Annotated in this window: 111 protein-coding genes; 49 read left to right on the top strand and 62 right to left on the bottom strand. The window is 62.3% G+C overall.

Features of this window, described 5'->3' with window-relative positions; translation table 11 throughout:
- Positions 1–194: 194 nt before the first annotated feature.
- From RBA40_RS00555 to ndk, 19 genes are all read right to left on the bottom strand, one after another.
- Positions 195–866 (bottom strand): hypothetical protein, encoded by a 672-nt coding sequence (locus tag RBA40_RS00555; protein ID WP_306645098.1) that lies wholly within the window; start codon positions 864–866, stop codon positions 195–197.
- Positions 867–896: 30 nt separating this feature from the next.
- Positions 897–1,616, bottom strand: a complete 720-nt coding sequence (locus RBA40_RS00550; protein WP_306645096.1) for a hypothetical protein — start codon at positions 1,614–1,616, stop codon at positions 897–899.
- A 253-nt stretch (positions 1,617–1,869) separates the two neighbouring features.
- Complete coding sequence (locus tag RBA40_RS00545; protein ID WP_306645095.1) at positions 1,870–2,511, bottom strand: hypothetical protein; 642 nt, start codon at positions 2,509–2,511, stop codon at positions 1,870–1,872.
- A 234-nt stretch (positions 2,512–2,745) separates the two neighbouring features.
- Positions 2,746–3,291: a phosphoribosyltransferase gene (locus RBA40_RS00540; protein WP_243491669.1), complete on the bottom strand. Its 546-nt coding sequence runs from the start codon at positions 3,289–3,291 to the stop codon at positions 2,746–2,748.
- A gap of 21 nt (positions 3,292–3,312) precedes the next feature.
- Positions 3,313–4,626, bottom strand: coding sequence for an adenylosuccinate synthase (locus RBA40_RS00535; protein ID WP_306645094.1), 1,314 nt, complete (start codon positions 4,624–4,626; stop codon positions 3,313–3,315).
- A gap of 5 nt (positions 4,627–4,631) precedes the next feature.
- Complete coding sequence (locus tag RBA40_RS00530; protein ID WP_306645093.1) at positions 4,632–5,792, bottom strand: ATP phosphoribosyltransferase regulatory subunit; 1,161 nt, start codon at positions 5,790–5,792, stop codon at positions 4,632–4,634.
- A gap of 315 nt (positions 5,793–6,107) precedes the next feature.
- Positions 6,108–7,004, bottom strand: coding sequence for a protease modulator HflC (hflC, locus tag RBA40_RS00525; RefSeq protein ID WP_306645091.1), 897 nt, complete (start codon positions 7,002–7,004; stop codon positions 6,108–6,110).
- On the bottom strand, positions 7,004–8,257 hold the full coding sequence (hflK, locus tag RBA40_RS00520) for an FtsH protease activity modulator HflK (RefSeq protein ID WP_306645090.1): 1,254 nt from the start codon (positions 8,255–8,257) through the stop codon (positions 7,004–7,006). Before hflK ends, hflC begins: the two co-directional genes overlap by 1 nt.
- A gap of 1 nt (position 8,258) precedes the next feature.
- On the bottom strand, positions 8,259–9,506 hold the full coding sequence (gene hflX, locus RBA40_RS00515) for a GTPase HflX (protein WP_306645088.1): 1,248 nt from the start codon (positions 9,504–9,506) through the stop codon (positions 8,259–8,261).
- A 48-nt stretch (positions 9,507–9,554) separates the two neighbouring features.
- Positions 9,555–9,791 carry an RNA chaperone Hfq gene (gene hfq / locus RBA40_RS00510; RefSeq protein WP_026354376.1) on the bottom strand — a complete coding sequence of 79 codons (237 nt, stop codon included), beginning with the start codon at positions 9,789–9,791 and terminating at the stop codon, positions 9,555–9,557.
- 142 nt (positions 9,792–9,933) lie between these two features.
- Positions 9,934–11,277: a ribosome biogenesis GTPase Der gene (gene der, locus RBA40_RS00505; protein ID WP_306645086.1), complete on the bottom strand. Its 1,344-nt coding sequence runs from the start codon at positions 11,275–11,277 to the stop codon at positions 9,934–9,936.
- Positions 11,278–11,284: 7 nt separating this feature from the next.
- Positions 11,285–12,439 (bottom strand): outer membrane protein assembly factor BamB, encoded by a 1,155-nt coding sequence (bamB, locus tag RBA40_RS00500; protein ID WP_306645580.1) that lies wholly within the window; start codon positions 12,437–12,439, stop codon positions 11,285–11,287.
- 60 nt (positions 12,440–12,499) lie between these two features.
- Entirely contained in the window at positions 12,500–13,153 is a 654-nt protein-coding gene (locus tag RBA40_RS00495) for a YfgM family protein (RefSeq protein ID WP_306645084.1), read from the bottom strand.
- Between the two features lie 60 nt (positions 13,154–13,213).
- Positions 13,214–14,569 (bottom strand): histidine--tRNA ligase, encoded by a 1,356-nt coding sequence (gene hisS, locus RBA40_RS00490; protein ID WP_306645082.1) that lies wholly within the window; start codon positions 14,567–14,569, stop codon positions 13,214–13,216.
- Positions 14,562–15,836: a flavodoxin-dependent (E)-4-hydroxy-3-methylbut-2-enyl-diphosphate synthase gene (gene ispG, locus RBA40_RS00485; protein ID WP_306645080.1), complete on the bottom strand. Its 1,275-nt coding sequence runs from the start codon at positions 15,834–15,836 to the stop codon at positions 14,562–14,564. The genes hisS and ispG overlap by 8 nt, the downstream gene beginning before the upstream one ends.
- A 13-nt stretch (positions 15,837–15,849) precedes the next feature.
- The gene (locus tag RBA40_RS00480; RefSeq protein WP_306645078.1) at positions 15,850–16,869 is read right to left on the bottom strand and encodes a helix-turn-helix domain-containing protein; all 1,020 of its coding nucleotides are present in this window, start codon (positions 16,867–16,869) and stop codon (positions 15,850–15,852) included.
- Positions 16,870–16,882: 13 nt separating this feature from the next.
- On the bottom strand, positions 16,883–17,743 hold the full coding sequence (gene pilW / locus RBA40_RS00475; RefSeq protein ID WP_306645077.1) for a type IV pilus biogenesis/stability protein PilW: 861 nt from the start codon (positions 17,741–17,743) through the stop codon (positions 16,883–16,885).
- Complete coding sequence (rlmN, locus tag RBA40_RS00470) at positions 17,740–18,909, bottom strand: dual-specificity RNA methyltransferase RlmN (RefSeq protein ID WP_306645075.1); 1,170 nt, start codon at positions 18,907–18,909, stop codon at positions 17,740–17,742. Before rlmN ends, pilW begins: the two co-directional genes overlap by 4 nt.
- 118 nt (positions 18,910–19,027) lie before the next feature.
- A complete protein-coding gene (ndk, locus tag RBA40_RS00465) occupies positions 19,028–19,453 on the bottom strand; it encodes a nucleoside-diphosphate kinase (protein ID WP_167089422.1) in 426 nt (141 codons plus the stop codon).
- A 226-nt stretch (positions 19,454–19,679) separates the two neighbouring features.
- Between ndk and RBA40_RS00460 the strand changes: the two genes are divergently transcribed.
- Positions 19,680–20,357 (top strand): Bax inhibitor-1/YccA family protein, encoded by a 678-nt coding sequence (locus RBA40_RS00460; RefSeq protein ID WP_099876374.1) that lies wholly within the window; start codon positions 19,680–19,682, stop codon positions 20,355–20,357.
- A gap of 80 nt (positions 20,358–20,437) precedes the next feature.
- Here the strand turns inward: RBA40_RS00460 and RBA40_RS00455 are convergent, their stop codons facing one another.
- The 10 genes from RBA40_RS00455 to RBA40_RS00410 all read right to left on the bottom strand — a co-directional run bounded on the left by RBA40_RS00455 (position 20,438) and on the right by RBA40_RS00410 (position 32,796).
- Complete coding sequence (locus RBA40_RS00455; RefSeq protein WP_306645072.1) at positions 20,438–22,819, bottom strand: TonB-dependent receptor; 2,382 nt, start codon at positions 22,817–22,819, stop codon at positions 20,438–20,440.
- 94 nt (positions 22,820–22,913) lie between these two features.
- The gene (locus RBA40_RS00450; protein WP_306645070.1) at positions 22,914–23,909 is read right to left on the bottom strand and encodes a FecR family protein; all 996 of its coding nucleotides are present in this window, start codon (positions 23,907–23,909) and stop codon (positions 22,914–22,916) included.
- Complete coding sequence (locus RBA40_RS00445; protein WP_306645069.1) at positions 23,906–24,433, bottom strand: RNA polymerase sigma factor; 528 nt, start codon at positions 24,431–24,433, stop codon at positions 23,906–23,908. Before RBA40_RS00445 ends, RBA40_RS00450 begins: the two co-directional genes overlap by 4 nt.
- Before the next feature lie 97 nt (positions 24,434–24,530).
- Complete coding sequence (gene rlmD / locus RBA40_RS00440; RefSeq protein ID WP_306645068.1) at positions 24,531–25,871, bottom strand: 23S rRNA (uracil(1939)-C(5))-methyltransferase RlmD; 1,341 nt, start codon at positions 25,869–25,871, stop codon at positions 24,531–24,533.
- Positions 25,872–25,954: 83 nt separating this feature from the next.
- The gene (rpoS, locus tag RBA40_RS00435; protein ID WP_306645066.1) at positions 25,955–26,992 is read right to left on the bottom strand and encodes an RNA polymerase sigma factor RpoS; all 1,038 of its coding nucleotides are present in this window, start codon (positions 26,990–26,992) and stop codon (positions 25,955–25,957) included.
- A 42-nt stretch (positions 26,993–27,034) separates the two neighbouring features.
- Entirely contained in the window at positions 27,035–27,982 is a 948-nt protein-coding gene (locus tag RBA40_RS00430) for a peptidoglycan DD-metalloendopeptidase family protein (RefSeq protein ID WP_306645064.1), read from the bottom strand.
- A 68-nt stretch (positions 27,983–28,050) separates the two neighbouring features.
- Entirely contained in the window at positions 28,051–28,989 is a 939-nt protein-coding gene (locus tag RBA40_RS00425; protein WP_306645063.1) for a protein-L-isoaspartate(D-aspartate) O-methyltransferase, read from the bottom strand.
- On the bottom strand, positions 28,986–29,723 hold the full coding sequence (surE, locus tag RBA40_RS00420) for a 5'/3'-nucleotidase SurE (RefSeq protein WP_306645061.1): 738 nt from the start codon (positions 29,721–29,723) through the stop codon (positions 28,986–28,988). Before surE ends, RBA40_RS00425 begins: the two co-directional genes overlap by 4 nt.
- A 78-nt stretch (positions 29,724–29,801) precedes the next feature.
- Complete coding sequence (locus tag RBA40_RS00415; protein ID WP_306645060.1) at positions 29,802–32,174, bottom strand: tetratricopeptide repeat protein; 2,373 nt, start codon at positions 32,172–32,174, stop codon at positions 29,802–29,804.
- Between the two features lie 10 nt (positions 32,175–32,184).
- The gene (locus RBA40_RS00410) at positions 32,185–32,796 is read right to left on the bottom strand and encodes a toll/interleukin-1 receptor domain-containing protein (RefSeq protein WP_099876361.1); all 612 of its coding nucleotides are present in this window, start codon (positions 32,794–32,796) and stop codon (positions 32,185–32,187) included.
- A gap of 216 nt (positions 32,797–33,012) precedes the next feature.
- Here RBA40_RS00410 and RBA40_RS00405 point away from each other — a divergent pair, with 216 nt between their 5' ends.
- The gene (locus RBA40_RS00405; protein WP_306645058.1) at positions 33,013–33,993 is read left to right on the top strand and encodes an NADPH:quinone oxidoreductase family protein; all 981 of its coding nucleotides are present in this window, start codon (positions 33,013–33,015) and stop codon (positions 33,991–33,993) included.
- A 23-nt stretch (positions 33,994–34,016) separates the two neighbouring features.
- Here RBA40_RS00405 and RBA40_RS00400 read toward each other — a convergent pair whose 3' ends face one another.
- The 3 genes from RBA40_RS00400 to RBA40_RS00390 are packed head-to-tail and all read right to left on the bottom strand — an operon-like array spanning position 34,017 to position 38,136.
- Positions 34,017–35,855, bottom strand: coding sequence for a DUF885 domain-containing protein (locus RBA40_RS00400; RefSeq protein ID WP_306645056.1), 1,839 nt, complete (start codon positions 35,853–35,855; stop codon positions 34,017–34,019).
- A 3-nt stretch (positions 35,856–35,858) separates the two neighbouring features.
- Positions 35,859–37,907 (bottom strand): DNA repair helicase YoaA, encoded by a 2,049-nt coding sequence (gene yoaA, locus RBA40_RS00395; RefSeq protein ID WP_374710444.1) that lies wholly within the window; start codon positions 37,905–37,907, stop codon positions 35,859–35,861.
- Positions 37,908–37,935: 28 nt separating this feature from the next.
- On the bottom strand, positions 37,936–38,136 hold the full coding sequence (locus RBA40_RS00390) for a YdcH family protein (RefSeq protein WP_054263786.1): 201 nt from the start codon (positions 38,134–38,136) through the stop codon (positions 37,936–37,938).
- Between the two features lie 223 nt (positions 38,137–38,359).
- Between RBA40_RS00390 and RBA40_RS00385 the strand changes: the two genes are divergently transcribed.
- Complete coding sequence (locus tag RBA40_RS00385; RefSeq protein WP_306645054.1) at positions 38,360–39,166, top strand: PP2C family protein-serine/threonine phosphatase; 807 nt, start codon at positions 38,360–38,362, stop codon at positions 39,164–39,166.
- A gap of 114 nt (positions 39,167–39,280) precedes the next feature.
- Here the strand turns inward: RBA40_RS00385 and RBA40_RS00380 are convergent, their stop codons facing one another.
- The 5 genes from RBA40_RS00380 to RBA40_RS00360 all read right to left on the bottom strand — a co-directional run bounded on the left by RBA40_RS00380 (position 39,281) and on the right by RBA40_RS00360 (position 46,877).
- Entirely contained in the window at positions 39,281–39,982 is a 702-nt protein-coding gene (locus RBA40_RS00380; RefSeq protein ID WP_306645052.1) for a hypothetical protein, read from the bottom strand.
- A gap of 20 nt (positions 39,983–40,002) precedes the next feature.
- Complete coding sequence (gene zapE, locus RBA40_RS00375) at positions 40,003–41,100, bottom strand: cell division protein ZapE (protein WP_306645051.1); 1,098 nt, start codon at positions 41,098–41,100, stop codon at positions 40,003–40,005.
- A gap of 67 nt (positions 41,101–41,167) precedes the next feature.
- Entirely contained in the window at positions 41,168–42,601 is a 1,434-nt protein-coding gene (gene lpdA, locus RBA40_RS00370; protein WP_306645050.1) for a dihydrolipoyl dehydrogenase, read from the bottom strand.
- A 91-nt stretch (positions 42,602–42,692) separates the two neighbouring features.
- A complete protein-coding gene (gene odhB, locus RBA40_RS00365; protein WP_306645048.1) occupies positions 42,693–43,964 on the bottom strand; it encodes a 2-oxoglutarate dehydrogenase complex dihydrolipoyllysine-residue succinyltransferase in 1,272 nt (423 codons plus the stop codon).
- Positions 43,965–44,021: 57 nt separating this feature from the next.
- Positions 44,022–46,877, bottom strand: a complete 2,856-nt coding sequence (locus tag RBA40_RS00360; RefSeq protein ID WP_306645046.1) for a 2-oxoglutarate dehydrogenase E1 component — start codon at positions 46,875–46,877, stop codon at positions 44,022–44,024.
- A gap of 426 nt (positions 46,878–47,303) precedes the next feature.
- On the opposite strand from RBA40_RS00360, the gene RBA40_RS00355 reads away from it, so the two are divergent.
- The 9 genes from RBA40_RS00355 to RBA40_RS00315 all read left to right on the top strand — a co-directional run bounded on the left by RBA40_RS00355 (position 47,304) and on the right by RBA40_RS00315 (position 55,687).
- Positions 47,304–47,942, top strand: coding sequence for a PepSY-associated TM helix domain-containing protein (locus tag RBA40_RS00355; protein ID WP_306645045.1), 639 nt, complete (start codon positions 47,304–47,306; stop codon positions 47,940–47,942).
- Positions 47,943–47,966: 24 nt separating this feature from the next.
- A complete protein-coding gene (locus RBA40_RS00350) occupies positions 47,967–48,482 on the top strand; it encodes a DUF2271 domain-containing protein (RefSeq protein ID WP_306645043.1) in 516 nt (171 codons plus the stop codon).
- A gap of 22 nt (positions 48,483–48,504) precedes the next feature.
- Complete coding sequence (locus RBA40_RS00345; RefSeq protein ID WP_306645042.1) at positions 48,505–49,326, top strand: DUF4198 domain-containing protein; 822 nt, start codon at positions 48,505–48,507, stop codon at positions 49,324–49,326.
- 10 nt (positions 49,327–49,336) lie between these two features.
- The gene (locus tag RBA40_RS00340; RefSeq protein ID WP_306645040.1) at positions 49,337–50,347 is read left to right on the top strand and encodes an FAD:protein FMN transferase; all 1,011 of its coding nucleotides are present in this window, start codon (positions 49,337–49,339) and stop codon (positions 50,345–50,347) included.
- Positions 50,344–51,690, top strand: coding sequence for a sulfite reductase subunit alpha (locus RBA40_RS00335; protein ID WP_306645038.1), 1,347 nt, complete (start codon positions 50,344–50,346; stop codon positions 51,688–51,690). The genes RBA40_RS00340 and RBA40_RS00335 overlap by 4 nt, the downstream gene beginning before the upstream one ends.
- A 200-nt stretch (positions 51,691–51,890) precedes the next feature.
- Positions 51,891–54,182, top strand: a complete 2,292-nt coding sequence (locus tag RBA40_RS00330; RefSeq protein WP_306645036.1) for a catecholate siderophore receptor Fiu — start codon at positions 51,891–51,893, stop codon at positions 54,180–54,182.
- 94 nt (positions 54,183–54,276) lie between these two features.
- A complete protein-coding gene (locus RBA40_RS00325; RefSeq protein ID WP_306645034.1) occupies positions 54,277–54,957 on the top strand; it encodes a Fe2+-dependent dioxygenase in 681 nt (226 codons plus the stop codon).
- A gap of 59 nt (positions 54,958–55,016) precedes the next feature.
- The gene (locus tag RBA40_RS00320; RefSeq protein WP_099876335.1) at positions 55,017–55,397 is read left to right on the top strand and encodes a BlaI/MecI/CopY family transcriptional regulator; all 381 of its coding nucleotides are present in this window, start codon (positions 55,017–55,019) and stop codon (positions 55,395–55,397) included.
- Between the two features lie 68 nt (positions 55,398–55,465).
- A complete protein-coding gene (locus RBA40_RS00315; protein ID WP_374710443.1) occupies positions 55,466–55,687 on the top strand; it encodes an oxidoreductase-like domain-containing protein in 222 nt (73 codons plus the stop codon).
- 70 nt (positions 55,688–55,757) lie between these two features.
- On the opposite strand, the gene RBA40_RS00310 is transcribed toward RBA40_RS00315, so the two are convergent.
- The 3 genes from RBA40_RS00310 to RBA40_RS00300 form a co-directional block, all read right to left on the bottom strand.
- Positions 55,758–56,678 carry a hypothetical protein gene (locus RBA40_RS00310; RefSeq protein ID WP_306645032.1) on the bottom strand — a complete coding sequence of 307 codons (921 nt, stop codon included), beginning with the start codon at positions 56,676–56,678 and terminating at the stop codon, positions 55,758–55,760.
- A 334-nt stretch (positions 56,679–57,012) separates the two neighbouring features.
- The gene (locus RBA40_RS00305) at positions 57,013–57,966 is read right to left on the bottom strand and encodes a ribonuclease Z (RefSeq protein WP_306645030.1); all 954 of its coding nucleotides are present in this window, start codon (positions 57,964–57,966) and stop codon (positions 57,013–57,015) included.
- Between the two features lie 112 nt (positions 57,967–58,078).
- The gene (locus RBA40_RS00300) at positions 58,079–58,624 is read right to left on the bottom strand and encodes a PEP-CTERM sorting domain-containing protein (protein ID WP_306645029.1); all 546 of its coding nucleotides are present in this window, start codon (positions 58,622–58,624) and stop codon (positions 58,079–58,081) included.
- A 194-nt stretch (positions 58,625–58,818) separates the two neighbouring features.
- Here RBA40_RS00300 and RBA40_RS00295 point away from each other — a divergent pair, with 194 nt between their 5' ends.
- Together RBA40_RS00295 and RBA40_RS00290 are read left to right on the top strand one after the other, a co-directional pair.
- The gene (locus RBA40_RS00295) at positions 58,819–59,277 is read left to right on the top strand and encodes a DUF421 domain-containing protein (RefSeq protein WP_306645027.1); all 459 of its coding nucleotides are present in this window, start codon (positions 58,819–58,821) and stop codon (positions 59,275–59,277) included.
- Between the two features lie 226 nt (positions 59,278–59,503).
- Positions 59,504–60,094 carry a CHRD domain-containing protein gene (locus RBA40_RS00290; RefSeq protein WP_306645026.1) on the top strand — a complete coding sequence of 197 codons (591 nt, stop codon included), beginning with the start codon at positions 59,504–59,506 and terminating at the stop codon, positions 60,092–60,094.
- A 25-nt stretch (positions 60,095–60,119) separates the two neighbouring features.
- Here RBA40_RS00290 and gluQRS read toward each other — a convergent pair whose 3' ends face one another.
- Positions 60,120–61,172, bottom strand: coding sequence for a tRNA glutamyl-Q(34) synthetase GluQRS (gluQRS, locus tag RBA40_RS00285; RefSeq protein ID WP_306645025.1), 1,053 nt, complete (start codon positions 61,170–61,172; stop codon positions 60,120–60,122).
- A gap of 21 nt (positions 61,173–61,193) precedes the next feature.
- The gene (locus RBA40_RS00280) at positions 61,194–61,691 is read right to left on the bottom strand and encodes a nuclear transport factor 2 family protein (RefSeq protein ID WP_306645024.1); all 498 of its coding nucleotides are present in this window, start codon (positions 61,689–61,691) and stop codon (positions 61,194–61,196) included.
- A gap of 391 nt (positions 61,692–62,082) precedes the next feature.
- On the opposite strand from RBA40_RS00280, the gene RBA40_RS00275 reads away from it, so the two are divergent.
- Positions 62,083–63,471: an Atrophin-1 multi-domain protein gene (locus tag RBA40_RS00275; protein ID WP_306645022.1), complete on the top strand. Its 1,389-nt coding sequence runs from the start codon at positions 62,083–62,085 to the stop codon at positions 63,469–63,471.
- A gap of 325 nt (positions 63,472–63,796) precedes the next feature.
- On the opposite strand, the gene RBA40_RS00270 is transcribed toward RBA40_RS00275, so the two are convergent.
- The 7 genes from RBA40_RS00270 to RBA40_RS00240 form a co-directional block, all read right to left on the bottom strand.
- Positions 63,797–65,098 carry a citrate synthase gene (locus RBA40_RS00270; RefSeq protein WP_099876310.1) on the bottom strand — a complete coding sequence of 434 codons (1,302 nt, stop codon included), beginning with the start codon at positions 65,096–65,098 and terminating at the stop codon, positions 63,797–63,799.
- Between the two features lie 95 nt (positions 65,099–65,193).
- Positions 65,194–65,460, bottom strand: a complete 267-nt coding sequence (locus RBA40_RS00265; RefSeq protein ID WP_099876308.1) for an FAD assembly factor SdhE — start codon at positions 65,458–65,460, stop codon at positions 65,194–65,196.
- 175 nt (positions 65,461–65,635) lie between these two features.
- Positions 65,636–66,346, bottom strand: a complete 711-nt coding sequence (locus tag RBA40_RS00260) for a succinate dehydrogenase iron-sulfur subunit (RefSeq protein WP_306645020.1) — start codon at positions 66,344–66,346, stop codon at positions 65,636–65,638.
- A 9-nt stretch (positions 66,347–66,355) separates the two neighbouring features.
- The gene (gene sdhA, locus RBA40_RS00255; protein ID WP_306645018.1) at positions 66,356–68,134 is read right to left on the bottom strand and encodes a succinate dehydrogenase flavoprotein subunit; all 1,779 of its coding nucleotides are present in this window, start codon (positions 68,132–68,134) and stop codon (positions 66,356–66,358) included.
- Positions 68,135–68,136: 2 nt separating this feature from the next.
- Positions 68,137–68,502 (bottom strand): succinate dehydrogenase, hydrophobic membrane anchor protein, encoded by a 366-nt coding sequence (gene sdhD / locus RBA40_RS00250; protein WP_099876302.1) that lies wholly within the window; start codon positions 68,500–68,502, stop codon positions 68,137–68,139.
- Positions 68,502–68,924 carry a succinate dehydrogenase, cytochrome b556 subunit gene (gene sdhC, locus RBA40_RS00245; RefSeq protein WP_099876300.1) on the bottom strand — a complete coding sequence of 141 codons (423 nt, stop codon included), beginning with the start codon at positions 68,922–68,924 and terminating at the stop codon, positions 68,502–68,504. Before sdhC ends, sdhD begins: the two co-directional genes overlap by 1 nt.
- A gap of 239 nt (positions 68,925–69,163) precedes the next feature.
- A complete protein-coding gene (locus tag RBA40_RS00240) occupies positions 69,164–69,961 on the bottom strand; it encodes a GntR family transcriptional regulator (protein WP_099876296.1) in 798 nt (265 codons plus the stop codon).
- A 283-nt stretch (positions 69,962–70,244) separates the two neighbouring features.
- On the opposite strand from RBA40_RS00240, the gene RBA40_RS00235 reads away from it, so the two are divergent.
- The 21 genes from RBA40_RS00235 (at position 70,245) to RBA40_RS00135 (ending at position 94,436) form a co-directional block, all read left to right on the top strand.
- Positions 70,245–71,234: a malate dehydrogenase gene (locus tag RBA40_RS00235; RefSeq protein ID WP_099876294.1), complete on the top strand. Its 990-nt coding sequence runs from the start codon at positions 70,245–70,247 to the stop codon at positions 71,232–71,234.
- Positions 71,235–71,338: 104 nt separating this feature from the next.
- The gene (locus RBA40_RS00230; protein WP_306645017.1) at positions 71,339–72,334 is read left to right on the top strand and encodes an HpcH/HpaI aldolase/citrate lyase family protein; all 996 of its coding nucleotides are present in this window, start codon (positions 71,339–71,341) and stop codon (positions 72,332–72,334) included.
- A 12-nt stretch (positions 72,335–72,346) separates the two neighbouring features.
- The gene (locus RBA40_RS00225; RefSeq protein ID WP_306645016.1) at positions 72,347–72,964 is read left to right on the top strand and encodes a hypothetical protein; all 618 of its coding nucleotides are present in this window, start codon (positions 72,347–72,349) and stop codon (positions 72,962–72,964) included.
- 34 nt (positions 72,965–72,998) lie between these two features.
- On the top strand, positions 72,999–75,707 hold the full coding sequence (gene acnA, locus RBA40_RS00220) for an aconitate hydratase AcnA (RefSeq protein WP_099876291.1): 2,709 nt from the start codon (positions 72,999–73,001) through the stop codon (positions 75,705–75,707).
- Positions 75,708–75,960: 253 nt separating this feature from the next.
- Positions 75,961–77,226: a DUF2863 family protein gene (locus RBA40_RS00215; protein WP_306645014.1), complete on the top strand. Its 1,266-nt coding sequence runs from the start codon at positions 75,961–75,963 to the stop codon at positions 77,224–77,226.
- 691 nt (positions 77,227–77,917) lie between these two features.
- Entirely contained in the window at positions 77,918–80,188 is a 2,271-nt protein-coding gene (locus RBA40_RS00210; protein WP_306645012.1) for a type VI secretion system Vgr family protein, read from the top strand.
- Complete coding sequence (locus tag RBA40_RS00205; protein WP_306645011.1) at positions 80,185–80,703, top strand: DUF6484 domain-containing protein; 519 nt, start codon at positions 80,185–80,187, stop codon at positions 80,701–80,703. The genes RBA40_RS00210 and RBA40_RS00205 overlap by 4 nt, the downstream gene beginning before the upstream one ends.
- 144 nt (positions 80,704–80,847) lie before the next feature.
- Positions 80,848–81,966, top strand: coding sequence for a DUF2169 family type VI secretion system accessory protein (locus RBA40_RS00200; protein WP_306645008.1), 1,119 nt, complete (start codon positions 80,848–80,850; stop codon positions 81,964–81,966).
- Positions 81,963–83,063 carry a hypothetical protein gene (locus RBA40_RS00195; RefSeq protein ID WP_306645007.1) on the top strand — a complete coding sequence of 367 codons (1,101 nt, stop codon included), beginning with the start codon at positions 81,963–81,965 and terminating at the stop codon, positions 83,061–83,063. The genes RBA40_RS00200 and RBA40_RS00195 overlap by 4 nt, the downstream gene beginning before the upstream one ends.
- 11 nt (positions 83,064–83,074) lie before the next feature.
- Positions 83,075–84,754: a PAAR-like domain-containing protein gene (locus tag RBA40_RS00190; protein WP_306645005.1), complete on the top strand. Its 1,680-nt coding sequence runs from the start codon at positions 83,075–83,077 to the stop codon at positions 84,752–84,754.
- Complete coding sequence (locus RBA40_RS00185) at positions 84,747–85,748, top strand: hypothetical protein (protein ID WP_306645004.1); 1,002 nt, start codon at positions 84,747–84,749, stop codon at positions 85,746–85,748. The genes RBA40_RS00190 and RBA40_RS00185 overlap by 8 nt, the downstream gene beginning before the upstream one ends.
- A 24-nt stretch (positions 85,749–85,772) precedes the next feature.
- Positions 85,773–87,128 carry a hypothetical protein gene (locus RBA40_RS00180; RefSeq protein WP_306645002.1) on the top strand — a complete coding sequence of 452 codons (1,356 nt, stop codon included), beginning with the start codon at positions 85,773–85,775 and terminating at the stop codon, positions 87,126–87,128.
- Complete coding sequence (locus tag RBA40_RS00175; protein ID WP_306645001.1) at positions 87,125–87,547, top strand: thioredoxin family protein; 423 nt, start codon at positions 87,125–87,127, stop codon at positions 87,545–87,547. The genes RBA40_RS00180 and RBA40_RS00175 overlap by 4 nt, the downstream gene beginning before the upstream one ends.
- Before the next feature lie 117 nt (positions 87,548–87,664).
- Positions 87,665–88,501: a hypothetical protein gene (locus RBA40_RS00170; protein ID WP_306644999.1), complete on the top strand. Its 837-nt coding sequence runs from the start codon at positions 87,665–87,667 to the stop codon at positions 88,499–88,501.
- Positions 88,502–88,517: 16 nt separating this feature from the next.
- Positions 88,518–88,856, top strand: coding sequence for a hypothetical protein (locus RBA40_RS00165; RefSeq protein ID WP_306644997.1), 339 nt, complete (start codon positions 88,518–88,520; stop codon positions 88,854–88,856).
- Positions 88,853–89,641: a hypothetical protein gene (locus RBA40_RS00160; protein WP_306644995.1), complete on the top strand. Its 789-nt coding sequence runs from the start codon at positions 88,853–88,855 to the stop codon at positions 89,639–89,641. Before RBA40_RS00165 ends, RBA40_RS00160 begins: the two co-directional genes overlap by 4 nt.
- Positions 89,642–89,804: 163 nt before the next feature.
- Entirely contained in the window at positions 89,805–90,773 is a 969-nt protein-coding gene (locus RBA40_RS00155; protein WP_306644993.1) for a beta propeller repeat protein, read from the top strand.
- 668 nt (positions 90,774–91,441) lie between these two features.
- Positions 91,442–92,413 (top strand): beta propeller repeat protein, encoded by a 972-nt coding sequence (locus RBA40_RS00150; RefSeq protein ID WP_306644991.1) that lies wholly within the window; start codon positions 91,442–91,444, stop codon positions 92,411–92,413.
- A 163-nt stretch (positions 92,414–92,576) separates the two neighbouring features.
- Positions 92,577–92,771, top strand: coding sequence for a hypothetical protein (locus tag RBA40_RS00145; RefSeq protein ID WP_306644989.1), 195 nt, complete (start codon positions 92,577–92,579; stop codon positions 92,769–92,771).
- 286 nt (positions 92,772–93,057) lie between these two features.
- Positions 93,058–93,873, top strand: coding sequence for a helix-turn-helix domain-containing protein (locus tag RBA40_RS00140; protein ID WP_306644987.1), 816 nt, complete (start codon positions 93,058–93,060; stop codon positions 93,871–93,873).
- A gap of 155 nt (positions 93,874–94,028) precedes the next feature.
- Complete coding sequence (locus tag RBA40_RS00135; RefSeq protein WP_306644986.1) at positions 94,029–94,436, top strand: DUF2177 family protein; 408 nt, start codon at positions 94,029–94,031, stop codon at positions 94,434–94,436.
- On the opposite strand, the gene RBA40_RS00130 is transcribed toward RBA40_RS00135, so the two are convergent.
- Positions 94,433–95,155 (bottom strand): hypothetical protein, encoded by a 723-nt coding sequence (locus tag RBA40_RS00130; protein ID WP_306644985.1) that lies wholly within the window; start codon positions 95,153–95,155, stop codon positions 94,433–94,435. The genes RBA40_RS00135 and RBA40_RS00130 overlap by 4 nt on opposite strands.
- Here RBA40_RS00130 and RBA40_RS00125 point away from each other — a divergent pair.
- Positions 95,140–95,841, top strand: a complete 702-nt coding sequence (locus RBA40_RS00125) for a hypothetical protein (RefSeq protein ID WP_306644984.1) — start codon at positions 95,140–95,142, stop codon at positions 95,839–95,841. The two genes, RBA40_RS00130 and RBA40_RS00125, sit on opposite strands and share 16 nt — an antisense overlap.
- Here RBA40_RS00125 and RBA40_RS00120 read toward each other — a convergent pair.
- The 4 genes from RBA40_RS00120 to RBA40_RS00105 all read right to left on the bottom strand — a co-directional run bounded on the left by RBA40_RS00120 (position 95,801) and on the right by RBA40_RS00105 (position 98,300).
- Positions 95,801–96,265: a CYTH domain-containing protein gene (locus tag RBA40_RS00120; protein WP_306644982.1), complete on the bottom strand. Its 465-nt coding sequence runs from the start codon at positions 96,263–96,265 to the stop codon at positions 95,801–95,803. The genes RBA40_RS00125 and RBA40_RS00120 overlap by 41 nt on opposite strands.
- 2 nt (positions 96,266–96,267) lie before the next feature.
- Positions 96,268–97,389 (bottom strand): M14 family metallopeptidase, encoded by a 1,122-nt coding sequence (locus RBA40_RS00115; RefSeq protein WP_306644981.1) that lies wholly within the window; start codon positions 97,387–97,389, stop codon positions 96,268–96,270.
- Positions 97,390–97,474: 85 nt separating this feature from the next.
- Positions 97,475–97,876 (bottom strand): hypothetical protein, encoded by a 402-nt coding sequence (locus RBA40_RS00110; RefSeq protein ID WP_306644980.1) that lies wholly within the window; start codon positions 97,874–97,876, stop codon positions 97,475–97,477.
- A 115-nt stretch (positions 97,877–97,991) separates the two neighbouring features.
- Positions 97,992–98,300, bottom strand: a complete 309-nt coding sequence (locus RBA40_RS00105; RefSeq protein ID WP_306644979.1) for a KGG domain-containing protein — start codon at positions 98,298–98,300, stop codon at positions 97,992–97,994.
- Between the two features lie 352 nt (positions 98,301–98,652).
- On the opposite strand from RBA40_RS00105, the gene RBA40_RS00100 reads away from it, so the two are divergent.
- Positions 98,653–99,144, top strand: a complete 492-nt coding sequence (locus RBA40_RS00100; RefSeq protein WP_306644977.1) for a hypothetical protein — start codon at positions 98,653–98,655, stop codon at positions 99,142–99,144.
- Here RBA40_RS00100 and RBA40_RS00095 read toward each other — a convergent pair.
- Genes RBA40_RS00095 through RBA40_RS00080 form a run of 4 tightly spaced genes read right to left on the bottom strand, consistent with a single transcriptional unit; the run spans position 99,141 to position 102,735 of the window.
- The gene (locus tag RBA40_RS00095; protein ID WP_306644976.1) at positions 99,141–100,448 is read right to left on the bottom strand and encodes an NAD(P)/FAD-dependent oxidoreductase; all 1,308 of its coding nucleotides are present in this window, start codon (positions 100,446–100,448) and stop codon (positions 99,141–99,143) included. The genes RBA40_RS00100 and RBA40_RS00095 overlap by 4 nt on opposite strands.
- On the bottom strand, positions 100,445–100,708 hold the full coding sequence (locus RBA40_RS00090; protein ID WP_306644974.1) for a 2Fe-2S iron-sulfur cluster-binding protein: 264 nt from the start codon (positions 100,706–100,708) through the stop codon (positions 100,445–100,447). Before RBA40_RS00090 ends, RBA40_RS00095 begins: the two co-directional genes overlap by 4 nt.
- Positions 100,698–101,807, bottom strand: coding sequence for an NAD(P)/FAD-dependent oxidoreductase (locus RBA40_RS00085; RefSeq protein ID WP_306644973.1), 1,110 nt, complete (start codon positions 101,805–101,807; stop codon positions 100,698–100,700). Before RBA40_RS00085 ends, RBA40_RS00090 begins: the two co-directional genes overlap by 11 nt.
- Before the next feature lie 31 nt (positions 101,808–101,838).
- The gene (locus RBA40_RS00080; RefSeq protein ID WP_306644972.1) at positions 101,839–102,735 is read right to left on the bottom strand and encodes a dihydrodipicolinate synthase family protein; all 897 of its coding nucleotides are present in this window, start codon (positions 102,733–102,735) and stop codon (positions 101,839–101,841) included.
- Positions 102,736–102,908: 173 nt separating this feature from the next.
- Between RBA40_RS00080 and RBA40_RS00075 the strand changes: the two genes are divergently transcribed.
- The 7 genes from RBA40_RS00075 (at position 102,909) to RBA40_RS00045 (ending at position 109,688) form a co-directional block, all read left to right on the top strand.
- The gene (locus tag RBA40_RS00075; RefSeq protein WP_374710442.1) at positions 102,909–103,661 is read left to right on the top strand and encodes an AraC family transcriptional regulator; all 753 of its coding nucleotides are present in this window, start codon (positions 102,909–102,911) and stop codon (positions 103,659–103,661) included.
- A gap of 84 nt (positions 103,662–103,745) precedes the next feature.
- Complete coding sequence (locus RBA40_RS00070; protein WP_306644969.1) at positions 103,746–104,633, top strand: alpha/beta hydrolase; 888 nt, start codon at positions 103,746–103,748, stop codon at positions 104,631–104,633.
- 285 nt (positions 104,634–104,918) lie between these two features.
- A complete protein-coding gene (locus RBA40_RS00065) occupies positions 104,919–105,896 on the top strand; it encodes a glycosyltransferase (RefSeq protein WP_306644968.1) in 978 nt (325 codons plus the stop codon).
- A 35-nt stretch (positions 105,897–105,931) separates the two neighbouring features.
- A complete protein-coding gene (locus RBA40_RS00060; protein WP_306644967.1) occupies positions 105,932–107,260 on the top strand; it encodes a glycosyltransferase in 1,329 nt (442 codons plus the stop codon).
- Positions 107,261–107,271: 11 nt separating this feature from the next.
- Entirely contained in the window at positions 107,272–108,024 is a 753-nt protein-coding gene (locus tag RBA40_RS00055) for an SDR family oxidoreductase (protein WP_306644966.1), read from the top strand.
- A gap of 3 nt (positions 108,025–108,027) precedes the next feature.
- The gene (locus RBA40_RS00050) at positions 108,028–108,594 is read left to right on the top strand and encodes a D-glycero-alpha-D-manno-heptose-1,7-bisphosphate 7-phosphatase (protein WP_306644965.1); all 567 of its coding nucleotides are present in this window, start codon (positions 108,028–108,030) and stop codon (positions 108,592–108,594) included.
- Positions 108,591–109,688, top strand: a complete 1,098-nt coding sequence (locus RBA40_RS00045; RefSeq protein ID WP_306644964.1) for a glycosyltransferase family 9 protein — start codon at positions 108,591–108,593, stop codon at positions 109,686–109,688. Before RBA40_RS00050 ends, RBA40_RS00045 begins: the two co-directional genes overlap by 4 nt.
- Positions 109,689–109,776: 88 nt before the next feature.
- On the opposite strand, the gene RBA40_RS00040 is transcribed toward RBA40_RS00045, so the two are convergent.
- Entirely contained in the window at positions 109,777–109,995 is a 219-nt protein-coding gene (locus RBA40_RS00040) for a hypothetical protein (RefSeq protein ID WP_099876231.1), read from the bottom strand.
- 138 nt (positions 109,996–110,133) lie between these two features.
- On the opposite strand from RBA40_RS00040, the gene RBA40_RS00035 reads away from it, so the two are divergent.
- The gene (locus tag RBA40_RS00035; protein ID WP_306644962.1) at positions 110,134–110,580 is read left to right on the top strand and encodes a group I truncated hemoglobin; all 447 of its coding nucleotides are present in this window, start codon (positions 110,134–110,136) and stop codon (positions 110,578–110,580) included.
- A gap of 52 nt (positions 110,581–110,632) precedes the next feature.
- On the opposite strand, the gene RBA40_RS00030 is transcribed toward RBA40_RS00035, so the two are convergent.
- On the bottom strand, positions 110,633–110,839 hold the full coding sequence (locus tag RBA40_RS00030) for a hypothetical protein (protein ID WP_306644961.1): 207 nt from the start codon (positions 110,837–110,839) through the stop codon (positions 110,633–110,635).
- Between the two features lie 64 nt (positions 110,840–110,903).
- Positions 110,904–111,086, bottom strand: a complete 183-nt coding sequence (locus RBA40_RS00025) for a YegP family protein (protein WP_099876225.1) — start codon at positions 111,084–111,086, stop codon at positions 110,904–110,906.
- Positions 111,087–111,305: 219 nt separating this feature from the next.
- On the opposite strand from RBA40_RS00025, the gene RBA40_RS00020 reads away from it, so the two are divergent.
- A complete protein-coding gene (locus RBA40_RS00020) occupies positions 111,306–112,139 on the top strand; it encodes an SIR2 family NAD-dependent protein deacylase (protein WP_306644959.1) in 834 nt (277 codons plus the stop codon).
- A gap of 38 nt (positions 112,140–112,177) precedes the next feature.
- On the opposite strand, the gene RBA40_RS00015 is transcribed toward RBA40_RS00020, so the two are convergent.
- Positions 112,178–112,954 (bottom strand): ADP-ribosylglycohydrolase family protein, encoded by a 777-nt coding sequence (locus tag RBA40_RS00015; RefSeq protein ID WP_306644957.1) that lies wholly within the window; start codon positions 112,952–112,954, stop codon positions 112,178–112,180.
- Positions 112,955–113,100: 146 nt separating this feature from the next.
- On the opposite strand from RBA40_RS00015, the gene RBA40_RS00010 reads away from it, so the two are divergent.
- Positions 113,101–113,448: a cupin domain-containing protein gene (locus tag RBA40_RS00010; protein ID WP_306644956.1), complete on the top strand. Its 348-nt coding sequence runs from the start codon at positions 113,101–113,103 to the stop codon at positions 113,446–113,448.
- Positions 113,449–113,580: 132 nt separating this feature from the next.
- Complete coding sequence (locus RBA40_RS00005; protein ID WP_306644954.1) at positions 113,581–113,757, top strand: DUF3606 domain-containing protein; 177 nt, start codon at positions 113,581–113,583, stop codon at positions 113,755–113,757.
- Positions 113,758–114,030: the final 273 nt, after the last annotated feature.

Genomic DNA, 114,030 nt, shown 5'->3' with positions numbered 1-114,030 from the left:
TGCTGGCCACGCAGTCGCGGTGGTGTGTGTCTAATCATGAGCTCGCTTGAATGGCCCACCAATCGGGAAACTTGAAAACACGCGGCGCAAGATTTCCGGCGCAAGTGTGGCCGCAATGAACAACGGCGGGATGACCGTTCGATCTTCCCGCCGCGCGGCGTCAGGCACACTTGCGGCACCGTGCGGGCATGGCTTCAATACCTGGACCGTGGCCAGATTCCCCATCTCGTTTTGTTATTCGCGGCAGCGGGCGTCCGACGGATGCTGATATGAACGCGCGTGGTGTACGCAGTGCTGCCGTAGCGTATTTTCATTGGCCGAAAACCCTGGCTGCGTATCCAGACGATTCCGTTGAAGATGATGTAATTGGTGGAGGGATGTTTTTTTGCCGCATTCACAATCTCCATCGGTCTGACACCGTCCTTGTCGATATCGAGCCCATCGACACGCTCCTGGTTATTGGGGAGGTGGTCGCCCGGCCCAATGGTACGGTCGCCTGTCTTGTCCCGGCGCGGCCAGCGCCGGTTGACCTCGGCAAGCAAACGCGAGAGACAAGGCGCGAGATACCAGCGCTTGGCTCCCTTGTCGATGTCGCCTTTCGGTTGCCGTTGAATACCGCTGCCTCCGGGAGCGCTTTCTTGCGGCGCCTGGTCGATGTCGATATCGCCGGAAGCGCCGTCGTCCGCCTCTCCTTCCGGACCGGTATCGGCCTGCTCGAGGGCAGCTTGTTCTTCAGGTGTGAGTTCGTCGAGCTCGAACTGCCCGGGATCCTGTTCCTCGATGTTGCTTGTGCCGGCTTGCAGGCTGGCCTGCTGCACGTCGTCAATCCGGTCCGGATCCGGTGTTTCGTCAATGGTAGTCATCATCAACTCCTCGTTGTGTAGGGGTCTGGCTTTCTACTTTTTGGGCCGCCGGATGCCCCATCCTCTCTTGCTCTGCTCGGCCTGGGGTGTCGAAAGAATACTGATATGAACGCTCTCACGGTAAGCATCGCGGAAGGGCAACCGTAGTGGACGGAAACCACGGAAGCGCGCCCACATCGTCCCGTTGTGGATGATGGTATTGGTGGAGGGATGGAGTTTTGCCGCATTCACAATGTCCATGACTCTGACACCGTCCTTGTCGATATCGAGCGCATTGACGCAAGCACGGCTGTTGGGGCGGTGGTCTCCGCCGGCGGCAGCGGCAATGCTGCGGTCGCTTCGTTTGTCCCTGTTCGGCCAGCGCCGGTTGATCTCGGCACGCAAACGCTGGAGACAAGGAGCGAGATACGGACGTTTTTTTAGTTGCTTGTCGCTGTCGCCCTCCTGCTGCTGTTCAATACCGCTGCCTCCGGGGGCGCTGTCTTCCGGCGCCTGCTCGATATCGGTCTCTTCGGGGAAGCTTTCTTCCGGCGTCTGGTCCATATCGGCATCGCCGGAAGTGCCATCGTCCTCTTCCCCTTCCGGACCGCTTTCTGCCTGCTCGAGGGCAGCTTCCTCTTCGGGGGTGAGTTCCTCGCCCTCGACCTGCTCGGGATCGAAATTCTGGATATCGGCTATGCCGGTTTGAAGACTGTCATCCTGCAAGTCTTCAAGCCGGTCCGGATCCGGCGTTTGATTAATGGTAGTCATCATCAACTCCTCGTTGTAAACGGATGGTCCGTCTTCAACTGTACGGAGTTTGGGACGGCACGCCTAGCCGCAGAGTCGCCGCGCCTTGTGTCCGATCATGAGCTCGCTTGAATGGCCGACAGGCGCGGAAACTTAAAAAAACGGGGTGCAAGATTGGCGGCGCACGCCGTGGCCGCAATGAAAAACGGCGGGAAGACCGTTCGATCTTCCCGCCGCGCGGCGTCAAACAAACTGCCCACTGTGAGTCAGCATGACCTTACGGCCTGCGCGAGCGTGGCCAGATTCCCCAGCGTGTCCGGCTCTGTTCGGCATTCCGACGCTGAATGATGCTGATGTGAATGCGCGTCCTGTAAGCTTGAAAGCCGCCTTTCAGCCTGAATGGACGGAAATTACGCGAGCGTAACCAGATGACGCCGTTGAAGATGACGTAATTGCAGGAGGGATGGCGGATGGCGGCACGCACAATGACCAGCACGCGGACACCGTCCTTGTCGATGTCGCACGCATTGACGGAACCACGGCTGTTGGGATAGTGGTCTCCGCGGCTCGACGGGAGAATGGTACGGTCGCCCGTCTTGTCCCGGCGCGGCCAGCGCCGGTTGACCTCGAACAGCAAACGTCCGAGACACGGGGCAAGATACCAACGCCGGCGCTCTCTGCCGATTTCGCCTTGTGGCCCCTCATCGGCACCAGGTTCATCGGGGGCGAACTCCGCGATCGCCCCTTCAGGACCGGTGTCCCCCTGCTCGAGGGCGGCTATTTCCTCGGGCGTGAGCTCGTCGCCCACGAGTTGCTCGGGGTCCTGTTCTCCAATGTCATCGGGGCCGTTTTGCAGGGTGGTATCCTGCAGGTCGTCAACCCGGTCCGGATCGGGCGTTTCGTTAATGGTAGTCATCATCAACTCCTCGTTGTGAAGGGATGGTACGTCTTCGACTGTACGGCGTTTGGAATGGCTCGCCTAGCCGCAGAGTCGCCGCGCCTTGTGTCCGATCATGAGCTCGCCAGAATGACTGACAGATGCGGAAACTTAAAAAAACCGGCCGCAAGATTTCCGGCGCAAGCTGTGGCCGCAATGGAAAACGGCGGGAGGATCTCTCGATCCTCCCGCCGTTGGAAAGCTACAACCGATGTCTTATGCCGGCTTGTCGAACTTCTTCATCCATGCCGACAACTGGTGCGGACGCAGGCCGTCGTAATCTTCGAACGGCTGGTGAATCCACGGATTGTGCGGCAAGTCTTCCAGGAAGTAATCCGGACGGATCGAGGACGTGCCCTTGACCCAGATCACCGCCGATTTGACTTCGGTCACGCCGGCAAAATTCTCGCTCAGGTGACGCGTGACCTTGTCGAGCGTGACGCCCGAATCGGCCAGATCATCGACCAGCAAGATCTTGCCGGCCAGCGGGCCCTTGGTCATCGTCATGTACTTGGCGATATCGAGGTCGCCGCGCACGGTGCCCGCTTCTTCGCGGTAAGAACTGGTCGACAGGATCGCCAGCGGCACATCGAAAATGCGCGAGAACACGTCGCCCGGACGCACGCCGCCGCGCGCCAGGCACAAGACCTGGTCGAACTTCCAGCCCGATTCGTAGACCTTGAGCGCCAGGCGCTCGATCAGGCGGTGGTACTCGTCCCAGGACACCCAGAGGTCATTTTCGGTCGATGGAGGGGTCGTCATGATGATTCCTATAGCTTGTTATTATTCGAACGGATGACGCAGGACGATCGTTTCAACGCGGTCGGGACCGGTGGAAACCATATCGACCGGCACGCCGACCAGTTCTTCGATGCGCTTGATGTAGGCGCGCGCGGTGGCAGGCAGCTCGGCCAGCGATTTCGCGCCGACGGTGCTTTCTTTCCAGCCCGGCATCTCTTCATACACAGGCACGCAGCGCGCCGCGTCTTCCGCGCCGACCGGGAAGATGTCGACATCGCGGCCATCGATCTTGTAGCCGGTGCACAGCTTGAGCGTTTCCAGGCCGTCGAGCACGTCGAGCTTGGTCAGGCACATGCCCGAGACGCCATTGATCTGGACCGAGCGGCGCAGCAGCGCGGCATCGAACCAGCCGCAGCGGCGCGCACGGCCGGTGACGGTACCGAATTCATGGCCCACCGACGACAGGTGGTGGCCCACGCCGGCGTCCGTCGGCAACTCCGACGGGAACGGGCCGGAGCCGACGCGCGTCGTATACGCCTTGGTGATGCCCAGGATGTAGTGCAGCATGTTCGGACCGACGCCAGCGCCGGCGGCGGCATTGCCCGCCACGCAGTTCGACGAGGTCACGTACGGATAGGTGCCGTGGTCGACGTCGAGCAGCGAGCCCTGGGCGCCTTCGAACAGCAGGTTGCCGCCAGCCTTGTGCGCCGCGTACAGCTGCGAGGACACGTCGCCGACCATCGGTTTCAAGCGAGGCACCAGGGCCATCGCGTCGTCGAACGTCTTCTGGAAGTCGACCGCGTCGGCTTTCAGGTAATTGGTCAGCACGAAATTATGGTAGTCGAGGTTTTCGCGCAGTTTTTCGGCGAAGCGCTCTTCGTTGAGCATGTCGGCGATACGGATCGCGCGGCGTGCCACTTTGTCTTCGTAGGCCGGGCCGATGCCCTTGCCGGTGGTGCCGATCTTGTTGGCGCCGCGCGCCACTTCGCGGGCCACGTCGATGGCGACGTGGTACGGCAGGATCGCGGGACACGCCTCGGAAATCTTCAGGCGCGACACCACTTCCACGCCGATGGCCTGGAGCTTGTCGATTTCGCGCATCACGTCGGGAACCGACACGACCACGCCATTGCCGATGTAGCAGGCCACGCCTTCGCGCATGATGCCCGACGGGATCAGCTGCAAGGCGGTCTTCTGACCCTTGATGACCAGGGTATGGCCGGCATTATGGCCACCCTGGAAGCGAACCACGCCCTGCGCGTTATCGGTCAGCCAATCGACGATCTTGCCCTTGCCTTCATCGCCCCACTGGGTGCCGATGACAACGACGTTCTTTGCCACGTTTTTCTTTGACATCACACTTAGCCTAAGTTTTTGAGAATCCAGTTACTGTTTTCGAGGACAAGTACGCGATCGCACTCGAACTCGTCCTGCTCATTGTCGTGACCCGGCAAACTCTGGATCACAACCTCGCCTGCTTTGCGCAGTTGAGCGATTTTTTCACGCAGCTCGGGGGCATTGCCCCACGGAGCCCGGATCGAATGTTTGCGCTCGGCGGTCGGCAAGAGCCGCGCCAGTTCGCGCAAATCGAGCGAAAAGCCGGTCGCGGGCCTGGCCCGGCCGAATGCTTCGCCTACATGGTCGTAACGTCCGCCGCGCGCCACCGCATTCGGCAGGCCGGGCACGTACAGCGCGAACATCGCGCCGCTTTCGTATTGGTAGCCGCGCAGGTCGGCCAGGTCGATCGCCACGTCGGCGCGGCCCAGGGCCGATCCGGCCAGCGCGGCCAGTTCGGCCAGCGCGCGCGTGATGCCCGGCAGCGCCGGCAAGACGTCGCGCGCACGCGCCAGCACATCGATGTCGCCGTACAGGCCGGGCAAGGCCAGCAGCGCGGCGCGGGTGGCCGGCGCATACGATGCGCTGATCGCGTCCAGGCCCGGGGTGTCCTTGGCGCGCAGCAGCGTGTACAGGGCCGCTTCATCTTTTTGCGCCGCGCCGTCGCCGGTCAGCAGCGCGCGCAGCACGCCTACGTGCGACAGGTCCAGGCGCACCTGGTCGGCGCCGAAGCCGGCCAGGGCCAGCGAGGCCAGCGCCAGTTCCTGCACTTCGGCGTCCGCCTCGAGGCCGGCGTGGCCGTAGATTTCGGCGCCGATCTGCAAGGGTTCGCGCGTCGCGTGCAGGCCGCTCGGGCGGGTATGCAGCACGCTGCCGGCGTAGCACAGGCGGGTGACCGAATCGCGGTTGAGCAGGTGGGCATCGATGCGCGCGACCTGGGTGGTCATGTCGGCGCGCAGGCCGAGCATGCGGCCCGACATCGGATCGACCAGCTTGAAGCTGCGCAGTTCGGTGTCCTGGCCGGCGCCGGTCAGCAGCGACTCGACGTATTCGAGCAGCGGCGGCATGACCAGCTCGTAACCGTAGGAACGGAAGTTATCGAGCATCAGGCGGCGCAGCTCTTCGGTCTTGCGCGCTTCGGACGGCAGGACGTCGGCAATATTTTCAGGCAGGAGCCAGTTCGGCATGGGTAACGGGAGATAGTTAAAAATCGGACAATATGGCGCGCACGGTCGTGCTAAATGTAGCGCCGAATCAGCGATTTTACAGGAAAATGGTTTAAGGGAGCCAACAAATGTGTGGGAGGGAGTTGCGAGCTTGTTATGCATCGCCCGCTGCCCCCCATCATCGCGAAGCAAACGATACACCGAAAACCGTCATTCTCCACCACTACAGCGTCATTCCCGCCTGCGCGGGAATGACGGAGCCGTGGCTAGCGCTGAAAATACAAACGGGCGGGCCTGCAACGCAGACCCGCCCATTGTTCACCCAACCGCCCGTGCTTACTTCTTGGCGGCGGCAGGTGCCGCAGCCCCGCCCGGACTACGGAAATACTTGAAGAACTCCGAATTCGAATCGAGCACCATCACGTCGCCATGGCTCTTGAAGGTCGCGCGGTACGCTTCCAGCGAGCGATAGAACTTGTAGAACTCCGGGTTCTTGCCGAACGCTTCGGCGTAAATCTGCGATGCCTTGGCGTCGCCGTCACCCTTGATTTTCTCGGCGTCGCGGAACGCTTCGGCCAGCATCACGGTGCGCTGGCGGTCGGCGTCGGCGCGGATTTTTTCCGATTCGGCCGAACCGGTCGAACGCAGCTCGTTGGCCACGCGCAGGCGCTCGGCCTTCATGCGGTCGTACACCGAGGCGTTGATCTGCTCGACGTAATCGACGCGCTTCAAGCGCACGTCGACAATCTGCACGCCGATCTGCCTGGCCTCGGCTTCGACCTTGCGATGGATCGCTTCCATCACGCTGCCGCGCTGGCCGGAAATGACGTCGCGCACCGTGCGCTTGGTGATTTCATCGTTCAGCGCCGCCTTTACGATCTGATCCATGCGGGCGCGCGCGCTTTTCTCGCTGCCGCTGAAACTGACGTAGTACAGGCGCGGATCCATGATGCGCCACTTGACGAAGGTATCGACCAGGATGTTCTTCTTCTCCGAAGTGATGAAGCGGTCGGCGTTGGGCGTATCGAGCGTGAGGATGCGCTTGTCGAGGTAGATCACGTTTTGCAGCGGCGGCGGCAGCTTGAAGTGCAGACCAGGCTCGCTGATCACTTCCTTGATTTCGCCAAACGCGAACACCACGGCGAAGGTGCGCTGATCGACCACGAACACGGTCGACGAGAGCAGCATCAGCGCGACGAAGCCCGCGACAAGAATGGAAACTAAGCGGTTCATTAGCGGATCTCCCGATCACGTGAGGATTCGCGGCTGCGGTTGTCGCGCTGGCGCACCTGTTCGAGCGGCTGCATCACCTCTGCCGGCAGCGGCAGCGGCGCGGCCTGCACCGGCCCGGACTTGGCGCCGATGGCGGCGTCGTTGGCGGCAGTCTGCGCAATCAGTTTATCGAGCGGCAGGTACAGCAGGTTGCTGCCGGACTTGGCGTCAACCATGACCTTGCTGGCACTGGTGAAAATCTGCTGCATGGTGTCGAGGTACATGCGGTCGCGGGTAACGGCAGGCGCCTTCTGGTACTCGGTCATCACTTGCGTGAAGCGGGCCGCGTTACCGGTGGCGTTTTCGGTGACCATCGAGCGGTAGGCTTCGGCTTCCTGCATCAGGCGGAACGCGTTACCGCGCGCACGCGGCACCACGTCGTTGGCATACGCCTGGCCTTCGTTCTTGGCCCGTTCGCGGTCCTGGCCAGCCTTGACGGCATCGTCGAAAGCGCCCTGCACCTGCTCCGGCGGCTGCACCACCTGCATGGTGACGTTGTTGATCTGCGCGCCCAGGGCGTAGCGGTCGATGATCTTCTGCATCAGGAGCTGGGTGTCGAGGGCGACCTTTTCGCGCCCCTCGTAGAGCACGAAGTCCATCTTGCTCTTGCCGACGATTTCGCGCATCGACGTCTCGGCGACCATGCGCACGGTGTCGTCGGTGTCGTAATTGTTGAACAGCCAGGCCTTCGGGTCCTTGAGCGTGTACTGCACCGCGAACTGGATCTCGATGATGTTCTCGTCATCGGTGAGCATCAGCGCTTCTTGCGGATTCTTGGCGCGCACGGTGCCGCTGGTGCCGATTTCGACGGTACGCAGGTTCGAGACGTTGACCTTCTCGTGGGTCTGGAACGGATACGGCATGCGCCAGTTCAAGCCCGGACCGGTGGTGCGCGCGTACTTGCCGAAGGTCGAGACGATGCCGACCTGGCCTTCGAGCACGCTGAACACGCCGCTGGCGAGCCAGATGAACGCCACCACCGCCGCCGCCGCGCCGACGGTAACGCCGGCACCCTTCATGTCCGGACGGTAACCGCCACCGCCCGTATCGCCGCCGCCCGGTCCCTTGGGACCGAACAGGCGATTAAGGCGCTGGTTGAAGTCGCGCCACATCTGGTCGAGATCGGGCGGGCCGTCACCGGGACGTTTGCTGTCCTGCAGCAGGACAGTGGGCGGCGGCCGGATGCCGACGCGTTTGAGTAATGAAGCAAGCATGCTATCGAGGTCCGACAATGGTGGAGGTTAGAATTTCGGCCGGTTGCGCGTCCTGTGCATCGTCCGCATCGTCTGCGTCGTGGGCATCATCAAGGTCGGACGCATCGTCTGCGTCGTCGCCATCGGGCGCGTCAACCGGTTCGGCATCGTCCTGCTCTTCAAAAAGGTGGCTGCGCTCGGGCGCGGCCTTGGCCGCTTCGACCACGGCGTCGCGCAGCAGGTCGAGGCCGGCGCCGGTGTGGGCGCTGATGAAGACGCGCGCAATCTTGCCCGCTTCATCGCGTTCGACCGCAGGCTCCAGGCCCGCGGCGTCGATCTTGTTCCACACCAGGATTTGCGGAATATGATCGGCGCCGATTTCCTTGAGCACCAGGTTGACCTGTTCGATCTGTTCCATGCGCACCGGGCTGGCGCCATCGACGACGTGCAGCAGCAGGTCGGCGTGGATGGTTTCTTCCAGCGTGGCGCGAAATGCCGCCACCAGCTGGTGCGGCAGTTCGCGCACGAAACCGACCGTGTCGGACATGACCACGTTGCCCACTTCCTCGCCCAGGTAGACGCGGCGCGAGGTCGTATCCAGGGTGGCGAACAACTGGTTGGCGACGTACACGCCGGCCTTGGTCAGCGCGTTGAACAGGGTCGACTTGCCGGCATTGGTGTAGCCGACCAGCGAGACCGAAAAGGTATGGCTGCGCCCGCGCGAACGGCGCTGGGTTTCGTGCTGCTTGCGCAGCTTGGCCAGGCGCGCGCGCAGGGCCTTGACGCGCTCGCCGATCAGGCGGCGGTCGGTCTCGAGCTGGGTTTCACCCGGACCGCGCAGGCCGATACCGCCCTTTTGCCGTTCCAGGTGAGTCCAGCCGCGGATCAGGCGCGTGGCCAGATGCTGCAGCTGCGCCAGTTCGACCTGCAGCTTGCCCTCGTGGCTCTTGGCGCGCTGCGCGAAGATGTCGAGGATCAGGCTGGTGCGGTCGAGGACGCGGATATTCAGGCGTTTTTCCAGATTGCGCTGTTGGGCCGGAGACAGGGCGTGATTGAAAATCACGATCTCGATGTTCTGGTCCACGCAAGCCAGGCCGATTTCGTCGGCCTTGCCGCTGCCGACAAAGTAGGCAGCGTCCGGACTGGAACGCTTGGCGGTGATGGTGGTGATCGGGTCGACGCCTGCCGAACGGGCGAGCAGGGACAGCTCTTCCACGCTCGCGTTGAAGTCGCCAGCGCCGAAATCGATGCCGACTAGTGCTGCGCGCATAGGCCTCCCTGCAGGGCCAGGCGACCCGGGGTGGCGGCGCCCATGGCCTTACTCAGCTTCGGAATCAAGATTGAGATTAACCGCGCGTGCCGGAACAACGGTGGAGATCGCATGCTTGTAGACCATCTGGGTCACCGTGTTACGCAGCAAGACCACGTACTGGTCGAAGGACTCGATGTGGCCCTGAAGTTTGATCCCGTTGACCAGGTAGATCGAGACGGGAACATGCTCTTTGCGCAAGGCATTGAGGAATGGGTCTTGTAACAGTTGCCCTTTGTTGCTCATAACAGCTCCGTGATGTTGTTGTAGTAAAGAATTGGAGGCGACTCGCTGGTTTTTCAAGTGCCGGGACCATCATTGTTGTGAGGCGAATGATGTCCCTGAGTTACTGTAACCTGTTTTGCAATTGTCTGTCGGACGTGCGCACCTACTTGGACATGCGCGCGAACGGGTTTTTACCCACGCGCAGCTCGATCCGCAGCGGCGTACCTACCAGATTGAAGGTGTCGCGGAAATGCTTCTCGAGGTAGCGCTTGTACGGCTCGCCGATGGCGTCGAGCGAATTGCCGTGGATGACGATGATCGGCGGATTCTGCCCGCCCTGGTGCGCATAGCGCATTTTAGGACGGATCGAGCCCTTGCGGCGCGGTTCCTGCTTCTCGACCGCTTCGATCAGCGCGCGCGTCAGGCGCGGCGTCGACAGGTCGGCGGTGGCGGCGGCGTAGGCCGAGTCGACCGACTTCATCATCGGCGCGATGCCTTGCGCCTTCAGGGCCGAAATGAAGTGGGTCTTGGCGAACGAGAGGAAATCGAGCTTGCGGTCGATGTCGATCTTGATTTCGTCGCGCTCGTCGGTGCGCAAGCCATCCCACTTGTTGACGGCCACCACCAGCGCGCGGCCCGATTCCAGGATGAAGCCGGCGATGTGCGCATCCTGCTCCGAAATGTCTTGCTGGGCGTCGAGCAGCAGGATGACGACGTGCGCTTCCGAAATCGACTGCAGGGTTTTCACGACCGAAAACTTCTCGATCGCTTCGAACACCTTGCCGCGGCGGCGGATGCCGGCCGTGTCGATCAGGGTGTAGTTCTTGCCGTCGCGCTCGAATGGGACTTCGATCGAGTCGCGCGTGGTGCCCGGCATGTCGAAGGCGATCACGCGCTCTTCGCCGATCAGGGTGTTGACCAGGGTGGACTTGCCCACGTTCGGACGGCCGACGATGGCGATCTTGATGCCGCGCGCGGCCGGTTCCAGTTCTTCCTGGTCGTCCGGACGCTGGGCGAAGGCTTCGTTGAGCGCTTCCTCGACCAGGTCGGTCACGCCGTCGCCGTGGGCGGCGGAAATGACGTACGGGTCGCCCATGCCGAGTTCGTAGAAATCGGCCACGACGGAGCTGTACTTCATGCCCTCGCCCTTGTTGACGACCAGCATCACCTTGCGGCCCGACTTGCGCAGGAAGTCGGTGATGGTCTTGTCGTGCGGCGTGAGGCCCTGGCGGCCATCGACGATGAAGACGACCACGTCCGCTTCGGCGACGGCCTGCTTGGTCTGCAGGGCCATCTGGAACATGATGCCTTCCTTGGCGACCGGCTCGAAGCCGCCCGTGTCGATGACGAGGAAGGGGCGTTCACCGACCCGGCCTTCGCCGTAGTGACGATCGCGCGTGAGACCTGGCAAGTCGGCCACGAGCGCGTCGCGCGAGCGGGTGAGGCGATTGAAGAGTGTCGATTTCCCGACGTTGGGGCGACCAACTAATGCGATTACCGGCTTCATGGTGTTTTTATTCGACCGCGATGGCGGTCACTGTCCCAGATTGTGTTTGAAAGATCAGGTTCGAACCGGCCACCATCGGTGGCGCCGTGATGGCGCTCCCGTCGGTGGCGGCGCGCGCCAGAAAGGAACCATCTTCCCGTGACAGGAAGTGGATGAAACCCTGGTAGTCGCCGACCGCCACCGTGCGCGAATACGACACGGGGGTGGACAGGCGGCGATAACTCAATTTGTCGTTTTTCCAGGCGCTCACGCCGCCTTCGCGGTTAAAGGCCGAGACGGCGCCCTTGTCGTCGACGGCGAACACGAAGCGCTGGTCGACCGTCACGCCGACGTCGGACGACAGTTCCTTGGTCCAGCGCGCGGCGCCCGTGGCGATGTCGAAGCAGCCCACGCGGCCCTGGTAGGACGCGGCGCACACTTCCTGGTCGATCACGACCGGGGTGCCGCCGATGTCGGTGACCCTTTCGAGTTCGGTCGCGCCGCGCGCTTCGCCGACCGCCACTTCCCAGCGCGCCGCGCCCGTGGCCAGGTTCAGCGACAGCAGTTTGCCGCCCGGCTGGGCGATGATGACTTCCTTGCCGACCACCACCATGCCCGGCGCATTGCGCAGGGTCAGCGGCGGCGAGACGCGCTGCACGGTCCATTTTTTCTCGCCCGTCCTGGCGTCGAGGCCGACGATGCGGTTGTCGACCGAGCGCACCACCACCACGCCCTCGCCGATCACGGGGCTCGACAGCACTTCGCTGGAAGCCTGGGCCTTCCACAGCAGCTTGCCTTCGAGGTCGTAGGCCAGCACGCCGCCCTTGGCGCCGCCAAAGACCAGCATGTTGCCGTCGGTACCGACGCCGGCGGTCAGGCCGGTGTCGGCCTTGATGCGCCACAGCTGCTTGCCGCTGGCGGCGTCGACCCGCGCGATGGCGCCGTCGGCGCCGGCCACCACCAGCGACTGGTTCACCAGCGCCGGCGCGAAGACATAATCCTCGGCCTTGCCGATATCGAGCTTCCAGGCGGTGCGCACGGCCATCGAGCCCTTGAGCTCGACCAGCGGCGCGGGCACGTTGCCCTTGGATTTGGAGGCGAAAGGATTAAGCGAACTCAGGGTGGAGCAGCCGGCCATCAGGGCCAGCACACTCACACCGATAAGTTTCTGGGTAATACGCATAGTCATTGACCTTGTTCTGGGTAACTTGTTGATGCGGACCGAACGAACCTACCGGGCCGCTCAGGCGGCCGCTTTGGTCTCGGGCACGCTGCCGCCGATGGCTTCGAGCTTGAGCTGGACCACGGCGCGGCCCGGATGCTTGTCGTCCATCGTGGCCAGCGCGGCCAGGTAAGCGGTGCGCGCTTCGGCGATCTTGTTCTGCGCTACCAGGATATCGCCCTTGCGGTCGGCCACGGCGCCGCTGAACTGCGGCAGGAAGCTGGTGCCCAGCAGTTTGAGGCCTTCGTCGTAGGCTTTCTCGTCGAGCAGCACGCCGGACAGGCGCAGCTTGGCGATCGACTTGTACTCATCGTTGCCGTTGTCGACGACCCATTGCAGATGGGCCTTGGCCGCCTTCAGGTCGCTGGCGTCGAACGCGCTCTTGGCGGCGGTCAGCGCCGTCATGGACGCGTAGGCGCTCTTGGCATACTTGGTGCGCACGTCGCCGGCGATGCGCTGCACCTTGGCGTTGTCCTTGGCGGCGGCCGCGGCTTGCATCTGCGTGTACAGGCCCGACGCTTCAGCGGCGTTGACGCGCTCCTGGCGCTTCCACCAGGTGTAGCCCGAGTAGGAACCGGCGGCGAGGATCAGCAGCACCATCAGCATGGTGCCGTACTTGTTCCAGAAGGCCTGCATCGCGGCCAGTTGTTCTTGTTCTTCGAGATCGTATGCCATGGTATTCTCAACGTAGTTAAATACTGATTAATCGGGTAGAGCGCCGGTGCCGCCTTGCGTCTAGTGATGGTAGTGCACGTGCTCGTGGTCGTGGTCATGCTCGTGGGCGCCGATGATCTGGTTGACCAGGTAGTCGACCACGTCGTCGAACGGCACGCTGGCCTGCTGCTCGCCTTCGGCGCCGCGCATCGACTTGACCGCCGCCGTGCGCTTGGCGATTTCATCGTCGCCCAGGATCACGGCGAAGGCCGCGCCGCTGCCGTCGGCTTTTTTCATCTGGCTCTTGAAGCTGCCGGGACCGCTCGCAGCGGCGCAATGTAACACAACATCCAGGCCGGCATCACGGATGCGCTCGGCCAGCACGAAGGCTTGCATGCGCGCTTCCTCGCCCTGGTGCACCATATAGACATCGCATTCTGACGGATCGTTCGGTTCTCCCGCCTCTTTCATCAGCTCCACCAGGCGCTCGATGCCCATGGCGAAACCGACGGCCGGGGTCGGCTTGCCGCCAAAGCTTTCGATCAGCGGATCGTAGCGTCCGCCCGCGCACACGGTGCCTTGGGAACCGAGCTTGTCGGTGACCCATTCGAACACGCTGCGGTTGTAGTAGTCGAGCCCGCGCACCAGGCGCGGGTTGACGGTGTACTGGATATTGTTGTGGTCCAGGATGCGCTTCAAGCCTTCGAAGTGCACCACCGACTCGCCTTCGAGGTAGTCGAGCAGCTTCGGCGCATTGTTCACCAGGTCCTGCATGGCAGGGTTCTTGGTGTCGAGAATGCGCAGCGGATTGGCGTGCAGGCGGCGCTTGGCTTCCTCGTCGAGCAGGTCAAAGTTCGCCTCGAAATAGGTGATCAGGTCGGCGCGGTGACGCTGGCGCTCGGCCGCGTCGCCGATCGAATTGATTTCCAGGCGAATGTCTTCCAGGCCCAGGTCGTCCCACAGGCGGCGGCACAGCATGATCAGCTCGGCGTCGATATCCGGACCGGCAAAGCCGACCGCTTCGGCGCCGACCTGGAAGAACTGGCGGTAGCGGCCGCGCTGCGGACGCTCGTGGCGGAACATGGGACCGGCGTACCAGACGCGGCGCGGGCCGTCGTAGACCAGATTGTGCTCGATGACCGCGCGCACCACGCCGGCCGTGCCTTCAGGGCGCAGGGTCAGTTCGTCGTCGTTCATCGAATCCTTGAACGAATACATTTCCTTTTCGACGATGTCGGTCACCGCGCCGATGGCACGCTTGAACAGCGCCGTGTCTTCGACGATCGGGGTGACGATCTTTTGATAGCCGTAGCTTTTCAGGACCGAGTGCACGGTGTTTTCAAACAATTCCCACAGCGGCGCGTCGGCCGGCAGGATGTCGTTCATGCCCTTGACGGCGGTGATCTTCGTTGCTTTTTCTTTTTTATTTTCAGACATGTTCGGTTAACTTCTTGCCGTAAGTGGTTTGTACGTAATTGAGGACGATCGCCTGGAATTCTTCAACGATTTTATCGCCGCGCAGGGTGACGGTTTTCTTGCCATCGACGAACACCGGCGCGGCGGGCGACTCGCCCGTGCCCGGCAAACTGATGCCGATGTTGGCGTGCTTCGATTCGCCCGGACCGTTGACGATGCAGCCCATCACGGCCACGTTCATGCCTTCCACGCCCGGATACGACTTTTTCCATTCAGGCATCTGCTCGCGCAGGTAGGTCTGGATGTTGTCGGCCAATTCCTGGAACGTGGTCGAGGTGGTGCGTCCGCAACCCGGGCAGGCGATGACCATCGGCGCGAACTTGCGCAAGCCCATGGTTTGCAGGATTTCCTGCGCCACGATGACTTCGCGCGTGCGATCGCCCCCCGGTTCGGGCGTGAGCGAAATACGGATGGTGTCGCCGATGCCTTCCTGCAGCAGCACCGACAGCGCGGCGGTCGACGCCACGATGCCCTTGCTGCCCATGCCCGCTTCGGTCAGGCCCAGGTGCAGCGGATAGTCGCAGCGGCGCGCCAGTTCACGGTACACCGCGATCAGGTCTTGCACGCCCGACACCTTGCACGAGAGGATGATCTGGTCGCGTCCAAGACCGATTTCTTCGGCGCGCAGCGCATTGTCGATGGCCGAGGTGATCAACGCCTCGTACATCACCGCCTGCGCGCTCCAGGGTTCGGCGCGCTGGGCGTTTTCGTCCATGATGCGCGCCAGCAGCGACTGGTCCAGGCTGCCCCAGTTCACGCCGATGCGCACCGGCTTGTTGTACATGATGGCCGCTTCGATCATCTGGGCGAACTGGCTGTCGCGCTTGGCGCCCTGCCCCACGTTGCCCGGATTGATGCGGTACTTCGACAGCGCGCGCGCGCACTCGGGGAAGTCGCGCAGCAAGGTGTGGCCGTTGTAATGGAAGTCGCCCACCAGCGGCACGTCGATTTCCATCTTGTCGAGCTGTTCGCGGATCAGTGGCACGGCTGCGGCGGCCTCGGGCTTGTCGACCGTGATGCGCACCATTTCGGAGCCGGCACGGGCCAGTTCCTTGACCTGGATCGCGGTGCCGATCACGTCGGCCGTGTCGGTGTTGGTCATCGACTGCACCACCACGGGGGCGTCGCCGCCGACCCAGATTTTGCGTTCGCCATGCGACACCAGCACGCGCCGGCTGCTGCGCCGCGCGAGGGGCCCGGAGGGGATCGCCAGATTCGAAGAAGACATGAACAAAGACCTATTACTTGAGGTTGACTCTGGCGACGCGGCCATTGGTGGACGGCATGGCCACCGCATCGCCGCGCAGGGTGGCGCTCACGCCGTCGGGCTTGCCGACGATCAGGGTGACCGGCTCGCCCACTTCGACCGTTTCGACGGTACCGGCCTTGAGCAGGCGCGACAGCAATGGCGCACCCTTGGCGCGCCGTACTTCGACCCAGGAATCGGCGCGCACGTTCAGCACCAGGGTATTCGATCCGGCAGGCGCGGCCGGGGTGGCCGCCGTTGCGGCGCCCGTTACGGCGCCCGTTACGGCGCCCGTTACGGCCGGGGTGGCGGCTGCTGTGGCGACCGGCGCGGTAGCCGGGGGAAGTACCGACACCAGCGGCGGCGACGGTGCGATGACCGGTTTGCGTTCGTCCGGCTTGACCAGGGTCGTTTCCAGCGGCGCGCTGACCGCCTTGTCGGCCACCACCGGCGGCGGCAGCAGCGTCACGCTCGCTTGCGACCCGGAGGAGGCGGCCGGCGCGGTAGCCGCCGTGCCGGCCGGTGCGCTGCTCGAGAGCAGCGCCGACGGCACCAGGCCGAAATGCCAGGCCCCGGCAGCGGCGGCCACCACCAGCACGGCCGCGCCGATCAGGCCCAGCGGCAGGCTGGAGCGCTTGCCGTTGGTCGGAAAACGCACTTCGGAAAAGGTGGCGGGCTTGTCGCGCCGCACGGTGCGGCTACCCGGCTCGGCCAGTTCCGGAGTGTCGAGCGAAATCATGGCCACCAGCGGCGCCGCGTCGAGCTTGACGACCTTGGCGTAGGCGCGCACGAAACCGCGCACCACGGCCGGTCCCGGCAGGTTGGCGTAGTCGCCCGCTTCGAGCGCGGTAACCTGGCGCACCGCCATCTTCAGCTGGTCGGCGACCTGCTCCACCGTCCAGCCCATCGCTTCACGCTGGGCGGCCAGGCTCTGGCCCGGCAAACCATGGTTCGCTCCGGCGTTCGCCCCTGCGTTCGCCCCCGCTGCTGGTTGTTCTGCCCGCTCTGAACTCATCGTCGTTCCTGTCTCACTCATCAAATGCACCGCGCTGGAAGGCTGCGAATTCGGGCGAGCCGGGATGACGCCGGCGCAGCTGGGTCGCCAGGCTCGTCTCCGAATCCTTGTTGCCCAGCTTGCGCTCGACGCGGACCGCCAGCCACAGCACATCGGCGGGCAAGACTTCCGGTTTCGCGACCGTTTTCACGCGGTTGATATAATTACCGGCGCGCACGTAGTCGCGCCGCTCGTAGTAGATCCGCGCCAGACCCGCATTGACCGGCATCAGGTCGGGCTCGAAACGCAGGGCGTCGAGCAGGTAGCGCTCGGCCGCGTCGAAATTTTTCTGCTTGATGGCGCATCCGCCCGCGTTCACCATGGCCTTCACCGGCGACTGGTAGCGCGGGTTTTTCAGGGCGATCTCGAACTGGGCCATCGCCGCCGCGTAGCGCTCGGTCTGGCACAGGAAGGAGCCATAGTTGTTGTTCAGGTCGGGATTGAGCGGCGCCAGGCGCATCGCGCGCTGGTAGTTCTCTTCGGCCAGCACCATCTCGCCCATGCTGGTGTAGATCAGCGCGCGCACGCTGTAGGCGTCGGCGATCTCGGGATCGATGGCGATGGCCTGCTTGATCTCGTCGAGGGCAACCGTGTAATTGCCTTCCTGGTAGTAACCGATAGCGAGCTGCATGCGGATCGACGCGCGCTTGTCCTTGCTGGTCTGGTCCGAGCTGGTTTTCAGTTCCGTCTTGCTGCCCTGCAGGCCGATGGCGCTGGCGGTGTCGTTGCGGGTGCTGGTGGTGCTCACGCAGGCCGACAGCGCCACGCCGGCGGCGGCAAGCGCCAGCTGGCTGCGCAAGGGACGAAACGATTGCCGCGGCAGGCGCGCGCTCAAGAAGTAATCTCCACAATGCGCCCGAAGTCGGCGCCGAACTTCTTCTGATATTCAGCCATTTTTTCCATGCGCTCCTGTACGCGGGTACGATCTTGCACTTCGCCGGCCAGCTGGCCGCAGGCGGCGTCGATATCGTCGCCGCGCGTTTTCCGAATCGTGGTCACGATGCCGGCATCCATCAGCACCTGGGCGAAGGCCTTGATGCGCGGATTCTTCGAGCGCAACAGGCCGGACTCAGGGAAAGGATTGAACGGAATCAGGTTGAATTTGCACGAGACGCCGACCGCCGGATCCAGCACCAGCGCCACCAGTTCGCGCGCGTGCTCGTCGCTGTCGTTGACGCCGTCGAGCATGCAGTATTCGAAGGTGATGAAGTCGCGCGGGGCGAATTCGAGGTAGCGGCGGCAGGCGGCCATCAGCTCGCGCAGCGGGTATTTTTTGTTCAGCGGAATCAGGCCGTCGCGCAGCGCATCGTTCGACGCGTGCAGGGAAACGGCCAGCGCCACCGGCACTTCCTGCGACAGCTTGTCCATCATCGGCACCACGCCCGAGGTCGACAGGGTCACGCGGCGGCGCGACAGGCCGTAGGCGTTATCGTCGAGCATGAGCTTGAGGGCGGTGACGGTCGGCTCGAAATTGAGCAGGGGCTCGCCCATGCCCATCATGACCACGTTGGTGATCTGGCGCTCGCCCTTGGGACCGGGTTCGATGCCCTTGGTGCGGCGCAGCTCAAATTCGGCCATCCACAGCTGGCCGATGATTTCGGCCACGGTCAGGTTGCGGTTGAAACCCTGCTTGCCGGTGGAACAGAAACGGCAGTTCACGGCGCAGCCGGCCTGGGTGGAAATGCACAGGGTGCCGCGGTTTTCTTCCGGAATGAACACGGTTTCGACCGCGTTGCCATTGCCCACGTCGACCAGCCACTTGCGCGTGCCATCAAGCGAGGTGTGGTCGCTGATCACGGCCGGGGCGCGGATTTCCGCGCGCGTGGCCAGCTTGTCGCGCAGCGACTTGGCCAGGTCGGTCATGGTGTCGAACTCGCTGGCGCCGAACTGGTGAATCCAGCGCTGCAGCTGTTTGGCACGAAACGGCTTCTCACCCAAGTCGGCGCAGTAAGCGACGAGTTGCGCGGGATCGAAGTCCAGCAGGTTGGTGAGAGTCGTCATATGTATTCTTTATTAAGTCAGGACAAAGTTATTTCAAAAGCATGCTTCAACAGCGTCCCGCCTGCCCGGCGAACCGGACAAGCGGTGTGATGCAGGTCAAACAGTCACGGATGACTGATTAACGCGAGTACACGTTCAGTGCTGGGAAGTAGTAAGCGATTTCCACAGCAGCGGTTTCAGCGGCGTCGGAGCCGTGAACAGCGTTGGCATCGATCGAATCGGCGAAATCGGCGCGGATCGTGCCTTTTTCTGCCTTCTTCGGATCGGTCGCGCCCATCAGGTCACGGTGAGTCGCGATGGCGTTTTCGCCTTCGAGCGCTTGCACCATGACAGGACCCGAGATCATGAATTCGACCAGGTCCTTGAAGAATGGACGTGCAGCGTGCACGGCGTAGAAGCCTTCCGCTTCGGCGCGCGACAGGTGCATCATGCGGGCAGCGACCACTTTCAGGCCAGCGCCTTCAAAGCGGCTGTAGATTTGTCCGATGACGTTTTTTGCAACTGCGTCTGGTTTGATGATCGACAGGGTGCGTTCGATTGCCATTTGTAAAAACTCCAATAAAAAGAAAGGTTTAATGTTGGGTGATGAGACCCAATCAACCTTCGATTTTACCATACAACACCCCTTTTTGAGGGATATTGCACGGCCGCCCGCAGAAGTGTTAGAGTGGCGCCAGCAAATACACGCGGGCGCAAGCGCGATTTTGCGCGCTTTTCCCCCGCCGTGCTATTCTTTTAGTGAGCATTACTTTTTATCAATCGGAGGCACTATGTCAATCAGCATGCAAGACTACACCCTGGCGGGAAGCCAGGAAGTGCGTCATCGCGTATTGCGCAACACTTACTGGCTACTGGCCCTGTCGATGATTCCGACGGTGCTCGGCGCCGTCATCGGTGTGATGTTCAACCTGCCGGTGCCGCGCGGCTTGCTCGGTTTCGGCCTGTTCCTGGCCCTCTCATGGGGTTTTATCTGGGGCATCGAGAAAACCAAGCATAGCGCCATGGGCGTCGTGGTGCTGCTGGGCTTTACCTTCTTCATGGGTATCTGGCTCACGCCGCTGCTCACGCGCACCCTGGGCTTTTCCAACGGCGGCACCCTGATCATGATGGCCTTCGGCGGCACGGCCAGCGTATTTGCCGTTCTGGCAAGTATCGCCACCGTGACCAAGCGCGATTTCTCGATGATGGGCAAGTGGCTGTTCGCCGGCGTCGTGGTACTGATCCTCGCCACCCTGGCCAACTACTTCCTGCAAATGCCGGCCCTGTGGCTGGCCATCTCGGTGATCGGTATCGCGATCTTTTCGGCGTACATCCTGTACGACGTGCAGCGTATCGTCAACGGCGGTGAAACCAACTATATCAGCGCCACCTTGAGCCTGTACCTGAATGTCTACATGATTTTCCAGTACGTGCTCTCCCTGCTGGGCCTGGGCGGCGAACGCGAATAAGCGTTTTCCCGGTCAATAAAAAACCGGCCTGCGGGCCGGTTTTTTTACGTCCGAAAAACTGCAGGGAGGGTAGCCGCGGCTCAGAAATCGATGGCCAGCGATGCCTTGGCGCTGCGCGGCGCGCCGAAGGTCAGGGCGCCGCCATTGGTATTGGCCAGGTAGCGCTTGTCGGCCAGGTTCTCGACCGTGAGGCGGTACACCAGGCGCTGGCCCGATGCCAGCGCCTGTTCGTAGCGCAGGCCGGCATCGAGACGCACGTAGCCGCTGGCCAGCCAGGTATTGTGCAGGTCGACCGCCTTCTTGCCGCTGTAGTACATACCGCCGCTCAGCGAGAGCCCCGGCGCCAGCGCCGCCAGCGCGTAATCGGCGAACAGGTTGGCCTGCCATGCCGGCACGCCCTGCGGCCGTTTGCCGATCAGGCTGAAGTTGGCCGTCTCGTCCACCCGCGCCTTGAGCCAGGCCGCGCCCGCGAGCAGGCGCAGCTTGCGCGTCAACGGCCCGCCCAGCGTCACTTCCACACCCTGGTGCAGCTGGCTGCCATCCTGCACGTACAGCTTGGCGGCATTGGTATATTCAAGCCCCTTGTCGATCCGGAACAGCGCGCCGGTGAGCAAGGCCTCGCCGATCTCCGTCTTGGCGCCCAGTTCGATCTGGCGGCTGTCGATCGGATTCATCACCTGGTTCTGGTTGCTGCTGCCGAGCGGAGCAGTGCCGCCCTGCTCCAGGCCTTCGGCATAACTGGCATACAGCGAGGTCCCGGGCACCGGCTTGAACAGCAGTCCCAGCGCCGGGGTGGTCGCGGCCTTGTCGTACGTCTTGCGCAGCACGCCCGTCGCGTCGCCGCCATGAATGGCGATGCGGGTGTGGCGCAGGCCGCCGAATACCTGCCAGCGGGCGCCCAGGCTGATGGTGTCGGTGGCGAACAGGGCGCGCTGGTCGGCCCGGTTGGCCAGGTAGGCCGCGCCCACCACGCGGGCCGGATCGGCGATGGGTCGCGGCGCGAACAGATTGCCCTGCCCGATCAGGCCCGAAAAGCCATCCCCGTAGCGCATGTCGCGCCGCACCGCATCGGTACCGAAGGCCAGCGCGTGCGCCAGCGGACCGCTGCGCACGTCGCCTTCGAGCACCAGTTGCACGCTGGTATTGTTGCGCTCCTGCCCGGGGCTGAAGTACAGGCTGGCATCATAGTCGCCGTTCGGGCGCATGGCGCGCGGGTTGATCGAGCGCTGGTCGCGCGCCAGCCTGGCGTGGTGGCCGGCCAGGCTCAGCTTCCATTGCTCGCCCAGCTGATAGCTGGCGCGCGCGCCGAGGTAGGTTTGCCGGTTCGGTTCGACCGCCCAGTCCTGGGCCGCATAGCTGCGCGCATCGAGCCCGGAAAAAGCGGCGCGCGCCTCGGCCAGGGTGTTCCACCACTGAATGTTCGGCGAACCAGGCCCTTGTTTTTCGGAACGCTGATGCTCGACGTCAACTTCGAGCAGCAGCGCGTCGCTGGCCTGCCATTCGAAGGCGCCACTGAGAAACTGCTTGTCGCCCCGGTATCCCGGCACATGGTTAGCGAGCTTGTCGGCGGCGGCATTGATGCGCAGCCCGAACTGCTGGTCCTGGCCGAAACGCCGCCCCAGGTCGACGTGGGCACCCAGCGCGCCATCATCGTTGGCCGACAGCGTCAGCCTGGACAGGCTGTCCGCGCCCGGGCGCTTGACGATGTAATTGACCACGCCGCCGGGCGAGGTCAGGCCATGGCGCAAGGCCGACAAGCCCTTCGATATCTCCACCGCGGCCTTGTTCTGGAGCGCGATCGAGCCCTGGTCGTTGATCGTCAAGCCATCGCGCTTGACCGCGTCGACGCTCAGGTAAAAGCCGCGCACCATGACCCGGTCGAACCACATCGGGTCCGACGCCAGGGTGACCGAGGGATCGTTCTTGACCACATCGGCGAGCGACCTGGCTTGCTGGTCCTGGATCAGTTCTGCCGGAAACGCGCTCACGGAGTACGGCGTGTCGAGCACGGCCTGCTCGCGGAAACCCGAGGCGGCCGAGCGGCGCACCCGGTAGCCCCGCTCGCGCGCCTGGGCCGGGGCGGCCAGCGGAGCGGCCGTGACCGTCAACTCCCGCATCACCACCCGCTCCGGCGCGCCGGGCGCGGGCCGGATCACCACCGCCCCCTGCTCCACCTTGCCCGCCAGGCCGCTGCCTTGCAGCAAGCGGTCGAGCGCCTGCTGCGCCGTGTAGTTACCGGTCACGGCGGGCGCAGTCTTGCCGCCGACCAGGGCCGGCGAAAAGCTGAGCTGCAAATTGGCCTGGCGCGCCAGGTCGTTGAGGGCCTCGCCAAGCGGCCGGCTGGCTACATCGAGCTGCAGCACGGGCGCGGCCGCTGGCGGCTGGGCTGGCGCCGCCACGGCGGCCGCCGACAGCAGGGTCGCGAAGGCGAATGGAAGAGGGGTAAAACGCGCTTTGCGCATGAGGCAGACTCCACGGACAGATGTTGAAAAAGAAGGTTCTGTGGTGGAAGACGCAGCAGCGCAGCGAATCCTCAGGTCGGAATGAGAATTATTCTCATTTTTTTAGCGCCACGATTTCGGTGTGGCCGGCGCGCACCACCAGCCGCACCGGCAGGATGGCGGGCAAGGCGGCGGCAAAGGCGGGCAATTGCCGCACCGTGTAGCTGCCGCCCACGCGCATCGCGGCCACGGCCGGATCGCGTACCACCAGGCCGGTATGGCCGTAGCGCTCGAATTCGGCCAGCGCCTGCGCCAGCGGGGTATTGTTGAAACTGATCCTGCCCTGGCGCCAGGGGGCGAGCGCTTGCGGCGCCATGCTGGCCGGTGCGCCCAGGCGGCCGTCGCCGGCGGCGCTGATGGCCTGGCCGGCGCCAAGCTCGGCCTCCTCGGCGGCGCCCGCGCGCACCCGCACCCGCCCTTCTTCCACCGCCACCAGCGCCACATCCGGCTGCAAGCCGGCGCGCGTGTGGCGCACCGCGAAGCGGGTGCCGAGGACGGTCACGCGGGCCGTGCCGGCGCTGACATGGAAGGGGCGCGCCGGCTCGGCGCGCACGGCAAACAGCGCCTGGCCGTCGTGCAGGAAGACATCGCGCCGGTCGCGGTACAGCCGCACCTCGATGCGGGTGGCCGTGTCGAGCGTGACCGTGCTGCCGTCGGGCAGCGCCTGCGTGAGCTGCTGCCCGCGCGCGGTGGCGTACGAGGCGGCGAAAGTCGGTTGGCGCCGCTCATGGTCCCAGCCCAGCCAGGCGCCGCCCGCCACAAGCAGGGTCAGCATCGCACAGCCGGCCTGCAGCAGGCGGCCGCGGCGCGGCATGAACGGGGGCGCGGGCGCGGCCGCCGCCAGCGCGCCGCGCAAGCCGGCCACCGCAGGCCGGGGAAGCGCGCGCACGCTGCGCAAGGTGGTGCGCATGGCGTCCAGCGCCGCGCCGTGGCGCGGATCGGCGGCCAGCCAGGCATCGAGTCCGGCCGGGCCGGCGCCAGCCTTCCCCGCGCCGAGGCGCAACGCCCAGGCCGCCGCTTCTTGCGCGATGCGCTCGTCGGCCGCCGTCATGCCGCCTCGCTCCGCTCGCAGGCGCGGCACGCCAGCATGCCGCGCACGATATGCTTTTCCACCATGCTGGCAGAGATGCCCATGCGTTCGGCGATCTGCCTGTGCGTCAGTTCGTCGAACACATGCAGGATGAAGGCTTCGCGGCAGCGCGGCGGCAAGTCCTCGATCGCCTGCACGTAGGCTTGCACGGATTGCACCGAGGCCAGTGCTTCGTCGGGCTGGAGATGGCGCGGGCCGGCGTGCTCGGCAACGAGGTCGAGCCCATCATGGCCGCGCACGCCTGCGCGCCGGTGGCTGTCGATGACGAGATTGCGCGCCGTGCGGTACAGCAGCGCGCGTGCATTGGCGACCGCGCGCCCCGATTGCTGGAGCACCAGCACGCGCACGAAGCTCTCCTGCGCCAGGTCGGCGGCGGCGTGGCGGTCGCCAAGGAGGCGATGCAGGAAATTGAGCAATTCGAGGTGATAGCGTTCGAACACGATGGCGGGCGGCTGGAAGAATGGTCGTTCCGGCCCGCGCTGCATGAGGGCCACCGCAACAGCGGGCCGCACGGCGGCGCGCTGCCGGAAATGAGAATGATTCTTATTATACCAAACGGCGCCACCCCTGCCTGCCTGGCCGCTACACCAGGTCGAACACGGCCATCGATTCCACGTGCGAGGTGTGCGGGAACATATTGACCACGCCCGCCTTGCTCAGCTGGTAGCCCGCCTCGTGGGTCAGGATGCCGGCATCGCGCGCCAGGGTGGACGGACTGCACGAGACGTACACGATGCGCTTGGGCATCATCTCCGGATGGCTCAGGCGCAGGGCGGCCAGGGCTTGCACCAGCGCCATGGCGCCGTCGCGCGGCGGGTCGATCAGCATGCGGTCGAATTTGCCGAGCGCGACCAGGTCTTCGGCCGTCACCTCGAACAGGTTGCGGGTCGAAAAGCTGGTTTTCTCCGACAGCCCGTTGGCGCGCGCATTCGACAGCGCGCGCTCGGTCAGGGTGGTGCTGCCTTCGATGCCGACCACTTCCCTGCCCTGCGTGGCCAGCGGCAAGGTGAAGTTACCCAGGCCGCAGAACAGGTCGGCCACGCGGTCGCTCGGCTGCACCTCCAGCAGATTGAGCGCTTTTCCGACCAGCACCCGGTTGATGTGGTGGTTGACCTGGGTAAAATCGACCGGCTTGAACGGCATCTTCACGCCGAACTCGGGCAGGGTGTAATACAGTTCCTTGCCCAGTGGATAGAACGGCGCGGCCGTTTCCGGACCCTTGGTTTGCAGCCACCACTGGATGTTCCACTGGTCGGCAAAACTTTTGAGCACCGTTTCATCGGCGCCAGTGAGCGGCGCCATAATGCGCAGCACCATGGCCGTGGTTTCCTCGCCGACCGCGATTTCGATCTGCGGCATCTGGTCGACGATCGACAAGGCGCCCACCAGCGCGCGCAGCGGCAGCAGCATGGCGGCCACGTGCGGCGGCAGGATCTTGCAGTCGCTCATGTCGGCGACAAACGCCGAGCGCTTTTCGTGAAACCCCACCAGCACCGTATCTTTTTTGGCAACATGGCGCACCGACAGGCGCGCGCGGTAGCGGTAGCCCCAGGTCGGGCCGTACATCGGGCGCATCACATTGCCCGGCTTGACCTTGCCGATATGCCACAGATTATCTTCCAGCACGCGCTGCTTCATCGCCACCTGGGCCGAGGGCTCCAGGTGCTGCATCGAGCAGCCACCGCAATTATCGAAATGCGGGCATTTCGGTTCGACCCGCATCGACGACGGCTTGTGCAGCACCGTCATGCGCGCCGCTTCCCAGTTTTTCTTCTTCTTGAAGGTATGAAAGCTGACCTTTTCGCCCGGCAAGGCGCCCTCGACGAAGATGACCTTGCCCGGCGAACCGTCCTCGTTGGCGAGGTGGCCGACGCCGCGGGCGTCCATGTCCAGGGATTTGATGTCGAGAATGGTGTCGTGCATGGCGAAAAACACGCGCGAGGCGTGTACAGAAGGATTAAAAGGGAAAAGGAGGAGTGGCGCGCAGCCGTGTCAGCCCGCGCGCATCATAGCAAGGAATCGCGCACCACGCCACGGGCGGCCATCGCCCGTTTCAGTTTGACTAGCGCTTCCTGCTGGATCTGGCGCACCCGCTCGCGCGTGACGCCCATCTCGTCGGCCAGGGTTTCGAGGGTGGCCGGATCGTCGTTGTCGAGCCCGAAACGGCGCATGATGACGATGCGCTGCTTGTCCGGCAAGCGCGTGAGCCAGTCGCGCACCAGCACCGTCATTTCGTGGTGTTCGGCGCGGGCGTCGGGACTGTCGTCGGCGTCGCCGGGCAGCATGTCCATCAGGCTCGACTGCGGATCGTTGTCGAGCGGGGCGTCGAGCGAGGTGGCGTGCTCGGACAGGGCAAGGATATCCTGGACTTCCTCGACCGGGCGCCCGACCAGGTGGGCGATGTCTTCGGCGCTGGCATCCTTGCCGTTGTGGTGCTGGGCTTCAAGGTGGTACTTGGCGCGCAGGATCTGGTTCAGCTCGCGCACCATGTGCACCGGCAGGCGCACCGTGCGCGCCTGGTTCATGATGGCGCGCTCGATGCTCTGGCGGATCCACCAGGTGGCGTAGGTGGAAAAGCGGAAACCGCGCTCCGGCTCGAACTTGTCGATGGCGCGCATCAGGCCGATGTTGCCTTCCTCGATCATGTCGAGCAGCACCACCCCGCGGTTGATGTAATGCTTGGCGATCGACACCACCAGCCGCAGGTTGTGTTCGATCATGGTCTGGCGCGCGGGAAAGTCGCCCGCCTTGGCCAGGGTGGCGTAGTGCACTTCCTGGGGCGCCGTGAGGAGCGCACGGGTGCCGATCTGGTTCAGGTAGTGCTGGGTGGTATCGGTCGAGAGCTCGGCCGCCAGCACTTTTTTCAGTTCGTCGACGCTTTCGAGCACGGCGCCGGCCACCGGTACGGCATCGGCGCCAAGGGCGGGCTCCGCATCCGGGTCGATATCCGGGTCGATATCCGGGTCGGCGTCGGCGTCGGCCGGGTCGTCCGAGAACTCATCGGGAACCGGATCGTCGCCTTGCTGGTAGCTCGAATGCGTCATAGGGTCCACGGGCCGGTATCGGATCAATTGCGCGGCAGTTCGTCAGCGGTTAGGCAGGAAACGCGAAGGATCGACCGGCTTGCCCTGCTGGCGGATCTCGAAGTGCAGCTTGACCGAATCGGCATCCGAATCGCCCATTTCGGCAATGATCTGGCCCTTGTTGACGCTCTGCCCTTCCTTGACCACGATGCTGCGGTTATGGGCATAGGCGGACAGCAGGCTGTTGCTGTGCTTCACAATCACCAGATTACCATAACCGCGGATGCCACTGCCCGCGTACATGACTTTTCCGGCGCCGGCGGCCATGACTTGCTGGCCCGCCTTGCCGGCGATATCGATTCCCTTGTTCTTGCCTTCGTCGAAGGTAGCGACGATCTTGCCGTCCGACGGCCACATCCAGCTCAGCTTTTCGTCGTCGGTGGCGGTCACGGTGCTGCCCGGCGTGACCGCGGGCAGCGGCGCGACGGCGACGGCCGGCGGCGGCGCGACGCGCTCGGGTTTCTCGGCCGGCTTCGGGTCCGGCCTGGCGGCGCCGCCCTCGTTTTTTTGCAGCTCGGCCAGCGCGCTGTCGCTGTAGGGACGCTTGTCGGCGCGCGGCGAGGTCTTTTTGACCACGTCCGCGACCGGCGGCGGCGTCGGCTTTTTCGGTTCCGACGGCGGCATGTCGATCTTGCTGATCACTACGCTGTCCGGAGGCATCACGCGCAGCACCTGGTCGACCTTGATGTCGTTCGGATTGGCCAGGTTGTTCCAGGCCACCAGGTCGCGGTAATTCTGGCCGTGATCGAGGGCGATGCGGATCAGGGTATCGCCCCGCTTGACCGTGTACATGCCGCGCTCGTCCTTAGCGTCGTCGGTGGCGCGCGGGGCGCGGATGTCGCCGGCCGGCAGGCGGTCGACCACGGGCACGGGACGGCGGGGAGCGGTATGACAGGCGCTGAGCAGGCCGATCGTAAGGAGCAGCAGGGGAAGATGGCTTGTGTATTTCATTCTCATGTTATGTGTGTCGTGTTCTGTTAAGCTGGGGCGCGCACCATGGGCGCAGGCCGGGCGAACGCTTAAACGGTGCCCGGGCGCAAGGGCACGAAGTGGCAGCCTTCCAGGGTTTCGCTCATCCATTCGGCCTTGCCGGTACGGGTGATCAGTTGCAGGTGCTGGACCTGCGCACCCACCGGGGCGACCAGGCGGCCACCCACGCTGAGCTGATCGAGCAGAGCCTGCGGCACCTCCAGACCGGCCGCAGCCAGAATGATACCGTCGAATGGGGCAGCTTGGGGCAAACCTAGCATACCATCTCCGTAGTGCAAGCGCAGATTCACGATGCGCAGGTGCCGCAGATTGGTCTTGGCCAGCTCGTGCAATTGACGAATCCGCTCGACCGAATACACATCCTTGGCGATGCACGAGAGCACCGCCGCCTGGTAGCCGCAACCGGTGCCGATCTCCAGCACGCGGTTCAAGGGGCCGCCGTTGCGCAGCACTTCGAGCATGCGCGCCACGATGTAGGGACGGGAAATGGTCTGGTTGTGGCCGATCGGCAAGGAAGCATCGATATAGGCCTGGGCCGACAGGGCCGGCTCGATGAACCGGTGGCGCTGCACGGTTTCGAGCGCGCCCAGCACCACCGTATCCTTGACGCCCTGGCGCGCCACCCGCGCCACCATGGCGCGCCGGATCGCGTCCGACACGCCCATGTCGGGCCGCGGCGGCGTCACCGGCAGCGGCTGGGCGCGCAGCAGGGCGTCGCTGTGCGACTTCGAGGGCGATGCCACTACCCGCGCCACGTAGGGACTGGGACCGTTCGGCTGCACCCCGTTCCTGGCGGCATTCCGGGTCGCGGTCTGGGGCGTGGCGACTCTCGGGGTCGCAACTTGCGGATTAACAACCCTGGGCGTTGCCACCCTGGCGGGCGCGAAGGCCGGACCCTTGCGCGCATCGCCCGTCACCGACGACAGCGGCAGCGGAAAGGTGCTGCGTTTGTCCGGCTTGTCGCTCATGCCAGGCCGCGCGAGAGCAGCGCCAGCTGGTCGCGATGGGTCAGGTCGACCTGCAGCGGGGTGACCGAGACCTCGCCCTGGGCGGTGGCATGGAAATCGGTGCCCTCGCCGGCGTCGCGCGTGGCGCCCGGCGGGCCGATCCAGAAAATTTCGCGTCCGCGCGGATCGAGCCCGCGGATGACCGGTTCGGCCTGGTGACGCCGGCCCAGCCGGGTCGCGCGCACCGTGGTCAAGGCTTCATAGGGCAGGTTGGGAATATTTACGTTGAGTAAATACGGCGCCGGCAATTCGTCGAAGCGGCGCAGCACGATGTCGCGCGCCAGGCGGGCGGCGCCATCGATGTGCTCCCAGCCGTGCGCCACCTGGGAAAAGGCGATCGCCGGAATGCCGAACAGATAACCTTCGGTCGCGGCCGCCACGGTGCCCGAATACAGGGTGTCGTCGCCCATGTTCTGGCCATTGTTGATGCCGGATACAACCAGGTCGGGCCGGTAGTCAAGCATGCCGGTCAGGGCGATGTGGACGCAGTCGGTCGGGGTGCCGTTGACGAAGTAAAAGCCGTTGGCCGCCTTTTGCACCGACAGCGGGCGGTCTAGCGAGAGCGAATTGGACGCGCCGGAACGGTTGCTGTCGGGCGCCACCACGACGATCTCGGCCACCGCGGCGAGCGCCTCGGCCAGGGCCTGGATGCCGGGGGCGAGATAGCCGTCGTCATTGCTGATAAGAATTCTCATGCACCGATTTTACCTGATGCAATGAGCGCCACGCTGGCCCGCGCCCAACAAATTGTGCGCCAGGCGCGCCAGATGGCCTTACTGGGCGCTGACCGGGCGCCCGCCAACGGCGTCGGTGAGCGCCTGCTGCAGCGCCGAGACCTCGTCCTGGGCAAACGCGAGCAGCGCATCCTTGTCGTTGTTGCGCTGATAAACCTGCTTGATCAGGGCCACCCCGCGCAGGCGCAGCAGCGCCGGCACATTGCGCCGAAGCACGCTTTTGCGCAGGCTGTCGGCCAGCGCGCGCGCCTCGCGCTCGCAGCGCTGATCGATCAATTCCTGCAGCTGGGCCAGCTTGTGGCCGAGGCTGTCGCCGCTGTCGGGCGCGTCGAGGATGCCGCTGCGCCGCACGCTGCCCTGCTGCACGCTGTCGGCCAGCTTGCGCGCGTCCACGCTATGCCCCTGGCGCGAGAGCGTGGACGCCAGCGCCATCTTGATGTCGCGGGTGTGCGCGTCATCGCTGCCGTGCGCCTGCTCGTGCACGTCGACCAGCTTTTGCTGCAGGCGCCGGGCCGCGTCCAGGTCGCCCTGCTCGCTCAGGGTCGAGGCCAGCCGGGTCTGGCTGGTGATGGTGTCGGGATGGTCGGCCCCGAGGCAGCGCTCGCGGCTTTTGGCCAGCAGTTCGAGCATCCCGCGCACCCCGCCCAGATCGCTCTGGGCAGCCATGATCTCGGCCAGCAGCTCGCGCGCCTGCATCGTGGCTGGATGGTCGGGCCCGGCGTTGCGTTCGCGCGCGCCGGCCACGCCTTCCTGCAGCTTGCGCGCATTGCCCAGGTCGCCCAGTTCCAGCAGCAGAGCCGCCAGTTGCTGGGTACAGCGCAAGCTGTCCTCGTGCTCGCTGCCGAGCAGGCGCTCGCGCCCTTCCAGCACCCGTTCGTAGACCATGCGCGCGCGGCTGAGCTCGCCATGGCGGGCCAGGGTCTGGGCTTGCCCCGCCAGGCGGTCGAGGGTGTGCAAGTGGCCGCAGCCGAGCACGCGTTCGCTGGCCTCGATGATCTGTTCGTGCAAGCCCAGCGCGCGCGCGAATTCGCCGGCCTGGGCCAGCGTCGCGGCCAGCGCGGCGCGCGCGGCCAGGGTGTCCGGATGGTCGGTCCCGAGCAGGCGCGCGCAATCGTCGACGAGCAACTCCTGCAACAGGCGCGCCTCGGCCGTGCGGCCCTGCTGGCGCAGCAGCACCGCCAGCAGGGCCCGGGTGGCGCGGGTGTCGGCATGCTCGTCGCCGAGCAGGCGCTGGCGCAGGCTGGTGCTTTCTTCAAAGCAGGCAATGGCGTCGTCGACGCGCCCGTTGCCGCGGTACAGCAGGCCGAGCTGGTGCAGGTCGTGCGCCAGCGGCAGCGACAGCGCCGTGGTGATGCCTCGCCCCAGGCGCTCGCGGGCGGCGCTGATGCTGGCGCACAGGCGCACCTCAGCGTGCGATTGCCAAGGGAAATAATTGCCGCTCATCCAGTCGAGCAAGGTCGAAAAAGTGCGCGCCGGCGAAAAGCGGTCGCAATCGCGTTCGGCGCCCGCCGCCAGCGGTTCGCCACCGGCCACCGCATGGATTTGCTGCAACTGGATTTCATCGAAGTAGCTGTCGAGCGAGATGCGCGCGACGCCGTAACACTGGCGCAGCAACTGCTCGATCACGCTCTGGTAGCCGGCCAGCGCGCGCTGCGGGTCGCCGCGTCGCCACAGCAGGCGGCGCTGGAGGTCGGCACTGTCGATCGACGAGGGCAGCGGATAGACCAGCAGCGGGCGCTGTTCATCCTCGTGGCTGCAGCGGTAATCGATGGCGCGCGTGACCACCCCCGACAGCCCGTCCAGGCTGCCCTGGTTGGGCGTGAACACGGCCACCAGCCGGCGCGGCAGCAAGGTGGTGCAGATGCTCACGGCGGCCGAGCGCCCGCTGCGCGCATCGACCAGCACGTGGGCGAAACGCTGCGCCATGTAGTCGGCGAAGCAACGGAACAGCGCCGGACAAGCCTCGAACAAGCCATCCCAGTCGAACTGGTCGGCGCGCTCGCCGTAACTGTCGTCGAAGCGGCCGGCGCGCATCAGGTACAGCGGGCGGCTCTGGTCGACCCGTTCGAGGAACGGTTCCCAGTCGACCGCCTCGAGCACCTGGCGCGCCAGCGCGGCATCGTCGCGCGCCGCGGCGCCGCGCCCGAACAGGCGCAGGTGATCGCGGCAAGCCTGGAAATATTCAAGCAGGCCGGGCCGTTCGCCGGCGCGCCCGAAATAATGGTGCAGGCCCGGCGCGGCGGTGTCGAAGTCGATCATCAGCACCGGCACGGTCGCGTTTTGCCGTCCGGCCAGCAGCAGCGCCATGGTCGACAGGGCCATGCTGCGCGCCGAGCCGCTCTCGAACGAATAGAACGTCGTCACGTCACCGGGGCCGGCCAGCGGCGGCAGGGTAATGCGTTTGATTTCCATGTTGCTCCTCTTATTTTTTCGGAAAAGTCAGATCCGGCAGATCGCGCCACACGGGTGGGACATCGGGAAGCACGAATTGGTTGCAATCATGGCCGACAGGGGTGTACTTTTTTAGGTACTCATACTGGATGACAATCCTGTTCACGATCTTTTTGATATCGGGCAGGAACTCCGGGTGCGATTTCAGGTCGCCCGTTGCCATCGTGAAATGCGAAAAATCCACGTAAAAGTTGGAACCGGCAATCTGGGGCGGCAGGCGGGCCGGGTGCATGGTCATAATCACGGGAATAATCAGGTGGCTGGGCATGGTGTACCACCGACTTCGCTCGGCCTCGATCTGCTGCATGGCCGCGAACTCGCGCCGCGTGTACCCGTGGGCCTCGTACTTGGGCGAGTAGATCAGGATCATGGTGACGCTCTCGCACATGGCGCGGGCGATGCGGCGGTCGATATCGTCGCCGCCGCCGAGCTGTTCCGTATCAATGAACAGCTCGTCCTCATTGTCAAAATACGGTTCCAGATAGCAGCGGATGGCGTCCGACAGGGCGATCTTGAACTGGTTCATCAGTCCATCGCGGCGACCGTGGGCGTAACTAAAGAAACAGCCATAACGGATTGCCATGTCAGCCTCCCTCTCCGGTGGTCCCACTGATGCGCTCGCGCTGTCGACTTTAACAAGCGCGGCCGAGGTGGCTTTGCGCACGCGCAAACCGCTGAGTGGCGCGGCCGGGCCCGGCGCGTTTCAGCCATCCGCCGCCAACCCGGCAGCACGGAATTGAGGCATAATAAAAAATCAAACGGTCGTACTATTTTTTAATAACACTCATCGGAGACACCAATGAAAGCCGTGGTTTGCAAAGCGTGGGGGCTGCCCGACAGCCTGGTAGTGGAACAAGTGGCCGCCCCGGTGGCCGGACCCGGCCAGGTGCTGCTCGACGTGAAGGCGGCCGGGGTCAACTTCCCGGACGTGCTGATCATCCAGGGCAAGTACCAGTTCAAGCCCGAGCTGCCATTTACCCCCGGCAGCGAACTGTCGGGCGTGGTCAGCGCGCTGGGCCAGGGAGTCACTAACGTCAAGCTGGGCGACCGGGTGATCGCATTTACCGCCCAGGGCGCGTTCGCGCAGCAGATCGTGGTGCCGGCCCAGGCTGTCATGCCGATGCCGCCCGGCATGGATTTCGACACCGCCGCCGCCATCACGCTCACCTACGGCACCTCGCACCACGCGGTGGTCGACCGCGCCGCCCTCCAGGCGGGCGAAACCATGCTGGTGCTGGGCGCGGCCGGCGGCGTCGGCCTGGCCGCCATTGAAATCGGCAAGGCGCTGGGCGCGCGCGTGATCGCGGCCGCCTCCACCGACGACAAACTGGCGGTGTGCCGCGAGCATGGCGCCGACGCCACCATCAACTACAGCAACGAGGATTTGCGCGAAGCGATCAAGGCCGCCACCGACGGCAAGGGGCCGGACGTCATCTACGATCCGGTGGGCGGCATCTACGCCGAGCCGGCCTTCCGGTCGATCGGCTGGCGCGGGCGCTACCTGGTGGTGGGATTTGCCAACGGCGACATCCCCAAGCTGCCGCTCAACCTGACCCTGCTCAAGGGTGCCTCGCTGATGGGCGTGTTCTGGGGCGAGTTCGCCAAGCGCGAACCGAAGGCCAACATGGCGGCCATGCGCGAACTGATGGGATGGCTGGCCGAAGGCAAGATCCGGCCGCGCATATCAGGCCGCTACCCGCTGGAACAGACGGCCCAGGCACTGAACGACATGGCTGCGCGCAAGGTCACCGGCAAGGTGGTGATCGTGCCGGACGCCTGAGCTGCCGGGCGGCCAAGCCGCCTCTACTTGGCCTGCTGCGCGATCCAGCCATTCATCCTGGTTTCCAGCAGCGCCAGCGGCAAGGTGCCGTCGGCCAGCACCGCATCGTGGAACTTGGCCAGGCTGAACTTGTCCCCCAGCGCCGCCTGCGCGCGCTGGCGCAGTTCCATGATCTTCAGCGCCCCCACCTTGTAGCCCAGCGCCTGCCCCGGCCACGCCATGTAGCGTTCGGTCGCGTTGCGCGCATCGTCTTCGGTGCTGCCGGCTTCATCGACCAGGAAACGGATGGTCTGCTCGCGCGTCCAGCCCTTGGCGTGCAGGCCGGTATCGACCACCAGCCGGGCCGCGCGCATCATGTCGAGCATCAGGTGGCCGGCATAGGCGTTCGGGTCTTCATACAAGCCCATTTCCTTGCCCAGCGATTCGGCGTACAGGGCCCAGCCTTCGATATAGGCATTGTTGCCGCCGAACTTACGGAACTTTGGAATTGGCAATTCCTGCTGCTTGGACAACTGGAAATGGTGGCCGGGATGGCCTTCGTGCAGGAACAGGGACGTCATGCGCGTGCTGGCGTATTTGGTCGGATCGGGAATCACGGCCCAGAAAATGCCCGGACGCGAGCCATCCGCCGCCGCAGCCGTGTAATGGTCGGACGCGGTATCGCGCGACAGGGCCGGCTCGGCGCGGATTTCCAGCGGCGCCTTGGGCAGGGTCGCAAACAGGCGCGGCAGCATCGGCAGGATGCGCGCATTCAGCGCCCGGTAAGCCTGCAGCACGTCTTCCTCGGTCTTGAACGGCCGGTACTTGGGTTGCTGCGTCAGCCAGCGCGGCAAGCCGGCCGGGGCCCCCGTGTAGCCCAGCTTGGGCGCCAGCTTGGTGAATTCGGCGTTGATGCGGGTCATCTCGGCCAGCCCGATGCGGTGGATTTCTTCCGGCGCCAGCGCGCTCGTGGTTTGCGCCGCCACCCAGGCGCGGTACCAGTTGCCGCCGTCCGGCAGGCTGCCCCAGCCGGCGGTTTCGCGCGCGGCCGGCAGGTATTCCGTTTCCAGAAAGGCGGCCAGCTTGCGCAGCGACGGCAGCACCTGCACCCGCACCGCTTCGCGGTAGGCGCCCGTCATGCGCGCCTTTTCGCCCTTGCTGAACGATGCCGGCAGCGCGCGCACCGGCGCGGCGTACTGGCTGGTGTCGACCGTCGCGGCGGCCAGCGCCTTGATCTGCGGCAGCAGCGCCTGCACCAATGCCTTGGGCTGCACCACGCCCTGCTTGATGCCGGCGCGCATGTTGGCAATGGCCGCGTCGGTCCACTGCGGCAGCGCCGTGATGCGCTTGAGGTAAGCCTGGTAATGGGCCACGGTGGCCAGCGGCTGCGAGCCGTCGCCGGCGCCGAAATTGGCCAGCAGCACGGGCAGGCTGTCCATCTGGTTCATCGGCAGCAGGTAATCCTTGAGCGACTCGAAGCGCAGCAGGTTGTTGACCTCGAAACCGAGGATGTCGTAGGTGGTCAGGTCGAGCGCCGTCAGCTTGCTGCGGTCGATCCGGGCCAGCTCGTCGCGCACCTCGTGCAGCATGGCGAACTGGCGCGCCCGCACCGATGGCACGATGGTCATCGGCAGCAGATCGTCGAAGCGGTTGTCGCCGGCGAAGGTGGCGTTGACCGGTTCGTAGCGCGCCTGCTCCTCGTAATAGCGTTCGGCCAGCTGGGCCAGCTGCGCGGCCGGATTGGCGGATATTTTCGCCTCAGCGGCCAGAGGCGGCGGCGCGGGGACCTGGGCCTTGATCTGGGCCGCAGCCTGGTCCACGGCGCCAGCGGCCACGGTGGCGCCCATCAAGGCGGAAAGTAACAGCGAGCGCAGCACGGTCATGGCTTAGTCCTGGGTTTCTTGAGGCGGTTTAAAAAAGGCGATCACATCTTCCTGCAGGCGGGTGCGCTTGAATGACGGCAGGCTCTGCCACACGCGCTTGCCGTACGACTTGGAAATGAGGCGCGGATCGCAGATCATCAGCACGCCGCGGTCGGTCTCGTCGCGGATCAGGCGCCCTGCTCCCTGCTTGAGGTTGATGATGGCCTCGGGCAGGGTATGGTGCATGAAGCCGTTCAAGCCCTGCTTTTCCATCACGTCGATGCGCGCGGCCAGCACCGGGTCGTCGGGCGGCGCGAACGGCAGCTTGTCGATGATCACCAGCGACAGCGCATCGCCGCGCACATCCACGCCTTCCCAGAAACTTTGCGAACCCACCAGCACGCCGTTGCCGGCCTTGCGGAAGGAATCGAGCAATTCGGTGCGGCCACGCTCGCCCTGGACGAACAGCGGAAAGTCGAGCCCGCGCTTGGCGAACTCGTCGCGCAGGCGCTCGGACACCTGCTTGACCGCGCGGATCGTGGTGCACAAGAAAAAGGTGCGCCCGCCGGCCGCCTCGATCACCGGCAGCGCGCAATCGATGACGGCATCGGTATAGCCGAAGGAATTCGGTTCCGGCAAGCCGTTCGGCACGTACAGCAAGCCCTGCTGCTCGTAGTTGAACGGGCTCGGCCAGGTCTTGGCCGGCTCCCCGGTCAAGCCCATCTGGTTCGAGAAATGCTTGAAGTCGTTCTTGACCGCCAGCGTGGCCGAGGTAAAGATCCAGCTGCGCGGCGTGCCTTCGCGCTGGTTGTTGAAGATCGGCGCGATCGACAGCGGCGTCTTGTGCAGTTGCAGCGAGGACGAAAACGCCTCCACCCACAGCACCGCCTGGTCGCCTTCGACCACCTTACCCTTGCCATCCTGCTTCCAGGCGTCCAGCGCGGAGGCCAGCTCGACCGCGCGCACCCGCACCTGCTCGATGGTTTCGGCGCGCGCGGCCTGGTCTTCGAGCACATCGATCATCTCGGCCAGCTTTTCCTTGAGCGTGTTAAGCGCCGGAAAAAACTCGGACGACGGCATGATCTGCGCCAGGGACAGGCGCATGATGTCTTGCGGAAAAGTCAGGCGCAGGTCGCGCGCCGCCTTTTCGACCACCGTCACCACCTTGGCCCAGTCCGGGCCGCCGCGCGCGTGCGCCAGGCCCTCGGCCAGCACGTCGCGGCACAGTTCCAGGATTTGCGAGGTCGACACGGTCTGGCCGAAGAACAAGGTGGCCGTGTCGGGCAACTGGTGCGCTTCGTCGAAGATGATGGTGTTGGCCGACGGCAGCAGCTCGGCCACGCCGGTATCTTTCAGCGCCACGTCGGCGAAGAACAGGTGATGGTTGACCACCACCACGTCGGCCTGCTGGGCTTCACGGCGCGCCTTCATCACGAAGCAATCCTGGTAATACTGGCACTCGGCGCCCATGCAGGTGTCGCGCGTGGACGTGACCAGGTTCCAGATCAGGGCGTTTTCGGGCACCTTGGACAGTTCGGCCTTGTCGCCGGACGTCGTCATCTTGATGAAGCGCGAGATTTCGCGCAGGTTGCCGACATCGTCGCGCGAGGTCATGCGCCCGTTCTGCAGGGTGCGTTCGAGGTGGTAATGGCAGACGTAGTTCGAGCGGCCCTTGAGCAGCGCCACCGACACCGGCGCCTTGAGCGCGGCGCGCACGGTCGGGATGTCGCGCAGGAACAACTGATCCTGCAAGTTCTTGGTGCCGGTCGAAATGATGGTCTTGCCGCCCCACAGCAGCGCCGGGACCAGGTAGGCGAAGGTTTTTCCGGTGCCCGTGCCGGCCTCGGCGATCAGGGTGCTCTGGTCGGCGATGGCCTGGGCGATCGACTTGGCCATTTCGGTCTGCGAGCGGCGCGGGCTGAAGCTGCCGACGGAGGGCGCGAGCGGGCCGCCCGCGCTGAACAGGCGGTCGACTTCGGCATCGTGTTTGCCGGCGGGCGGCGCATCGTCGCCGTCGGCGGCGGAAGGAAGCGCGTCGCGTAGCGCCCCGGGCGCGAGTAAAGGGTCGGTCAAGGTGGCATTTCAGTGAAGCGAAGACGGATCAGGCCGGGACATCAGGCACCAATTGCATTTTCAACAGGGTAATATGGTCTTTCAGTTGCAACTTGCGCTTTTTGAGCCGGCGCAGCTGCAACTGGTCGTGGTGCCCGTCCAGGGTCAACATATCTATGACCGCATCCAGGTCGCGATGTTCCACATCGAGTTCGATCAGGCGGCGCTGGATAGTGTGGGCATCGTTCATGTGTGGCATTCCAGACAAGTTCATTTCAAAAATTTCATCAACTGCTGCCCAAAAACGCATACAATCGGAAACAATTTTTGTCGCACAGAAAAATGTATCCGCTTGCAACAAGGTGGCGACTCAGTGCATAGTTTAATCTACGGCGCCGTTGCAGCCAATAATATCGAATACGACAGCCGAGAGAGTCGTATGGTAACGCAGCCAGGACTTTTACCCCAAGCATATGAATGACTACAAGATCGAGGCCGGAACCGCGCAGCATATCGGTAACAGGCCAGAGCAGACCGACCGCACCGCCCTGTTCACGGGGGCACGCGCGCCCGGCTACATGATGGCGGTGCTGGCCGATGGCGTATCCGGCGGCGCCACCGCGTCCGACCAGGTGCTGCTGACGGCCAAGCAGCAATTCGACAATTTCAAGCCGGGCGACGATCCCAGCATCGAGCGCCTGCAGACATTGCTGCGCGAGATCGTGCTTGAAACCCACACGGTTCTCAATCTCAATGCGCTCACCAGCAAGACCGAGGCGCATACGACCTTCGTCGGGCTGGTGATCACGCCCAAGGGCACGGCGGTGTGGGCGCATGTGGGCGATTCGCGCCTGTACCGCTTTACCCGGGCCGAGTGCGCGGTGCGCACCGGCGACCTGCCCTACGTCGAGCACCTGGTCGGCACCGACAAGCTGCCGCTGGAAGCGGCCAAGAATCACCGTCATTCCAAGCTGCTGGTCAATGTGCTGGGCAACAGCCGCAAGGAGCCGTTCGTGGCCGTAGGCTTCCACGAAAACCTGGCCGCGGGCGACGCCTTTCTGCTGGCGTCGGACGGGCTGTGGCACTTCTTCACGGACAGTGAACTGGGCGCCGTGACGAGCAAGAACACGCCGCGCCAGGCGTCGGAACTGCTGATCAACAAGGCGGTGGAACGGGCCCAGGGCAAGGGCGGCAATTGCACCATGGCGATCGTGAAACTGGTCAAGCCACCCAAGGAAGTGCCGAATTACACGGTCGAACGGATGCGCCGGGCGGTCTGAGGCAGTTTGCGCGTTCCGCCAGCTCGCCGTTCCCGCCAGCTCGTCGTTTCTGGCAGTGCCAGAAACGACGGATTCGAGGTTAGCGCTGGAGAGGCGTGAATGACGCCTGACCAGTCATTTGGAGATCTTCACTTCCTTCGGCTGCGCAGCCGCTTCGGCATCTTTCGCCGCCTTCTCCGCCTTCTTCGCGCTGGCCGCTTTCTTCTCTTCCACCTTGAGTTGACGCTTTTCCGAATCGATGCGCTTCTGCGCGAACGCTTCGGCATTGGCCGCGCGCTCCGTCGCGCCCGCCTGCTCCTGCTGCGCGATGCGCGCCAGCTTGGCCGCCTGCGCCGCCTTGCGCGCTTCCAGCGTCGGCTTTTTCGATTCCCCCTTCACCTTGGGCGGCGCTTGCACCCGTGTCGGCGTCGGATTGGCCGCCAGGCGCGCTTCTTCCGCTTCCGCCGCGCGCACCGATTCGGCGACCGCCACATCGCGCGCATCGGCCGACGCCTTGCGCTGGAAATGCTTGGCCTCATCCTCCACCGCGTTCAGGTAAGAGAGCGTCACGCGCCGGTATTCGCGCGCCTCATCCAGGCAGTCATTGACGAAAAAGCGCTCGTAGCAGGTCACTTCGCTGTTGGCATAGCGCGCTTCGGTGGCGGCGCGCTGGGTGCGCACCTGCTCCAGTTTGAGTTCGGCCTGCTCCAGCGACACCGTGGCGGGCACCACCGGCGCCATGGAAGTCGGCAGCAGGCTGTTGGAACAGGCGCCCAGGCCAGCGGCCAGCAACGCCAGCGCCGCGCCGCGGATCAGGGGAAAAGCGAAGTTGTTCATGTTCTTTGTCCTGTAGGCTGTCACGAGAGGGAGTCGGCGGCGCCGCGGCGCTCCGCATCCATGTACTCGCGCGACTGCATTTCAATAATACGCGAGACGGTGCGGTGAAACTCGTTCGACAGCGTCCCTTGCGTGTACAGCTCTTCCGGCGCCACGGCGGCCGACATCAGCAGTTTAACCTTGTGGTCGTAAAAGACGTCAATGAGCCACGTAAACCGGCGCGCCTCGGACGACTGGGCGGCCGACATGGCCGGTATCCCCGACAGCACCACAGTGTGGAAGCGGCTGGCGATTTCCAGGTAATCGTTCTGCGAACGCGGCCCGCCGCACAGGGTGGCGAAATCGAACCAGATGATGCCGCCCGCATGGCGCAGGGCGCGGATTTCGCGCTCCTCGATGCGGATGCGCGGGTCTTCGTCGGCCGTCTCGGCGATGCGCGCGTAGGCCGTGCGCAGCGCCTCGTCGGACGCGGCGTTGAGCGGCGTGTAGTAGCTTTCGACCTGTTCCAGCGCACGCTTGCGGTAATCGATGCCGGCATCGACGTTCATCACATCGAGCTTGTCCTTGAGCAGGGCGATGGTCGGCAGCATGCGGTCGCGATGCAGGCCGTCCGGGTACAGCAGGTCGGGATCGTAGTTCGACGTCATGATGAACGACACGCCGTTGTTGAACAGGGCGGTCAGCAGATTATACAAAATCATGGCGTCGGCGATATCCGACACGTGGAATTCATCGAAGCAGATCAGGCGGTATTTCTTGGCGATGCGGCGCGCCACTTCGTCGAGCGGATCGGCCACGCCCTTGAGCTCATCGAGCTCGCGGTGCACGCCGCGCATGAATTCGTGGAAGTGCAGGCGCGTCTTGCGTACCACCGGCACCACCGAGTAAAAGCTGTCCATCAAAAACGACTTGCCGCGCCCTACCCCACCCCACAGATAGACCCCGCGCGGCACGTCCGGACGGTTGATCAGGCGCTTGAAGGTGGACGAACGCTGCGAACGGAATTCGACCCATTCCTCATAGGCGCGCTGCAGGCGGTCGACGGCGCGCTGCTGGGCCGCGTCCGAGGTAAAGCCGCGTTGGGATAAGGCGTGCTGGTAGAACTCTTGGACATTCATCAGGGGAGGCAATGCAGAAAGCCGGGCGGGCCAATGGACAAACTGGCGCGCCCGGCGGGGTACGGATTTAGAAGTTCAGCGACCGCTTGTCGACGGCGAGCGCGGCTTCCTTGGTCGCTTCGGACAGCGATGGGTGGGCGTGGCAGATGCGCGCGATGTCTTCGGCCGACGCGCGGAATTCCATCGCGACGACGGCTTCCGAAATCAGTTCGGACGCCATCGGGCCGACGATATGCACGCCGAGGATTTCATCGGTGGTGGCATCGGCCAGGAACTTGACCATGCCGGACGTATCGCCCAGCGCGCGCGCACGGCCATTGGCCATGAACGGGAAAGTGCCTGCCTTGTAGGCCACGCCGGCCGCTTTGAGCTGCTGCTCGTTCTGGCCGACCCACGCGATTTCCGGCGAGGTGTAGATCACCCACGGAATCGTGTTGAAGTTGGTGTGGCCATGCTGGCCGGCGATACGCTCGGCCACGGCAACGCCTTCTTCCTCGGCCTTGTGCGCCAGCATCGGGCCGCGCACCACGTCACCCACCGCCCACACGTTCGGCAGGTTGGTCTTGCAGTCGTCGTCGACGGCGATGAAGCCACGCTCGTCGAGCTTCAGGCCAACCGCTTCGGCACCCAGACCAATGGTGTTCGGCACGCGGCCGATCGAGATGATCAGCTTGTCGAACACGGCGCTCTGCGCTTCGCCGGCGGCGTTGGCGTAATCGACGGTGACGCTGTTCTCGCCGGCGGTGACTTTGCTGATCTTCACGCCCAGGTTGATTTCCAGGCCCTGCTTGGTAAACAGCTTGTGCGCTTCCTTGGCGATCTGCTCGTCGACCGCGCCCAGGAATGTCGGCAAACCTTCCAGCACCGTGACCTTGGCGCCGAGGCGGCGCCAGACGCTGCCCATTTCCAGACCGATCACGCCGGCGCCGATCACGCCGAGGGTGGACGGCACGGAGCTGATAGTCAGCGCGCCGCTGTTCGACAGGATCAGTTTCTCGTCGAACGGTGCGCCCGGCAATTCGCGCGCGTTGGAACCGGTCGCGATGACGACGTGCTTGGCCGAGAGCGTGTCGGCATTGGCGCCGGTGACGCTGACCTGGTAACCGCCTTCAGCGGCGCCGGTGAACGCACCGCGGCCGTGGAAGAAGGTGATCTTGTTTTTCTTGAACAGGAACAGGATGCCGTCGTTGTTCTGCTTGACGACGGTTTCCTTGCGCTTCAACATCTGCGGCAGGTTCAGCGACAGGCCGGCGAAATCGATGCCGTGCTCGGCGAACGCATGGCCGGCGTGTTCGTAGTGCTCGGACGACTGCAGCAGCGCTTTCGATGGAATGCAGCCGACGTTGGTGCAGGTGCCACCGGGAGCGGGACCGCCCTTGGCGTTGGCCCATTCATCGATACAGGCAACCTTGAAACCGAGTTGCGCCGCGCGGATGGCGGCGATGTAGCCGCCAGGGCCGGCGCCGATGACGACCACGTCGAATTGTTTTGCATCACTCATTATTGATTCCCTTGTTTTATTCTACTGGTACGAATATCCACATCGGCCGCCGCACGCTGGGGAGCATGCGGCGGCGAGGCGCGCTGCGTGCTTACAGGTCCAGCAGCAGGCGCGCAGGATCTTCCAGCGTTTCCTTCATCGTGACCAGGCCCAGGACGGCTTCGCGGCCGTCGATGATGCGGTGATCGTACGACATCGCCAGGTAGTTCATCGGACGCACCACAACGAGCCCGTTTTCGACGACGGCGCGGTCCTTGGTCGCGTGCACGCCCAGGATGGCCGACTGCGGCGGGTTGATGATCGGGGTCGACAGCATGGAGCCGAAGGTGCCGCCGTTCGAGATCGAGAACGTGCCGCCGGTCAGGTCTTCCAGGGTCAGCTTGCCTTCCTTGGCTTTCTGGCCGAATTCACCGATCTTCTTCTCAATTTCGGCAATGCTCATCTGGTCGGCGTTGCGCAGGATCGGCACCACCAGGCCGCGTGGCGAACCGACCGCGATGCCGATGTCGAAGTAGCCGTGGTACACGATGTCGTTACCGTCGACCGAGGCGTTGATGATCGGGTACTTTTTCAGCGCGGCGACAGCGGCCTTGACGAAGAAGGACATGAAGCCCAGCTTGACGCCGTGCTCTTTCTCGAACTTGTCCTTGTACTTGTTGCGCAGGTCGATCACCGGCTGCATGTTCACTTCATTGAACGTGGTCAGGATGGCGTTGGTCGACTGCGACATCACCAGGCGCTCGGCGATACGGGCGCGCAGGCGGCTCATCGGCACGCGCTCTTCCGGACGCTCGCCCAGGTTGGCGGCGCTTGGCGCGGCCACTTGCTGCAGCGGTGCTTTCGCCGGCGCGGCTGGCGCGGCCAAAGGGGCTGGTGCCGCCGGCTTGACGCCACCCGCAACCGCACCGAGCACGTCGCCCTTGGTGACACGGCCATCGCGGCCGCTGCCGGCAACGTCGGACGTGCTCAGGTTGTTATCGGCCAGCAGCTTGGCGGCGGCAGGCATGGCCACATTCGCTTTCGAGGCGATGGCGCCGATGGCGGCGGCAACCGGATCGGCGGCCGCTGGCGCGGGCTGCACCGGCGCCGACGACACTTGCAGCGGGCTGACCTGGGCGGCGGCTTCGGTATCGATGATGGCGATGACTTCGCCGGCGACGACGGTGCTGCCGTCGCCCTTGAGGATCTGGGTGATGATGCCGGCGTTCGGCGCAGGCAGTTCGAGCACGACCTTGTCGGTTTCGATATCGATCATGTTTTCGTCGCGCGAGACTGGCTCGCCGACTTTCTTGTGCCACGACAGCAGGGTCGCTTCTGCTACCGATTCCGACAGAACTGGGACTTTGACTTCGATTTGTGCCATGTAAAACTCCGTGTATTGTTTTTTGCGGCGCCCCTCAGCTGCCGGGGCGCACCGTCATTATTTGGTCAGGATGAAACCCTTGAGCTTCGCGAACGCCGTCTCCAGCAATTCCTTCTGCTGCGCGTTGTGCTTGTCGGCGTAACCGACCGCAGGCGAGGCCGAAGCCGGACGGCCCGCATACGCCAGGCGCTGGCCCGATTCGAGGCTTTCAAAGATGTTGTGCTGGATCTGGAACCATGGTCCCTGATTCTGCGGCTCATCCTGGGTCCACACCACTTCGGTCGCGTTCGGGAACTTTTTCAGTTCAGCCGCGAACGACTTGTGCGGGAACGGATACAGCTGTTCGACACGGATGATGGCGGTGTCGCTCTGGCCGCGTGTCTTGCGGGCGTTCACCAGGTCGTAATAGACCTTGCCCGAGCAGGCGATCACGCGCTTGACCTTCTTGGCGTCGATTTTCTCGTCGACTTCACCGATGACGGTGTGGAAGGCGCCCTTGGCCAGGTCGGTCAGCGGCGAGCTGGCGTCCTTGTTACGCAGCAGCGACTTCGGCGTCAGGATGACCAGCGGTTTGCGGAACTGGCGCACCATCTGGCGGCGCAGCAGGTGGAAAATCTGGGCGCCGGTGGTTGGCTGCACCACTTGCATGTTGTTGTCCGCGCACAGCTGCAGGAAGCGTTCAGGACGCGCCGACGAGTGCTCCGGCCCTTGGCCTTCGTAACCGTGCGGCAGCATCATGACCAGACCCGAAGCGCGGCCCCATTTGACTTCGCCGGACGCGATGAACTGGTCGATCACGACCTGGGCGCCGTTGGCGAAGTCGCCGAACTGGGCTTCCCAGATGGTCAGGGTGTTCGGCTCGGCGGTCGAGTAACCGTATTCGAACGCGAGTACCGCTTCTTCCGACAGCACCGAGTCGATGACGACGAACGGCGCCTGGCTTTCCGATACATTGCACAGCGGGACATAGCTGCCAGCATCCCAGCGCTCGCGGTTCTGATCGTGCAGCACGGCGTGGCGGTGGGTAAAGGTACCGCGGCCGGCATCCTGGCCCGACAGGCGGATGGCGTAGCCGGACGAGACCAGCGAAGCGTAAGCGAGATGCTCGCCCATGCCCCAGTCCAGGTTCAGTTCACCGCGGCCCATGGAGGCGCGGTCGGCCAGCACTTTTTCGACCAGCGAGTGGACCTTGAAGTCTTCCGGCACGGTGGTGATGCGGGTGGCCAGGCGTTTGAGTTCCGTCATCGGCACGGCGGTGTCGGCACTGTCGGTCCATTTGCGGTTCAGGAACGGCAGCCAGTCGACCGCGTACTTGTTCTTGAAGTTCGAGATGACCGGATCGATCGTGTGCTTGCCGGCGTCCATGGCGTCGCGGTAAGCCGACACCATCTTGTCGCCGCCGTCGGCCGCGAGGGTGCCCTGGGCGATCAGTTTGTCCGCGTACAGCTTGCGGGTGCCCGGATGCTGGCCGATTTTCTTGTACATCAGCGGCTGGGTCAGCGCCGGGGTATCCTGCTCGTTGTGACCGAGCTTGCGGTAGCAGATGATGTCGACCACGACGTCTTTCTTGAACTGGACGCGGTAGTCGAGCGCGATTTGCGTCGCCAGCACGACCGCTTCAGGATCGTCGCCGTTCACGTGCAGCACCGGTGCTTCGATCATCTTGACGACGTCCGAGCAGTACAGGGTCGAACGCGCATCGCGCGGGTCGGACGTGGTGAAGCCGATCTGGTTGTTGATCACGATGTGCACCGTGCCGCCCGTGCCGTAGCCGCGGGTTTGCGCAAGGTTCAGCGTTTCCATGACCACGCCCTGGCCGGCAAAGGCCGCATCGCCGTGCACCAGGATCGGCAGCACTTGCGCGCCATCCTTGTCGCCGCGACGCTCCATGCGCGCCTTGACCGAGCCTTCGACGACCGGATTGACGATTTCGAGGTGGGACGGGTTGAAGGCCAGCGACAGGTGAACCGGACCGCCGGCGGTGGCGATGTCGCTCGAAAAACCCTGGTGGTACTTGACGTCGCCCGATGGCAGGTCGTCGCCGTGCTTGCCTTCGAATTCCTCGAACAGTTCCTGGGGCGACTTGCCCAGGGTGTTCACCAGCACGTTCAGGCGGCCGCGATGGGCCATGCCGATAACGATCTCCTGCACGCCTTTTTCGCCGGCCCGCTGGATGGTTTCGTCGATCGACGCGATGAAGGACTCGGAGCCTTCCAGCGAGAAGCGCTTGGCGCCGACGTATTTGGTGTGCAGATAGCGCTCCAGGCCTTCGGCGGCCGTGAGGCGCTCGAGGATGTGGGCTTTTTTCTCGGCCGTGAAGTTCGGGGTCGAGCGGATCGCTTCGAGCTTTTCCTGCAGCCAGCGCTTTTCCGCCGGATCGCCGATGTACATGAATTCGGCGCCGATCGAACGGCAGTAGGTATCGCGCAGCATGTTCAGCAGGTCGCGCAGGGACGCGGTTTCAGGGCCGAAGTAGGTATTGCTGATGTTGAACACGATGTCCATGTCGGCATCGGTGAAGCCGTAGAACGCCGGATCGAGTTCCGGGATCATCGGGCGTTCCTGGCGCTGCAGCGGGTCCAGGTTGGCCCACTGGGAGCCCAGATAGCGGTACGCGGCGATCAGCTGGGTGACGGCGACGCGCTTGCGGCCCATTTCAGGATCGTGCGAGGCGGTCACGACACGGATCGGGCCGGCCTTGGCGCGCTCGGCGAACGAGGCGATGACGGAAGCGTGGGCTACGTCGGGTTTGTTGGAGCCGTCGACTGCAGGGACGTTCTGCATGGAGTCGAAATAGGCGCGCCAGTTGTCTGGCACCGAGCCTGGATTGTCGAGGTAGGCCTCGTACAGCTCTTCAACGTACGGCGCGTTACCACCGAACAAATAGGAGTTCGCGGTTTGTTCTTGCATCATCTTGCTCACCTTTCTTCGCGCTTCGCGAGTTTGGCGGGTTAATCTAACCTTCCGCGACACGGCCTGACCGGTTAGCGGATTGCACATCAAGTTGTGGGGAAGGACTTGTAAAGCTCGCAGCATTCTTACGACGTCGGAAGAATAGCACGCGTATTGTAGCGTAACATTCCATCTTACGAAAAAAGTTGCCAATCATCTTTTTGTATTGGGCGATAACAAAACCACGACTTGGCCGCTAAGAAATTGACACGGCACAATTTTATGGTTAGTTAGCAAGACGGTTTTCTGTGCTATCTCAATACCCATATCTGGTCTTCCACTTTTAAAACAAGCGATTGTTGCGTATTGTAAATCCGGAATCAGTCCATTGACCGAGCAAATGATAATAGTTATCATTTGCGTTTAGTTCGTTGACGGAAGCACCCGATGTCCTCCCCTGCCACGCTCCCCAGCGCCAGCCGCGCCGCCTGGCTGAAGAACCTGCACCGCTGGCACTGGATCAGCTCGGCTTTGTGCCTGATGGGCATGCTGCTGTTCAGCATTACCGGGATCACGCTCAACCACGCCACCCAGATCGAAGCCAAGCCGGTCACCAGCAACCGCAAGGCAACCCTGCCCGCGCCGCTGCGGCGCGACCTGGAGCAGTTCGCGATCAAGCACGCCGACGCGCGCGCCCCGCTGCCGCCGCGCGTGGCCAGCTGGGCCGACCGCGAATTCGGCCTGGACGTGGGCGCCATCGAGGCCGAATGGACTGAGGAAGACGCCTACGTCGCCCTGCCCCGCCCCGGCGGCGACGCCTGGCTGCGCATCGCCGTCGACGGCGCCGCCGAATTCGAGAAGACCGACCGCGGCATGGTTTCCTGGCTCAACGATCTGCACAAGGGCCGCAACGCCGGCCCGGTGTGGAGCTGGTTCATCGATATTTTCGCGGTTGCCTGCGTGGTGTTTTCGCTCACCGGTTTCCTGATCATGAAACTGCACGCGGCCAACCGCCCGTCCACCTGGCCGGTGATCGGCGCCGGCATCCTGCTGCCGCTGCTGCTTGCCCTTCTGTTTACCCATTAAATTCACCCGTCCATAAGGCCCCCCATGAAACTACAGCACACGCTTGCCCTTACCCTTCCCATGCTGAGCAGCTGGGCCGTCGGCGCCGACCTGGCCGTCAAGTTCGAGATCCCGCAACTGAACGTGGCCGAATATCACCGTCCTTACGTGGCGATGTGGCTCGAACGCGCCGACCAGAGCGTGGCGGCCAACCTGTCGGTGCTGTACGACGTCAAGAAAAAGGACAACGGCGGCACCAAATGGGTCAAGGACCTGCGCACCTGGTGGCGCAAGGCCGGGCGCGACGTGGAACTGCCGATCGATGGCGTGAGCGGCGCCACGCGCCCGGCCGGCGAGCAGACCATCAGCTTCGGCCCGGCCCGTACCGGCATCGACAAGCTGCCGGCCGGCGACTACAAGCTGGTGATCGAAGCGGCGCGCGAATCGGGCGGCCGCGAACTGGTACGCGTGCCCTTCACGCTGCCGCTCAAGGGCAAGCAAACGTTCAGTGCGCGCGGCAAGGAAGAACTTGGCGCGGTTTCCCTCCAGATCACCCCTTGATTGCCACACCATGACCAACACAATGATGAACAAAACCCTGCTCGCGCTGGCCCTGGCCGCCGTTTCCCTGAGCGCCTCCGCGCACCGCGGCTGGCTGTACCCGCAGTCGACAATGGTCGAATCGAAGGAGCCGTGGGTGACCATCGACGGCGCCATTTCGGAAGGCTTGTTCGACGTCGACCACGTGGCCCTCAAGCTCGATGGCGCCACCGTCACCGACCCCGATGGCGTGAGCACCCCGGCGCCGGCCGGCTACATGGGCAAGCAGCGCAGTACGTTCGACCTGAAGATGACCAAGAACGGCACCTACAAGATCAGCATCGTCAACCGCAACGTGATGGCCAGCTATAAGGACAAGGCCGGAGAACCCAAGCGTTTCCGCGGCAGCGAGGAAGCCTTTGCCAAGGAAGTGCCGGCCGACGCGCAAGAACTGAAAACCACCTACGCCCACCAGCGCCTGGAGACCTTCGTGAGCGCCAACAAGACCAGCGACGGCGCCTTCAAACCGAGCGGCGTGGGGCTGGAGATGATCCCGCTGACCAATCCGACCGACCTGCGCGCGGGCGAAACGGCCAAGTGGCGCTTCCAGCTCGATGGCAAGCCGCTGCCGAAGTTCGCCTTCAGCCTGATTCCGGGCGGGGTGCGCTATCGCGGCGTGCTCGGTGAAGTGCGCCTGGAGACCGACGCCAAGGGCGAAGTGGCGGTGACCTTGCCGGCGCCAGGCATGTACTGGCTCAACGCCGGCTTTCCGGCCGCCCAGCCGAAAGGCCCGGCTCCCGCCGATGCACCGGCGGTGACGCGCCGCTACAGCTACGCCGCCACGCTCGAAGTGCTGCCAGAGTAAGCCAGAGCAGATGCGACGCCACGTTCTCGTCCCCCTCGCGATCGCGCCGGCCCTGCCGCCGCGCGCAAGCACGCTGCACGAGCTTGGCGGCAGCACCATGGGCACCAGCTGGTCGGCGCGCGTGATGGCCCCAGGCGGCGCCCGTGCGGCCTTGCTGGAGGACCTGCAGCGCCAGCTCGACCTGGTGGTGGCGCAAATGAGCCACTGGGAACGCGACTCGAATCTGAGCCGCTTTAACAGCGCCCCGGCGGGCAACTGGCATCGCCTGCCGGATGAATTTTTCACGGTGCTCAGCTACGCGCTGGAGGTGGCCGAGGCCAGCGGCGGCGCCTACGATCCGTGCGCCGGCGCGCTGGTCGACGCCTGGGGTTTCGGCGCCCGCCAGCGCTACAACGAAGCCAATTTTTACGCGCCGCTGCCGGCTGCCAGCACGGCCATCGTGGCGCGCGGCGACCGCCAGCGCCTGCGGCTCGACGCGAGCAGCCGGCGCGCGCTGCAGCCGGGCGGCGTGCGGATCGACCTGTCGTCGGTGGCCAAGGGTTACGCGGTCGACCTGCTGGCGCGCTGCCTGGAAGCGCAGGGTTTGCATCACTACCTGGTTGAAATCGGCGGCGAACTGCGCGGCGCCGGCACCAAGGCCGACGGCCAGCCGTGGTGGGTCGCGCTGGAAGGCGTGCCGGACGCCGGCGGCGGCGCAGGCCAGACCACGGTGGCGCTGCACGGGCTGGCCATTGCCACCTCCGGCGACTACCGGCGCTACTTCGAGCATGGCGGCCGGCGCGCCTCGCACACGCTCGACCCGCGCACCGGCACGCCGATCCGCAACGACGTGGCCTCGGTCACCGTGCTGCACGCCGAATGCATGGCGGCCGATGCGCTCTCGACCGCGCTGTCGGTGCTCGGCCCGGACCAGGGCCTGGCCTTCGCCGAAAGCCGGCACCTGGCCGCGCGCTTTCTGCTGCGGCATAGCGGCGGCCTGCGCGAAGTCGTCTCCAGCGCTTATCGGGAACTGCTGCAATGATGATCAGCGTCGATCCGGTGCGCTGGGGCGGTGCCGCTGTCGCCGTGGCGGCCTACGCGGGCATGTGCCTGGCGCTGCTGCGCGCGCGCCGCGGCCTGCGCCGGGAGGTCGATGCCGGCAACGCCGACTGGCTGGTGGCCTACGCCAGCCAGACCGGCACCGGCGAAGCGCTGGCCGCGCATACCGTGGCGACCCTGCGCACAGGCGGCCTGTCGGCGCGCGCGATCAGCGTCGAGCACTTGGATGACGCCACCTTGCGCGGCACCGCGCGCATCCTGTTCATCGCCAGCACCTATGGCGAGGGCGACGCGCCCGACAGCGCGGCGCGCCTGGCTCGCCTGCTCGACCAGGCCGATCTTGCGCTGGACCAGTTGCATTACGCCGTGCTGGCGCTGGGCGACAGCAGCTACGCCAATTACTGCGGCTTCGGACGCCGCCTCGATGACGCCTTGCGGACACGCGGCGCGCAGGCGCTGTTCGAGCGGGTGGAGGTGGACCGCGGGCGTGCCGCCGCCATCGACGCCTGGCAGCATCACCTGAGCCACCTTGCGGGCACCAGCGACGCCCCCGACTGGAGCGCGCCGGCGTACGGCCACTGGCGCATCGCCGCGCGCCACCTGCTCAACCCGGGCAGCGCGGGCGCGCCGGTGTACCGCATCGACCTGCGGCCCGCCGCTGGCGACTTGCCCGACTGGGAAGCGGGCGACCTGGTACAGGTGAGCGCGCCGGGCGAGCCGGATTATCCGCGCGAGTATTCGATTGCCTCGACCATGGCCGAAGGCTGCCTGTCGCTGCTGGTGCGCTTGCACGTGCGCGACGACGGCAGCCTGGGACTGGCGTCCGGCTGGCTGTGCCGCGAGGCGCAGGAAGGCGATGCGGTGCTGCTGCGCGTGCGCCAGCACAAGCGCTTTCGCATCGGCGAGAACGCCGGCCGCGCGCTGATTTTGATCGGCAACGGCACCGGCATCGCCGGCCTGCGCGCGCACCTGAAAAGCCGCGCCGATGCGGGCGAGGCGCGCAACTGGCTGATCTTCGGCGAACGCAATGAAGCGCATGACCACTTCTGCGCCGCCGATATCGCGCAATGGCGGCAGGCCGGCATGCTCGACACTCTCAGCCTGACGTTTTCGCGCGATGGCGACAGCGCGCGCTACGTCCAGCACGCACTCGAGGCGCAAGCCGCGCAGCTGCGCGCGTGGGTGGATGCGGGCGCGGCCATCTACGTCTGCGGCAGTCTGCAAGGCATGGCCGGAGCGGTGCACGCAACCCTTGACACGGTGCTCGGCGGCGACACGCTGGCCATGCTGAACGAGAGCGGCCGCTACAGGCGTGACGTGTACTGACGCCAATTTTCACGTCCGTAAATATGCGCATCGCATACTTTTGCCCCGTTTGTCAAATAAGAATGAGAATAGTGTTGATAACGATTCTCATTTACATGGTTTTACATTTCTCCTAGAATGACTAGGTTGTTGGCAATTTATGCCCACCGGTGCGCATGTTCAGGCGCCGGCGCCCACCCTACGTCGAAGAAGAGAAGCAGATGGCACCGATCAAAAGCCGCAAGCACGCGCAATCCCGTTTCAATCAACACATGAGCGTCGCGCTTGCCGCGCTGCTGGTGCCGGTGGCCGCCCACGCTGCTGCCGACGCTCCTCAGGCGCGCACCCTGCCGGAAGTCCAGGTCGTCAGCAAAACCGGCGAAGAAACCACCAACGACTTCAAGGCCGAACGCGCCGCGTCGCCGAAATACACCGAACTGCTGATCAACACCGCGCAATCGGTCAGCGTCATCAAGAAAGAACTGATCCAGCAGCAAGGCGCGGTGACCCTGACCGAAGCGCTGCGCAACACGCCCGGCGTGGGCGCCTTCTTCCTCGGGGAAAACGGCAACACGACCACCGGCGACAGCATCTACATGCGCGGCTTCGATTCGTCGACCAGCATTTTTGTCGATGGCGTGCGCGACATCGGCTCGATTTCGCGCGACGTGTTCAACGTCGAACAGCTCGACGTGCTCAAGGGTCCGGCCGGCACCGACACCGGGCGCGCGTCGCCGACCGGATCGGTCAACATGGTCACCAAGCAGGCGGTGATGGAGTCCGGCACGACCGGCTCGGTGATCGCCGGCAGCGGCAAGCAAAAGCGCGCCACGGTCGATTACGCCCAGGTGCTGAGCGCCGAAAAAGGCATCGCCCTGCGCCTGAACGCGCTGGCCCAGGACAGTGGCGTTGCGGGGCGCGATGTCGTCAAGGACCAGCGCTGGGCGCTGGCGCCTTCGATCGCATTCGGCCTGAACAGCCCGACCCGCGCCTACCTGAACTACCTGCATGTGAAACAGGACAACGTTCCCAACGGCGGCGTGCCGACCATCGGCCTGCCGGGCTACAAGAGCCCGGACGCGCGCACCTTCCTGACCAGCGCGCCGCGCGTCGATCCGGGCAACTTCTACGGTTCCACGACCGACTACGACGAAGTCACGGCCGACATGTTCACCGCCAAGGTCGAGCATGATTTCTCGCCGAACGTCAAGCTGCAGAACACGACGCGCTACGGCAAGACGTCGCAGGATTACCTGCTGACCGCGTTCATGGGCAACAGCGTCAACCTGAAAACGCCGAACCCGAACGATCCGTCCAGCTGGACCATCACGCGCGGCAACCGCACCGTCAAGGACCAGACCAATTCGATCCTCACCAACCAGAGCGTGGCCACGGTGGGCCTGGAGCTGGGCGGCATGAAGCACACCTTCGTGGGCGGGCTGGAACTGACCAGCGAAGAACAGAGCACCTACGGCTACCTTGGCGCGGGCACGATGACGGTCGACTCGCTGTACGCGCCCAATCCGGCTTCGCCGATCAGCGGCCTGAACCTGGTGCGCAATGGCGTGAGCACCAACTCCAAGGTCGACACCCAGAGCGTGTACCTGTTCGATACCATCAAGCTGGGCGAGAAGTGGATCTTCAACGTGGGCGGCCGCATGGACCACTTCAACGTGAACTACAACGCGACCAGCCTGTCGACCGCCGCCGCCAATCCGGCGCTGCCAGTGGGCACCCTGCTGCCGACCACGCTCAAGCTGAGCGACACGGTGGGTAACGGCAAGGTGTCGGCGCTGTACAAGCCGACTGCCGACAGCAGCGTGTACGCGTTGCTGGCGACGTCGAAGAACCCGCCGGGGACCAACATGGCCTTGTCGGCGTCGGCCAACAGCGCATCGAACCCGAAATACAATGCGCAGCAATCGACCACGACCGAAATCGGCACCAAGTGGGATTTCCTCAAGCAAAAGCTGTCGGTCACGGCGGCGCTGTACCGCACCACGGTCAAGAACGAGCTCGAGCAAGATCCGGTGGACCTGGTCTACTACCAGACCGGGCGCAAGCAGGTCAAAGGGATCGAACTGGGCGTGACGGGTGAAGTGGCGCGCAACTGGCTGGTCAGCGCCGGCTACGCCCGCATGGATACCGAAGTGAGCAACGGCAAGGTCGTGACCGCCAGCGGGATCAATAGCCTGAACTACACGCCGAAAGATGCGTTCACCTCGTGGACCTCGTACACCCTGCCGATGGGCCTGAAAGTGGGCGGCGGCGCGCGTTATGTCGGCAAGCTGCTGCGCGGCACCGATGGCGCGGTCGGCACGCCCGCGTATGCCGATGCGTACTGGGTGGTCGATGCGATGGCGTCGTACTCTGTGAGCAAGAACCTGGACGTGCAGCTGAACGTGTACAACCTGGCGGACAAGGAGTACATTGCGCAGATTAACAAGAGCGGTTATCGCTATACGCCGGGCGCGCCACGCTCGGCGAGTCTGACGGCAAACTTCCGCTTCTAAACGCAGTACCGGCATCGTCGAACACCGTCATGTCCGCCACTGGCAGGCATGACGGTGTTTGGCTTTCCACTTTCTTCGCCACCATTTTATTGCCATGATGCTCCATATTCCCCACGTGCTCAGTCCCGACCAGGTCGCCGCCATGCGCCTGGCTCTCGATAACGCCGACTGGACCGACGGCCGCGCCACCGTCGGCGCCCAGGGCGCGCAGGTCAAGCACAACCAGCAACTGCCCGACAACGGCCCCGTTGCTACTGAACTGGGCAGCATCATCCTCGCGGCCCTGGCCACCAATCCCCTCTACTTCGCCGCCGCCCTGCCCCTGCGCACCGTGCCGCCGCTGTTCAACCGCTACACCGGCGGCGAACACTACGGCGCCCACGTGGACGGCGCCGTGCGCAACGTGGCTGGCAGCGCCTTGCCGCTGCGCACCGACCTGTCGTGCACCGTGTTCCTGTGCGAGCCCGAGGACTACGATGGCGGCGAACTGATCATCAACGATACTTACGGCGTGCATGAAGTCAAATTGCCGGCAGGCGACATGATCGTCTACCCTTCGTCCAGTGTGCACAAAGTCGAGCCGGTCACGCGCGGCAGCCGCGTCTGCTCCTTTTTCTGGGTGCAAAGCATGGTGCGCGACGATGGCCGCCGCGCCATGCTGCTCGAACTCGACCAGACCATCGTTCGCCTGCGCGCCCGCCTTGGCGATACCGAGGAAACGGTCGGCCTGACCGGGCATTATCACAACCTGCTGCGGATGTGGTCGGAGATCTGAACTGGACTTTCGCATCTAGATAATTTATTCTAGATGCATTCCCACCAGTACCTTCCCCCATGTCCGAGCCGTCCGCCACCCCCAAGCCCACCGCATCGGAACTGGAGATGCTGCGCCTGCTGTGGCAACTCGGTCCGGCCAGCGCCAAACAGGTGCACCAGGCGGCTGTGGCCAGCCGCCCCGACATGGCGTACGCGACCGTGCTGCGCCTGCTCCAGCTGATGCACACCAAGGGCTTGCTCACGCGCGACGAAAGCGCCCGCGCGCATGTGTACGCGCCGGCGCAGCCGCAGGATTCGCTCCAGACCAGCCTGATCAAGGAATTGATCCACAAGGCGTTTTCGGGGTCCGGCAAGGAACTGGTGCTGGCGGCGTTGCGCGGCCATGTGAGCGCGCGCGAACGGGCTGAGATCCAGGCGATCCTGGACCAGGAAAAGTGAGGACGGCCGTATGAGCATGGACCTGAACCGCGATGCGTCGTTTTCGCTGGTGGAGGGACTGGTCGCGTATGCCGCGTAAGTCTTCGCCCAAGGGCATCGCGACGGTTGCCAAGCCAGCCTCCCGGCAAGAATCCGCTCCGCGGCCACCAGTCCAGCCCGGCCTGGAAGATTGCTGCCGCAGCGGCTGCACGCCCTGCGTATTCGATCTGTACGACGATGCGATGGACCGCTACAGGATCGAGATGGCAGCTTGGCAATCTCGACATCCGGGCCCACCGGCCAGCAAATAACACTGCCGTTCAGGAGCGCCTGCCCGGTGACGCTGACAGCGTGTCAACGCCATTCCGCTGACGCGGCACGCTATGGTTCGGCGCGCAGGGCGATCGCGCCGGTGACCACGGTCTCCCTCCGGTTGCGTTCCTTGATGTTGAGCGTCAGGCGAAAGCGCACCCCCACCAGGCCGGCACGATCGCCGAAGAACGCGCCGAGAGCGTCGTAGCGCTCCGGCGGCGGATCGTACTGGCTGGCCGGCACGGCCACGCCGTACTCGCATGCGTCGCCCATCGGTTGCTTCGGTGGCGGGCGTTTGCGGCACTCGACCGGCGCGCCGTTGACCAGCGTGGGCGCCGCCGCATGAATCCGATATTCTGTTTCGGGCGTGACCATCAGCGGAACGCTGAACGCGCGCCGCTTGCCGTCCACGTTGAGCGTGAAGGTCAGCGTGCCGCTGACCACCGGGGACGTTTGCAGCGTAATGCGCGCGTCCTGCACCTCGCCTGGCGGCACCTGTCCGTCACCGCCATAGCCACCCTCAAAGGTGGCCTTGGTGGCGCCGAACTGGCGGTAATTGAGCGACGGCTTGGTGAACATCATGTACTTCGTGTCGCCGGGCTGGCGCGGCATGGGTTTCTTGCTGACCTGCGCCATCAGGCGCTGGGTGGCCCAGGCACTCATCGCCATCTGCTCGCGCACCGGCAGCAGCCGCATTTCCCTTTGCAGGCGCTTGAAACTCTCCTGGCCGGCGATTACGTGATAGCGCGCGGTCCGTCCCCACCACAGTTCGCCGGCCTGGCCGGTACTGCCGTGCTCCAGCCAGTCGCCGGCCGGATATCCCTGCGGCTGGAATGCGGCGGATGCATGCTGGTCCCTCACAGCGCTCAGCAAGCCGTCGCGCCACGCGGCAACGCCGTTGGTAACGACGTCGTAGTTGGAATTGAGTCCGGCGCCGATGAGCGTCTGGTGACATGCGTTGGTCTTGGCTCCGTCCGGCAGCCAGGGCATATTCGGAACCGGGTGGTCAGGATCGCGACAGTCGACGATCGTTTCCGGGCCCGCCGTTGCGCACGTACTGGCACAGGTCAACAGGAGAACTGACAAGAGTTTATTCATGGGAGCTCACGACAGAAGATTGTTATTTACACAGCAACTATACGTGGTTCTATCCATATTGCCTACGCAGTCGTTGGATTTCCTGCATTGCACGCCTGAGGCTGTAAGTTGCAGATGATGGCCAATCGGCTGCGCGCACATTTGACGCACAGCAAACGGTGCCGCCCCCCGCGTACGCCAATGCGGGTAGCGCGGCAGTGCAAAACCGGGTAGTGGTTCGGGCCGCTCAAAGCTTCCGCACTACCCCGGCCGCATCCAGTTCATAGCTGGCAAAATCTTGCGCCAGGAACAGGTTGCCCGCGTAATGCTGGCGCGCCTCCGCTTCCAGTTCCGCCATGCCTTCCGGATTGTCGTAGCGCGCGCTGAAATGCGTCAGGATCAAATTCGGCAAGCCGCGTTCGGTGGCGAACTGCGCCACGCGCTGCACGGAGCTGTGGGTCGGCCCGGGTCCGACTTTCTGCAGGATGGCCTCGGTGTAGGTCGCCTCGTGCACCAGCACTTGCGCGTCCGCGCAGGCGTCGCTCAGCAGCGCTGGGGTATCGTTGTCGCCGCCAATCACCGCCACCGCGCGCTGGACATCGGACACGCGGAAATCGGCGGCCGCCAGCGTCGTGCCGTCGTCCAGCGTCACATCGTGCCCGGCCTGCAACTTGCCCCAGAGCGGACCGGACGGCACGCCGCGCGCGCGCAAGGCAGCGCTGTCGAGCTTCCATTTGACGGTCTCGACGGCGAAGCGAAAGCCGACGCTCGGCGCCCGGTGCGACAGGTGGTGACGCTCGATCGTCAGGCCCGGTTCCTGGTGCACCTGCTGCTCGCCGGTGACATCCACATGGATCAGCGGAAATGGCAGGAACAGCTCGGTATGCAGCATGGTCGCATCCAGCCAGGCCTTGACGGCCAGCGGCGCGATGAGGATCAGCGGGCGCTTGCGTCCGTTCATGGCGGCGCTGGCCAGGAAACCGGGCAAGCCATAGCTGTGATCGCCATGGATGTGGGTGATGCAAATGCCGGCCAGGTCGTGCACCGTCAGGGGAACGTGCTGCAGGCGGTGCTGGGTGCCCTCGCCGCAGTCGATCAGCCACCAGTCGCGGTTCAGGGAGGTCTGCAGCGCCAGCGCGGTGACGTTGCGGTTTTTGGTGGGCACGCCCGAGGACGTGCCGAGAAAGGTCAGTTTGAACATGCCGCATTATGCGCCAGCCGATTCGGCGGCGCCAGCGCAGCTATTGGCGACCCGGGCGGGCCGCCTTGCGCAAGCAGCCTCACGGCGGGCGCGAGCAGCTGCGCAGTTCGCGTCAGGCTTGCCGGGCCTTGCGGGCGCGATGTGCGCCGAAGCCGACCACCGCCAGTCCCAGCGAGAGCATCGCGATCGAGGTCGGTTCAGGCACCGCCGTGGTAATGAACTGGCCACTGAAGTAGGCATCGCGCGTGCCGCTCACGCCGCTCAGGTTGATTTCGACGTAGTCGGCGCCGAAGGTCAGGCCGTAACCCACCATATTGGTATCGACCATCAGCGATTGCAGCGACGCACCGTTGCTGAAGTCCAGGTCAGTCAGGCGAAAGACAATCCCGGCGCCCCAGGCGAACGGGTTCCGGTAATCCATGACGAAGCGGTCGGCGTCGACATTGAGCGTGTAGGCAACGCTATAGTTTTTCTGGTCGGCCAGGCCGTTCTCGACGACAAACGGGCTGTCCAGACCGAATCCGTTGATGCGCCCCACCCCTTTGCCGGTGTCGATGGTGCGGTACATGCCGGCGTCGACGGTGTCTCCCAGCAAAGATGCATCGGCGCGTGCATCGGCGATCAAAACGAGTCCCAACAATACTGACAACAACTTCATTCCTGTCTCCTTTATAGTTATTTTCATAATTTCCATGAAACATGAAATTAACATAAAAATGAGTTGTATGTACAACTTTTGTTGTGACTGGCTGGGCAAGCACCGCACATGCGGAAATCCACGTTTGCCCCCATTTCTTTACAATATGATAAAAATCCGCAGTGCGCCATGCTGCATCCCTGAAAGGAACCCCGATGTTCGAGATGAGCCATCCCTGGTGGGAATTCGTCGTGCGCGGCGCGGCCGTGTATCTGATCCTGCTGGTCATGGTGCGCGTGTCCGGGCGCCGCACGGTGGGCCAGTTCACGCCCTTCGACCTGCTGGTGGTGATGCTGCTCAGCGAGGCGGTGTCCAATTCGCTGACGGGCGGCGATCAATCGCTGGTCGGCGGCTTCATCGTGGCGGTGGTGCTGGTCGGACTGAATATGACGATGTCGTTCCTGTCATCGCGCAGCAAGAAAATGTCCGACATTCTCGACGGCAGCGCCGTGCTGCTGGGACGCGACGGCGAACTGTACGACAAGGTGATGAAACGTTGCCGGATTTCACGCGAAGAGGTCGACCAGGCCCTGCGCTGCTCCGATTGCGACATCAAGGACATGCGCTGCGCGTTTCTTGAAGCCGATGGGCAAATCACGATCCAGAGAAAATAGCACTGTTGCCGTCTGGACGGATACAAAAAAATAGTGAACATCCCGGGCGTATTTATCGATGCGGCGAGGTCGAACCTCTGTACCGCGTCGATGGCGCCCGCTTCGTGCTTCCCAAAGCCAACCCAGCTGCGGCTCTCCCCTCGCGTGTTCACGTTGTCGATGCCGGTTTCGTGCTCGCTGGAACCGCTTGACTCGCCATTCGTGTCGTCACCTCAGGAGAACATGCATGAACCGTATCCTCTCATCGCTGGCAATCGTGTTTGCCATGCTGCTTGCACGGCCGGCGTTCGCCGACGTCACCACCTACCGCGCCACCATGAGCGGCCCGAGCGAGGCGCAGCCGAATGCATCGCCCGCATTCAGCATCGCCACCTTCATCATCGACGACCTTGCCATGACCTTGTCGATGAACGTTCCTTTCTTCAATCTGCGCGGTACCACCACCACGGCGCACATCCACTGCTGCACCGCCGATCTGCTGAGCGGCATCGCGCCACCGGCAACGCCCGAGCTTAACCAGTTCGGCTTTCCGACGGATGTCAGGCAAGGCGTGTTCAACGCCACGCTCAGCCTGGCCGATCCCTCCGCGTTCAACCCCGGCTTCCTGCAGGCCAGTGGCGGGACCGTGGAACAGGCGCGCGCCGCGCTGATCCAGGGCTTTGCCGCCAACAAGGCTTACTTCAACATCCACTCCGCGCAGTTTCCGGCCGGCGAAATCCGCGGCTTCATCGTGGCGGTGCCGGAGCCGGGTTCCTGGGCGATGATGGCATTGGGATTGGGCGTACTGGGATTCATCGCGCGCAAGAAGCGGCGCTGAGCACGGCCCGGCCGGCATCGTCTGCTCAGGCGGGCCCGCACGACAATCCGACACGGTTCGCCCAGGCGGGGATCGCCGCTTGCCAGAATGTGCTGATCGAGTCCGTCGGCGCGACAGGCAGTTGCAGGAATGCGGCGGCGGCCTGCAGTGCGCGCAAGGCTTGGCCTTCATTGTCGGGGGCTACCGCCAGCGCGCCTGTCTGTTTGGAGAGCTTTTCGCCATCCGCATTGCGCACGACCGGCACATGCAGATAGCGCGGAGTAGGCACGCCCAGCAGGCGCTGCAGATAAATCTGGCGCGGCGTCGAATCGATCAGGTCGGCGCCGCGCACGATGTCGGTAACGCCCTGCTCCGCGTCATCGACAACGACGGCAAGCTGGTAGGCCCAGAAGCCATCGGCGCGCTTGAGCACGAAATCGCCTGACTCGGTTGCCAGATGTTGCGCCATGTAACCGGCGGCGCGGTCGGTGAATGCAATCAGGCCGGCATCGGTCGGGGTCGCGGAAATGCTGGCCGGGGTGGCGGGACTGCTAGCCCGGGTGGCGAGACTACTGCCCGTGGTGGCGGGACGACTGATGCTGCCTGCCGTCCCGGCCGCGTCGGGTACCCGCATGTCGGGTACCCGCATGTCGGATACCCGCATGTCGGGCACCCGTACGCGCAGACTACGCATGGTCTTGCCTGGCGCCAAGCCATTACGGCAGGTGCCGGGATAGATGGCGGAACCATCGGGTGCGGTGCCGAGGCGGGAATCGGCGATTTCGCGGCGGTTGCAGCCGCAGGGATAGACGTGCGCGCCGAGTTTGTCGGCGGCGGCCTGGTACAGCTGCTTGCGCCGGCTCTGCCAGACCACGTCGCCATCCCAGTCCATGCCCAGGGATCGCAGGAGCGCCAATATGCCTTCAGCGGCGCCCGGCACGCTGCGGCCTTCGTCCACATCTTCGATCCGCACCAGCCAGCGGCCATGATGGGCTTTGGCGTCCAGATAGCTGGCCATGGCCGCCACCAGCGATCCCTGGTGCAGCGGACCGGATGGCGAGGGCGCGAAGCGGCCAATATAGTGAGGTCGATTGAGCACGTGCTGGCGTTTCGCTGGGGGTTATTTCACGGACGGAGCCGCTTCAAAATCCTTGATCGTTTTGGTCACCTTGTCCGCCACCGGATTGGGAACCGCGATGGAGAGCTGATAATGCTCGATCTCGAATCCCTTGTCCGTCTTGCGCATAACTCCGCTGGCCTGGCACACGCCCACCTGGGTGTCGAGCAGTTCGTCGAACCAGATGAAGTTCTTGTCGGCGGACATATATACATTGCGCTTGGTGGCTTTAAAGGACCACGCCGCACCCTTGTCGAAGAAGCGTTTGGCCCACGTCTTGAACTGGTCGCGGTTCCACAGCTCGGTCTTGTCAGTGCCGATATAAACCCCATGCTTCGCCATCTTGTCGAAATAGGCCGGACGCGCGTGCGCGGCGTCGTCGTGCCATTCGTCGATAAAGGCGTTGATCTGCTTCGTATACGGCGCGGCAGGGTCGGATGGTTGGGCAAACGCGCCCAGGGTGAACAGGGAAAGGATGCAGGCCAGCAGTGTTTTCTTCATTCTGACTTTCCGGAAGCAAGGGCGGGATGATACGCGATTGTACACGCCCCGGACGGGCACCGGCACGATCGCCCATCGCCATGGCGAGATGATAACTAATATTAACCTGCTTCAATTAACATTATCGACCTGATGCACATATTATATTTTTTAATGCTATTACTAAAACAAAAAACTTATTAATTCGAATGTATGAATATCGGGTAGATTCATGGATATCCGATATTTATCGCGGATAAAATAAGCCAAAGTACTTTCTCTTCGGAATAATATGATATTGTTAAATCCGCTGATATAAGCATCAGCCAAAACTGACGACCTTCCATTTTCATTCTTACCGTTCCACTTGCGGCCTTTATGCAATGCCGTATCCATTCCGAGGATTTTTCAGATGAAATTACTTGTAGCTGTTGGAACACTCGCGCTGGTGTCCGTGACGCAGGCGTACGCACAGACCGTACCCACGGTACCTTTTGGCACCTACCAAAAACCCTTTGCCGCCGATTCGCTCTGGAATTCCTATCCGGTCAAGCCGGTATTCGACACCTGGCAAATCCCGGCCACCACATGGAATCCGGCCATTCAAGGCGGCGATTACTCATCCGGCATTTTTGAAGCAAAAGCCAGCGACGCACCGATGCTGATTTACCCGGTCGCCGGCAGGAGCGGCGTGGTCGATACCGACACCGAGATGTCGACCCCGACCTACACGATTCCCCATTGGCCGGCGAACACTGTTCCCGCGAAAGGCAGCGATGGCCATGCCGATATCGTCGATGCGGGCCTGAACCGGATCTATTCGTTTTCCAACCTGAAGAAAAACGCCGAAGGCAAGTGGACCGCGACCAGGGTGTCATGGACGCCTTTGAACGGCACTGGCTGGGGCGACCCGGCCCATCACTATCAGGGAGCGCGCGCGGCCGGTCCCGCGCCGACGGGCGGCATGATCCGCATCGCCGAGGCCAATGATGGAAAACCCCTGTTCGAGCACGCCCTGTCCATGTCGCTCGATTTCACGGGATTGCTGGCCGGGGCCGACCGCTACACCTATCCGGCGACGGCAGCCGACACTCCGATACCGGACAAGCCGAACACGGGCCGGATTCCCGAAGGCGCGCGCGTCATGCTGCCGCCCGATTTCGACCTGAGCAAGATCACCGATGCGCGGCTGCTGAAGGTCGCCAGGACGTTGATGAAATACGGCGCCTATGTCGTCGACCGCAACTACAACACACCCTTCGCGATCTATGTGGAAATTGGCGCAGACTGGTCCGCGTCGCCGCCTGCCCAGCTCGACCTGGTACGCAAGAGCCTGCGCCGGGTGCTGGGCCAGACTGGCCATATCGACGGCAACGGCATTGCGCGCGTGCCGGAATCGCGCGTCAACCTGCTCTCGCTGCGCGGCACCTGGATTCTGATCGATGGTGTTGGCTCGCAAGGGGTGTACGACACCTTCAGCCAGTCGCTGGTGTGGGGCACGACCACGACGCGGCCGATGACCCAGATTAACTATTCGAACTGGGGCCTGGGCCGGGTCGCGAACAAGTACCCCACCGCGCCCAAGCGCTACAAGCTGTCTGTCGAATCGACGGGGGGCACCACCATGAGCATGACGATGCAAGTGGGCACCGTCAAAACCACGACGGCACAACTGGGCAATGGCCAGAGCGAGACGGTGCAATGGCCCGACAAAGCCACCGCCTTTTTCACGGCCAAAAAACCGGTGGGCGGACCAGCGAGCCTGAAAGCGCGCCTGATCGAACTGCCAGCAGGCGAGTGAGCGGGCGCGCATCCACAAGAAGCGAGCGCCAGGGTCACGGACTTACAGTCCTCTGACCGAACATCATTCCGGCGCAGGCGGGAATCCAAGGCACCTTCGATTAGCAGACACACCTTGGATTCCCGCCTGCGCGGGAAGTCATTTCTGCCAATGGCAGGAATGACGGTTTTGAGTGCTCTGGTAACAAACGACGGATTCGAATCCAGCCGTAACAAACGACGGGTTCGAATGTTATGCTATCAAATGCGCCGGGTGCCAGGCCTCACAAGCAGGCAATAAAAAAGCGAGCCATCGGCTCGCTTTTTTTAATGGCAACGCGCTTCGATCAGCGCTTGTCCATCGGTTTCACGTCGCGCGTCGGCGAGCCGACGAACAGCTGGCGTGGACGGCCGATCTTTTGCTCCGGATCGGAAATCATCTCGTTCCATTGCGCGATCCAGCCGATGGTGCGCGCCATTGCGAAGATACCGGTAAACAGCGACACCGGAATGCCCAGCGCCGATTGCACGATGCCCGAGTAGAAGTCGACGTTCGGGTACAGCTTGCGCGACACGAAGTATTCGTCTTCCAGCGCGATTTTTTCCAGCGCCATGGCCAGCTTGAACAGCGGGTCGTCCTGCAGACCGAGCTCTTGCAGCACTTCGTGGCAGGTTTCGCGCATCAGCTTGGCGCGCGGATCGAAGTTCTTGTACACGCGGTGACCGAAACCCATCAGCTTGACGCCGGAGTTCTTGTCTTTCACCTTGGCGATGAACTCAGGAATCTTGTCGACGGTGCCGATTTCCTTGAGCATGTTCAGTGCCGCTTCGTTCGCGCCACCGTGCGCCGGGCCCCACAGGCAGGCGATGCCGGCAGCGATACAGGCGAACGGGTTGGCGCCCGAAGAACCAGCCAGGCGAACGGTCGAGGTCGACGCGTTCTGCTCGTGGTCCGCGTGCAGGATCAGGATGCGGTCGAGTGCGCGCACCAGCACTTCGTTGACTTTGTATTCTTCGCACGGATTGCCGAACATCATGCGCATGAAGTTGGCGCTGTACGACAGGTCGTTGCGTGGGTACACGAACGGCTGGCCGATCGAGTATTTGTACGACATGGCGACCAGGGTCGGCATCTTGGCGATCAGGCGGATGGCCGATACTTCGCGGTGATGCGGGTCGTTGATGTCGAGCGAGTCGTGGTAGAACGAGGCCAGCGCGCCGACCGTGCCAACCAGCACCGACATCGGGTGCGCGTCACGGCGGAAGCCGCGGAAGAAAAATTGCATCTGCTCGTGCACCATGGTGTGCTTGGTGACGGTGTCGCTGAATTTCTGGTTTTCTTCTTTGTTCGGCAGTTCGCCGTTCAGCAGCAGGTAGCAGGTTTCCAGGAAGTCGCAATTGACGGCCAGTTGCTCGATCGGGTAACCGCGGTACAGCAGTTCGCCCTTGTCGCCATCGATGTAGGTGATGGTCGAGTTGCAGGCGGCGGTCGACATGAAGCCCGGGTCGTACGTGAATTTGCCGGTTTGGGCGTACAGCTTGCGGATGTCGATGACGTCCGGGCCAACGGTGCCCTTGTAAATCGGCATGTCGATGGGCGTGCTGCCATCGGAAAACGACAGGGTGGCTTTGGTATCAGAGATGTTCATGGCACTTCCTTCTTGGGAGGTGAGGTCTACAAAATAAAAATTACGAAACTTGTCGAGCTATTGCCACGGGCGGTTGCCACGGGCTGTTGCCACGTTCACGCTTGCTGCAGGCGCAACAGCAAGGCGCGCACATGCGGCAAATCGACTTCACCTTCGGGCTCTTTGCGCGCCAGGATCAGGTCCATCAGCGGATTGTCCGCCAGATCGAGCAGCCGGGTCAGCGCATCGACTTCTTCATCTGTCAACCCTTCCTCATGCGCGTCAAGGAAGCGCGTGAGGATCAGGTCGTTTTCGAGCAAACCCCGGCGGCTGCGCCAGCGCAGTCGCGAGCGGTTGGCCGGGTCGGATTGGTGCGTATTCACTCTAGAGTCCGTCGTTGGGTCAACACTATACTCCGCCTGCCCGATTTCGGCAGTACGGTACTTTTACTGTATTACTGACAAGCAGACACCATACCGCGAGGCATGCAAAAGCGTGCCGGATGGCAAGCGGGCGCGACGCGGACAAAGTGGTCCGCGCCGCGCCCGCCAAGGTGCCTTATACAGCGCGGCGAACCATCAATTCCTTGATCTTGCCGATCGCCTTGTTCGGGTTCAAACCCTTCGGGCAAACGTCGACGCAATTCATGATCGAGTGGCAGCGGAACAGGCGGTACGGGTCTTCCAGGTTGTCCAGGCGCTCGCCGGTGGCTTCGTCGCGGCTGTCTGCGATGAAGCGGTAGGCTTGCAAGAGACCGGCAGGGCCGACGAACTTGTCCGGATTCCACCAGAACGACGGGCACGAGGTCGAGCAGCAGGCGCACAGGATGCACTCGTACAGGCCGTCGAGCTCTTCGCGCTCGGTCGGGGTCTGCAGGCGCTCTTTTTCAGGCGGGATCGACTCGTTCACCAGGTACGGCTTGATCGAATCGTACTGCTTGAAAAACTGCGTCATGTCGACGATCAGGTCGCGGATCACCGGCAGGCCGGCCAGCGGACGCAGGACGATCGGCTCGGTCAGCTCGTTCAGGTTGGTGGTGCAGGCCAGGCCGTTCTTGCCATTGATGTTCATCGCGTCCGAACCGCACACGCCTTCACGGCAGGAGCGGCGCAGGCTCAGGGTATCGTCCACGTCCGACTTGATGCGCTGCAGGGCGTCGAGCAGCATCTTGTCGGTGTCCTGCAGCTCGACGGTCACGTCTTGCATGTACGGCTTGGCATCCTGGTCGGGATCGTAGCGGTAGATTTTCAGTTTTACGGTGCGTGTCATGTTCTGACCTTAGAAAGTACGTGGTTTCGGCTTGAAGGTATCGACCGTCAGCGGCTTGGTGATCACAGGCTTGTACTCGAGGCGGTTGCCTTCCGAGAAGAACAAGGTGTGCTTCATCCAGACTTCGTCGTCGCGGTTCGGGAAGTCGCTGTGCGCATGCGCGCCGCGCGATTCCTTGCGTGCCACTGCCGATGTGATGGTCGCTTTCGCCGTTTCAATGAGATTATCCAGTTCCAGCGCTTCGACGCGCGCGGTGTTGAACACCTTGGACTTGTCCTTGAACGAAACGTGCTTGCGGCGCTCGTCGAGCACCATGATTTCCTTGTAGCCCTGGGTCAGCAGCTCGTCGGTGCGAAACACGCCGCAGTACTTCTGCATGGTGGCGCGGATATCGTTGGCCACGCCCTGCACTTTTTCGCTGCCGGTCGAGTGTTCCAGGCGGTCCATGCGGTCCATGGCGAAGTCGGCCGCATCCTTCGGCAAAGGCTTGTTTTCCTTTTGCTTCAGGTTGGACGCGACCACGTGGTTGCCGGCCGCGCGGCCGAACACGATCAGGTCGAGCAGCGAGTTGGTGCCGAGGCGGTTGGCGCCGTGCACCGAGACGCAGGCGCATTCGCCGATCGCGTACAGGCCATTGACCACGGAAACCGGGTTGCCGTCTTTCGGCACCACCACCTGGCCGTGGATATTGGTCGGAATACCGCCCATCTGGTAGTGAATCGTCGGCACCACCGGGATCGGTTCCTTGGTGGCGTCGACGTTGGCGAACTTGTGGCCGATTTCGAGAATCGACGGCAGGCGCTTGGCGATGGTGTCGGCACCGATGTGGCGCAGGTCCAGCAGCACGTGGTCCTTGTTCGGACCGCAGCCGCGGCCTTCCTTGATTTCCTGGTCCATCGAACGCGACACGAAGTCGCGCGGCGCCAGGTCTTTCAGGGTCGGCGCATAGCGCTCCATGAAGCGTTCGCCATTGCTGTTGATCAGGATGCCGCCTTCGCCGCGCACCCCTTCGGTAATCAAGACGCCCGCGCCGGACACGCCGGTCGGGTGGAACTGCCAGAATTCCATGTCCTGCAGCGGCAGGCCGGCGCGCGCGGCCATGCCCATGCCGTCGCCGGTGTTAATGAAGGCATTGGTCGAGGCGGCGAAGATGCGCCCTGCGCCGCCGGTGGCGAAGATGGTGGTCTTCGCTTCCAGGATCATGCATTCGCCGGTTTCCATTTCGAGCGCCACGACGCCCACGCAATCGCCGTCGGCGTCGCGGATGATGTCGATCGCCATCCACTCCACGAAGAAGTGGGTGCGCGCGCGCACGTTACGCTGGTACAGCGTGTGCAGCAGCGCGTGACCGGTACGGTCGGCCGCCGCGCACGCGCGCTGGACCGGTTTTTCGCCCTGGTTGGCGGTGTGGCCGCCGAACGGACGCTGGTAAATCGTGCCGTCCGGATTGCGGTCGAACGGCATGCCGAAGTGTTCCAGCTCGTAGACGACCTTCGGTGCTTCGCGGCACATGAATTCGATCGCATCCTGGTCGCCCAGGTAATCGCCACCCTTGACGGTGTCGAACATATGCCAGTGCCAGTTATCTTCCGACATATTGCCGAGGGACGCGCCGATGCCGCCCTGGGCCGCGACCGTGTGCGAACGGGTCGGGAAGACTTTCGACAGCACGGCAACGTTCAGGCCGGCTTCAGCCAGTTGCAGGGATGCGCGCATGCCCGAACCGCCGGCGCCGATGATGACCGCGTCGAAACGGCGGGTAGGAAGTGCTTTTTTGATTGCTGCCACGATTAAACGCTCCAGAGAATTTGTACAGTCCAGGCTGCGCAGCCGACCAGCCACAGGATGGTGAGCGCTTGCAGGGTCAGGCGCACGCCGACCGGTTTGATGTAATCCATCCAGATGTCGCGCATGCCGACCCAGGCGTGGTAGTACAGGCCGGCGAAAGTCACCAGGCTGAACAGCTTGAACCACTGTTGCGAGAACAGGTGAGCCCAGCCTTCATACGTGAAGTTATTGCCAGTCAGGAAGGAGATCAGCAAGGTGAAGGTGTACACGGCCATCACGACCGCGGTGAGGCGCTGGGCCAGCCAGTCTTTCAGGCCGTAATGGGCGCCGACGACGAGGCGGTTACGTCCGACATTATTCTTTGCCATCAAAACACTCCAAACAGTTTGAGACCAGCCAGTGCGGTCAGGATCAGGCTGACAACCAGCACGCTGACAGCGCTATGGCGCGAGGAATCTTTCTCGATGCCCATGTGCATGTCCATGAACAGGTGGCGGAAACCGGCGCAGAAGTGGTGCATATAGGCCCAGATCAGGCCCAGCAGGACCAGTTTGGACAGCGGATGCGAGAGGATGCCCTGGAAATACGCGAACGATATTTCGGACTGGACGCTGTTCTGGAACAGGTACAGCAGGAACGGCAGCATCAGGAAGATCGCCGCGCCGCTGATGCGGTGCAGGATCGACACGTAGGCGCCAGGCGTCATATTGTAATTCATCAAATCGGTAACATGAATGTTACGGATCTCGGGCCGTTCTTTTTTTGGAACTTCCTTCACGGCTTCGGACATGGCAGTACCTCCCCTTTGACTAACTAAATTGTAATTAACCCGCAATTTTCGCCCATTTTGCCGAAATGCACCAATATTCCTCTTGGGATTGGCAACTTCAGCAACAATATGGGCAGATGTTCGCTACTTTCTTATGATCAATGCATTTTAAACGGAACGGGCATTTTGTGCACCGCACCGTCGCACTGTCGACGCCTGAATCGAGGGTCAATCGCGGTTCGGCAACACTTGTCTTGAAACTACGACAAGTCATTCTGGTAATGGTGATGCGTGGTCAGGTACAGGCCGCGGCGCAGCTCGACCGCCTTGTCGCCGTAAGTGAACGACACGCGCTCCGCGCACAGCAGTGGCGTGCCTTCCGGCACCCCGAGAAATTGGGCGGCGCCGGCGTCGGCCCCGAGCGCGCGGATTTTCTCGCTGGCACGGATCATGCGCGTGCCGAATTCGGACTCGAACAACCCGTACATTGGACCCTTGTACTCGACCAGACGTTCCGCGGTCAGCCCCTTGAACAGGAGGCCGGGAAGCCACATTTCTTCAAGAATTGTCGGCGTGCCGTCGAACGACATCACGCGCTTGATATACACTACGGAGTCGCCCGATTTCAGATCCAGCAGGCGCGCCACTTCGGCCGGCGCGCGCATGCGCTTGACTTCGATGATCTTGTTGTCGGGATGGTGCGGCACGCCTTCGTCGGGCATCAGGCGCAGGAAGCGGAAATGCGCGCGCGCCTCGTGGTGGGTGGCCACGAAGGTGCCCTTGCCCTGGCGCCGCAGCACCAGGTTTTCGGCGGCCAGTTCGTCGATCGCCTTGCGCACCGTGCCCTGGCTGACCTTGAAGCGGCCGGCCAGCTCGACTTCGCTGGGGATCATTTCGCCGGGTTTCCACTCGCCCGCCTGCAGGCCCTGCGTGATGAGCGCCTTGATCTGCTGATAGAGGGGGCTGAAGGTCGGCGAACTGCCCGACGCGCCGGCGGAAGCGCCGGTCCCGCTGGCCGTTGTACCATGCAAGATCGGAGGGGTCGGGACTGGATTCATAGACCGGGATTTCACCACAAACGGGCTTGCCAGTCCAGTGCAATCGCCGGAGGTTATGTGTCTTATATAAGATATATGATATGAATTGACAGATCGCTTTCGCACGCCTACACTCGCGGTCGATCCGGCATGCGCGCGTATCGCCCCGCGGTTTTTTCCGGCTGGGCCGGGAAGTTCAGGCCGTGGTATCCAATCCTGGTAGCCGATTTGGTATCATTACCGTTTTCCCGAACAAGCGTATCCTCAGCTTCGACCGTTTTCTTTCCCACTTTGGAGATTCATCATGGCTAAAACCCCACTGCGCGTTGCTGTCACCGGCGCTGCCGGCCAGATCGGCTATTCCCTGCTGTTCCGCATCGCGAACGGTGACATGCTCGGCAAAGACCAGCCAGTCATTTTGCAACTGCTGGAAATCGCTGACGAGAAAGCCCAGAAAGCGCTCAAGGGCGTCATGATGGAAATCGATGACTGCGCATTTCCGCTGCTGGCCGGCATGACCGCCCACGCCGACCCGATGACCGCCTTCAAGGATGCCGATTTCGCCCTGCTGGTCGGCGCCCGTCCACGCGGTCCTGGCATGGAGCGTAAGGACTTGCTCGAAGCCAATGCCCAGATTTTCACGGTGCAAGGCAAGGCGCTCGACGCCGTCGCGTCGCGCAACGTCAAGGTGCTGGTGGTCGGCAACCCTGCCAACACCAACGCCTACATCGCCATGAAATCGGCGCCGTCGCTGCCGGCCAAGAACTTCACCGCCATGCTGCGCCTGGACCACAACCGCGCCCTGTCGCAGATCGCGTCCAAAACCGGCAAGCCGGTCGCCTCGATCGAAAAACTGTGCGTGTGGGGCAACCACTCGCCAACGATGTACGCCGACTACCGTTTCGCCCAGATCGATGGCGCATCGGTCAAGGAAACCATCAACGACGATGCATGGAACCGCGACACCTTCCTGCCAACCGTGGGCAAGCGCGGCGCTGCGATCATCGAAGCGCGCGGCCTGTCGTCGGCAGCGTCGGCCGCCAACGCAGCCATCGACCACATGCACGACTGGTACCTCGGCACCAACGGCAAGTGGACCACGATGGGCATTCCATCGGATGGTTCGTACGGCATCCCTGAAGGCACCATGTTCGGCTTCCCGGTCACGACCGAGAATGGCGAATACACGATCGTGCAAGGTTTGCCGATCGACGAGTTCTCGCAGGAACGCATCAACCTCACGCTCAAGGAACTGACCGAAGAGCGTGAAGGCGTTGCCCACCTGCTGGCCTGAGTTTCAACGCGGCCGGATTCGTGGATCCCGTAACCCCACCGATTCGCCGCACGCGCCGTGCCGCCCCGAGCGGCACGAGCGCTGCTGTACCTGAGAAAATGAACATGCATCCCTCCGAGGTTTTATTCCAGGGCAAACGCCAGCCTTTGCTGCTCCCCGCCTGCGACCACTATGCAGGCTCCGAAAAGCTGATGCTCAAGTCGATGGCCCTGCAACAAGAGCTTGGCCCCCTGTTCGACATCACGTTCGATTGCGAAGACGGCGCCACCGCCGGTGCCGAGCCCGAACACGCCCAAATGATCGTGCGCCTGCTCAACGACGAGGGCAACCGCCACAACCGCATCGGCGTGCGCGTGCACGACGTGGCCAGCCCGTTTTTCGAGGCCGACCTGGCCGTGATCGTCGGCGGCGCCGCCCAGCGCCTGGCCTACATCGTGCTGCCCAAGGTTCACAGCGCGGCGGAAGTGGCGCGCGCGATCAAGTCGATCAACCAGCATGCCGCCAAGGCCGGCCGCGCCGCGCCGCTGCCGGTGCACGTGCTGATCGAAACCCATGGCGGCCTGCGCGAAGCCGATGCGATCGCCGCCCTGCCCCAGGTCGAGTGCCTGTCGTTCGGCATCATGGATTTTGTGTCGAGCCACTACGGCGCCATTCCGGGCGCGGCCATGCGCACCCCGGGCCAGTTCACGCACCCGCTGGTGGTGCGCGCCAAGCTCGAGATGGCGGCTGCCTGCCACGCGCACGGCAAGGTGCCCTCGCATAACGTAACGACCGACATCAAGGACAGCGCCGTGGTGGCCAACGATGCCCAGCGCGCCGCCGCCGAATTCGGCTTTACGCGCATGTGGAGCATCCACCCCGACCAGATCAAGCCGATCCTCAAGGCATTCACGCCGCGCCTGTCGGAAGTGAACGAAGCGACCAACATCCTCACCGAAGGCAAGAACGCCAACTGGGGCCCGATCGCGCAGAACGGGCGCTTGCACGACCGCGCCAGCTATCGCTATTATTGGACGGTGCTGCAGCGCGCGAAACTGGCGGGCCTGGCCCTGCCCGACGCCGCCGCCGCGCTCGTCAACGACCCACAACCAGCCACCTGAACGGAAGTCCCGATGCCAACCCTGATCAAGAACACCCTGCTCGCCTGCTCGCTGGCGATGGCAGCGGCCAGCCTGTGCGCGGCCTCGTCGGCCAACGCGGCCCAACCGACACCGGGAGCCAAGGCGGCACCGAAGGCCAAGCCGGCAGCCAAATCGAAGGCGCGCGCGCACCCGAAGGCGGTCGACGTCGTCCCGGCCGAGCCGGAACCGGACATCAGCGACACCACCACCACCGACTTCGACTGCGAACTGGGCAACAAGGTCACGACCTACCATAACGACAGCGACGACGGCCACATCGCGCTGCGCTGGAAAAAACGCCTGCACCGCCTCACCCGCGTGGGCACCACCACGGGCGCCAAGCGCTTCGAGAACCCGACCTTCGGCCTGGTCTGGATCGGCATTCCGGCCAAGGGCATGCTGCTCGATTCGCGCCTGAACCGCCAGTTGGCCAACGAATGCAAGAACGCCGAGCAGATGAAGCCGGTTGTAGAAACGCCGGTGGCGCCCGTCGCCCCTGCGGCCCCGGCGCCAATGCCGGCGGCAAGCCCGGCACCGGGCGAACTTGCAGTACCAGCGGTGCCGCCCGTGGCGGCACCGGCGGCGCTTGACGCCCCTGCAGCAAAATAACTGAAATAACAAATACCCCACTGAAGGAGAGGTCATGTCCCGCAACACTCTGAACACGCTCAAGGATTTCAAACTGTCGGCCGGCCAGAAAGGCAAGTTCTACTCGCTGCCGGCGCTCGAGAAAAGCCTTGGGGTGAACGTCTCGCGCCTGCCGGTGTCGATCCGCCTGGTCCTCGAATCCGTGCTGCGTAACTGCGACGGCAAGAAGGTCACGGAAGAACACGTGAAGCAATTGGCGAACTGGGCGCCAAACGGCGAACGCACCGACGAGATTCCTTTCGTCGTGGCCCGCGTCGTGCTGCAAGACTTCACCGGCGTGCCATTGCTGGCCGATCTGGCCGCCATGCGCAACGTCGCCAACAAGATGGGCATGAACCCGAAAAACATCGAGCCGCTGGTACCGGTCGACCTCGTGGTCGATCACTCGGTCACCATCGACCACTACCGCGAAAAGGGCGCGCTCGACCTGAACATGAAGCTGGAATTCTCGCGCAACAACGAGCGCTACCAGTTCATGAAGTGGGGCATGCAAGCCTTCGACACCTTCGGCGTGGTTCCTCCCGGCTTCGGCATCGTGCACCAGGTCAACCTGGAGTACCTGGCGCGCGGCGTACACAAGGCGGGCAACACCTACTACCCTGACACCCTGGTCGGCACCGACTCGCACACCACCATGATCAACGGCATCGGCGTGGTCGGCTGGGGCGTGGGCGGCATCGAAGCCGAAGCGGGCATGCTGGGCCAGCCGGTCTACTTCCTGACCCCTGACGTGATCGGCGTGAACCTGACCGGCGCGCTGCGCGAAGGCTGCACCGCCACCGATCTGGTGCTGACCATCACCGAAATGCTGCGTAAAGAAAAAGTCGTCGGCAAATTCGTCGAATTCTTCGGCGCCGGCACCGAAACCTTGTCGCTGACCGACCGCGCGACGATCGCCAACATGGCACCGGAATACGGCGCCACGATGGGCTTCTTCCCGGTTGACGATGCCACCATCGAATACTTCGAAGGCACCGGCCGCACCACCGAGGAAATCACCGCGTTCAAGAACTACTTCAAGGCGCAGAACCTGTACGGCGTGCCGCAAGAAGGTGACATCGACTACACCCGCGTGGTCTCGCTCGACCTGGCCACGGTGACCCCGTCGCTGGCGGGCCCGAAGCGTCCGCAGGACCGTATCGAAATCGGCAACGTCAAGAACAACTTCATCGAACTGTTCTCCAAGCCGACCACCGAAAACGGTTTTAACAAGAACCCGGCCGACCTGACCAACCACTACGAAACCACCAACGGCGTGCACGTCAAGAACGGCGACGTGCTGATCGCGGCGATCACCTCGTGCACCAACACCTCGAACCCGAGCGTGCTGCTGGCCGCGGGCCTGCTGGCCAAGAAGGCGGTTGAAGCCGGCCTGACGGTCGCTCCGCACATCAAGACCTCGCTGGCCCCTGGCTCGCGCGTGGTCACCGAGTACCTGACCGCCGCCGGCCTGCTGCCGTACCTGGAGCAACTGGGCTTCGGCGTGACCGCCTACGGTTGCACCACCTGCATCGGTAATGCCGGCGACCTGACTCCTGAACTGAACGCGGCCATCGCCGAAAACGACATCGTCGCTTCGGCCGTGTTGTCGGGCAACCGTAACTTCGAAGCGCGGATCCACCCGAACATCCGTTCCAACTTCCTGGCCTCGCCGCCGCTGGTGGTGGCCTACGCCATCGCCGGCAACATGACGCGCGACCTGATGACCGAGCCAGTTGGCAAGGGCACCAACGGCAAGGACGTCTACCTGGGCGACATCTGGCCGACCTCGAAGGAAATCGGCAAGCTGATGAAGTTCGCGATGAATTCCAAGGTCTTCAAGGCCAACTACGCCGACGTCAAGGGCGCACCGGGCAAGCTGTGGGAAGACGTGACCACCACCACCGGCCAGGTCTACGACTGGCCGAAGTCGACCTACATCGCCGAGCCGCCGTTCTTCGACGGCTTCGAGATGATCCCGAAAGCGGCAGCGACCGGCATTTCCGGCGCGCGCGCACTGGGCGTGTTCGGCGACTCGATCACCACCGACCACATCTCGCCGGCCGGTTCGATCCAGGAAAGCGGCCCGGCGGGCAAATGGCTGCTGGCCAATGGCGTCATGAAGGCCGACTTCAACTCCTACGGCTCGCGCCGCGGCAATCACGAGATCATGATGCGCGGCACCTTTGCCAACGTGCGTATCAAGAACCGCATGATTCCCGCCAAGGCCGACGGTTCCGCGGTTGAAGGCGGCATCACGATTCACCAGCCGAGCGGTCAACAGATGTCGATCTACGACGCAGCCATGAAGTATGTGGCCGACGGCGTGCCGACGATGGTGTTCGGCGGCGAAGAGTACGGCACCGGTTCCTCGCGCGACTGGGCGGCCAAGGGCACCCAGCTGCTGGGCGTGAAAGCGGTCATCACCCGTTCGTTCGAGCGTATTCACCGCTCGAACCTGGTGGGCATGGGCGTGCTGCCGCTGCAATTCATCGGCGACGACAGCGTCCAGACCCTGAACATCACGGGTAACGAAGTGTTCGACCTGAAGGGCCTGGAAGGCGAGATCAAGCCGCAGCAACTGGCTACCCTGGTCATCACGCGCGCCAATGGCGACGTGCAGGAAGTCAAAGTCCTGTTGCGTATCGACACCCCGATCGAAGTCGACTACTACAAGCATGGCGGGATCCTGCCGTTCGTGCTGCGCCAGCTGCTGGCCGCTTAATATCCGACGCCCCGCGCCAGCGCGGGGCTGGAGCAAAAAACGCCGGATTCGTCCGGCGTTTTTTTTCGTCCCGCGACGTTGCCACAAGGCCAAGTGAGTGCCCACTACCCACCCTCCCGCTCAACTTTTTTTCACACTTCTTGCGCCGTCTTCATGGTGGGCGGACGAATGAACTACAATACGGCTGATAAGGGTTTATCATTGTTCCGACATTATTGATCCGTTCATTCACTTACAAAGACTCTTATACGCCATGCGTCGTCCAACCAAAGATTCATCCCATAAGTTGTCGGCCGAGAGCCAACGCCTGGTCAGTATCAGCCAGGCTATCGTACAGGCGTCCAGCCGCATTGAAGAACGGGCTTGGGAGCGCCAGCTCGACACCCACCTCCAGCGCCTGCTCAAGACCGGCCACCAGGATACCGTCGACACCACCCTCAACGTGCTGTTCAAGGAAGACCTGAATGCCTACGACACCCTGATGGAGGGGGTCGAAGCGGTCAGCGAATCGTCGACCATGGTCGAGCAGCACGACGGCGCGGAAAAGACCTTCCAGGCACTGCTGGTGGCGGCGCCGATCCTGGCGTGGACGCGTTTTTCGATCGCGTCCGGCACCATTCCGGCCGAGCTGCTGCAGACCCTGTCCGCCCACTTTTCGGCGCACCTGCTGGCCGATGGCGTGCAGATGGCCATGGCGCCGACCCTGTTCTCGATCGACCAGTTGCCGCGCACCCACGCCGAAACCTACACCACCACGCACAAGCTGGCCCAGGCCGCGCACAAGGGCACGGCCGTCAAGCCGATCGCCAAGCCGGCCGAGACCGCGCCTTTCCTGGCCGACACACGCTACCTGATGGTGGCCATCGTGGCGCCGCTGGGTGCGCCGCTGTTCCGCTGGCAGGAGCCGCAGTTCCAGTCGACCTTCATGGTCGAACGCGCCAATGCGCTCGAACAGTGGCGCGCGCAGGCCGGCCCGACCATCACGCGCCTGCTGCCGGGCTGCGGCGTTGAACTGCTGCTGCCGGAAGCGTATTACGTGGCCTGCCGCGAAGCGGATAAGCTGATCCGTCCGGTATCGGTGCGTGCCGCCGTGCATTACCTGACCAATACCCTGGGCGTGGAAGCGTCCGACCTGCGCGCCGTCATTGCCGGCTTCGGCGACGAATCGGCCGAAGGCCAGATCGACGAATACCGGGTCGGCTTCACCATGCGCCAGACGGCCGATGTGATCTACGGCATCGTGTGGCCGCTGTACGGGCAGGAAGACGAAGACGGCACGCCGGTCGAAGGCTTGTCGGCGGCCGCGCTGGGCGGCATGGGCGAGCCGAAGGCGCCGCTCGACGACATCATCGGGCACCTGAACGAAGCGGGCGTTACGCACGTCAAGCGCCACAACGAGCGTTTCGTGACCGAGTATTGCGACGACTGCGACGCGCCCCTGTTTGCCGATCCGACTGGCGAACTGGTGCACGCTGAAATGCCGGAAGACGCGCCCGCGGGCACGGAGCATTTTCACTAAGCAAGTGTTGCCGCAACAAGAGCCCGGGTGCGCCCGGGTTTTTTTACGCCGCCTGCTTTGTTGGGCGCGCACAAGATAACGAAATACCAACACCCCTACACTCGCTGGGTGGCCCGCCCGGGCCGCGTCAACGCACTGTGGAGAACAAGCATGGATGATTTGATGATGCAGGTGGTGCCGGTGATGACCGGATTTATCGATACGCTCATCACCTGGTACCTGGCAATTGCCAAGGTGTTCAAGTGGTAGGCAAGCAGTCAGCTTAATCCCGCAGCGCGTGGGCGCCCTGCCCACGCCGCCTCTCCCGCCTGGTCCACCAATCCCGCAGGCAGATCGCATCGATCGTTCTTTGCGCACTTCCCGGCGCGGCCTTTGCGCGCTCATATCCCCTGCTTTCGCCCCTCCTGGCCGAATACGCAAGTGCTGCCAGCCGCCCGCCGCAGGCCCGAGCGCGTGTTGTTTCCGCACTACCCACAGTAACAAAAATTGCACTTTTGCATGTAAAATGATGATAAAATATTATTAATAAATACAGCAAGAACGAGTGCAAACGATAACGCGAGGCCATCCTTCCTGCGCTCGTACCACCCCGGTTGTCACCCTTTTTACCCCTCGCTCAGGCAGTCGGGTTACCGAGCCTGCCGCGTCAATTCGCCCGAATTGACTGACTTTGAATGAACAGGAACATCGCATGAGCGAATCGTCTTTTAGCCTTCAGGACCTGATCAGCGATCGGCAGCATGATCGTCTATTGCGATTGTCCTTTCCGAACAGCGACGGCCCCGCCTCGCAACTGTTGGTTAACCGCCTGGACGCGTTTGAAGCCTTGTCGCGACCATTCGAATTCACGGTCGAACTGCTGTCCAACGACCCCAATGTGGCGCTCAAGGACTTGCAGGGCAAGATGATGTGCGTCCAGCTCGTGCGCAGGGATGGCACGATGCGCTACTTCACCGGACGCGTGTTCAGCTTCGGCCTGAAAACGGTCGACGGCGGCGTGTCTTACTACGAGGCGAAACTGGGTCAGTGGTCCAAGTACCTGAGCATGCGCAAGGACAACTACCTGTTCCACAACACCACCTTGTACCAGCAAACGTCGAGCATCTTCGGCGACTACGGCAGCCTGGCCGAGTGGGACTGGCGCGTCCAGGGCGCCAGCGGCGTGATGACTGACGCCTGCCAGTTCGACGAGAGCGACAGCAATTATCTGGAGCGGCGCTGGGCCAGGGCTGGCATCTTCTACTGGTTCGAGCATACCGAAGCGGGCCACAAACTGGTGCTGTCGGACGACTCCACCGCCGCCGATCCGATTGACGGCCGGCCGGAGATGCCCTTCCAGCGTCACGGCGGCGCGCATGAAGAGGATGGCATCGGCGAATGGTCGCCGGGCCGTCAGATCATGCAAGGCACGGTGTCGCTGGCGTCGTACGACTTCAAGACCGGCCGCCCGGCGCAGACCTCGCTGCCGACGGTGCAGCAGCAAGGCGACGTGCCGAATATCGAATCGTACGAATACTCGGGCGCCTTCGGCTTCAAGGATAGCGGCGACGCTCGCGACGTTGCGCAGCGCCAGATGGAATCGGTCGAGGCGGGAGGCAAGCGCTTCGAGGGCGCGGGAAACAACCGCTATGTGATGCCGGGGCGCTGGTTCCGCCTGAGCGGACACTTCGACGCCGATCCGCGCGGCGATGATGCGCAGGCGCGCGAATTTCTCATTCTCGAAGTCAGGCACCACGCCACCAATAACTATCACGTGAAGGTGACCGAACCGTCGCGCTACGAAAACACGCTGACGGCGATCCGCAGGATCATTCCGTGGCGCGCGCCGCGTGCATTGAACAGCGTCGAGACGAAGATTCACGGCATCCAGACCGCGACCGTGGTCGGGCCGGCGGGCGAGGAAATTCATACCGATCAATACGGCCGGGTGCGCGTGCAGTTCCACTGGGACCGGGTCGGCGCCAGCGACGAAAAGAGTTCGGCCTGGATTCGCGTGGCGACGCCATGGGCGGGCGCAAATTTCGGGATGACGTCGATTCCGCGCATCGGGACCGAAGTGATTGTTCAATTCCTGGACGGCAATCCGGACCGGCCGATCATCACCGGGATGGTGCCCAATACCGACACCATGCCGCCGTGGACGCTGCCGGAGAACAAGACGCAAAGCGGCATTTTGTCGCGCTCGACGCCGGGCGGCAGTTATGACAATGCGAATGCGATCCGCTTCGAGGATAAGAAAGGCAAGGAACAGCTCTGGCTGCATGCGGAGAAGGACCAGCTGACCGAAGTCGAGCACGATGAGGATAAATGGGTCGGCAATGACCGTCGCAAGACGATCGACCGCGACGAGACCAATCACATCAAGCGCGACCGCACCGAAACAGTTGACCGCGACGAAACGATTACGGTGCATCACGACCGTACCGAGACGGTTGACAACAACGAGACGATCACGATTCACAACAACCGCACCGAGCGGGTGGATCACGATGAGAAGATCAGCATTGGGGATAATCGCACCGAGGATGTGGGGAAGAACGAGACCATCGATATTGGCGGGAATCGTACCAAGAACGTGGCCAAGCACGAGAAGGATACGATTGGCAAGAACTGGTCGATCAATGTGGCCAAGATGAAGACCGAGACGATCGGCATGGCGTACATGCAGAACGTCGGACTGGGGCGCATGGAGAACGTGGGGCTCGGTTACAGCCTGAACGTCGGCATGATGATGTCTACCGTGGTCGGAAAAGACCAGACCACCAATGTAGGCAAATCCATTTCAATTACTGCAGGCGAGGAAATCACGATCACCGTGGGCAAAGCCAGCCTTGTCATGAAAGCCGACGGCACCATCATTTTTAACGGGCATACGTTTAGCGTAGGCACGACCGATGAGCAATGCTTCGACGCTGGTGGAGACATCAAGCAAAAAGGCAAGAAAATTCTGCAAAATTCATGAAACAGTTCCCCCACACCGCGGAAACCATGATTACCTGCGACGCAGTATCGCCAGACCAGCTATTGCATGACGTGATAGTCCAGACGCCGCAACCAGCAGCGCGTGCAAATGGCATCGCTGTCGGCATATTCGATGGCGTTGACGAGGACGGTGGCGCGCTGGTAAGCATACCCACGTTTGGACTGAGCCGCATCCGCGCACGCAGCATCAGCCCTCTGGATCTTAATCAGATCGGACAGTCTTTGGCTTTGGGCTTCGAGGCGGGCGAACCCACGAGGCCTATCATTCTGGGCGTGATGCTGACAACGCCGGCAATTCCAACGCTGGCTCCAGCAGACGTCTTACTTGACGGCAAGAAACTAGTACTCACAGCCGAACATGAAATAGAGCTTCGCTGCGGCGACGCGGCACTCATCCTTAGCGCAGATGGTCGCATTCAGCTACGAGGCACCTACATCACAAGCCATGCCAGCGCTACGCAGCGGATCTTGGGTGGATCGGTCAATATCAATTGAGAGGATTGCCTGCGTCGCAAAATTGCTGCATTCAGTTGCCGAGCAATAAATTGTACCGCTCGGGCACCGGTACTCGCGCGCGAGCATAGAGCACAGCAGCCATGCGATCCGGGCTGCACTTAATACTTCAAGGATGCATCTTCTATGAACATCGTCATCGGCTCTAAACACGTTTCAGCCGACATTGCCATAGCGCTTGACGTCGCAGGCCGCGAACATCTTGTGGTTGCCGCCAAGAGTACCTGGTCAATACCGCAACCTGGACAACGTCCGCGTCCGCTGCCACCGCAGAGCCTAGCTCAATCCGATATATACGCTGGCAAACCCGGAGAGAGCGCCATGTTGTACGGGGCCGATTTCGCCCGTTTCAAGCCGCGCTGTGACGTCTTGTTTAATGCAAACGCGCATGCCCCTGCCGAGCAGCCTGTAACCGAATTGCTAGTCGCTTGGCAAGTAGGCTCTCTACGAAAAGGACTTCGCGTTATCGGCCCACGAACATGGCGCAGCAGATTAGGAGTTGTCTCGTTGAGCAAGCCTGAGCTATTCGTTTCGCATCCTCTGCATTACGGAATGGCGTTTGGTGGGGCGCCGGAATATACAAAGGGGAGCGGCGAAGTGATGACTGAGACATTTTTGGAAAATCCCGCCGGAACGGGGTGGGCGGGTCCGCACACTATTTCAAAAATACACAACCGAAGCGCACCTGGTCTGGAGGCAATGGATGATCCAATACGAGGCCCCCGACGGAGCCATACTCCGGTTGCCTTTTCAGCTATCGCTCGTAATTGGCCGCCCAGAAAAAACTACGCTGGCACTTACGACGATGCTTGGCAGAGAGATATTTTTCCATTGCTTCCGGAAGATTATGATGAACGCTACAACCAGTGCGCGCCTGAAAGCCAACAAATGGACTACCCGCGAGGAGGGGAACAAGTCGTCTTGCGTAACATGATGAAAGGCCGTTCAGACGTGCGTTTTCTGCTTCCACCGTTGAATCAGCAAACGGTGAAAATTCTCAGGACGGACTTCAGTAACGAGACGCTGACGGCAATCGTGGACACCTTATACTTCGAGCCGGACGAGAACCGTTTCTCAGTCGTATGGCGAGTTAGTACGCCAATTCGCCGCCGAATTCAAGAGTTCAGCACGTTGGCAATTGGGCCGGTTAGCGCCTCCTGGTGGGAAAGTAAAGTTCTCGGGCGCGATGGCGCCGGATGTAGAGGATGTGGGAATGGTACTGACTCCGAGCAGGAGACGACATGAAACGCTGGCTGCCACCATTTCCGGCAAAAAAAGATGATACATCGGAAAAATGGACACCGCTACGTATCGTTTCACGCGGCATGTGTTGTGCCGTAGGGCATACAGCACCGGCTGCGACGGCCGCTATCAATGCGCGCCTGAACCACTTTAGAGAAACAGAGTTTGTTTCCCAAGGCGCCGCCCCGATCGTTGGAGGCGCTTTGTTCGACGTTGCTGTGTGGGGTGCGGAGCGACTCAAGTACATGCTCTATTCCGTCATCGACGAGGCATTGGCGGGGCTTGACCTTGATACAAACCAAATTGCAATTGTAGTGATTGGAGCAGAAACAAGTCGTCCCGGTTGCCCCAGCCACTGTCTGGCTGATGCACTGACGGAGCTGCTAGAAGCTCAACATGCCTTGGGCAAGCCCTTCCACGCGGCGTCGCGATTTTGCTCTTACGGAAAAGGCGGTGTTGCACAGGCGATTACAGCAGCAGCTACGATACTCTGCGGAAAAAATGGTGCGGAATATGTGCTGCTGGCTTCAGCGGACTGCTTGCTCGATGCGGGCGCAATCGAACACTTTTTGTCAAAAGAGCGAGTGGCTAGCGGCGACAACACGGATGGCTTCATTCCAGCAGAGGGTGCCGCTGCTCTGTTGCTGAGCCGCAAGGGAGCCACGAGCTCTGCAATGTGGATAGAGGCTGCAGCGGCTGCGCAAGAAGAGTGGTGTATCGACTCAGACTTGCCACTGCGCGCCAAGGGGTTGACCGAGGCCATGCGTAGTGCCGCCAGTGCCTCCGGTAGCGACATCGCCGCAATGGACTTTCACGCCAGTGGCATGACTGGTGAGGGCTGGTATGCGAAGGAAGTCAATCTGGCGCTATCTCGCTGCATGGAGCGGAAGAAACCGGCATTTCCGCATCTGATTGTTACGCGTAGTACGGGCGAAACTGGAAGTGCTGCGCCACTGCTGACACTTGCCTGGCTGGCCGGAATAATGGGGCACGCTTATAGAAGCCCAGGTAAAACTGGTTTACTACATTTTGCTGGCGACGACGGGCAGCGCTCAGCCCTTGTAGTACGCTTCCGCCCCTCATTGGGCAGTGCGGGATAAAAGGGAAAAACATGCAAACACACGTATATGCAAACGACCAGGAAATCGCATGTAAAGCAGCTGGCGACGACGGCATTTCACCGCAAGCCTTTCCAGACCCGTGCTGGAGCCCACCGGGTCCGCCGGGTGGACCACTACTGATCCCATATCCAAACACATGTTTCGCGAGCAGTATCACCAATGGAACAAGCACGATCTTTATTTGCGGAAAAGAGAGTGCCATTGAGGATGAGTCCTACTTTGCGACCAGTACAGGAAATGAGCAAGCCACCCAAGCATTTGGGAAAGGGTTTAAAACCGCCGTGATTACTGGTAGGGCATACTTTACTCAATGGTCATTTGACGTACTTTTTGAAGGCTTTGGTGTGCCACGCCATACAGATATGGTAAGCCACAACCACGGCTCAATGCCCAGCAATACCGCCCTTTTCCCTTACATTTCGCGTGGGTGGTTTAGCCATGAATGCAGTGATGAGGAAAAAAGAATAAAACGGGCCTGCAAGCCAGAGAAGAAAGACTCAAAGGCAAAGAAAGATATCAAGAAGAAAAGTAAATTTCTTGAACTTCTACAATTTAAGCGCAAAAATAAGGCCAAGGACTCAAAAAAACCATGGCACTGGACCGATGACCACTGCGACGGATTGGAGATGGCGCTACCGGATGGGACAAAAGGAAAAGAATATGTTGAAGAACTCTCGGAAGCGTTCAAGAAGCTCCCCGGTGAACTTGACATTCTGCGCGCGCTAAAAAGTGAACTTCAGGAAATGGCAGTCAACGCCGCAGGTAAAGCAGGCATGAAATGGCTTGCACGGGCCGGAGTTAAACAAGTCGGGGGCAGTGCAGTACCAGTTGCCGGAAATATCGTCATGGGTGGCATATCGCTAATTGATGCCGGCTATACAGCCTATCAAGTAAATGAAATGAGAACCGTAGCGAAAGAAGCACTTTCAAAATTGAACATACTCGAATCGAAGATCGACAAGATCAAGCAGATGCAGGTAGATCTTAAAGATTTAGAAAACCTCGGCACTACGGAAGAGAAAATAAAGAAAGCCCAAGCACTGGGGAGTGATGGGCAGGACATCATTGCGTCTTTGAATGATTGCACCATGGCGCGAAAATGTAACTTGGTCCCATATGGAACAGGCGCGATGGGAAACACCTTCAAATTACCGCCAAAGGAAACGGCCCCGGCCGGCACTAAGCCAAGCTTCAGACGAGACACCAGTAAACCGTCGAATGTTGAGCCTGCCAATGCGGGCGGTTGCTGCCCTGGACAAACGGGGCACCATCTTGTTCCTGGTGGTTCTCTTAAAGAAGCATGTAAGGGGGCGTATGACCACGATGCAGCCCCAACAGTATGCGTCGAAGGTACCAGCCAGTATTTTGGTAGCCATCAACGTGCACATGGAGCACTTGCTAACCAACATAACCTGCTCGCACAAATCGGTAGAGGAAATGGTGACAAGCGACCTAAAAAAATCGCAGACGACGGCACAATGAGCATGGACGATGCGTTGGATTCAGCTACGCGATCTCATCAAGAAGCCTTTCCACTTTCAGGATGCTCACCAAAGTGCATACGAGCCCAATTGGAGTCTTACTATAAACTGTGTAAAAATGGTCGCCCGACGATGGTGAACGCCAATTCAAGAACGACGGTACCTGCAGAAGAAGTCGGATTTGATTAATAGTTTTAACAAGGACGATAGTATGCCTACATGTGTAGAAAAAAACAAATGGTTACAGATTTTTGATGGGTATCAGTTAGTTGACGTAGCCATTCAAGATAATGAAATTATCCATTTTTGCGCCAGAAAGCGGGTACCTCAAAGGGAAGCCTCATTGTTACTTGATGGTGAAATTGCGACGCGAATAATTACATTGCACCCTAACGGGCCGCTTGGAAAAAACTGTGGCTGCCAAACGTTGCATGGGATGACTCTTCCAGTAGTCGGAGTGTCAAGATTTCCGTTTTCGCAGCCGTCGGGTATGGTATCTTCGCGCAACGCTGATGGAGATATATGGCCATATGGACGCGGAATTAGTGGGCCATTGGAGTTTATCAACCCTGGAAATTATCCAGCCCCACAGCGCTTGAAGTGCTTAAACGGATTTACCTACTCTGTAGGAGTCGGACGATCCATATACAAGCGTATTGAAGTCGGCAAATGGATTGCGCTTCGTGATGGATTTCCGAATATAGAAGGAACGGCAAAACACGGCTTTGCGGACATAGATGCGTTTTCCGAAACTGATATGTATGCAGTTGGGGGGCATGGCGATGTGTGGCATTTCAACGGAACACAGTGGCGCCAGATGGGTTTTCCCAGCAACGTCCAGTTAGGCACAGTGACATGCGCCGGTGACGGCAACGTCTATATATCGGGCGAGGGCGGTAGCCTCTGGGTCGGACAGAAATCGACATGGAAGGCAATTTATAAAGGCGGGGCAAGTATTCTTTGGAACGATGCGCTGTGGTTCCAAGGCAAATTGTGGTTGGCATCAGATTATCAGTTGCGTCGTTGGAATGGGAATGAACTTGAGCCTGTTATGTATAATGGCAAGACCGTCCCTATTTACGGGCATATGGATTCTTATGACCAATTACTTGTAGTGGCGAGCCCTGATTACGTCATGAGCTTTGATGGTAATACGTGGCGAGATTTAGTCTCGCCGTATTAGTATGGAATTCCAATATATTTGCCGATGACGAATCACATTCCGAAAACTATACATCCGCTCGTGCGCCGTCATGCTGAGGACGCCGCTTTTTATTGGGCACAACATGATGCTTCAGCGGCCTCGCCATTCATGACGTTGGCCGGATTGGCGCGCTTCGACAGTCTGCTTGATGCTCATCTCGAGGGACTCGAGATTGCCGGGCCTCACGGATTCTCGCCATCGTTAGCGGCGCTACAACGCTGGAAGAAGCCGTCCGAAGCATTCGTTGTCGCCTATACGGCACTGACCGCAAATGACGATAGTCACTTAATCGCGCTTATTGCGGAGCTACGCGCTCGCCCGCATGACCTTTTACGAGGCGTAATCAGTGCCATTGCTTGGCTTGATCCACGCCACTCGTCGACATTACTGCGGCGCTGGACCCAGACCGGGAGCGATGCGATCAGGCGGGTCGCAGCACTGCGGGCCATCGCCATGTCGGATATCGCCGCGTTAGAGTGCTTCGACGAACGAATCTCCAACTTTTTGGAGAGTTCGGACGAACACGTACGTAGCGCTGCTTGTCGCGTTGCGGCAGCGATGAGAGGAACGGATCTCATGAAAACTGAAATGTCGGCTTTGCTAAAGGACCCGTCTATAACAGTGCGTGCAGAAGCCGCCATCGCCTTTTGCTCTTACCACTGGCCGTCTGATGAGTTATATAGTGAAACTTACAATGAGGGACCGGATACCTTATTAGCATGTATTAATGATCAGTTAATAATTCTTAGTAAAGCAACAGGCTGGTACCGTCAACAAGCCCTGCGCCGACTGGATCGATGGGTGCGTCACTTGGCGGAAGTCGTTGTAGTTGGCAACAAGGAAATTCCTACGCTGCTAATCAAGATGCCACCCCGCATGAGTTTGATTTTCTGCGCATGTCATGGCGATCCAAAATATCTCCCTTTTGTGGTGGACCAGATGGCTTCTCCAGAAACAGCGCGCCTAGCGGGTTGGACCTGGCAGACGATGACAGGGGTAGACTTAATAGCGGCTGGACTATCATTGAGCGAACCTGAGCTCATGAGCACGGGGATAACCCATCCAAACGCAGGCGGAGAGACTGACGTCGGCCTTCCTCAACCGGATGTCGATGCGATTCGACGCTACCCGTCACTCAATCTGCGAGATGGTAAGCGATACTTGTTAGGGCAGCCACTAACACCTCTTCAGGCATTAAACGTGTTTGAAACATCAATGCAATTGCAACGCGGGATTGCCGCTCGTTATTTGCAACGGCGATTTACAGACATTAAGTTCTCTACACGCGCTCCAGTTGCGAAGCAATTCGATAGCTTGTACCGAGCAAGACACCAACTTACTGTAGAGGAGTCAAATTGAAAACCCAATTAGATCCGTGGGATGATGCCAGCCTATTAGCCGGCCGCCTACTGGGTAAAAATGTGGTGTTGTTTTTATTTATCGGCGCTACTCAATGGTGCGAGAAATGTAAAAACCTTCGCCCACAATTCGACCGGATGGCAGCCGAAGGAGACGCTGATGAAGTCTGGCTTTGGCTGGATCTTGTGGATCACGAAGAATTTATCGGGAATTATCAACCTGATAATCTACCCACACTTCTCGTATACAAAGACGAGCATTTGGTATATTGCCAGGCAATTGAGCATACTGAATGTTCATTAAGCGAACATATCGATGAAATTCAGCGCATGCTGAACACACCAGAGGGATTATCTCTTCGGGTATCAGATCCAGGCATTCGAACACGGCTGCTAACGCAAGACTGGGCGATTGACTAGTGCTGTGAGTAAATGTTTTATCGCAGAGCTTTGGGCCGACATATTATTTATTAACATAAAAAGAATAGAATATAAACAGAAAAAATCACCAGCATCATTCATTTCGCGGCGCCTGTGGTGGAAGGTCCTCACTATGATTTTTGCACAATAGCCTGCAGCGTCAATCCGCCCGAATATGTGGCTGTAGATATTGGCAGCCAGGTATTTTCCGCAAGCCCTCTGCGCATGGGCGACGAGAAGAAGATCGATCAGGTCATCGACATGAAAACCTACCGCGGCGAGGTAGGTATCATCAATAAACTTGTCCGTGCGGCCGGCCAGATCTACGCATTGGGCAACTATCGAAAAATCTACCGGCGTATCGGCGTCGAACAATGGGTAGAACTGGGCAAGAAAGGTAAAGGGGTGCCCGTACCGAGGGACGTCGAGGCTGGAAAAGGCTATGCTACCAACCTGGGTTTCGTGGACATGAGTGCGTTTTCCGCCAACGACATGTATGCGGTCGGGGGCAAAGGGGATGTATGGCGCTTTGATGGCACCCGCTGGCACGACTGTTCACTTCCGACCAATGCGACTTTGTCGACCGTATGCTGTGCCGGCGACGGCTTGGTGTACATCTCGGAATTGAATGGCAGTGTGTGGGCAGGCCGCGCCGATCAATGGAAACGCATCGCCGAAGCCGACATCGCATGGGGACATCAACCGGTTGACTCGGTCTGGTTCAATCAGCGCCTTTATTTGGGTGCTCAGGAAGGATTATGGACAGTCGACCGGAACAGGAAACGCCTGGTGCCCCTGAGCGAAGTCGAACGTGACGCTCCAAACGCGACGAATGGTGGGCGGCTCGATCTGAGCCCGGACGGTAAATACTTGCTTACCGCCGGTCCGCACGGAGCCTGCCTCAACGATGGCACCGGCTGGAAACGGCTATTCAACGCTTTTGACTTCATGTGAACCTACGACGACGTATATGCAAATAGGAAACAATCACAAGGTCATTGTTGCATTGGTCAAGAGACATACCGAGGACGCTGCTTTCTATTGGGCGCAACATGAGGCGAGCATCGATTCGCCACGCCTCAGCTTGAACGAACTGGCGCGATTTAGCGATTTGCTGGACGCGCATCTGGAAGGAATCAGCGTTGCAGGCTCCCCCGGGTGGCAGCCTGCTTTGAGCGCCTTGGAACGTTGGAAGCAGCCTGGTGAAGCCTTTGTTGCCGCCTATTCCGCCTTGGGTCGGAATGATCCGTCTGAGCTCGTGCAACTCCTGTTGCACGTCCGCGCGCAGCCTGAGAACTGTGTGGCGTGATCAGTGCGATCGCATGGCTTCCAACGACCTCCACGCTTGCCTGGATCGCGCAATGGACTCAGGAAAACAATGCTCCCCTCGTCCACGTCGCGGCACTGCGCGCCGCTGCGCTCTGTGGCGATGAAGCGCAAGAGCCCATGTCGCAACCCTTGACCAATTTCCTTAGCAGTGAGGATGCGCATGTTCGTGCGGCCGCGTGCAGGGTGGCTGCGTTGGGCCGAGGCGAGGGCGACATTGAGGTGACGCTGCACAAGTGCCTGGCAGACCCCGACATGCCCGTACGGGCACAGGCAGCGATTTCCGTGGCACGACGCCATAGAGCCATGCCGGTGCCGAACGACAGAAGCCAAAATTCGCTCCTGGCGGCGGAAACCCTCTGGCAATGTGTCATTAGCCAAGTGAATATACTGACCGACACCACGGGGTGGTATCGCAAACAGGCGTTGCGCCGGCTTAACCGATGGGTACAGCACCTGGCAGGAATGGTGCCAATCGGGCATCCGAAATTGGATGCGCTCTTGCAGTTCATGCCGCCACGACTGGCACTGCGATTTATCGCCTACCACGGCGATCCGGCACACTTACCGTACGTGCAAGCAAGGCTAAGCGATCACGACACGGCGCGTTATGCCGGCTGGGTGTGGCAAACCATCACCGGCGTGGACTTGGCGAGCGCCGGGCTCACCATGGCTGAACCAGAGCAAACACCTATCGACACCACCGGCGGCGCGCGCACGGATGTGGATCACGGGCTAACGCTGCCGGCAGCGAGTGGCGGCGAATAATCCAACTATGCGAAGTATAAGGATTGCCCGCCTAAGAACGAATCCGGAGCGGCTGGCACCGGCAGAAAGAAGAACGCGGGAGCAAAGCCCAAGGAAAACACTGCAAAACCAAAAGCCAAAGCTAAGCCACGCGGCTCTACAAAAATGAGATAAGGGAAATATCGTGCTAACCAATGAAATATGGGAAGAAGCATTTGCGGGATATCATATCTACAAATGTGCGGTACGTAATCGAAATCATTTTTATTTCGTCTTACTTGAAATTTTACACGACGATGACCGTATGCCCACAAAAAGACTAGTCAGCATCTTTACCGATGGTGAATTGGATATGTCGTGCGGAGAATACGACAGCGAATACTTTGGCCTCGCACGACTCACGGTTGTGCAACGTCCTATCGAACAGGCGATTATGGTAGGCTTGGACGGAGACGTTGCGGCCTTAGGCAGCGGAGTTAACGATGCTGAGGACAGTATTCCTATGGGGAAAGCTGACACCCCTTTGTTTTCTTCGGCGCATGCTATCGCCAACATCGATGGGTATGCATATGTTGTGGGTCCTTGGCGGACTATATGCCGCCGCACTGCTCCGGACGTATGGGAAAACCTTGCGCACCGCACATCACTTCCGCGCCCAGAGCCCGATAAATTCGGTTCGACTGATGACGGTTTCGACTGTATCGCAGGATACAATGCGACGGATATTTACGCTGGTGGCGGCGAAGGTGATCTGTGGCATTTTGACGGAAAGCGCTGGGATCAATGCCCGGTTCCAACCAATATGAAAATCGAGAATATTTGCTGTGCCGGTGACGGTCATGTATATGTTGGCCTGCAGAGTGGATCAATCATGCGTGGCCGCGAAAATAAGTGGAAAATGATTCATAATGGAACCTTCTCGCTTCCATTTAAAGATATGGCATGGTTTGATGGAAAAGTATATTGCACTTCCGACTACGGGGTCTGGACGATTGAAAACGGGAAATTTATCAATCCGGATTTACCTGCGGAGGTTCGTTCATGCTCCGGCAACCTCTCTGTGGGTGACGGAGTTATGTTACTAGCTGGAATGTACGGCGCCACTGTATATGACGGCTCCAAATGGACGTCATTGCTTCCTACCTCGATGTAATTCTGGCTCCAGATGGGTTTTACTAGCAACGTCCAATTAGCCGCCGTGGCCGAGCGTCTAAAAACTAGAAATACGCCCTTATTCATATTTACATGCTCTGCTGTAGATCGTATGGATGTGTCAAGGACGTCGGGCCAGCCATATCTACTGAACTGGCTACATTGGTCGGAGTGGGCCGCCTCGGAATCAGTAGCCTGCCCGCCCAACACGGGCATCGGCAACGAATAACCGATACAGAATCAATTATGCAGATCACACTTAAAGAATATAGAGGCACACTTCACAATTTTTACATCGTGGGTTATGCAGTCCGAGACCGTAATTGTCTTGGATTTCTTGTAGACAGCTGGTACACGGATGAGCAGGTCGAAGATGAGGAGCGAGAGGGGTATATGACGAAATCACATTGTTTTAAACACTGGATACATGGAGCCACTTACCCCAATTCTAAATAAAATCTGGCCGTCGCCAAGTTATGAAAAATTAACTGCAAACGATGAATTACAATAATTTCCTAGAATACTCGATTTCTTGGAATGCCTGCATTAATGAAAGGGGTAAAACATGGCAACGAGAAAAGAGAAGAAATTTGATCCTAGGCTGAAGCTGGACGTGGTGCGGATATTCAAAGAGCAAGGGAAATAGTTTATAAAGAAGTGGCGCAGAAAATGAAAACTTTTGTAGATAAAGAAGATTGGCTAGAGATATTTTCGGGCTATCAAATCGTCGCTGTCGCTGTACAGGATAGTACCACTGTCCATTTTTGCGCGCGACAGAAAATCCCTCCCAACGAAGCGTCATTGTTATTTGATAGTCAAATCCCCACCCGCGTAATTACACTACTCACCAAAAATCCTCCTGGCAGCAACTGCGGTTATGAAGAGTTGCACGGAATGACCTTGCCAGTAGTCGGGGTGTCCAGAGTTCCTTTCCCGCAGCCGTCCGGGATGGTATCGTCGCGGAACGCGGATGGAGATATATGGCCGCACGGACGCGGGATCAGCGGGCCATTGGAGTTCATCAAACCGGGAAGTTATCCGTCACCGAGGCGCTTGAAATGTTTGAACGGTTTTACCTACTCGGTAGGAGTCGCACGCTCAGTATACAAACGCATAGAAGTCAGCAAGTGGATTAAGATTCAAGAGGGATTCCCGAATGTAGAGGGAACGACAAAACACGGCTTTATCGACATAGATGCATTTTCCGATACTGACATGTATGCTGTTGGGGGCCACGGCGATGTATGGCATTTCGACGGATTAAAGTGGAGTCAGCTGGATTTCCCCAGCAACGTTCAGCTAGGAACAGTGACCTGTGCCGGTGACGGCAATATTTATATCTCAGGCGAGGGCGGCAGCCTCTGGGTCAGTCAGAAATCAACCTGGAAGTCGATTTATCTGGGCGGGTCAAGTATTCTTTGGAATGATGCGCTATGGTTTCGAGACAAATTGTGGCTCGCATCGGATTATCAGTTACGCTGTTGGAACGGAAAGGAACTTGAGTCAGTTGTGCATGATGGTAAGTCAGTCCCCATTTACGGCCATATGGATGCCTATGACGGATTGCTGGTCGTGGCAAGTCCCGATTACGCCATGAGCTTTGATGGGGAGACGTGGCGAAATTTGGTTGGGCCGTATTAATACATCTTCCCAAGTAAACTTTCCAATGACGATTCACATTTTAACGATCATGCAGCTGCGTTGGCCAAGGACCATGGGACGATGCTAGTCTATTAGCCGACCATCCGCAGGCTAAAAACGCGGCGTTATTTTTGTTTATCCGCGCTACTCAATGGTGTGAGAAATGAAAAATATTCATCCACAATTCGAACAGATGGCAGCCCAAGGAGTTGCTGATGAAGTTTGGCTCTGGCTGGATCTCGTGGATCATGGAGAATTCATTGAACATTGTCAACCTGATAATTGCCGTCACTTTTCATATATAACGGCGACCATCTGGTGCATTGCCACGCAATTGAGTATACTGAATGTTCACTGAGCGAACATACCGACCAGGTTCGGCGCATGCTGAACGCACCCTAAAAACTCGCTCTTCAGATATCAGATCCATACATTCGAACACGGCTGCTAAGGCAAGACTGGGCAATTGACTAGCGCTGATAGTAAATTGTTTCATCCCAGCACTTCAAGCCGACCCACTATTTATCTACATAACTAAAAAATAAAAAATGAACAGCAAAAAAATCACCAGTCTCACCAGCATCGCTGCTTTAACGGTTTCCTTCTTTACAAGCACCCACGCCTACGCAGCCGCCGAATGCCCAATGATCCCCCAGGCAGACGTCATCAAGGCCTTCAACGATCCCAAGGCCCGCATGGATTTCGCCGACCCGTCCGGCATGTGCTCCTTTTCGCTGAGCAATGGCGGCAGCATGACCGCCACCGTCCAAAAGCGCCCGAAAGCGTCGGAAGCCAAAGCCATTTACGACAGCTACAAGGCCACCACTTTCGCCGCCCTGAAACGCAACGCCAGCACCCCTGCCGTCGGCCAGGAAGCGTATTTCGGCATGAGCGCAAAAGATGCCAACCCCGGCGAAGCGGGTTTTATCTCCCTGCAAGGCGATTCGCTGTTTGTGATCAGTTACCGTGCCAACGGCAAGATCGACGACAGCGTCGCCGAGTCCGTCCTCACCCTCGGCCGCATCGGCAGCGGCAAAAAGGATAACGCAGCGCAATCGTACGGCGAATGCGAATGGTTCACCGCCGCCGAAGTAACAACGCTCCTCGGCAAGGGCAAGCCAACCGTCCAGCGCCTTGCGGCGAACCACTGCATCGCCTCGGCCAATCCCGGCGGCTCGGCCCTGGTCGGCATGACCAGCAAGCACGGCACCAAGGAATCCTTGGGCAACATCATGGCGTCGTCCACGAAAATCTGCACCGTCGTGCCTTTGCCGCAACTGGGGGCCAACGCGCACGCATCATTCGCATGCAAGGCGCCCGCCAACACGGCAATGTCGATCAATTTCGTAAAGAACGGCACCCACGTCATGATGATCTACACGCCGCCTAACCGTGCCGCCGTCGAAAGCGACATCAAGGCGCTGGAAGTTGTGACAAAGCGGGCGTTTGACCGCTTCTGATATCAGTCGATGTAGCGCCTGAAACGCGCCTGGTGCGGACGACAGCGTGTCGTTCCACCGGGCGTGGTTGGTACAGCGGTGCACAGCGTGTCCAGCGCGGCGTCACTTGGTGGAAACGCGTATGCTCCGCTGTACTTTCGCCACCGAAGACCGCCATGCGCACACTGCTGATTCCCTATCTCATTCTCATTGCCGGGATGGTTCTGCTGGATGCGCTGTGGCTCGGTTTTATCGCCAAATCGATCTACGCCGACGGCATCGGCCACCTCATGGCTGCAGAGCCGCGATTCGGCCCGGCAATCGCTTTTTACCTGATGTATGCGCTCGGCTTGATGGCATTCGCCCTCGCACCCCACGGCCCGCGCCGCACCCTGCGCACCACCCTGACTGCGGCGGCCCTGTTCGGCACGGTCGCGTACGCCACCTACGACCTGTCCAATCTCGCAACACTGCGCGACTGGCCCCTCAGCCTGGCCATGATCGACATAGCCTCGGGCTGTGTCGCTAGCACGTTATCCGTTCTTGCCGCCAAAATGGCCATGGACGGGCTCGCGCCAGCCTAACAAGCGTTTTTCTTATTGCATGGACCCGACGACTCCCTGTCCTGCTGATCCACTAGCACTTCCTCGGCCGAGTCCTTCGCAAACTTCAAATGCCCCAGCCCGAAATACCAGGTCCTGACCTTCGGTGAAGACACCGTGCCGTCCACCCGGACGTGACGCGGGCCTTCATTGCCATCACCCTCATCGTCTTCGGCACTGCCAAGCAGATATTTGCGCGCCACGAGATTGCCCTTGACGTAAAAATGCGTCATGCCGAGGGATACAGTTTCGCAGTAGACATTACCGAGCACAAATACTCCGTGCATCAAACCGGTATCCAGCGCGTGGCAATGAAGGTCGCCATTGACAACGATCAGACGGTCACGGTTCAGCAGGGCATCCTCGAATGGCGAGAGCGTCTGTTTGGAGAGCGTTTTCTTGAAAGCCGCATCGACAATGCTGATGTTTTCGTCGAGTGTAACGTCCCCCTCGAAGACGATAGCCTGCTTGACGTCGGCGAACTCGCTGAGCGTATCTTTGTCCTTTCTCGAAAGAGGACTAAGCAGCGACATCAGCTTGTATCGCTTGATCACTTCTTTCGCCGGCAGCACCGCGAACGGCGCATTCGGCAGCGCGACACCTTGCTTGGGAACGGGCTTGATCGCCGTCGCTTGAACAGGCGACAGCACCAACGCGGCGCCAGCCAAAACGGATGCAATAATCCGTGAATGAGAAAACATCAAACGGACTCCTTGGTCGGTGCGGGCACGATGGCGAATCGTTTATTTTACGTCAACACTGCGCATTGCCGGAAATTCCTGCCCCACCGCGATCACCCGTCTGTCATCGAGCACGACGCATCATGACTCCAGACGCGTGGTCCAGCACTAACGTGCGCAATCCACCATTGAGCACCAGCATGCTGCGGTCATGGGACGATCAATGGGTCTTTCTCGACAGCGTCGATTTCCGCATTCACGGCATCGGATTCTCCCATCCGGACAGCGCCTGCGTGGCCGGCGCCTATGCTTGCGAAATCGAATCGGATCTGCGCCGTTTTGACCAGCAAGACACAGCGGAAAACGACACGCTGATGCAGCGCCATTTCCCAACGGCGCGCTACGATACCGATCCACCCGATCTGGGCACGCACGCCACGCGCCAGCTCGACCTGGCCACGTCGTCCTTCGAGCACTGCGCCGTACTGTGGGGACCGGAACCGTTTGACGGCTTTCTGTCGCTACTGATTCGCATGAGCCGCCACGATATCTTCATCGGTCCGGCGCGCGGAAGACACCATGGCGCCGGCCCGCATGTTTTCGTACTCCCCTCAGGCGCATATCAGCATCACCTGAGAGAGGTACTGTCGCGACTCCAATCACCAGCTACCAAGCCGAATACGGCAACGCAATCAGGCTCGAATTGAAATACCGGCGGTCGTGCGTGACTTCCTCGCCAATCCAGTCCGGCTTATCGAACTGCTGGTCTTCCGACGCCAGTTCGATTTCCGCAAACATCAAACCCGCATTCGCGCCCAGGAATTCATCGACTTCCCATACATTGCCCGCGAACGTGATCCGGCGCCGGTATTTTTCGATAATCGGCTGTTCGCACAAGCGGTCCAGCAGCTCATTTGCGTCCGCCAGCGGAATGGGATATTCCCACTCCCCACGCGTGGCGCCTTCGTTGCGTCCCTTGATGGTCATGGTGGCGCTGTCGCCCTCGATGCGCACGCGCACGGTGCGGTCCGGATTGGTGGACAGATAACCCTGGCGCAGCAGCACCGGCTCGCCAAGCGCGCGCCAGGCGTCGCCGGCGAGCAAGAACTTGCGCTCGATCTCGACGCCCATGCTCAGCCCAGCGCCTTGAGGATCGGCTGCAGGATCGCCTTGCCCAACTCGCTGCTGCGCGCACCATTCCAGCCGGTGTACGAATCAGGCAGGTCGGCATTGTCCTTGAACGGCATTTCCAAGGTCAGCGACAAGCACTTGAAGGTATGCCCAATGTACTTCGACGCCAGGGTCAGCATGTCTTCCTTGTATTTGCTGGCCGCATAGCCATACACGTTCTGGAAGTCGGGGCTGGCCGCGATGTAATTGTCGATGAAGGATTTTTGCAGCGCGGCGCGCTCCGGCGTGAAATCGTTCAACATTTCGTTGCCGGCTACAAAGTTGTACGGCAGCGCTTCATCGCCATGGATATCGAAGAACATATCGCAGCCGACTTCGTGGATCTTTTGCTTCACGCACAGCACTTCCGGGCTGCGTTCCAGCGTTGGCGTCATCCACTCGCGGTTCAGGTTGGCGCCGGCGGCGTTGGTGCGCAGATTGCCACGAACTGAGCCGTCCGGATTCATGTTCGGAATGATGTAGAACACCGCGCGCTGCAACAGCTTGCGCGAGATCGGGCTGGCATTGTCGAGCAGCGCATCCATCATGCCTTCGACAAACCATTCGGCCATCGTCTCGCCCGGATGCTGGCGTGCAATAACCCAGATTTTCTTCTCGGCAGCAGGGTTACCGATCACCACCATATTCATGTCACGGCCATCGACGGTGCTGCCGATATCATGCACGCGCGCAATCGGGTTCTCCGCCACTTCACCCAGCAGGCGCAGGTGACGCTCCCATGAGTACGGTTCGAAATAAGCGTAATACACGCTGTCGAGCTCGGGCGTGTGGGTCACGGTCATGACCTGGCCGTCGAAGGCGGTCGGCACGCGGAACCAGTTTTCGGTATCGTAGCTGGCGGCTACCTGGTAGCCCTCGAATCCGGCGGCGTAGGTCGCCTGGCCGGCGTTCAGGAAGCGGATCGTGCATGCCTGCCCGCGCGCGCCCTGCAGGCGGAAGTGGAACCACTGGTGGATGTCGGCGTGCGAGTCCGAGCGCAGGTTCAGGTCGATCTGGCTGGCTTGGTCGGCTTGCACGACGTCAATGGCGCCGGAATCGAAATGCTGGCTGATTTTAATGGGCATGGCAGATCCTTCTCTTCGGTTCTCAAAGAAGAGCATCATACCGAAATGCTGCCCGCTTGTGGGCGGGCAACGCCAGCGCGACCGGCTAGAAACCCAGGTCCATCAGGTCGCCGCGGTACCCTTCCATCATCTGGCGCATCAGCTCCACATTCGAACGATTGAGAAGCACCGTCAGGTTGGCCGTGCGGTCCAGTTCCATCGTCATGCGGATGGCATCGTCGAACTGCTTGCACTGTACGCTCAGCACGCGCGGATTGACCACGTCGTCCCAGTCTTCGGGAAGCACATGCGGCAGGTTTGGCGGTGGCAACAACTCCGGATCCTGGTTCACCGGCAAATGTGCCAGCAGCCAGAACACGACGGAAGCGGGAATGAACACGCAGGCATCCTTGCCGCCCTCGAAAGAGAACTTGGCCAGCAAGAGGTTACCGATAGGATCGCATGACAGATACATGCTCTTGACTTGGCGGATGACTGCTTGTTTCACGACGGGATCCCTCTGGGTTGTTAAATTAGCGCAACAATTCTACCCCATCCCCCAGGCTGCCTGTACGAATCGTCCCACAAAAATGGGGAGCCGCCGCACCCCGTCACGGTCCGGCTCAGCGTGGCTTGTCGGTGCCTGCCTTGCTGCCGCCGCCCGCGCTCTGCTTGTTGCCGCTGTCAGCCTTGTCGGTCCCGGCACGGGCGCCACCCTGCTCCGACTGGCGATTGCCGTGGCTCATGCTGCCCGCGCGGCGCGCTTCTTCGGACGTGAATTCGTGCGCCGTCCCCTTCTGATGCGCAGCCTTGCCGCCTTCGCTGGCGATTTCGCGCTGACGCTCGGGATCCATCGATGCAAACCCGCGGTTGCTGGTGCCCTTGCTCCCCGGACTGCCGCTTTGCTTGTTGCCTTGGTTGTTTGTAGCCATGGTCATCTCCTTTAGCTAATGCCTCTGTCTGACCCCATCAGCTGCGCGCCGATGAGCGATCAAGCAAATCCATCTTAGCAGCGCGCATCGCCGCGGCTATAGGACTGGATGCATGCACTTTGTAGGACAACAGGCGACGTCCTGTTGGTACTCGATACCCCGGTACCGCTGGTTCGCTTCACTGGGGATTTGTCCTACACAGTTTCGGACCGTGTTCCGATACATCGCCCGGGAAGGGACGCGCATGATTCCAATCCTGGCAACGCCGCTTACGGGCTGGACGCTAACCCCGTCCCTCCGCAAGTGGCGGGTGCCACCCTATGCTTGTGTCTACTCGGAAAGGAATCAACATATGAACTCGAACCAGCGTAGCGAGGGGAACAATCAATCCAGCAATGGCGGCAACGAGAAATCGGAATCGTCGTCGCGTGGCGGCACAGTCGAAAAAGACAATCTGAATCAATCGAACCAATCGGGGACCCTGGGCGGATCGCAGCAGTCGGGCAACCTGAGCGACTCGCAGCAGTCGGGCGGCCTGGGCGGCTCGAAGCAACAGCAAGGCGGTTCGCAGCAAGGCTCTCAGATCGGCCAGCAAAGCACGGAACGTTCCGGCTCGCAAACCGGTAGCCAGCAGCAAGGCATCCCAGGACAGCATCAATCCAACGATGTTGCCGGCGGCATGCCGAAGAGCCCCGGCGGAAAACGCCTGTCGGCCGATCAGGACATGGATGACGACACCGGCCTGTCCAACAAGCAGAACCGCCAATCGGCCGATCTGGACGAAGGCAGCCGCCAGTCGCAGCAGAGCAACGTGGGACGCCGCAGCGACGGCACGCCCGACTAATTAGTCTGCTGTTGCGGTAATTCGGGGTGGGCACGGGCGACCGTGTCCACCCTGTGCGTTTGGGGCAGCGCCAGGGTGGCGGCGCTGGCCGGGAACACCGGCTGGCGCAAGCCCGGCGCCTCCCACCCGTACAAAAATGAGCAGGCCGACCCGCATACCCTGCCCTGGCAAGGCCCCATGCCCGCCCGCGTTTGCAGCTTGGCGCTGCGCCAGCCGGTGTGCGGCGCCAGGTCGGCCGCCACCACATCCTCGCAGCGACAGACGATGGTCGACCCGGTGCACATCGCGCGCAGCGACGGCAATGGTGCAAACGATTGCGCCAGCAGCGCGCCGAACGCCTGCGCCGTGCCGCGCGCGCGCAGGTCGCGCCCATGCGGCGCGCCGCCGACCGCGTCGAGTCCCGCGATGCGCCCTTCGGCCAGCGCCTTGTCCACGCCGCCGATGCCGGTCGACTCGCCGGCCGCCCACACACCTTGCACGCTGGTGCGCTGCGCGCCATCGACGCCGACCCTGCCCTGCTCCACCGCGCAGCCGAACAACGCGGCCAGTTCCAGCGATGGCGTCAGGCCGAAGCCGCACGCCAGGAAATCGCAGTCGATGGCCTTGTCGCGCCCGCGCCGACGCAGCAGCACGCGTTCGATACGCCCGCTTCCTTCGGCGGCCAGCACGCTCGCGCCACGCAGATACGGCACGCCGCGCAAACGCGCCGCCAGCTGCACCGATTGCAGCAGCTTCCCCTGGTGCGACAGCGCCAGCCGCGCCGCGAAGCGCGCCAGATCCGCGCTGGCGCGATGTTCAAGCAGCGCCACTACTTCACCGCTATGTTCGCGCACGGTCGCCGCCACCGCCAGCAGCAACGGTCCGGTGCCTGCCACCACCACGCGCTTGCCCGCCACCGGCATGCCGCCCTTGATCAGCGCCTGCAGGCCGCCCGCGCCGGTCACGCCGGGCAGCGTCCAGCCGGGGAATGGCAGCAGCAATTCGCGCGCGCCGCTGCACACGATGACCTTTTCCCACGGCTGGATGAGCGCGCCGCCGGCGGTTTCCAGCAGCAGTGCGCGCGGGCCAGCCGGCGCCACCACGCGCGCCCCGGCCAGCATGGTCACGTGCGCTCGCGCACGCAGCGCTTCCCACAACCGGCTGGCGCGTTCGTCGCGCCAGCGCTGCGGGCCGCCGCGCCATATCTGGCCACCCGGCGCACTGTTCTCATCGACCAGCAGCACGCTCTGGCCCGAGGCCGACGCCGCCTCCGCCGCGGCCAGGCCCGCCGGACCGGCACCGAGCACGATCACCGGCGCGCTCATGCCCCGCCCCCCGCGCCCGTGACGATCACCATGCCGGGGCGGCACGCGCTCTGGCAGGCCAGCCGGTGCGGCCGGCCATCGATGCTGACCCGGCACTCCTGGCAATAGCCCATGCCGCAGAACGCAAAGCGCGCCTCGCCGCCGACCGAGCGGCGCGTGCACAGCGAATCGGCCAGCACCAGCGCCGCAATCACGCTCGCCCCTTGCGCCACCGCGACCGGCTGCCCGTCCACCTGCACAACAATGTCGTCAATCGCCATCGCTGACCTCTGCCAATGCCGCGAAACGCGCCGGCGCGTACGGCGTCGCATCGATCTGGCTGGCGCGCCCGATGATCTGGTCGGTCAGCAGGCGCGCGGTGGCGAACGCGGTGGTCGCGCCCAGTCCTTCGTGGCCGCAGGCCAGCCAGGTGCCGGCCCGCCCGGGATGCGCGCCAATCAGGGGACGGCCATCGGGCGACGCCGGCCGCATGCCGGTCCAGGCGCGCACGATGTTCATGTCGGCCAGGCAGGGCAGCAAACCGATTGCGCTGCGCAGCACGGCCGCCAGCACCGGCGGCTCGATGGCGCTGTCGGTGCGCCCATCCTGGCGACACGACCCCACCAGCCACTGGCCCGTGGGACGCGGCTGCACGTTGGCGGCGACCGCCAGCGCATCGTCGCCGGCGGCGCTTTGTCCATAATTCATGCTCACGATCTGGTGCGCCAGGCGGCCGGGATAGCGGTCGGTGATCGCCAGGTGTCCCTTGCGCGCGAAAATCGGCAGCTCGGGCATCAGGCGCGCGCACTGCACGCCGGCCGCCACCACCACGGCCTGCGCGCCCAGGCGCGTACCATCCTCAAACGTCATGCCGCCCTGCCCGGCCTTGCACACGCGCCGGCCAAGATGCAGCTCGCCGCCGGCACGCGTGAATTTCTCGCTGAGGAACTGCGCCACCGCAGGGGGATACACCACGCTGTCGCCGCGCACGCGCACGCCGCCGCACAAGCCTTGGCGCAGCGCCGGTTCAAGCCGCGCGAGCTCGTCGCCACTGAGCGCTTCGGCGTGCCACCCCTGCGCCGACAGGCGCGCGGCGCGCGTGTGCGCCTCGGCCAGCTGATGCTCGTCCTCGGCCACCCACAAGGTACCGCAGCGCGACGGCTCGCCCACGCCCGGATGGTCGTGCATGAAGGCGTCCCACAGCCGCAGCGACATCAGGCACAGGGCCAGCTCGTCGCTGCTCTCGTCCAGCGCCACCAGATGGCCCATGCCGGCGGCCGTGACGCCCGAACCCGGCGTGGCGGCATCGACCAGCGCCACCGTCATGCCCTGTTCGCGCAGCGCCAGCGCGCAGGCCGCGCCGACAATGCCGGCGCCCACGACGATTGCATCGTACCCCCGCACCACTGCGTCAGCCGAAGCGCGGCAGTTGCGGACGCGTCTCCATCGCCGCGCGGATGATGCGCTCGGCCCGCGCGCGCTGTTCGCCTTCGAGCGGCAGGCGCGGCGCGCGTACGCGCTCGGTCGAGCCGAGCGCCATTGCCTCGGCCAGTTTGATGTTCTGCACCAGGTAGGTCGACACGTCCAGGTCGAGCAAAGGCCGGAACCAGCGGTAGATCGACAGCGCCTCGGCCTGGCGGCCTTCCTTCATCAGGCGGAAAATGGCCACGGTCTCCTTCGGGAAGGCCAGCACCAGCCCCGCCACCCATCCCACCGCGCCCACGGCCAGCGCCTCGAACGCCAGATTGTCGACACCGGTGAACAGGTCGTAGCGCTGGCCCAGGCGGTTGATGATCTCCGTGCTGCGGCGAATATCGTCGGACGACTCCTTGACCGCCACGAAGCGCGCATCGTCGGCCAATTCTTCCAGCATGTCGGTGGTCACGTCGACCCGGTACGCCAGGCGGTTCGAGTAGATCATGATCGGCAAGTCGCCCGCCGCGGCGATCGCGCGCAGGGCGACGATGGTTTCGCGGTGGTTGCTGTGATAGATCGTGCTCGGCACCACCATCAGGCCATCGGCGCCGGCCTTGGCAGCCTTTTCGGCCAGCGCGCAGGCTTCGCGCGTGCCCGCTTCGGCCACCGTCAGAATGGCCGGTTTGCTGCCCGTGACCTGCTTGGTCAGCCGCAGCACGGCGATGCGTTCGTCGTGCGTGAGCATCGGCCCTTCGCCCAGCGAGCCGCAGGCGATCAGGCCATCGCAGCCGGCCTCCATCTGCAAACCGAAGCAGCGCTCCATTTCGCCCATATCGAGCGAACCATCTTCATTGAATTTTGTCGATACAGCGGGAATCACACCTTGCCACATGGGGGTACCTTGCTTTCTCCGGCGCGCCGGTCGGTTTAGAAGCGTCCAGATTAGCCCTGTCAAGGGCCGCGGTCTTGATCGATGGACGAGCGTGCAAAGGCTCAAATCGGCACAATTATTTTCGCCGTGCCGATTTATACTACCGCATTGCGACCGAACTGGAGAGACCCCCGATGGACATGAGTACGCTGATTGGCGAGGCCCCGGCCATTCGCGCGGTGCAGCTGGCCTCACTGGAAGCCCTGTTCGACGCGCTCAACGACGTGGCCTTTTTTGTCAAGGACCGCGAGGGCCGCTACGTGAGCGTGAACACCACCCTGGTGCGGCGCTGCGGCCTGCGCAGCAAGGATCAGCTGATCGGGCGCACTGCGCTCGAAGTCCATCCGCGCCTTTTGGCACAGACCTACCAGGCGCAGGACCGCCACGTGATCGACAGCGGCACGGCGCTCAAGAAGCACCTCGAACTGCACCTGTACCCGAGCCGCGCGCGCGGCTGGTGCCTGACCCACAAGACGCCCCTGCGCGACGAGAACGGCGCCATTGTCGGCCTGGCCGGCACCTCGCAAGACCTGGGCCTGGCCGACGAACTGCATCCCGTGTACCGCAAGATCGCCGACATCGCCGCCCACATCCGCGAAAATTATCACGCCAACGTCAGCATGGAGGAACTGGCCACCAATGCCGGCCTGTCGCTCTCGCGCGTGGAGCGGCTGTTCCAGCGCGTGTTTCACTACTCGCCGCGCCAGTTGCTGCTGCAGTCGCGCCTGGGTGCGGCCATGGCGCTGATCGAGTCCGGCACCAAGAACAGCATCGCCCAGATTGCTTACGCCTGCGGCTACACCGATCACAGCGCATTTAGCCGCCAGTTCAAGGCTCACACGGGCATGAGTCCGGTCCAGTACAGGGCGCATTGCCGCGGGGATTAAGCATGCTTTAGGCGAACTCAAGCGTACACGGCGGATTGTTAGCCGTCGATATAATGGGCCGACGCTTACCCATTTGAGATAACCATGAAGAAACTGCACGCGGCCCTGCTCGGCGCGATTTTGCTGGGCGGCGTGGCTGCCTGCTCGCCGCTGCCGACCCTCAACGCGCTCTCGCCCGGCAGCGGCCTGCGCAGCGGCAGCGCCCTGGCCTACGGCGAGAACGCCCGCCACAAGCTCGATGTGTACTCGCCGGAAGACACCGGCGTGCCGGCGCCGGTCGTCGTGTTTTTTTTGGGCGGTAACTGGACCAAGGGCGAGCGCGAGGATTACGCCTTCGTCGGGCGGGCGCTGGCCGCGCGCGGCATCGTGGCTGTCATTCCCGACTTCCGGCTGTATCCGGAAGTACGCTATCCCGACTTTCTCGATGATTCGGCGCGTGCCGTCGCCTGGACCGTGCGCGAGATCGGACGCTACGGCGGCGACCCGGCGCGCCTGTTCGTGATGGGCCACAGCTCCGGCGCCTACAACGCGGCCATGATGGCGCTCGATCGGCAATGGCTGGCGAAACAGGGCATGCAGCCGGCCGCGCTGCGCGGCTGGATCGGCCTGGCCGGACCGTACGATTTCCTGCCGATTGAAAACAAGGTCACGCAGCCGGTATTCCACTTCCCCAACTCGCCACCGGAATCGCAGCCGATCAACCACGCCAAGGCGGGTACGCCACCGGCCCTGCTGATTGCCGCCAACAACGACAAGCTGGTCGAGCCCATGCGCAACACGGGCGCGATGGCGGCCAGGCTGCGCGGCAAGGGGGTGGCGGTGCAGGAACTGCATTTCGACAAAGTCAGTCACGCCACCCTGGTGGCATCGATGGCCGCGCCGCTGCGCTTCCTGGCGCCGACGCTGAACACCGTGGAACAGTTCGTCAAAAGCGATGCCGGACGGCTTGTGACTGCCAGCACGACCAACTAAGTCTTCCCAGCACGCACCGTCGTTTCTGGCACTGGCAGAAACGACTTCCGGAGCACTGGCGGGAACGGCGAGTTCTCAACGGTACCACCCTCCTCCCTCTTCTCCTTCCTCCCTGTCCCCGCGCTCCATCAAGCATGCACTTGATGCAGATTCAAACCGCGCGATACAGCAGGAACTCGTCCGCCTGTCCGCGAATCGAACCATTCTCATCGTTCACCGCTCGCAGGGAGGCACCATGGCATCGCCAACAACCGCTCCGCACGACCACATGCACGCGAGGCCGCCATGCGCCGGCTGAAAGTGCTGACCTGGCACACCCACGGCAGCTATCTGTACTACCTCACCCAGGCGCCGCACGAGTTCTACGTGCTGTCCAAGCCGGGCCGCCCGCCCGGCTACGGCGGCCGCAGCACCAATATTCCGTGGGGCGACAATGTGCACGACATGCCGGTGTCCGAGGCGCGCCACCACCAGTTCGACTGCATCATCTTCCAGGACGACGAGCAGTACGAGAAAGACCAGTACGAGTTCCTCAGCGCCAGCCAGCGCGCGCTGCCGCGCATCTATATAGAACACGACCCGCCGCGCGAACACCCCACCGATACCCGCCACCTGGTCGAAACGCCCGAAGTGCTGCTGGTACACGTGACCCCCTTCAACGCGCTGATGTGGGACAGCGGCACCACTCCGAGCTGCGTGATCGAGCACGGCGTCAAGGTGCCCGAGGGAGTTCACTACCGCGGCCAGCTCGACTGCGGCCTGGTCGTCATCAACCATCTGGCGCGGCGCGGCCGGCGGCTCGGCGCCGACATCTTCGAAGCGGCCCGTGCCGACGTGCCGCTCGAACTGGTCGGCATGGGGGCGCAGGAACTTGGCGGCCTGGGCGAAATCGAACATGCCAGGCTGCCCGCCTTCGCCGCCAATTACCGCTACCTGTTCAACCCGATCCGCTACACCAGCCTGGGCCTGGCCGTGATCGAAGCGATGATGGTCGGCATGCCCGTCGTGGCGCTGGCCACCACCGAAATGGCGACCGTCATCGCCAATGGCGAAAACGGCTTCATCGATACCCGCCTCGACACCCTGATCGGGCACATGCGCGAGCTCGGCCGCAATCCCGCCCTGGCGCGCGCGCTCGGGGCCCAGGCGCGGCGGCGCGCGCGCGAACGCTTTGCCATCGGCCGCTTCTGCGACGACTGGGACCGCGCGCTGTGCCACGTGACCGATCTGGCGCGCGCCCCCTTCCACGGGCAGCTGTACTAAGCAAATCCCCCTAAAAAATCAACAAAGGAGCTGGCATGTTACTTGGTGACTTACATCCGGACCCGCGCGCCGATGGCGCCGTCAGGCGCATCGCCATCGTCAGCGAGCACGCCTCGCCGCTGGCCGCGCCCGGCAGCGTCGACAGCGGCGGCCAGAACGTCTACGTGGCCCACCTCGCGCGCGAGCTGGCGCTGGCCGGCTACCTGGTCGACATCTTCACCCGGCGCGACGCCATCGGCCAGAAGCAGCTGGTGCACTGGCGAAACAACATCCGCGTGGTACACGTGCCGGCCGGGCCGGCCCACTACATTCCCAAGGAACGCATGCTGCCCTACATCGACACCTTCGCGCGCTTCGTGGCCCGCTTCGCGCGCCGCCAGGCAGCGCTCTACGATGTAACGCATGCCAACTTCTTCATGTCGGGCATGGTCGCGCAGCATCTCAAGGAGGTGCTCGGCATTCCCTTCGTCATCACCTTTCATGCGCTGGGCCAGGTGAGGCTGCGCGCGCAGGGGGCGGCGGACGCCTTTCCGCCGTCGCGCCTGCAGATCGAAAACAGCCTGATGCGCCACGCCGACCGCATCATCGCCGAATGCCCGCAGGACCGGCAAGACATGGAGCAGTTCTACGACGCGCCCGGCAAGCGCATCGACATCGCCCCCTGCGGCTTCGATCCGCACGAACTGTGGCCGGTGCCGATGCGCCTGGCGCGCCAGAAGCTGGGCCTCACGCAGGGCAAGTTCCTGGTCTTGCAGCTCGGCCGCATCGTCCCGCGCAAGGGCATCGATACCGTCATCCACGCCCTGGCCCTGCTGCGCCGCCAGCATGGCATCGACGCCGAACTGCTGGTGGTGGGCGGCGAGGCTGCCGCCAGCCCCTATCACGACACGCCGGAACTGGCGCGCCTGCGCGCGCTGGCGCTGCAGCTGGGCGTGGGCGCGCAGGTGCGCTTTACCGGCCGCAAGGAACGGGCCGAACTGCGCTACTGGTACAGCGCCGCCAACGTCTTCGTCACCACGCCCTGGTACGAGCCGTTCGGCATCACGCCGGTGGAGGCGATGGCCTGCGCGCGGCCGGTCATCGGCGCGGCCGTGGGCGGCATCAAGCATACCGTGCTCGATGCCGCGAGCGGCTTCCTGGTGCCGCCGCGCGATGCCCAGGCGGTGGCCGACAAGCTCGCCCTGCTGCAGCGCGACCCGGCCCTGGCGGCCGGCATGGGCGACGAAGGCATGCGCCGCGCCTTCCAGCATTACACCTGGCGCCACGTGGCGCGCAAGGCCGCGGCCATCTACGCCGACGTGGTCGGCAAGCAGGTTTCCGCCGGCAGCGCCGCGTGCGCCGTTTCCCGTTTGTCCACCCGATAGGAGAATACCTCATGTCCGACCAACACCTCGATCACGAACCGCCCAGCCTGCGCGGCAAAGCCGTGTTCGTTACCGGCGGCGCCAGCGGTCTCGGCGCGGCGCTGTGCCAGCTGCTGGCGCGCTCCGGCGCCGACCTGATCGTCGCCGACATCAACCGCGACATGGCCACCGTCAGCGCCAACATCCTGCGCGAACACGGCGTGCGCGTGCATGCCCTCGGTTTCGACGTGGGCGACCCGGCCAGCGCCGAGCACGCCATCGGCACGGCGCTGGAGCGCTTCGGCCGCCTTGACGTGCTGGTCAACAATGCCGGCACCGATGTCACCCTGCCGATGGCCGACATGACGCCGCAGCAATGGATGCGCGTCATGAACACCAACCTGAACGGGCCATTCCTGCTGGCCAAATATGCCTCGCAGCACATGCGCGCGGCCGGGGGTGGGCACATCATCAATGTCGCCTCCACCGCCGCCAAGCGCGCCTGGCCCAACGCCAGTGCCTACCATGCCAGCAAGTGGGGATTGCTGGGCCTGTCGCACGCCATGCATGCCGAACTGCGGCCCCACAACATCAAGGTCACGGCCGTGATCGCAGGCGGCATGCGCACGCCCTTCCTGCTCGACCGCTTCCCCGACCTCGACCAGGCGACCTTGCAGGACCCGATGAACGTGGCCCAGGCCATCCGCTCCGTGCTGCTATTGCCGCGCGAAAGCGTGGTGGCCGAGATCACCGTGCTGCCCATGCAAGAATCTTCCTGGCCATAAAACATGAAAGCGATTTTCCTGGACAAGGATGGCACCCTGGTCGATGACGTGCCCTACAACGCCGAGCCGCGCCGCATCACCCTGTGCAGTGGCGCCGGTGCCGCCCTGCGCCTGCTGGCGCGCTGCGATTACCGCTTCTTCATCATCAGCAACCAGGACGGCATCGCGCACGGCTACTTTGACGAAGCGGCCATGGACTGCGTCGAGCGGCGCCTGGCCGACCTGCTGTTCCGCGAGCAGCTGAGCCTGGAAGGCTTTTACTACTGCCCCCACCATCCGGACGGCAAGGTGCGGGCGTATGCCCTGCCGTGCACCTGCCGCAAGCCGATGCCCGGCATGCTGCTGCGCGCCGCGCGCGAGCACGGCATCGATCTGCGGGCATCGTGGATGGTCGGCGACATCCTCCATGACGTCGAGGCCGGCAACCGCGCCGGCTGCCGCACGCTGCTGATCGACAAGGGCAACGAAACCGAGTGGCAGCTTGGCCCGCACCGCGTTCCCACCCGCATCGCCACCGATCTGTACGGGGCCGCCGTCATGATCGTCAACGATGACGAGGCGCGCCGATGAGCGCGCCGGACTGGGCCGATGCGCGCAACGTCCTGTGCGTGCGCCTCGATGCGATGGGCGACGTGCTCATGTGCACGCCGGCGATCCGCGCCGTCAAGCAGGCGCGGCCGGACCGCGTGCTCACCCTGCTCAGTTCGGGGAGCGGCGCGGCGCTGGCGCCCTACCTCGACGATGTGGACGCCGTGCTCGGCTATGCGGCGCCGTGGATCAAGGCTGGCGGCGGCCATCCACCGTCGAGCGACAGCGCCTTCATCGCGCGCCTGGCCGAGCGCCGCTTCGACGCGGCCGTGATCTTCACGTCCTACAGCCAGAGCGCCCTGCCAGCCGCGCTGATGTGCTACATGGCGGGCATTCCCTTGCGCCTCGGCCATTGCCGGGAAAACCCCTACCGCATGCTGTCGCATTGGGTGCTGGAAAAGGAGCCCGAGTCGGTGATCCGGCACGAAGTGCAGCGCCAGCTCGACCTGGTGGCCAGCATCGGTTGCTGCGGCGACAGCAACGCGCGCCTGCAGTTTGCCGTGCGAGCGGACGATGTGGAGGCGGTGCGGCACATGCTCGGCGAACGCGGCATTGAACCGCGCCAGCCCTGGGTACTCATGCACCCGGGCGCCAGCGCGGCCTCGCGCCGTTATCCGCCGGCGCGCTGGGCCGACGTCATCCGCGCGCTGGCCAGGCGTACCGGCTGCCCGATCGTGCTGACCGGGGATGCGCACGAGGCGGAACTGATCGATGGCATCCGCAGCGCTTGCGGCGTGCGCACGCACTCGCTGGCCGGTCAGCTCGACCTGGGACAGCTCGGGGCGGCGATCCGCCTGGCCACCGTTGTATTGTCGAACAATACGGGGCCGGCGCATATTGCCGCGGCCGTGGGTACGCCGCTGGCCACGCTGTACGCGCTGACCAACCCGCAGCACACGCCGTGGCAGGTGGAAAGCCGCTTGCTGTTCCATGATGTGCCGTGCCGCTTCTGCTACAAGAGCGTGTGCCCGGAAGTACACCACGGCTGCCTGGACAAGGTGGCCCCGGAAGTGGTGGTGGAGGCGGTTTGCAGCCTGATAGCGGCAAAAATCCACCATCGGGCGCAACGCCGTTGACGCAAGCCACTGGGGCAACCGGCAAGCCCGTTACCGCCATTTTTGCCGGTAACGGCAGGGACGGCGTCGAGGTAAGACGCCGTGCAGCTTACTCGGTCGACAAGGCGAAATTCGGGTTCGAGATAATTCCCGCAGTCAATCTGGCAGCCACCAGACTGACTTCGCCATCCGGAATAATCCCACGCAAGCCTTCACATAATTGCATGTACTGCGCGATGGTCACTGCGGCGCGATGCGCATTGAGCACGGTCGCGCCGGCGCCACTGGTGATCTCGCTCAGCATGACTTTGACCTCGGAATCGCTCATGGTGTTCTCTCTGTCGGTAGGAAAACGGCGAGTATAGGCCCGCGCGCCGAATGCTTGCGTTCGCGCGCGCACCATCGAAGCGGAACCACCCTTGCACGGCTTGAGTGTTAGCATTCATGGCAACCGGGAACCCTCGCCATGAAACTACATACTCGCATTTCTGCCGCCCTGCTCGCCGTGGTCGCCATCGCCGGCACGACCGCTTGCTCCACTCCTGCGCCGCCGCCCAAGCCTTCCCTGTTCGTGCGTTTGGGCGGCATGGCGGGCCTGACGGCGGTGGTCGACGATTTCGTCTCGAAGGTGTCGGTCGACCCGCGCTCAAAACGCACGTTCGAGGGCGTCAATCTGCCGCGGCTCAAGGCCAGCGTGGTCTCGCATGTGTGCGCCCTCTCCGGCGGGCCGTGCAAATACGAGGGCGATTCGATGGCCCTGGCGCACCGGGGCATGGCAATCACCAGTGAAGAGTTAAGCGTGATGGGGCACTACGTGGGCCAGGCGTTGCAACGGCAGGGGGTTGCGCGGGAAGACAGGGAAGAGCTGGAACGCATGCTCGACAAACTGGGGCCGGAAGTATTGAACAAATAGCGGGAGCAACGGGGCGCCGGGCGACGCCCCAGCCTTGCGGCGTGGCATGCGGTTAGCCGCAGTTTTCCACAACAACGTCGCGGACCAGGCCGGCTTGATTGAGGAAGATCGTCACCCGGCCGGCCACGAAATCCTGGGTGATGAGTGCGCCGAACGGCACCACGCGGACACGGCGGCCAGCCAGGTCGCGCAGCGTCAGCGGAAGCGACCTGGGCAGGTCACTCGTCAAATTCCAAGTACGGCAATTGTTTTGCATCATAATCTCCTTGAATGCTCGCCGGACAAGCCGCTTGCGGCGGCTTGTCCGGCGGGGGCGGAACGACTTAGCCCTCGACGATCTTGGTACGTGCGGTGACGGACTTGATCAGTTCAATCGCGGCCAGCACCTTCGCGCGCGAGCTGTAGCTCTCGCCACTGGCGATGATCTCGTGATTCTTAGCCCTCAAACGCCAGCGCCACTCTTTACGGACTTTTTCCGAAGCTTGTTGGTAGATTTCGAAATACATGATGAACCTCCCATGACGTGAGATTTCAGTGTTACAGAGCTGTATACCTCGCATTCTGATTGGTTCAATAAATGCCTAGACCAATATCAAACAAGTGACCTTTTTCCTCAAATAAATTTTGCGGTTGAGCATTGCAATTGCCAGGGAATTTGGTGCTGGAAGGCACGTTCAACCAAACGCCGTAGAATGACAGCCATCCATTTTCTACAGAATGTCCGTATGACGAACAGCTCTCTCGACCAGGCTTGCGTCGACGCGGCCGCCCTCATCGCTCAGGCTGACGCGCTGGTGATCACGGCCGGCGCCGGCATGGGCATCGATTCCGGCCTGCCCGACTTTCGCGGCGACCAGGGCTTCTGGCGCGCCTACCCGGCCTTGGGCACGCACGGCTTGCGGTTCACAGAGATCGCCAATCCCCGCGCCTTTCGCAAACGTCCCGAGCTGGCCTGGGGATTTTACGGACACCGCCTGCAGCTGTACCGGCGCACAGTGCCGCACGCAGGGTTTGGCCTGCTGAACAAGATCGCCGCGCGCCTACCTGGCGGGGCCTTTGTTTTCACCAGCAATGTGGATGGACAATTCCAGCGCAGCGGCATGGCGCAAGAGCGCGTCGTCGAATGCCACGGCAGCATCGAGAAACTGCAATGCCTGGGCGACTGCGGCGAGCCGACCTGGTCCGCGCAAGCGTTCGTGCCGGTGGTCGATGAGGAGCAGTGCCTGCTCACTTGCCCGCTTCCACGCTGTCCCGGCTGCGGCGACATCGCACGGCCGAACATCCTGATGTTTGGCGACCGGCTGTGGGATTCGCTGCATGCCGACCAGCAGGAGCACCGTCTGGACGTCTGGCTGGCGCGCCAGCGCCAGGCGGTCATCATCGAAATTGGCGCCGGCACGTGGATTCCATCGGTGCGCGTGTTCGGCGAAAGCCAGCAGCGCCCGCTGATTCGGGTCAATCCGGGCGAATCGGCCGTCGGCTTGCCGCGCGATATCGGCATTGCGCTTGGCGCGCTGGACGGGATTTCCCGTATCGCCGCGGCGCTGGACGCGCTCTGACGCTTGCGGTGGTCGCCGCGGAACGCCGTCCGGGAACGCTAGGTGTGGTTCAGGCGGTCGATGGCGCCATCGAGCTGCTCCATGGCCGCCCGTACCCGATCGTCCAGGAAGGGGGCGATGGCAGCCGCCCGCGTTTGCGGCACGCCCCAGAGCGCCTCGCCGAGTACGCAGGCGGTCGCGGCAATGGTGTCGCTGTCGCCGCCGTGATACAGGCAGGCGGCCAGCAGCGAATCGAAGTCGTCGCTTTCCGCCAGGCAGCTCATCACGTCCTCCAGCGTATCGTCGGCGCGCACACGCATCGGGGAACCGGCCTGGTGATTGGCCTCGCCCGCATGCAGGCTGCCGCCGCCAGCGTTCCATGACGCCAGTAACTCCGCATTGCTGGCGCCGTGCAGCGCTGCCCAATGTAACTGCCCGTAGATGTCGGCCGCCTGCATCGCGCTTGGATGGCCGTGCGTGGAGCGCGTGATGTCCGCCGCCACGTGGCGCGCGTCTTGCAGGCTTGTGGCAAGCGCGGCGACCGGGCCGAGGCGCATCAGCGCACCGTTACCCCAGCTCACCAGCTCTTCCGAGGACGATCCCAACGCCCAGGCGGCGAACAGCTTGCCGTAACCTGCTTGCGGATAGTGGGCAACCCAGGTACGAAACGCTTCCTTGAGCGGCGTTCCCGTCAGCAGATGCTGCGCCACCGCCAGCGTAATGACGGTGTCGTCCGTAAACGAGTGCGCCGCTGTCAGCTCGGGCAGCGTGCGCACTGGCGTGCGCGATTTCTCGTAATGGGAACCGTAGATGTCCCCGACAAGTGTTCCCAACATGTAATTCTCCTAGTGCAAAGAAACGGTACGGCATGCGAACGTGCTTTAATGCGCCTGCGGGCACCGGCATGGCTGGCTGCCGAACGGAATACGAGGAGCGACATCGGATGATGCTGGCAATGCTGTTGATGGCTGCAGGACCAGCCATGGTCGTCGTTCGGGAAGACGACGTCAAGCGCGACGAAGCGCCGCCGCACGGGGCGATCGGCATGTCCACGGCTTACCGTATCAGCGATGCCGTGCCCGCGCCGCGTTCGATGGAGTTTCGCAAACGCGTGCTCCATCCGGGGGCTGCCATCGGCGTGCACCGGATTGACCATGACGAGGTGTATTACGTTCTCGCCGGACAGGGAGAAGTCACTTCCGATGGCGCCACCGAGCGTCTGGCGCCGGGCATGGCCGCTTATCTCTACAAGGGCGCGCAGGTCGGCATCAGGCAGGTTGGCGCACAGCCGCTGTCGATTATCGTCAGCTATCCGAATGCGCCCAGGTAAATATCGCCGCGGCGCAGCGCAGGCAGCAGGCGCTTGCGTGGCGACGTTCTTGAATGCTTGCGTGAGCAAGCGAACAGAACAAAATCGCATCGCATGGGATGCTTGGCACTCGACAATCGCAAGGAGGCCAACATGGCAGATGACACCCATATCCGCGGGCAGCAGGACCGCAGCCGTATTAACGTCCATGAAGAACACGAGGTCCGATACTGGACCGAGGCGCTGGGCATCAACAAGGAACAGCTGGTTGCCGCGGTAAAGGAAGTCGGTCCGATGGCCGATGCGGTGCGAGCCAAATTAGGTCAGTAGAGACATTTACCGGCGGCTGGCCATCGGTTGACATGCCGCACACCACACGTTACGATGATTTGATGAACACATTCACCAAGCAATCCGCTCACCACCACGCTTCGCATCCGCGGCTGGGAGAGCTATTGCTTGGTGATTGATAAGCCCTATCACTGAGAAAGCCCTCCCAGCGACGCTGCGAGGGCTTTTTTGTTTTGCGGCGGTACATTGCAACGACGCAGTGCACCGCTGATGGTATAGGGATCATCATGGAATTGAAAATTGAAGCGCAAG

This window comes from Massilia pseudoviolaceinigra, assembly GCF_030846505.1.
Taxonomy (GTDB): Bacteria; Pseudomonadota; Gammaproteobacteria; order Burkholderiales; family Burkholderiaceae_D; genus Telluria_A; species Telluria_A violaceinigra.
This window is presented reverse-complemented; position numbering and strand designations above follow the sequence as displayed.

Bases quoted from the DNA above. Each gene is read 5' to 3' on its own strand.
- RBA40_RS00330 (WP_306645036.1), top strand. From the start codon at position 51,891: ATGGCACCGATCAAAAGCCGCAAGCACGCGCAATCCCGTTTCAATCAA.
- RBA40_RS00030 (WP_306644961.1), bottom strand. From the start codon at position 110,839: ATGATGCAAAACAATTGCCGTACTTGGAATTTGACGAGTGACCTGCCC.
- RBA40_RS00270 (WP_099876310.1), bottom strand. From the start codon at position 65,098: ATGAACATCTCTGATACCAAAGCCACCCTGTCGTTTTCCGATGGCAGC.
- RBA40_RS00320 (WP_099876335.1), top strand. From the start codon at position 55,017: ATGTCCGAGCCGTCCGCCACCCCCAAGCCCACCGCATCGGAACTGGAG.
- RBA40_RS00310 (WP_306645032.1), bottom strand. From the start codon at position 56,678: ATGCCCTGGCTGCCGGACGGAGCCAAGACCAACGCATGTCACCAGACG.
- RBA40_RS00450 (WP_306645070.1), bottom strand. From the start codon at position 23,909: ATGACGGCGGCCGACGAGCGCATCGCGCAAGAAGCGGCGGCCTGGGCG.
- RBA40_RS00105 (WP_306644979.1), bottom strand. From the start codon at position 98,300: ATGGCTACAAACAACCAAGGCAACAAGCAAAGCGGCAGTCCGGGGAGC.
- RBA40_RS00095 (WP_306644976.1), bottom strand. From the start codon at position 100,448: ATGAGCGCGCCGGTGATCGTGCTCGGTGCCGGTCCGGCGGGCCTGGCC.
- RBA40_RS00380 (WP_306645052.1), bottom strand. From the start codon at position 39,982: ATGAACAACTTCGCTTTTCCCCTGATCCGCGGCGCGGCGCTGGCGTTG.
- RBA40_RS00455 (WP_306645072.1), bottom strand. From the start codon at position 22,819: ATGCGCAAAGCGCGTTTTACCCCTCTTCCATTCGCCTTCGCGACCCTG.
- RBA40_RS00425 (WP_306645063.1), bottom strand. From the start codon at position 28,989: ATGAGCGACAAGCCGGACAAACGCAGCACCTTTCCGCTGCCGCTGTCG.
- RBA40_RS00055 (WP_306644966.1), top strand. From the start codon at position 107,272: ATGTCCGACCAACACCTCGATCACGAACCGCCCAGCCTGCGCGGCAAA.
- rlmD (WP_306645068.1), bottom strand. From the start codon at position 25,871: ATGCACGACACCATTCTCGACATCAAATCCCTGGACATGGACGCCCGC.
- hflC (WP_306645091.1), bottom strand. From the start codon at position 7,004: ATGAACCGCTTAGTTTCCATTCTTGTCGCGGGCTTCGTCGCGCTGATG.
- zapE (WP_306645051.1), bottom strand. From the start codon at position 41,100: ATGAATGTCCAAGAGTTCTACCAGCACGCCTTATCCCAACGCGGCTTT.
- RBA40_RS00445 (WP_306645069.1), bottom strand. From the start codon at position 24,433: ATGCAGCGCGGGCCGGAACGACCATTCTTCCAGCCGCCCGCCATCGTG.
- RBA40_RS00535 (WP_306645094.1), bottom strand. From the start codon at position 4,626: ATGTCAAAGAAAAACGTGGCAAAGAACGTCGTTGTCATCGGCACCCAG.
- RBA40_RS00115 (WP_306644981.1), bottom strand. From the start codon at position 97,389: ATGCCCATTAAAATCAGCCAGCATTTCGATTCCGGCGCCATTGACGTC.
- RBA40_RS00275 (WP_306645022.1), top strand. From the start codon at position 62,083: ATGAAATTACTTGTAGCTGTTGGAACACTCGCGCTGGTGTCCGTGACG.
- RBA40_RS00260 (WP_306645020.1), bottom strand. From the start codon at position 66,346: ATGACACGCACCGTAAAACTGAAAATCTACCGCTACGATCCCGACCAG.
- RBA40_RS00225 (WP_306645016.1), top strand. From the start codon at position 72,347: ATGCCAACCCTGATCAAGAACACCCTGCTCGCCTGCTCGCTGGCGATG.
- ndk (WP_167089422.1), bottom strand. From the start codon at position 19,453: ATGGCAATCGAACGCACCCTGTCGATCATCAAACCAGACGCAGTTGCA.
- RBA40_RS00040 (WP_099876231.1), bottom strand. From the start codon at position 109,995: ATGAGCGATTCCGAGGTCAAAGTCATGCTGAGCGAGATCACCAGTGGC.
- bamB (WP_306645580.1), bottom strand. From the start codon at position 12,439: ATGCGTATTACCCAGAAACTTATCGGTGTGAGTGTGCTGGCCCTGATG.
- RBA40_RS00210 (WP_306645012.1), top strand. From the start codon at position 77,918: ATGAGCGAATCGTCTTTTAGCCTTCAGGACCTGATCAGCGATCGGCAG.
- RBA40_RS00480 (WP_306645078.1), bottom strand. From the start codon at position 16,869: ATGAGTTCAGAGCGGGCAGAACAACCAGCAGCGGGGGCGAACGCAGGG.
- RBA40_RS00065 (WP_306644968.1), top strand. From the start codon at position 104,919: ATGCGCCGGCTGAAAGTGCTGACCTGGCACACCCACGGCAGCTATCTG.
- RBA40_RS00015 (WP_306644957.1), bottom strand. From the start codon at position 112,954: ATGTTGGGAACACTTGTCGGGGACATCTACGGTTCCCATTACGAGAAA.
- RBA40_RS00385 (WP_306645054.1), top strand. From the start codon at position 38,360: ATGAATGACTACAAGATCGAGGCCGGAACCGCGCAGCATATCGGTAAC.
- RBA40_RS00315 (WP_374710443.1), top strand. From the start codon at position 55,466: ATGCCGCGTAAGTCTTCGCCCAAGGGCATCGCGACGGTTGCCAAGCCA.
- RBA40_RS00390 (WP_054263786.1), bottom strand. From the start codon at position 38,136: ATGAACGATGCCCACACTATCCAGCGCCGCCTGATCGAACTCGATGTG.
- RBA40_RS00360 (WP_306645046.1), bottom strand. From the start codon at position 46,877: ATGATGCAAGAACAAACCGCGAACTCCTATTTGTTCGGTGGTAACGCG.
- RBA40_RS00005 (WP_306644954.1), top strand. From the start codon at position 113,581: ATGGCAGATGACACCCATATCCGCGGGCAGCAGGACCGCAGCCGTATT.
- RBA40_RS00205 (WP_306645011.1), top strand. From the start codon at position 80,185: ATGAAACAGTTCCCCCACACCGCGGAAACCATGATTACCTGCGACGCA.
- RBA40_RS00195 (WP_306645007.1), top strand. From the start codon at position 81,963: ATGAAACGCTGGCTGCCACCATTTCCGGCAAAAAAAGATGATACATCG.
- RBA40_RS00025 (WP_099876225.1), bottom strand. From the start codon at position 111,086: ATGTATTTCGAAATCTACCAACAAGCTTCGGAAAAAGTCCGTAAAGAG.
- sdhC (WP_099876300.1), bottom strand. From the start codon at position 68,924: ATGTCCGAAGCCGTGAAGGAAGTTCCAAAAAAAGAACGGCCCGAGATC.
- RBA40_RS00165 (WP_306644997.1), top strand. From the start codon at position 88,518: ATGCAAATAGGAAACAATCACAAGGTCATTGTTGCATTGGTCAAGAGA.
- RBA40_RS00100 (WP_306644977.1), top strand. From the start codon at position 98,653: ATGAACTCGAACCAGCGTAGCGAGGGGAACAATCAATCCAGCAATGGC.
- RBA40_RS00405 (WP_306645058.1), top strand. From the start codon at position 33,013: ATGAAAGCCGTGGTTTGCAAAGCGTGGGGGCTGCCCGACAGCCTGGTA.
- RBA40_RS00045 (WP_306644964.1), top strand. From the start codon at position 108,591: ATGAGCGCGCCGGACTGGGCCGATGCGCGCAACGTCCTGTGCGTGCGC.
- ispG (WP_306645080.1), bottom strand. From the start codon at position 15,836: ATGTCTTCTTCGAATCTGGCGATCCCCTCCGGGCCCCTCGCGCGGCGC.
- RBA40_RS00350 (WP_306645043.1), top strand. From the start codon at position 47,967: ATGAAACTACAGCACACGCTTGCCCTTACCCTTCCCATGCTGAGCAGC.
- RBA40_RS00340 (WP_306645040.1), top strand. From the start codon at position 49,337: ATGCGACGCCACGTTCTCGTCCCCCTCGCGATCGCGCCGGCCCTGCCG.
- RBA40_RS00010 (WP_306644956.1), top strand. From the start codon at position 113,101: ATGGTCGTCGTTCGGGAAGACGACGTCAAGCGCGACGAAGCGCCGCCG.
- RBA40_RS00335 (WP_306645038.1), top strand. From the start codon at position 50,344: ATGATGATCAGCGTCGATCCGGTGCGCTGGGGCGGTGCCGCTGTCGCC.
- sdhD (WP_099876302.1), bottom strand. From the start codon at position 68,502: ATGGCAAAGAATAATGTCGGACGTAACCGCCTCGTCGTCGGCGCCCAT.
- RBA40_RS00240 (WP_099876296.1), bottom strand. From the start codon at position 69,961: ATGAATCCAGTCCCGACCCCTCCGATCTTGCATGGTACAACGGCCAGC.
- RBA40_RS00150 (WP_306644991.1), top strand. From the start codon at position 91,442: ATGAAAACTTTTGTAGATAAAGAAGATTGGCTAGAGATATTTTCGGGC.
- RBA40_RS00430 (WP_306645064.1), bottom strand. From the start codon at position 27,982: ATGAAATACACAAGCCATCTTCCCCTGCTGCTCCTTACGATCGGCCTG.
- RBA40_RS00090 (WP_306644974.1), bottom strand. From the start codon at position 100,708: ATGGCGATTGACGACATTGTTGTGCAGGTGGACGGGCAGCCGGTCGCG.
- RBA40_RS00200 (WP_306645008.1), top strand. From the start codon at position 80,848: ATGAACATCGTCATCGGCTCTAAACACGTTTCAGCCGACATTGCCATA.
- RBA40_RS00050 (WP_306644965.1), top strand. From the start codon at position 108,028: ATGAAAGCGATTTTCCTGGACAAGGATGGCACCCTGGTCGATGACGTG.
- rlmN (WP_306645075.1), bottom strand. From the start codon at position 18,909: ATGACGACTCTCACCAACCTGCTGGACTTCGATCCCGCGCAACTCGTC.
- RBA40_RS00280 (WP_306645024.1), bottom strand. From the start codon at position 61,691: ATGAAGAAAACACTGCTGGCCTGCATCCTTTCCCTGTTCACCCTGGGC.
- RBA40_RS00070 (WP_306644969.1), top strand. From the start codon at position 103,746: ATGAAGAAACTGCACGCGGCCCTGCTCGGCGCGATTTTGCTGGGCGGC.
- RBA40_RS00120 (WP_306644982.1), bottom strand. From the start codon at position 96,265: ATGGGCGTCGAGATCGAGCGCAAGTTCTTGCTCGCCGGCGACGCCTGG.
- RBA40_RS00295 (WP_306645027.1), top strand. From the start codon at position 58,819: ATGTTCGAGATGAGCCATCCCTGGTGGGAATTCGTCGTGCGCGGCGCG.
- RBA40_RS00035 (WP_306644962.1), top strand. From the start codon at position 110,134: ATGAAACTACATACTCGCATTTCTGCCGCCCTGCTCGCCGTGGTCGCC.
- der (WP_306645086.1), bottom strand. From the start codon at position 11,277: ATGAAGCCGGTAATCGCATTAGTTGGTCGCCCCAACGTCGGGAAATCG.
- RBA40_RS00075 (WP_374710442.1), top strand. From the start codon at position 102,909: ATGGACATGAGTACGCTGATTGGCGAGGCCCCGGCCATTCGCGCGGTG.
- RBA40_RS00190 (WP_306645005.1), top strand. From the start codon at position 83,075: ATGCAAACACACGTATATGCAAACGACCAGGAAATCGCATGTAAAGCA.
- hflX (WP_306645088.1), bottom strand. From the start codon at position 9,506: ATGCGCGCAGCACTAGTCGGCATCGATTTCGGCGCTGGCGACTTCAAC.
- acnA (WP_099876291.1), top strand. From the start codon at position 72,999: ATGTCCCGCAACACTCTGAACACGCTCAAGGATTTCAAACTGTCGGCC.
- hisS (WP_306645082.1), bottom strand. From the start codon at position 14,569: ATGTCTGAAAATAAAAAAGAAAAAGCAACGAAGATCACCGCCGTCAAG.
- RBA40_RS00540 (WP_243491669.1), bottom strand. From the start codon at position 3,291: ATGACGACCCCTCCATCGACCGAAAATGACCTCTGGGTGTCCTGGGAC.
- lpdA (WP_306645050.1), bottom strand. From the start codon at position 42,601: ATGAGTGATGCAAAACAATTCGACGTGGTCGTCATCGGCGCCGGCCCT.
- hflK (WP_306645090.1), bottom strand. From the start codon at position 8,257: ATGCTTGCTTCATTACTCAAACGCGTCGGCATCCGGCCGCCGCCCACT.
- RBA40_RS00215 (WP_306645014.1), top strand. From the start codon at position 75,961: ATGCGTCGTCCAACCAAAGATTCATCCCATAAGTTGTCGGCCGAGAGC.
- surE (WP_306645061.1), bottom strand. From the start codon at position 29,723: ATGAGAATTCTTATCAGCAATGACGACGGCTATCTCGCCCCCGGCATC.
- RBA40_RS00325 (WP_306645034.1), top strand. From the start codon at position 54,277: ATGATGCTCCATATTCCCCACGTGCTCAGTCCCGACCAGGTCGCCGCC.
- RBA40_RS00400 (WP_306645056.1), bottom strand. From the start codon at position 35,855: ATGACCGTGCTGCGCTCGCTGTTACTTTCCGCCTTGATGGGCGCCACC.
- RBA40_RS00060 (WP_306644967.1), top strand. From the start codon at position 105,932: ATGTTACTTGGTGACTTACATCCGGACCCGCGCGCCGATGGCGCCGTC.
- RBA40_RS00345 (WP_306645042.1), top strand. From the start codon at position 48,505: ATGATGAACAAAACCCTGCTCGCGCTGGCCCTGGCCGCCGTTTCCCTG.
- RBA40_RS00180 (WP_306645002.1), top strand. From the start codon at position 85,773: ATGACGAATCACATTCCGAAAACTATACATCCGCTCGTGCGCCGTCAT.
- RBA40_RS00145 (WP_306644989.1), top strand. From the start codon at position 92,577: ATGAAAAATATTCATCCACAATTCGAACAGATGGCAGCCCAAGGAGTT.
- RBA40_RS00410 (WP_099876361.1), bottom strand. From the start codon at position 32,796: ATGGCAATCCGTTATGGCTGTTTCTTTAGTTACGCCCACGGTCGCCGC.
- RBA40_RS00305 (WP_306645030.1), bottom strand. From the start codon at position 57,966: ATGTTCAAACTGACCTTTCTCGGCACGTCCTCGGGCGTGCCCACCAAA.
- RBA40_RS00020 (WP_306644959.1), top strand. From the start codon at position 111,306: ATGACGAACAGCTCTCTCGACCAGGCTTGCGTCGACGCGGCCGCCCTC.
- RBA40_RS00130 (WP_306644985.1), bottom strand. From the start codon at position 95,155: ATGTTTTCTCATTCACGGATTATTGCATCCGTTTTGGCTGGCGCCGCG.
- RBA40_RS00355 (WP_306645045.1), top strand. From the start codon at position 47,304: ATGTCCTCCCCTGCCACGCTCCCCAGCGCCAGCCGCGCCGCCTGGCTG.
- RBA40_RS00495 (WP_306645084.1), bottom strand. From the start codon at position 13,153: ATGGCATACGATCTCGAAGAACAAGAACAACTGGCCGCGATGCAGGCC.
- hfq (WP_026354376.1), bottom strand. From the start codon at position 9,791: ATGAGCAACAAAGGGCAACTGTTACAAGACCCATTCCTCAATGCCTTG.
- RBA40_RS00135 (WP_306644986.1), top strand. From the start codon at position 94,029: ATGCGCACACTGCTGATTCCCTATCTCATTCTCATTGCCGGGATGGTT.
- RBA40_RS00545 (WP_306645095.1), bottom strand. From the start codon at position 2,511: ATGATGACTACCATTAACGAAACGCCCGATCCGGACCGGGTTGACGAC.
- RBA40_RS00530 (WP_306645093.1), bottom strand. From the start codon at position 5,792: ATGCCGAACTGGCTCCTGCCTGAAAATATTGCCGACGTCCTGCCGTCC.
- RBA40_RS00555 (WP_306645098.1), bottom strand. From the start codon at position 866: ATGATGACTACCATTGACGAAACACCGGATCCGGACCGGATTGACGAC.
- RBA40_RS00460 (WP_099876374.1), top strand. From the start codon at position 19,680: ATGTCAATCAGCATGCAAGACTACACCCTGGCGGGAAGCCAGGAAGTG.
- odhB (WP_306645048.1), bottom strand. From the start codon at position 43,964: ATGGCACAAATCGAAGTCAAAGTCCCAGTTCTGTCGGAATCGGTAGCA.
- RBA40_RS00235 (WP_099876294.1), top strand. From the start codon at position 70,245: ATGGCTAAAACCCCACTGCGCGTTGCTGTCACCGGCGCTGCCGGCCAG.
- RBA40_RS00290 (WP_306645026.1), top strand. From the start codon at position 59,504: ATGAACCGTATCCTCTCATCGCTGGCAATCGTGTTTGCCATGCTGCTT.
- RBA40_RS00550 (WP_306645096.1), bottom strand. From the start codon at position 1,616: ATGATGACTACCATTAATCAAACGCCGGATCCGGACCGGCTTGAAGAC.
- rpoS (WP_306645066.1), bottom strand. From the start codon at position 26,992: ATGACGCATTCGAGCTACCAGCAAGGCGACGATCCGGTTCCCGATGAG.
- RBA40_RS00140 (WP_306644987.1), top strand. From the start codon at position 93,058: ATGATCCCCCAGGCAGACGTCATCAAGGCCTTCAACGATCCCAAGGCC.
- RBA40_RS00230 (WP_306645017.1), top strand. From the start codon at position 71,339: ATGCATCCCTCCGAGGTTTTATTCCAGGGCAAACGCCAGCCTTTGCTG.
- RBA40_RS00300 (WP_306645029.1), bottom strand. From the start codon at position 58,624: ATGAAGTTGTTGTCAGTATTGTTGGGACTCGTTTTGATCGCCGATGCA.
- RBA40_RS00415 (WP_306645060.1), bottom strand. From the start codon at position 32,174: ATGGAAATCAAACGCATTACCCTGCCGCCGCTGGCCGGCCCCGGTGAC.
- RBA40_RS00080 (WP_306644972.1), bottom strand. From the start codon at position 102,735: ATGTGGCAAGGTGTGATTCCCGCTGTATCGACAAAATTCAATGAAGAT.